This window comes from Kitasatospora aureofaciens, assembly GCF_019192735.1.
GTDB lineage: Bacteria > Actinomycetota > Actinomycetes > Streptomycetales > Streptomycetaceae > Kitasatospora > Kitasatospora aureofaciens_A.
In genome coordinates this window covers 1-113,609 of record NZ_JAHTKP010000002.1, presented here as the reverse complement: position 1 = coordinate 113,609, position 113,609 = coordinate 1, and the positions used below count along the sequence as shown (strand labels likewise).

General features: G+C 72.4%; 105 protein-coding genes and 4 tRNA genes (1 of these 109 running past the window's edge). 46 read left to right on the top strand and 63 right to left on the bottom strand.

Features of this window, described 5'->3' with window-relative positions:
- The 4 genes from KV557_RS02565 to KV557_RS02550 form a co-directional block, all read right to left on the bottom strand.
- A protein-coding gene (locus KV557_RS02565; RefSeq protein ID WP_218197938.1) for a TetR/AcrR family transcriptional regulator crosses the window boundary here: on the bottom strand, positions 1-391 show its 5' portion. The gene continues 284 nt to the left of window position 1, outside the view; 391 of the gene's 675 nt are visible here — the first part of the coding sequence; its start codon is at positions 389-391; the stop codon falls past the left edge of the window.
- A 133-nt stretch (positions 392-524) separates the two neighbouring features.
- Entirely contained in the window at positions 525-2,042 is a 1,518-nt protein-coding gene (locus tag KV557_RS02560; RefSeq protein ID WP_218197937.1) for a S28 family serine protease, read from the bottom strand.
- A 140-nt stretch (positions 2,043-2,182) separates the two neighbouring features.
- Positions 2,183-3,103: a trypsin-like peptidase domain-containing protein gene (locus tag KV557_RS02555; protein ID WP_218197936.1), complete on the bottom strand. Its 921-nt coding sequence runs from the start codon at positions 3,101-3,103 to the stop codon at positions 2,183-2,185.
- A gap of 141 nt (positions 3,104-3,244) precedes the next feature.
- Complete coding sequence (locus tag KV557_RS02550) at positions 3,245-3,874, bottom strand: TetR family transcriptional regulator (RefSeq protein WP_218197935.1); 630 nt, start codon at positions 3,872-3,874, stop codon at positions 3,245-3,247.
- A gap of 156 nt (positions 3,875-4,030) precedes the next feature.
- On the opposite strand from KV557_RS02550, the gene KV557_RS02545 reads away from it, so the two are divergent.
- From KV557_RS02545 to KV557_RS02535, 3 genes are all read left to right on the top strand, one after another.
- The gene (locus tag KV557_RS02545) at positions 4,031-4,186 is read left to right on the top strand and encodes a hypothetical protein (protein WP_153460528.1); all 156 of its coding nucleotides are present in this window, start codon (positions 4,031-4,033) and stop codon (positions 4,184-4,186) included.
- 40 nt (positions 4,187-4,226) lie between these two features.
- Complete coding sequence (locus KV557_RS02540) at positions 4,227-4,535, top strand: DUF4190 domain-containing protein (RefSeq protein WP_218197934.1); 309 nt, start codon at positions 4,227-4,229, stop codon at positions 4,533-4,535.
- A 166-nt stretch (positions 4,536-4,701) separates the two neighbouring features.
- Positions 4,702-5,586 carry a metallophosphoesterase family protein gene (locus tag KV557_RS02535; RefSeq protein WP_218197933.1) on the top strand — a complete coding sequence of 295 codons (885 nt, stop codon included), beginning with the start codon at positions 4,702-4,704 and terminating at the stop codon, positions 5,584-5,586.
- Between the two features lie 40 nt (positions 5,587-5,626).
- Here KV557_RS02535 and KV557_RS02530 read toward each other — a convergent pair whose 3' ends face one another.
- The 7 genes from KV557_RS02530 to KV557_RS02500 all read right to left on the bottom strand — a co-directional run bounded on the left by KV557_RS02530 (position 5,627) and on the right by KV557_RS02500 (position 14,436).
- Entirely contained in the window at positions 5,627-8,206 is a 2,580-nt protein-coding gene (locus tag KV557_RS02530; RefSeq protein WP_218197932.1) for an ABC transporter permease, read from the bottom strand.
- Positions 8,203-8,958 (bottom strand): ABC transporter ATP-binding protein, encoded by a 756-nt coding sequence (locus KV557_RS02525; protein ID WP_218197931.1) that lies wholly within the window; start codon positions 8,956-8,958, stop codon positions 8,203-8,205. Before KV557_RS02525 ends, KV557_RS02530 begins: the two co-directional genes overlap by 4 nt.
- The gene (locus KV557_RS02520) at positions 8,955-9,239 is read right to left on the bottom strand and encodes an SHOCT domain-containing protein (RefSeq protein WP_218197930.1); all 285 of its coding nucleotides are present in this window, start codon (positions 9,237-9,239) and stop codon (positions 8,955-8,957) included. Before KV557_RS02520 ends, KV557_RS02525 begins: the two co-directional genes overlap by 4 nt.
- A 277-nt stretch (positions 9,240-9,516) precedes the next feature.
- The gene (locus KV557_RS02515) at positions 9,517-10,194 is read right to left on the bottom strand and encodes a response regulator (protein WP_218197929.1); all 678 of its coding nucleotides are present in this window, start codon (positions 10,192-10,194) and stop codon (positions 9,517-9,519) included.
- Positions 10,191-11,345, bottom strand: a complete 1,155-nt coding sequence (locus KV557_RS02510; RefSeq protein ID WP_308129734.1) for a sensor histidine kinase — start codon at positions 11,343-11,345, stop codon at positions 10,191-10,193. The genes KV557_RS02515 and KV557_RS02510 overlap by 4 nt, the downstream gene beginning before the upstream one ends.
- A gap of 284 nt (positions 11,346-11,629) precedes the next feature.
- On the bottom strand, positions 11,630-14,191 hold the full coding sequence (locus KV557_RS02505; protein WP_308129733.1) for an ATP-dependent Clp protease ATP-binding subunit: 2,562 nt from the start codon (positions 14,189-14,191) through the stop codon (positions 11,630-11,632).
- A gap of 173 nt (positions 14,192-14,364) precedes the next feature.
- Positions 14,365-14,436: transfer RNA gene (locus tag KV557_RS02500), tRNA-Val, on the bottom strand.
- Positions 14,437-14,597: 161 nt separating this feature from the next.
- On the opposite strand from KV557_RS02500, the gene KV557_RS02495 reads away from it, so the two are divergent.
- Complete coding sequence (locus KV557_RS02495) at positions 14,598-15,947, top strand: hypothetical protein (RefSeq protein WP_308129732.1); 1,350 nt, start codon at positions 14,598-14,600, stop codon at positions 15,945-15,947.
- Between the two features lie 32 nt (positions 15,948-15,979).
- Positions 15,980-16,195 (top strand): FmdB family zinc ribbon protein, encoded by a 216-nt coding sequence (locus tag KV557_RS02490; RefSeq protein WP_218197928.1) that lies wholly within the window; start codon positions 15,980-15,982, stop codon positions 16,193-16,195.
- Between the two features lie 68 nt (positions 16,196-16,263).
- Here KV557_RS02490 and KV557_RS02485 read toward each other — a convergent pair whose 3' ends face one another.
- The 3 genes from KV557_RS02485 to KV557_RS02475 form a co-directional block, all read right to left on the bottom strand.
- Positions 16,264-17,121 (bottom strand): HAD family hydrolase, encoded by an 858-nt coding sequence (locus KV557_RS02485; RefSeq protein WP_218197927.1) that lies wholly within the window; start codon positions 17,119-17,121, stop codon positions 16,264-16,266.
- On the bottom strand, positions 17,121-19,571 hold the full coding sequence (locus KV557_RS02480; protein ID WP_218197926.1) for a phosphoribosyltransferase: 2,451 nt from the start codon (positions 19,569-19,571) through the stop codon (positions 17,121-17,123). The genes KV557_RS02485 and KV557_RS02480 overlap by 1 nt, the downstream gene beginning before the upstream one ends.
- A 119-nt stretch (positions 19,572-19,690) precedes the next feature.
- On the bottom strand, positions 19,691-20,932 hold the full coding sequence (locus tag KV557_RS02475; protein ID WP_218197925.1) for an HpcH/HpaI aldolase/citrate lyase family protein: 1,242 nt from the start codon (positions 20,930-20,932) through the stop codon (positions 19,691-19,693).
- 384 nt (positions 20,933-21,316) lie between these two features.
- Between KV557_RS02475 and KV557_RS43985 the strand changes: the two genes are divergently transcribed.
- Positions 21,317-22,507, top strand: a complete 1,191-nt coding sequence (locus tag KV557_RS43985; RefSeq protein WP_218197924.1) for a TerD family protein — start codon at positions 21,317-21,319, stop codon at positions 22,505-22,507.
- A gap of 103 nt (positions 22,508-22,610) precedes the next feature.
- Here KV557_RS43985 and KV557_RS02465 read toward each other — a convergent pair whose 3' ends face one another.
- Positions 22,611-23,351 (bottom strand): Tellurium resistance, encoded by a 741-nt coding sequence (locus KV557_RS02465; RefSeq protein WP_218197923.1) that lies wholly within the window; start codon positions 23,349-23,351, stop codon positions 22,611-22,613.
- A 348-nt stretch (positions 23,352-23,699) separates the two neighbouring features.
- On the opposite strand from KV557_RS02465, the gene KV557_RS02460 reads away from it, so the two are divergent.
- Complete coding sequence (locus KV557_RS02460) at positions 23,700-24,920, top strand: DUF2637 domain-containing protein (protein WP_218197922.1); 1,221 nt, start codon at positions 23,700-23,702, stop codon at positions 24,918-24,920.
- 103 nt (positions 24,921-25,023) lie between these two features.
- Here KV557_RS02460 and KV557_RS02455 read toward each other — a convergent pair whose 3' ends face one another.
- The 5 genes from KV557_RS02455 to KV557_RS02435 form a co-directional block, all read right to left on the bottom strand.
- Complete coding sequence (locus KV557_RS02455) at positions 25,024-26,118, bottom strand: DUF475 domain-containing protein (RefSeq protein ID WP_218197921.1); 1,095 nt, start codon at positions 26,116-26,118, stop codon at positions 25,024-25,026.
- A 170-nt stretch (positions 26,119-26,288) separates the two neighbouring features.
- Entirely contained in the window at positions 26,289-26,867 is a 579-nt protein-coding gene (locus KV557_RS02450; RefSeq protein ID WP_218197920.1) for a TerD family protein, read from the bottom strand.
- Between the two features lie 220 nt (positions 26,868-27,087).
- Positions 27,088-27,663 carry a TerD family protein gene (locus KV557_RS02445; RefSeq protein WP_218197919.1) on the bottom strand — a complete coding sequence of 192 codons (576 nt, stop codon included), beginning with the start codon at positions 27,661-27,663 and terminating at the stop codon, positions 27,088-27,090.
- Between the two features lie 208 nt (positions 27,664-27,871).
- A complete protein-coding gene (locus KV557_RS02440; RefSeq protein WP_218197918.1) occupies positions 27,872-28,330 on the bottom strand; it encodes a peroxiredoxin in 459 nt (152 codons plus the stop codon).
- Positions 28,331-28,561: 231 nt separating this feature from the next.
- Positions 28,562-29,002 (bottom strand): DUF3052 domain-containing protein, encoded by a 441-nt coding sequence (locus KV557_RS02435; protein WP_218197917.1) that lies wholly within the window; start codon positions 29,000-29,002, stop codon positions 28,562-28,564.
- Between the two features lie 516 nt (positions 29,003-29,518).
- On the opposite strand from KV557_RS02435, the gene aceE reads away from it, so the two are divergent.
- The 9 genes from aceE to KV557_RS02390 all read left to right on the top strand — a co-directional run bounded on the left by aceE (position 29,519) and on the right by KV557_RS02390 (position 43,392).
- A complete protein-coding gene (gene aceE / locus KV557_RS02430) occupies positions 29,519-32,269 on the top strand; it encodes a pyruvate dehydrogenase (acetyl-transferring), homodimeric type (RefSeq protein WP_218197916.1) in 2,751 nt (916 codons plus the stop codon).
- Positions 32,270-32,511: 242 nt separating this feature from the next.
- Positions 32,512-33,810 (top strand): sensor histidine kinase, encoded by a 1,299-nt coding sequence (locus tag KV557_RS02425; RefSeq protein WP_218197915.1) that lies wholly within the window; start codon positions 32,512-32,514, stop codon positions 33,808-33,810.
- On the top strand, positions 33,807-34,496 hold the full coding sequence (locus KV557_RS02420; protein ID WP_218197914.1) for a response regulator: 690 nt from the start codon (positions 33,807-33,809) through the stop codon (positions 34,494-34,496). Before KV557_RS02425 ends, KV557_RS02420 begins: the two co-directional genes overlap by 4 nt.
- 123 nt (positions 34,497-34,619) lie before the next feature.
- A complete protein-coding gene (locus tag KV557_RS02415; RefSeq protein ID WP_218197913.1) occupies positions 34,620-35,741 on the top strand; it encodes an alpha/beta hydrolase in 1,122 nt (373 codons plus the stop codon).
- A gap of 92 nt (positions 35,742-35,833) precedes the next feature.
- Positions 35,834-37,063 (top strand): acyltransferase family protein, encoded by a 1,230-nt coding sequence (locus KV557_RS02410; protein WP_218197912.1) that lies wholly within the window; start codon positions 35,834-35,836, stop codon positions 37,061-37,063.
- 222 nt (positions 37,064-37,285) lie between these two features.
- On the top strand, positions 37,286-39,229 hold the full coding sequence (locus KV557_RS02405; protein WP_218197911.1) for a galactose oxidase early set domain-containing protein: 1,944 nt from the start codon (positions 37,286-37,288) through the stop codon (positions 39,227-39,229).
- A 35-nt stretch (positions 39,230-39,264) separates the two neighbouring features.
- The gene (locus tag KV557_RS02400) at positions 39,265-41,592 is read left to right on the top strand and encodes a Dyp-type peroxidase (protein ID WP_218197910.1); all 2,328 of its coding nucleotides are present in this window, start codon (positions 39,265-39,267) and stop codon (positions 41,590-41,592) included.
- 81 nt (positions 41,593-41,673) lie between these two features.
- On the top strand, positions 41,674-42,021 hold the full coding sequence (locus KV557_RS02395) for an MmcQ/YjbR family DNA-binding protein (RefSeq protein WP_218197909.1): 348 nt from the start codon (positions 41,674-41,676) through the stop codon (positions 42,019-42,021).
- A 159-nt stretch (positions 42,022-42,180) separates the two neighbouring features.
- A complete protein-coding gene (locus KV557_RS02390; protein WP_308129731.1) occupies positions 42,181-43,392 on the top strand; it encodes an alpha/beta hydrolase in 1,212 nt (403 codons plus the stop codon).
- A 52-nt stretch (positions 43,393-43,444) separates the two neighbouring features.
- Here the strand turns inward: KV557_RS02390 and KV557_RS02385 are convergent, their stop codons facing one another.
- The gene (locus KV557_RS02385) at positions 43,445-44,416 is read right to left on the bottom strand and encodes a helix-turn-helix transcriptional regulator (protein WP_218197908.1); all 972 of its coding nucleotides are present in this window, start codon (positions 44,414-44,416) and stop codon (positions 43,445-43,447) included.
- A 100-nt stretch (positions 44,417-44,516) separates the two neighbouring features.
- On the opposite strand from KV557_RS02385, the gene KV557_RS02380 reads away from it, so the two are divergent.
- Positions 44,517-45,104, top strand: coding sequence for a TIGR03086 family metal-binding protein (locus KV557_RS02380; protein ID WP_218197907.1), 588 nt, complete (start codon positions 44,517-44,519; stop codon positions 45,102-45,104).
- A gap of 67 nt (positions 45,105-45,171) precedes the next feature.
- Here KV557_RS02380 and KV557_RS02375 read toward each other — a convergent pair whose 3' ends face one another.
- Together KV557_RS02375 and KV557_RS02370 are read right to left on the bottom strand one after the other, a co-directional pair.
- Positions 45,172-46,185, bottom strand: coding sequence for an aldo/keto reductase (locus tag KV557_RS02375; RefSeq protein WP_218197906.1), 1,014 nt, complete (start codon positions 46,183-46,185; stop codon positions 45,172-45,174).
- On the bottom strand, positions 46,182-46,685 hold the full coding sequence (locus tag KV557_RS02370) for a MerR family transcriptional regulator (protein WP_218197905.1): 504 nt from the start codon (positions 46,683-46,685) through the stop codon (positions 46,182-46,184). The genes KV557_RS02375 and KV557_RS02370 overlap by 4 nt, the downstream gene beginning before the upstream one ends.
- 120 nt (positions 46,686-46,805) lie before the next feature.
- On the opposite strand from KV557_RS02370, the gene KV557_RS02365 reads away from it, so the two are divergent.
- Positions 46,806-47,648, top strand: coding sequence for a serine hydrolase domain-containing protein (locus KV557_RS02365; protein ID WP_218197904.1), 843 nt, complete (start codon positions 46,806-46,808; stop codon positions 47,646-47,648).
- 1 nt (position 47,649) lies between these two features.
- Here KV557_RS02365 and KV557_RS02360 read toward each other — a convergent pair whose 3' ends face one another.
- A complete protein-coding gene (locus tag KV557_RS02360; protein WP_308129730.1) occupies positions 47,650-48,426 on the bottom strand; it encodes a pirin family protein in 777 nt (258 codons plus the stop codon).
- A 336-nt stretch (positions 48,427-48,762) separates the two neighbouring features.
- Between KV557_RS02360 and KV557_RS02355 the strand changes: the two genes are divergently transcribed.
- From KV557_RS02355 to fabF, 5 genes are all read left to right on the top strand, one after another.
- Positions 48,763-49,959, top strand: a complete 1,197-nt coding sequence (locus KV557_RS02355) for a PucR family transcriptional regulator (RefSeq protein ID WP_218198184.1) — start codon at positions 48,763-48,765, stop codon at positions 49,957-49,959.
- Between the two features lie 90 nt (positions 49,960-50,049).
- Positions 50,050-51,000 (top strand): ACP S-malonyltransferase, encoded by a 951-nt coding sequence (locus KV557_RS02350; protein WP_218197903.1) that lies wholly within the window; start codon positions 50,050-50,052, stop codon positions 50,998-51,000.
- Between the two features lie 64 nt (positions 51,001-51,064).
- The gene (locus tag KV557_RS02345; protein WP_218197902.1) at positions 51,065-52,096 is read left to right on the top strand and encodes a beta-ketoacyl-ACP synthase III; all 1,032 of its coding nucleotides are present in this window, start codon (positions 51,065-51,067) and stop codon (positions 52,094-52,096) included.
- Positions 52,097-52,179: 83 nt separating this feature from the next.
- A complete protein-coding gene (locus tag KV557_RS02340) occupies positions 52,180-52,431 on the top strand; it encodes an acyl carrier protein (RefSeq protein WP_218197901.1) in 252 nt (83 codons plus the stop codon).
- A 132-nt stretch (positions 52,432-52,563) separates the two neighbouring features.
- The gene (gene fabF, locus KV557_RS02335; RefSeq protein ID WP_218197900.1) at positions 52,564-53,829 is read left to right on the top strand and encodes a beta-ketoacyl-ACP synthase II; all 1,266 of its coding nucleotides are present in this window, start codon (positions 52,564-52,566) and stop codon (positions 53,827-53,829) included.
- Between the two features lie 56 nt (positions 53,830-53,885).
- Here fabF and KV557_RS02330 read toward each other — a convergent pair whose 3' ends face one another.
- Complete coding sequence (locus tag KV557_RS02330) at positions 53,886-54,380, bottom strand: DUF3145 domain-containing protein (RefSeq protein WP_218197899.1); 495 nt, start codon at positions 54,378-54,380, stop codon at positions 53,886-53,888.
- A gap of 363 nt (positions 54,381-54,743) precedes the next feature.
- Positions 54,744-55,769, bottom strand: a complete 1,026-nt coding sequence (locus tag KV557_RS02325; RefSeq protein WP_218197898.1) for an NADP-dependent oxidoreductase — start codon at positions 55,767-55,769, stop codon at positions 54,744-54,746.
- A gap of 136 nt (positions 55,770-55,905) precedes the next feature.
- On the opposite strand from KV557_RS02325, the gene KV557_RS02320 reads away from it, so the two are divergent.
- Positions 55,906-56,373, top strand: coding sequence for a MarR family winged helix-turn-helix transcriptional regulator (locus KV557_RS02320; protein ID WP_218197897.1), 468 nt, complete (start codon positions 55,906-55,908; stop codon positions 56,371-56,373).
- Positions 56,374-56,492: 119 nt separating this feature from the next.
- Positions 56,493-57,992, top strand: coding sequence for an LCP family protein (locus KV557_RS02315; protein WP_256176835.1), 1,500 nt, complete (start codon positions 56,493-56,495; stop codon positions 57,990-57,992).
- Positions 57,993-58,005: 13 nt separating this feature from the next.
- Here the strand turns inward: KV557_RS02315 and KV557_RS02310 are convergent, their stop codons facing one another.
- The 5 genes from KV557_RS02310 to KV557_RS02290 all read right to left on the bottom strand — a co-directional run bounded on the left by KV557_RS02310 (position 58,006) and on the right by KV557_RS02290 (position 61,356).
- Entirely contained in the window at positions 58,006-58,920 is a 915-nt protein-coding gene (locus tag KV557_RS02310; RefSeq protein ID WP_218197896.1) for a 1-aminocyclopropane-1-carboxylate deaminase/D-cysteine desulfhydrase, read from the bottom strand.
- A 225-nt stretch (positions 58,921-59,145) separates the two neighbouring features.
- The gene (locus tag KV557_RS02305; protein ID WP_218197895.1) at positions 59,146-59,787 is read right to left on the bottom strand and encodes a GOLPH3/VPS74 family protein; all 642 of its coding nucleotides are present in this window, start codon (positions 59,785-59,787) and stop codon (positions 59,146-59,148) included.
- Between the two features lie 28 nt (positions 59,788-59,815).
- Complete coding sequence (locus KV557_RS02300; protein WP_218197894.1) at positions 59,816-60,043, bottom strand: hypothetical protein; 228 nt, start codon at positions 60,041-60,043, stop codon at positions 59,816-59,818.
- Positions 60,044-60,057: 14 nt separating this feature from the next.
- Complete coding sequence (locus KV557_RS02295) at positions 60,058-61,011, bottom strand: SPFH domain-containing protein (RefSeq protein WP_218197893.1); 954 nt, start codon at positions 61,009-61,011, stop codon at positions 60,058-60,060.
- 271 nt (positions 61,012-61,282) lie between these two features.
- Positions 61,283-61,356: transfer RNA gene (locus KV557_RS02290), tRNA-Ile, on the bottom strand.
- Positions 61,357-61,545: 189 nt separating this feature from the next.
- Here KV557_RS02290 and KV557_RS02285 point away from each other — a divergent pair.
- The gene (locus KV557_RS02285; RefSeq protein ID WP_218197892.1) at positions 61,546-62,400 is read left to right on the top strand and encodes a trypsin-like serine peptidase; all 855 of its coding nucleotides are present in this window, start codon (positions 61,546-61,548) and stop codon (positions 62,398-62,400) included.
- A 151-nt stretch (positions 62,401-62,551) separates the two neighbouring features.
- Positions 62,552-63,298, top strand: a complete 747-nt coding sequence (locus KV557_RS02280; RefSeq protein ID WP_218197891.1) for a trypsin-like serine peptidase — start codon at positions 62,552-62,554, stop codon at positions 63,296-63,298.
- Positions 63,299-63,436: 138 nt separating this feature from the next.
- On the opposite strand, the gene KV557_RS02275 is transcribed toward KV557_RS02280, so the two are convergent.
- Together KV557_RS02275 and KV557_RS02270 are read right to left on the bottom strand one after the other, a co-directional pair.
- Positions 63,437-63,509: transfer RNA gene (locus tag KV557_RS02275), tRNA-Asn, on the bottom strand.
- Positions 63,510-63,570: 61 nt separating this feature from the next.
- Positions 63,571-63,643 (bottom strand) — tRNA-Asn (locus KV557_RS02270).
- Between the two features lie 243 nt (positions 63,644-63,886).
- On the opposite strand from KV557_RS02270, the gene KV557_RS02265 reads away from it, so the two are divergent.
- The 4 genes from KV557_RS02265 to KV557_RS02250 all read left to right on the top strand — a co-directional run bounded on the left by KV557_RS02265 (position 63,887) and on the right by KV557_RS02250 (position 68,710).
- Positions 63,887-64,180 carry a hypothetical protein gene (locus KV557_RS02265; protein WP_218197890.1) on the top strand — a complete coding sequence of 98 codons (294 nt, stop codon included), beginning with the start codon at positions 63,887-63,889 and terminating at the stop codon, positions 64,178-64,180.
- A gap of 107 nt (positions 64,181-64,287) precedes the next feature.
- Positions 64,288-65,721: an FGGY family carbohydrate kinase gene (locus KV557_RS02260; RefSeq protein WP_218197889.1), complete on the top strand. Its 1,434-nt coding sequence runs from the start codon at positions 64,288-64,290 to the stop codon at positions 65,719-65,721.
- Between the two features lie 137 nt (positions 65,722-65,858).
- Positions 65,859-67,262, top strand: coding sequence for a glutamate decarboxylase (locus KV557_RS02255; protein ID WP_218197888.1), 1,404 nt, complete (start codon positions 65,859-65,861; stop codon positions 67,260-67,262).
- Between the two features lie 413 nt (positions 67,263-67,675).
- Positions 67,676-68,710 (top strand): helix-turn-helix domain-containing protein, encoded by a 1,035-nt coding sequence (locus KV557_RS02250; RefSeq protein ID WP_218197887.1) that lies wholly within the window; start codon positions 67,676-67,678, stop codon positions 68,708-68,710.
- Positions 68,711-68,718: 8 nt separating this feature from the next.
- Here the strand turns inward: KV557_RS02250 and KV557_RS02245 are convergent, their stop codons facing one another.
- The 5 genes from KV557_RS02245 to KV557_RS02225 all read right to left on the bottom strand — a co-directional run bounded on the left by KV557_RS02245 (position 68,719) and on the right by KV557_RS02225 (position 75,673).
- Positions 68,719-69,894: an RNA polymerase sigma factor gene (locus KV557_RS02245; RefSeq protein WP_218197886.1), complete on the bottom strand. Its 1,176-nt coding sequence runs from the start codon at positions 69,892-69,894 to the stop codon at positions 68,719-68,721.
- A 127-nt stretch (positions 69,895-70,021) separates the two neighbouring features.
- On the bottom strand, positions 70,022-71,923 hold the full coding sequence (gene dnaG, locus KV557_RS02240) for a DNA primase (protein WP_218197885.1): 1,902 nt from the start codon (positions 71,921-71,923) through the stop codon (positions 70,022-70,024).
- A 74-nt stretch (positions 71,924-71,997) separates the two neighbouring features.
- Positions 71,998-73,311 (bottom strand): deoxyguanosinetriphosphate triphosphohydrolase, encoded by a 1,314-nt coding sequence (locus KV557_RS02235; protein WP_218197884.1) that lies wholly within the window; start codon positions 73,309-73,311, stop codon positions 71,998-72,000.
- Positions 73,312-73,582: 271 nt separating this feature from the next.
- Positions 73,583-74,587: an SGNH/GDSL hydrolase family protein gene (locus KV557_RS02230; RefSeq protein WP_218197883.1), complete on the bottom strand. Its 1,005-nt coding sequence runs from the start codon at positions 74,585-74,587 to the stop codon at positions 73,583-73,585.
- A 141-nt stretch (positions 74,588-74,728) separates the two neighbouring features.
- Entirely contained in the window at positions 74,729-75,673 is a 945-nt protein-coding gene (locus tag KV557_RS02225; RefSeq protein ID WP_218197882.1) for a PAC2 family protein, read from the bottom strand.
- Between the two features lie 668 nt (positions 75,674-76,341).
- Here KV557_RS02225 and KV557_RS02220 point away from each other — a divergent pair.
- Positions 76,342-77,073 carry a GNAT family N-acetyltransferase gene (locus tag KV557_RS02220; RefSeq protein ID WP_218197881.1) on the top strand — a complete coding sequence of 244 codons (732 nt, stop codon included), beginning with the start codon at positions 76,342-76,344 and terminating at the stop codon, positions 77,071-77,073.
- Here the strand turns inward: KV557_RS02220 and KV557_RS02215 are convergent.
- Entirely contained in the window at positions 77,063-78,325 is a 1,263-nt protein-coding gene (locus tag KV557_RS02215; RefSeq protein WP_218197880.1) for an ADP-ribosylglycohydrolase family protein, read from the bottom strand. The genes KV557_RS02220 and KV557_RS02215 overlap by 11 nt on opposite strands.
- Positions 78,326-78,435: 110 nt before the next feature.
- Between KV557_RS02215 and KV557_RS02210 the strand changes: the two genes are divergently transcribed.
- Positions 78,436-79,431, top strand: a complete 996-nt coding sequence (locus tag KV557_RS02210; RefSeq protein ID WP_218197879.1) for a hypothetical protein — start codon at positions 78,436-78,438, stop codon at positions 79,429-79,431.
- A gap of 35 nt (positions 79,432-79,466) precedes the next feature.
- Here KV557_RS02210 and KV557_RS02205 read toward each other — a convergent pair whose 3' ends face one another.
- From KV557_RS02205 to KV557_RS02180, 6 genes are all read right to left on the bottom strand, one after another.
- Positions 79,467-79,979, bottom strand: coding sequence for a ribonuclease (locus KV557_RS02205; protein WP_218197878.1), 513 nt, complete (start codon positions 79,977-79,979; stop codon positions 79,467-79,469).
- 220 nt (positions 79,980-80,199) lie between these two features.
- Entirely contained in the window at positions 80,200-82,908 is a 2,709-nt protein-coding gene (gene ppdK / locus KV557_RS02200) for a pyruvate, phosphate dikinase (RefSeq protein WP_308129728.1), read from the bottom strand.
- Between the two features lie 563 nt (positions 82,909-83,471).
- On the bottom strand, positions 83,472-84,650 hold the full coding sequence (dusB, locus tag KV557_RS02195; protein WP_218197876.1) for a tRNA dihydrouridine synthase DusB: 1,179 nt from the start codon (positions 84,648-84,650) through the stop codon (positions 83,472-83,474).
- 105 nt (positions 84,651-84,755) lie between these two features.
- Entirely contained in the window at positions 84,756-85,526 is a 771-nt protein-coding gene (locus tag KV557_RS44360) for a DUF4097 family beta strand repeat-containing protein (RefSeq protein ID WP_218197875.1), read from the bottom strand.
- Between the two features lie 2 nt (positions 85,527-85,528).
- Positions 85,529-86,173, bottom strand: a complete 645-nt coding sequence (locus tag KV557_RS02185) for a response regulator (protein ID WP_218197874.1) — start codon at positions 86,171-86,173, stop codon at positions 85,529-85,531.
- Positions 86,161-87,390: a sensor histidine kinase gene (locus KV557_RS02180; protein WP_218197873.1), complete on the bottom strand. Its 1,230-nt coding sequence runs from the start codon at positions 87,388-87,390 to the stop codon at positions 86,161-86,163. The genes KV557_RS02185 and KV557_RS02180 overlap by 13 nt, the downstream gene beginning before the upstream one ends.
- A gap of 135 nt (positions 87,391-87,525) precedes the next feature.
- Between KV557_RS02180 and KV557_RS02175 the strand changes: the two genes are divergently transcribed.
- Positions 87,526-88,086 (top strand): hypothetical protein, encoded by a 561-nt coding sequence (locus KV557_RS02175; protein WP_218197872.1) that lies wholly within the window; start codon positions 87,526-87,528, stop codon positions 88,084-88,086.
- A complete protein-coding gene (locus KV557_RS02170; RefSeq protein WP_218197871.1) occupies positions 88,083-88,469 on the top strand; it encodes a hypothetical protein in 387 nt (128 codons plus the stop codon). The genes KV557_RS02175 and KV557_RS02170 overlap by 4 nt, the downstream gene beginning before the upstream one ends.
- A 6-nt stretch (positions 88,470-88,475) precedes the next feature.
- Here the strand turns inward: KV557_RS02170 and KV557_RS02165 are convergent, their stop codons facing one another.
- On the bottom strand, positions 88,476-89,363 hold the full coding sequence (locus KV557_RS02165; protein ID WP_218197870.1) for a helix-turn-helix transcriptional regulator: 888 nt from the start codon (positions 89,361-89,363) through the stop codon (positions 88,476-88,478).
- 102 nt (positions 89,364-89,465) lie between these two features.
- On the opposite strand from KV557_RS02165, the gene KV557_RS02160 reads away from it, so the two are divergent.
- The 3 genes from KV557_RS02160 (at position 89,466) to KV557_RS02150 (ending at position 91,788) form a co-directional block, all read left to right on the top strand.
- Positions 89,466-90,926, top strand: a complete 1,461-nt coding sequence (locus KV557_RS02160; RefSeq protein WP_218197869.1) for an MFS transporter — start codon at positions 89,466-89,468, stop codon at positions 90,924-90,926.
- Positions 90,927-91,084: 158 nt separating this feature from the next.
- Complete coding sequence (locus tag KV557_RS02155; RefSeq protein WP_218197868.1) at positions 91,085-91,378, top strand: type II toxin-antitoxin system Phd/YefM family antitoxin; 294 nt, start codon at positions 91,085-91,087, stop codon at positions 91,376-91,378.
- Positions 91,375-91,788 (top strand): type II toxin-antitoxin system VapC family toxin, encoded by a 414-nt coding sequence (locus KV557_RS02150; protein ID WP_218197867.1) that lies wholly within the window; start codon positions 91,375-91,377, stop codon positions 91,786-91,788. Before KV557_RS02155 ends, KV557_RS02150 begins: the two co-directional genes overlap by 4 nt.
- A 90-nt stretch (positions 91,789-91,878) precedes the next feature.
- Here KV557_RS02150 and KV557_RS02145 read toward each other — a convergent pair whose 3' ends face one another.
- Positions 91,879-92,388, bottom strand: a complete 510-nt coding sequence (locus KV557_RS02145; RefSeq protein WP_218197866.1) for a F0F1 ATP synthase subunit B — start codon at positions 92,386-92,388, stop codon at positions 91,879-91,881.
- A 156-nt stretch (positions 92,389-92,544) separates the two neighbouring features.
- Between KV557_RS02145 and KV557_RS02140 the strand changes: the two genes are divergently transcribed.
- Positions 92,545-93,123 carry an NADAR family protein gene (locus tag KV557_RS02140; protein WP_218197865.1) on the top strand — a complete coding sequence of 193 codons (579 nt, stop codon included), beginning with the start codon at positions 92,545-92,547 and terminating at the stop codon, positions 93,121-93,123.
- A gap of 225 nt (positions 93,124-93,348) precedes the next feature.
- On the top strand, positions 93,349-94,410 hold the full coding sequence (locus KV557_RS02135) for a hypothetical protein (protein ID WP_218197864.1): 1,062 nt from the start codon (positions 93,349-93,351) through the stop codon (positions 94,408-94,410).
- Between the two features lie 76 nt (positions 94,411-94,486).
- On the opposite strand, the gene KV557_RS02130 is transcribed toward KV557_RS02135, so the two are convergent.
- Positions 94,487-95,869 carry a glycine--tRNA ligase gene (locus KV557_RS02130; protein WP_218197863.1) on the bottom strand — a complete coding sequence of 461 codons (1,383 nt, stop codon included), beginning with the start codon at positions 95,867-95,869 and terminating at the stop codon, positions 94,487-94,489.
- Positions 95,870-96,081: 212 nt separating this feature from the next.
- Between KV557_RS02130 and KV557_RS02125 the strand changes: the two genes are divergently transcribed.
- The 4 genes from KV557_RS02125 to KV557_RS02110 are packed head-to-tail and all read left to right on the top strand — an operon-like array spanning position 96,082 to position 99,255.
- Positions 96,082-97,071, top strand: coding sequence for a metal ABC transporter substrate-binding protein (locus tag KV557_RS02125; RefSeq protein WP_374106583.1), 990 nt, complete (start codon positions 96,082-96,084; stop codon positions 97,069-97,071).
- 14 nt (positions 97,072-97,085) lie between these two features.
- On the top strand, positions 97,086-97,850 hold the full coding sequence (locus tag KV557_RS02120; RefSeq protein WP_218197862.1) for a metal ABC transporter ATP-binding protein: 765 nt from the start codon (positions 97,086-97,088) through the stop codon (positions 97,848-97,850).
- The gene (locus tag KV557_RS02115) at positions 97,847-98,809 is read left to right on the top strand and encodes a metal ABC transporter permease (RefSeq protein ID WP_218197861.1); all 963 of its coding nucleotides are present in this window, start codon (positions 97,847-97,849) and stop codon (positions 98,807-98,809) included. Before KV557_RS02120 ends, KV557_RS02115 begins: the two co-directional genes overlap by 4 nt.
- Positions 98,810-98,844: 35 nt before the next feature.
- Positions 98,845-99,255, top strand: coding sequence for a Fur family transcriptional regulator (locus KV557_RS02110; RefSeq protein WP_218197860.1), 411 nt, complete (start codon positions 98,845-98,847; stop codon positions 99,253-99,255).
- Between the two features lie 105 nt (positions 99,256-99,360).
- Here KV557_RS02110 and KV557_RS02105 read toward each other — a convergent pair whose 3' ends face one another.
- From KV557_RS02105 to leuA, 4 genes are all read right to left on the bottom strand, one after another.
- Entirely contained in the window at positions 99,361-100,200 is an 840-nt protein-coding gene (locus tag KV557_RS02105) for an isoprenyl transferase (protein WP_218197859.1), read from the bottom strand.
- Between the two features lie 4 nt (positions 100,201-100,204).
- Positions 100,205-100,951 carry a DNA repair protein RecO gene (recO, locus tag KV557_RS02100; RefSeq protein ID WP_218197858.1) on the bottom strand — a complete coding sequence of 249 codons (747 nt, stop codon included), beginning with the start codon at positions 100,949-100,951 and terminating at the stop codon, positions 100,205-100,207.
- Between the two features lie 217 nt (positions 100,952-101,168).
- On the bottom strand, positions 101,169-101,831 hold the full coding sequence (locus tag KV557_RS02095; RefSeq protein WP_218197857.1) for a TerB family tellurite resistance protein: 663 nt from the start codon (positions 101,829-101,831) through the stop codon (positions 101,169-101,171).
- Between the two features lie 251 nt (positions 101,832-102,082).
- Positions 102,083-103,879 (bottom strand): 2-isopropylmalate synthase, encoded by a 1,797-nt coding sequence (gene leuA / locus KV557_RS02090; protein ID WP_218197856.1) that lies wholly within the window; start codon positions 103,877-103,879, stop codon positions 102,083-102,085.
- Positions 103,880-104,224: 345 nt separating this feature from the next.
- Here leuA and KV557_RS02085 point away from each other — a divergent pair, with 345 nt between their 5' ends.
- Together KV557_RS02085 and KV557_RS02080 are read left to right on the top strand one after the other, a co-directional pair.
- Positions 104,225-105,247 carry a M4 family metallopeptidase gene (locus KV557_RS02085; protein WP_218197855.1) on the top strand — a complete coding sequence of 341 codons (1,023 nt, stop codon included), beginning with the start codon at positions 104,225-104,227 and terminating at the stop codon, positions 105,245-105,247.
- A 110-nt stretch (positions 105,248-105,357) separates the two neighbouring features.
- Positions 105,358-105,624 (top strand): protealysin inhibitor emfourin, encoded by a 267-nt coding sequence (locus KV557_RS02080; RefSeq protein WP_218197854.1) that lies wholly within the window; start codon positions 105,358-105,360, stop codon positions 105,622-105,624.
- Between the two features lie 25 nt (positions 105,625-105,649).
- On the opposite strand, the gene era is transcribed toward KV557_RS02080, so the two are convergent.
- From era to KV557_RS02025, 11 genes are all read right to left on the bottom strand, one after another.
- Entirely contained in the window at positions 105,650-106,579 is a 930-nt protein-coding gene (gene era, locus KV557_RS02075) for a GTPase Era (protein ID WP_218197853.1), read from the bottom strand.
- Positions 106,580-106,628: 49 nt separating this feature from the next.
- Complete coding sequence (locus KV557_RS02070; RefSeq protein WP_218197852.1) at positions 106,629-106,790, bottom strand: hypothetical protein; 162 nt, start codon at positions 106,788-106,790, stop codon at positions 106,629-106,631.
- 93 nt (positions 106,791-106,883) lie between these two features.
- Entirely contained in the window at positions 106,884-107,237 is a 354-nt protein-coding gene (locus KV557_RS02065; protein WP_218197851.1) for a cytidine deaminase, read from the bottom strand.
- A gap of 30 nt (positions 107,238-107,267) precedes the next feature.
- Complete coding sequence (locus tag KV557_RS02060) at positions 107,268-107,813, bottom strand: DUF4383 domain-containing protein (protein WP_218197850.1); 546 nt, start codon at positions 107,811-107,813, stop codon at positions 107,268-107,270.
- 38 nt (positions 107,814-107,851) lie between these two features.
- Positions 107,852-108,088 (bottom strand): hypothetical protein, encoded by a 237-nt coding sequence (locus tag KV557_RS02055; RefSeq protein ID WP_218197849.1) that lies wholly within the window; start codon positions 108,086-108,088, stop codon positions 107,852-107,854.
- Positions 108,089-108,120: 32 nt separating this feature from the next.
- Positions 108,121-109,446 (bottom strand): hemolysin family protein, encoded by a 1,326-nt coding sequence (locus tag KV557_RS02050; protein WP_218197848.1) that lies wholly within the window; start codon positions 109,444-109,446, stop codon positions 108,121-108,123.
- 19 nt (positions 109,447-109,465) lie between these two features.
- Positions 109,466-109,960, bottom strand: coding sequence for an rRNA maturation RNase YbeY (ybeY, locus tag KV557_RS02045; RefSeq protein ID WP_218197847.1), 495 nt, complete (start codon positions 109,958-109,960; stop codon positions 109,466-109,468).
- A gap of 14 nt (positions 109,961-109,974) precedes the next feature.
- Positions 109,975-111,093: a PhoH family protein gene (locus KV557_RS02040; protein WP_218197846.1), complete on the bottom strand. Its 1,119-nt coding sequence runs from the start codon at positions 111,091-111,093 to the stop codon at positions 109,975-109,977.
- A gap of 258 nt (positions 111,094-111,351) precedes the next feature.
- Complete coding sequence (locus KV557_RS02035) at positions 111,352-112,275, bottom strand: ribonuclease Z (protein WP_218197845.1); 924 nt, start codon at positions 112,273-112,275, stop codon at positions 111,352-111,354.
- Between the two features lie 3 nt (positions 112,276-112,278).
- Positions 112,279-112,632 carry a histidine triad nucleotide-binding protein gene (locus KV557_RS02030; protein ID WP_218197844.1) on the bottom strand — a complete coding sequence of 118 codons (354 nt, stop codon included), beginning with the start codon at positions 112,630-112,632 and terminating at the stop codon, positions 112,279-112,281.
- A gap of 66 nt (positions 112,633-112,698) precedes the next feature.
- Entirely contained in the window at positions 112,699-113,439 is a 741-nt protein-coding gene (locus KV557_RS02025; RefSeq protein ID WP_218197843.1) for an RDD family protein, read from the bottom strand.
- Positions 113,440-113,609 lie beyond the last annotated feature (170 nt).

Below are 113,609 nucleotides of genomic sequence, written 5' to 3'. Positions count from 1 at the left end.
GCCGGAACACCAGGCGTTCGGTGTCCACGACCGCGTCGGCCGGCTCGACCAGCAGCGCGTACGCCAGCCGCGGCGCGCGCAGGGCGCGGGCGGCGAACGTCTCGACGACGGCGGCGATCCGCTGCTCCGGCGTCTCGCGGCGGGCGACGGCGGCGTTCACCGCGGCGATCTCATGGTTGACCACCCGGCGGAACAACTGCACGGACAGCTCGGCCTTGTTGGCGAAGTGCTGGTAGACGCTGCCGGTGGCGATCCCGGCCCGGTCCGCCACCGCGGCCATCGTGCAGCCCCCGTAGCCGCGCTCGGCGAGCAGGCCCACGGCCGACTGGAGCACGGCCTCGCGCTGGGCGTCCAGGCGGGCTTGTACGGCGGGCGTGCGTCGGTAGGCCATGGAAGCATTGAAGCACCGATTCAGTACTTCGGGGAGGGGGCGGACCCGATGTGCACAAAGGCCGCCCCCGGACGTGGTCCGGAGACGGCCTCCGCTACGAACGTGCGTTACGAGCGTGCGTTAAGGGCGTGCGTTAGAGCGGGTGACGCTCCAGCTTCTGGCCCTCCTCGTCGAGCGGGCCGAACGGCGGGATCTGCTGCTGCGACTTCGCGAGCGAGCGCGCGGTGCTCTGGTCGGCCAGGCCGGCCCACTCCAGCACCTTGGCGGTCGCCTCGGCCGACTCGTCGGCCGGCAGCTTGCTGATGTTGGAGCCGTGGTTGCCGCCCGGGACGGTGTAGACGTAGCAGTCCTCGCTGCCCCGGCCCAGCTCGAACGGCTTGGCGCCCCACGGGTCGTTGCCGCCGTACACGAAGATGATCCGCTCGGCGCTGCGCTTCACCCAGCGGTCGATGTCGGGCATCGCGCGCGGGTTGAAGGTCGTCGGGATCTCCTTCGGCACGTACGCGCGCGGCGCGTACAGCTCCTTGTAGTCGTAGTGCAGGAGGTCCTTCAGGTACGAGACGTCGAAGTACGGCGCGCCGAGTTCGGTCGCGGCCTGGTAGTAGTACGCGGTGTACTTCGCCAGGCCCTGGTCGCTGGAGCTGGTCACGCCCTCCTGCGCGTCGAACCACTTGTACAGCTCGTCGTCGGTCGCGGTGGCCGCCACCGGGACCTTGGCGCAGTCGGCCTCCATGCTGTACTGCCAGAATCCCCAGACCACGTCGAGCACGCTGCCCTCGTAGGCCCGGTCCACGGTCCCGATGACGTTGAAGGTGGAGCCGGCGGCCTTGTTGTCGGCCTCGTAGCGGGGCTCCAGCCGGTCCCGGCGCACCAGCAGCTCGCGCTGGACGGCATTGAGGGCGGCCCGGCATTCGGGGGTGCCGACGTTCTGGAAGAACTCGCTGTACGAGGTGTCGTCGCTGACGTCGGTGTTGTTCGGCGCGACGTACGCGATCGTGCCCGCCACGTCGTCCGGGTAGAACCGGCGGTAGTAGGTGGAGGACATGCCGCCCTTGCTGGCGCCGGTGGAGAGCCACTCGCGCTGGTAGATCTGCTTCAGCGCGGTGACGATCCGGTGCGAGTCGGCGGCCGCCTGGCGGATGCCGGCCTTGGACCAGTCGGCCGGGTCGGGGCGCGACGGGGTGAAGAAGCGGTACTCGATGGAGACCTGGTTGCCGTCGACCAGCCGGGTCGGCTCGGTGCGCGACGGGGTGGTGCCCAGCGTGTAGCCGTTGGTGTAGAAGACGGTCGGGCGGTCGTAGCCGCGGTGCAGCACGCTGATGCGCTGCTGGAAGGTGCCCAGCCAGGGGCGGAAGTGGTCGATCGGCTGGGTGTAGGTGAGCAGGAAGTAGCGGTGGCCGATGGTGGTCGGCTTCTCCTCGGTGATGGTCATCCCGGGGATCGCCGCCAGGCGGTCCTTGATGTCGGCGGTCGGGTCGGCGGCGACGTCGCGGGCCTGGGCGCTCTGCGCACTGTCCGCGGTCCGGGCGCTGTCCGCGGTCTGCGCACTGCCCGCGGTCTGGGCGAACGCGGGGGTCGCCAGGCCGCCGCCGGCAGTCAGCAGCGGTATCAGCAGGGCGGAAACCAGCAGTCTTCTGAACCTGGTGCTCATCAACTCTCCATCTGATCAACGGACATGACAGGCGCCTTGTCGGCACAACTCTGCGGTGCGGGTGGTGCGGCGGCCGTCCGGTAGACGGCCGAATGGGCCACTCGCCGGTCGCGGGTGGCCCATCGGGGAAACGGTGCTGGTCAAGGGCGGGGCAGAACGCAGCCGGGCAGGGTGAGGTCGAGCTGGTTCCCGGCGGCGAAGCAGGCCGGGATGATGTAGGTCTCCTGGGCGTAGCCGATGCCCTGGTGGACCGTCACCGCGCCGGTCTGGTCGACCTCGCACGGGTTGTTCAGCGTGCAGGACTCGCCGTTCTCGTTGATCGTGTTGTTGACGGCGACCACCTGGCCGGTGTTCGCGTCGACCACCGGCGAGCCGGAGGTGCCGCCGATCACGTTGCAGCCGGACGTGTAGCGGACGGAGTCCTTGAACGTCCAGTCGGCTTCCTGCAGCTGGTACGCGAAGCCGTCGACCGAGCAGGAGTAGATCCGCTTCCAGTAACCGGAGACCACCCGGATGTCGGTGCCCTGGGTGGGGTGGTCGACGGAGATGGTCAGCGGGGCGATCCCGTACTGCGTCCGGATCGCGTCGTAACTCGTGTCGAGCTGGTAGATCGACACGTCGGTGTCGGTCATGGCGCCGTAGACCACCTTGGTGGCGTTCAGCGTGGCGAGGTTGCCGCCGGAGCCGCTGAGCAGGGTGAAGGTCCGGCTGGACGGCTGGTCGACGACCACCTGGCCGGGGCCTGGCATACCGGACTCCAGGCAGTGGCCGTTGGAGAGGACGAGCGCCGGGTCGCTGCCGGCCGAGCCGGGCATCCGGACGAGCGAGCCGGAGCAGTTGTCGAGCGCCACCGTGCCGGTGAAGTCGACGGCGGCGAGGGGCGGGGCGGCCTTGGTGTCCGCGACGGCGGCGGCCCGAGTATTCGTAGCGGTGGCAGCATTCGTCGTGGTGGCGGCCTGAGCGGTCGCAGTGGTGGCGGCATGGGCCGGGACGGCTCCGGTCAGCGCGGTGGCTCCGGCGACCAGGACCGCGGCGAGCATGCCTATGAGCGGCTTCCTCATGAGAGACCTCTCGGTGTGGGGGTCCACCAAACCTGTCGCGGACATGACGCCATGTCAAGAGGTCCACCACCATGGAGAGGTCACTCGGCACACCACGGCCCACGCCCGGCCGCCATCACCGTTTCCGGTCGAACGGGCCGGTCAACTCCCTTGCCAGTGCCGCCTGCCGAGGCTGATCAGGCGCAACTGCAGCCGCGCAGTGGCGGCGATGTGCGCCTCGCGGGCCGGATCGGTCTCCTGCGCCTCCAGGAACGCGGCGGCCGTGGACACCATGTGGTCCACATACAACTCGGCGAGCATCCGCAGGTCGTCCTCGCTCCACCCCTCCGAGACCGGCTGGAGCCCCAGGGCCGCGCCCACCTCCTCGGCGAAGCGGCCGAGTTCGGCGTCGATCGCCTCGCGCACCCGCCGGACTCCGCCGTGCCGCTCGCGCGCCAGGAAGCGGACGTGCGGCTGGTGCTCGCGGACGTGCTGCTCGATGACGTCCACCGCACGGTCGATCAGCTCCTCGGCGCCGCCCTCCCCGGCGAGCACCGAACGGATCATGACGTGCAGGCTCGCCAGCGACTCCTCGACCAGGGCGACGCCGAGCGCGGCAAGGTCCGGGAAGTGCCGGTAGAAGGCGGCCGGCGAGAGCCCGGCGGCACGGGTGACCTCACGGACACCGAGGCTCGCGAAGTTCTGGTCGGCCAGCAGGCGCAGGCCCGCGTCCAGCAACGCCCGGCGGCTCTGCTGCTTCTGGGCCTGCCTGGCCCCAACGGTGTGATTCACGTCATTCAGTAAACAAGTGTTTGCCGAACTTGGCCAGTCGGGCGTAGAGTGGGGCGAAGTCAGTGAACACTTGTCAACCGAAACCGGTTACCGACCCGACTCGGCAGCCGGACCGGCAGCCGAAACCGGCAACCGAAGCAGAAGGAAGGGCCAGCCGTGATCCTGCTCTCCGCCCTGGTCGCGATGGGCGTCCTGATCGGCGCCGCCGCGCACACCTCGCTCCCGGTGTTCCTCACCGCCTCCGCCGCCATCACCGCCTGGCTGCTCGCCTTCGGCGCCCGCGAGGGCCTCGCCCGCCTGCGGCAGCGCTGACCCGGACCGCACCTTTCCGCCAGAGAGGACCTGCCACGCCATGAGCACCGCCACCCCCGCCACCGCAGCCACCGCCACCGACCACCGGGCCGCCGCCACGCGCCGTCAGGCCGTTGCCGAAGCCGACAACCTGGCCGTCGCCTCCTTCCTGCTCGGCCTCCCGGGCCTGCTGATCTTCAACGTCGTCCTGGGGCCGCTCGCCATCACCCTCGCCACGCTGGCCCTGGTCCGCGGCACCCGGCGGCGCGGCCGGGCCGTCCTCGGCCTGGTGCTCGGCATCGCCGCACTGGCGATCCTCACCGCCACGACCGTGTCCGCGCACGGCGTGATCATGGAGTTCGGCCCCTGAGGCCATGCCCGGCACTGCGCCCGGCGAGCCCTCGCGCGCCCTCACCTCCCCTCACCTGCCCACGTCAGACCCACCTTTCGAACGACTGATCCCGTCAACCTGCCCCGCGACCCCGCCTCGCCCCCGTACTGTGGCGGCAACGGCCGGGTGACCACAGGGGGCAGGAGTGACTACCGAGTACCGCACGAACGCAGAGCCGGAGCCCACCGGAGCGGGCGGGCGGCTGCTCGCCGTGAGCGACCTGCACATCTCCTACCAGGAGAACCGCGACCTGGTGGAGAAGCTCCAGCCCGGCAGCCCCGACGACTGGCTGATCATCGCCGGCGACGTCGGCGAGCTCAGCACCAGCATCGAGTGGGCGCTCGGTCTGCTCGCCGAACGCTTCGCCCGCGTGGTGTGGGCCCCCGGCAACCACGAGCTGTGGACCCACCCCGACGACCCGGTGCAGCTGCGCGGTGTCGCCCGCTACGAGCACCTGGTGCAGCTGTGTCGCGGCCTCGGCGTGGTCACCCCCGAGGACCCGTACCCGGTCTGGCAGGGCGCCGGCGGACCGGTCGCCGTCGCCCCGCTCTTCCTCCTCTACGACTACTCCTTCCGTGCGCCCGGCGCGACCACCAAGGAGGAGTCCCTGGCGGTGGCCTACGAGAGCGGCATCGTCTGCGCGGACGAGCGGATGCTCCACCCGGACCCGTTCCCGGACCGCGACTCCTGGTGCCGCGAGCGCGTCCGGCTGACCGAGCAGCGGCTGGCGGCCTGCGACCCCGACGTGCCACTGGTCCTGGTCAACCACTACCCGCTGGTCCGGCAACCCACCGAGATCCTCTGGTACCCCGAGTTCGCCCAGTGGTGCGGCACCGAGCTGACGGCCGACTGGCACCGCCGCTTCAACACCGCCGCGATGATCTACGGCCATCTGCACATCCCCCGGAAGACCACCTACGACGGCGTGCCGTTCGAGGAGGTCTCGCTCGGCTACCCGCGTGAGTGGCGCCGCCGCGGCCTGCCCGAGCCGCTGCTGCGGGAGGTGTTCCCGCGGCGGGCCGCGGGCTGAGCCCGTTCCCCCTTTCATTCCATCCGCTCACCCTGCCCTCTCACTCCGTCGCGATCGCCCGCAGCACGTCCAGCCGCGCCGCCCGGCCCGCCGGGCGGAGTCCGGCCACCGCGCCCGCCAGCAGCCCGGCCGCCAGGACCACGGCCAGCTGCTCCGGCGGTATCGCGAACGAGCCCGTCCCCGCGCTGTCCGAGGCCTTCACCAGCGCCCACCCGAGGAACGCCCCGAGCCCGAGCCCGCCGACCGTCCCGAACGCGGCCACCAGCACCGACTCCCAGCGCACTATGCCCCGCAGCTGGGCCCTGGTCTGGCCAACCGCCCGCAGCAGGCCCAACTCCCTGGTCCGCTCGTACACCGCCAGCGTCAGGGTGTTGGCGATACCCAGCAGCGCGATCAGCACGGCCAGCGCCAGCAGCGCGTAGACCACCGACAGCATCATGTCGACCCCGGAGGCCGCGCTCGCCGCGTACTCGTCCCGGTCCTGCACCTGCGGGTTGCCGAACGGCGCCAGCGCCTTCTGCACGGCCGCCTTGCCGGCGGTCAGCGAGACCCCGCTGCGCAGCCCGACCGCGACCATGGTGTCGGCGTCCTGCCCCCGGTGCGGGGCCCAGGCCTGGCGGGTTATCAGGTAGTCGCCGGCCAGCCCGCCGCCCTCGTACAGCGCGCGGACGGTGAACGGCCCGCTCGCGCCGTCCGCGAAGCCGACGGTGACGCTCTGGCCGAGCCGCCAGCCGTGCTGCTCCGCCTCGCTGCGGGAGACCGCCAGGCCGTCCGTACCGAGAGCATCGAGCGAGCCGTCGACCCGGCCGAGGTCGACGATCCCGGCCAGCCGCGCCGGATCGGTGACGTCCAGCACCCGGCCGTGCCCGTCGATCCGGGCCACGCCCCGGCCGAGCCCCACCGTCTGCCGCACGTCCGGCAGTTGGGCGAGCGCATCGGCCACCTTCGGGCTGATCCCGCTGCCGCCCGCGCCGAAGGACGAGGTGGTGACGGCGAGATCGCCGGCGAAGGACTTGCGCACCGTGTCGTCCAGCGTGGCCTTGATCGACGCGCCGAAGACGGTGAACAGCGTCACCACCGCGACCCCGATCATCAGCGCGCTCGCCGTGGCCGCCGTGCAGCGCGGGTTGCGGGCCGCGTTGCGCCGGGCCAGCGTGCCGGAGACGCCGCGCAGCCTCGGCAGCGGCGCACCCAGCGTCCGGACCGCGAAGGCCGCCGCGACCGGCCCGAGCACCACCACGCCGGCCAGCACCGCCAGCGCCCCGCCGGCCGTCAGCAGGACCGACGGACCGTCGGTGGCACCGAGGACGGCCACCGGCACGCCCGCCGCCACCAGCAGGCCGCCGAGCAGCACCCGGACGGTGCCGGAGCGTCCCTCGGCCGCCCGGTCGACGCCGGTGTCCCGGAGCGCCGCCAGCGGTGCCGTCCGCCCGGCCCGGACGGCGGGCAGCAGCGCCGAGCCCACCGCGACCAGCGTCCCGACCAGCAGCGGCAGCACTACCGCGGCCGCGCTGATCACCATGCCGCCGGTCGGCAGCGCGAAGCCGAGCGCCGAGAACAGCGCCTTGAGCCCGGCCGCCACCCCGATCCCGCCCAGCAGCCCGCCGAGCGAGGCCAGCGCGCCGACGGTCAGCGCCTCCGCGAGCGTCGCCCCGAGGACCTGGCCGCGAACCGCACCCAGCGCCCGCAGCAGCGCGTTCTCCCTGGACCGCTGGGCGACCACGATGGCGAAGGTGTTGTGGATGGTGAACGTGGCCACCAGCAGCGCGATCCCGGCGAAGACCAGCAGCAGCGTGGTGAACATGCTCAGGAACCGCCCGGACAGCAGCTGGGTGCTCTCCCGGGTGGCCGCCGTGCCGGTGATCGCCTGCACCCCGGCCGGCAGCTGCGGGACGATCCGGGCGACCAGCTCCTGCTGGGACACCCCTCCCGCCGCGCGGACCTGGATCGAACTGGCCTGCCCCGCGCCCTTGGGGGTGAGGTAGTGCTCCGCGTCCGCGAAGGTCATGGCGGTGAAGGTGCTCGGTCCCATGCCGTCCGCGCTCGCGCCGAAGGTGGCGATGCCGACGACGGTGACCGGCACCGGATCGGGCGTGCGCAGCACCGTGGTCGAGCCGAGGTGCAGCCCGCCGGTCTTCGCCGCGCCGCGGTTCACCACGACCTCGCCCGGGGCGGCCGGCGCCCGGCCCTCGGCCAGCCGGTAGGGGTTGAGCCGACCGTCGGTGAGCCAATTGCCCGCGAGGGTGGGCGGGCCCTGACCGCCGATCGGTTTGCCGTCGGCGCCGACCAGTTGGCCCGCGCCCTGGACGGACGGCTCGGCCGCCGCCACCCCGGGGGCGGCACGCAGCCGCTCGGCGAGCGCGGAGTCCACCGGCGCACGCACGCCGCCGGCCGTCCCCGGGGAGTCCAGCACGTCGGCGCTGCGGACCACGACGTCGGTGCCCGCGTTGGCGTCGGCGAAGAGGGTGTCGAAGTTGGCCCGCAGGGTGTCGCCGAGCACCATCGTGCCGGTGAGGAAGCTGACTCCGAGCAGGATGGAGAGGAAGGTGCCGGCCAGCCGCCGCTTGTGGGCGCGCAGCGAGCGCAGGCTGAGCCGAACGGTGATCGCGGACGCGCTCATGACCGCCCCCGTTCGAAGGCCTTCATCCGGTCCAGCACCAGCCCCGCCGTGGGCCGCTCCATCCGGTCCACCAGCCGGCCGTCGGCGAGGAACAGCGCCTCGTCGGCGTACCCGGCCGCGTTCGGGTCGTGGGTGACCATGACGACGGCCTGACCCATCTCGTCCACCGCCCGGCGGAGCAGGCCGAGGACCTCGCCGCCGCTGCGGGAGTCGAGATTGCCGGTCGGCTCGTCGGCGAAGACCACCTGCGGCCGCCCGGCCAGCGCCCGGGCCACCGCGACCCGCTGCTGCTGGCCGCCGGAGAGCTCGCTCGGGCGGTGGTGCAGCCGGTCGCCGAGGCCGACGACGTCGATCAGCGCCGCCAGCCAGGCCTGGTCGGGGGCAGCGCCGGCGAGGTCGAGCGGAAGGGTGATGTTCTCCCGGACAGTGAGCGTGGGCACCAGGTTGAACGCCTGGAACACGAAGCCGATCCGCTCCCGGCGCAGCAGGGTGAGCCGCCGGTCGCTCAGCGAGCCCAGCTCGGTGTCCCCGATCCAGGCGGTGCCGGCGGTGAGGGTGTCGAGTCCGGCCGCACAGTGCATCAGGGTGGACTTGCCCGAGCCGGAGGGCCCCATGATCGCGGTGAAGCGCCCGGCCGGGAACTCCACCGTGACATGGTCCAGCGCCCGGACCTCGGTGCCGCCGACGCCGTAGATCTTCACGGCGTCGGCGACCCGGGCGGCGGTGCCGCGTACGACGTCGAGCGTCGTCACTTGCCGCCACCCCCTCGGGCCCGGTCGCGCGGCGACTGCGACGACTCGCTCAGCACGGCCCGCTTGGCGCGGTACTCCTCGGCGTCGATGTCGCCCTCGGCGTAGCGGCGGCCCAGGACGGACAGCGGGTGGTCCGCGCCGCCGTGTCCGCAGGCGCGCCGCCAGGCCGTCCGGCGCAGCACCGTGATCACCAGGACGACCACGGCGATCCAGATCAGCGGGAACAGCAGGATCCAGGGGCCGGGACCGTTCCCGTCCCAGTCGGCCAGCAGCGTGTACATGGTGGTTCATCTCCTCGGCGGTGGGTCTCCAGGACCTCGGGCGGTTCCCGAGGTGACTAGAGCGTCCCGCCGAGCGGTCTCATCACGCGTCCTACCAGCAGCGGCAGTTGGAATACTCCCGGGAGAGTACGGACCGGCCGCGACACGCCGAGCCGGGAGTAGGGCCGCGCCACGCCGGGGCGCGACACCCCGGGCCGCGTCACGCCGGGCCGGGAGCAGGGCCAGGACCAGGACCAGGGCCAGGAGAAACAGGACGAGGAGTACCGCGAGAAAGGCCTCAGCCCAGCCAGCCCGGCCGCACCAGCCCCGACTCGTAGGCCAGCACGACGAGTTGCGCCCGGTCCCGGGCTCCGAGCTTGATCATCGCCCGGCTGACGTGCGTCTTCGCGGTCAGCGGGCTGACCACCAGCCGCCGCGCGATCTCCTCGTTGGACAGCCCCATCCCCACCAGCGCCAGCACCTCCCGCTCCCGCTCGGTGAGCATGGAGACGTCCGACAGCCCGGCCGGCGCCGCCTCGGGCGCCTTCGAGCGGGCCGCGAACTCGCCGATCAGCCGCCGCGTCACGCCCGGCGAGAGCAGCGCGTCCCCGGCGACCGCGACCCGGATCGCGCGCAGCAGGTCGGCCGGGTCGGTGTCCTTGACCAGGAAGCCCGCCGCCCCGGACCGCAGCGCCTCGAAGACGTACTCGTCCAGCTCGAAGGTGGTCAGCACGACCACCCGTACGGAGGACAGCGCAGGGTCCTCGGCGATCCGCCGGGTCGCCTCCAGGCCGTCCATCCGCGGCATCCGGATGTCCATCAGGACGACGTCCGGCACGAGTTCGCGGGCGAGCCGGAGCGCGGCCTCGCCGTCGTCCGCCTCGCCGACCACGGTGAGGTCGTCCTGCAGGTCCAGCAGGGCCCGGAAGCCCGCCCGCACCAGCAGCTGGTCGTCCGCCAGCAGTACCCGAATCACTCGCCCTCCGCCTTCGGTGTCGGCAGCTCCGCCCTGACCCGGAACCCGCCGTCGGGCAGCGGTCCCGCGGAGATGGTGCCACCGAACGCCGCCGCCCGTTCGCGCATCCCGACCAGCCCGCTGCCCGTCCCGCCGGCGTCGCCGAGCACCGCGGGCCCCGGGTCCTCGACCTTGACCACCAGCACGTCCGGGTCGGTCCAGTCGAGGACGACGGCCGCCTGCCGGGCCGCCGAGTGCCGGATCACGTTGGTCAGCGCCTCCTGGACGATGCGGAAGGCGGTGAGGTCGACGGCGGCGCTGAGCGGGCGCCGCGCACCGCGCTCGTGCACCTCGACGGCCAGCCCCACCCGGTCGGCCTGGGCGGTGAGTTCGTCGAGCCGGTCCAGCCCGGGGGCCGGGCCGCGCGGCGCCGCCCCGGGCCCGCGCAGCGTCGCGAGCACCTGACGGACCTCGCCGAGCGCCTCCTTGCTGGTCGACTTGATGGTGACCAGTGCGGTGCGGGCCTCCTCGGGACGCCGGTCGAGCAGCGCGAGCGCGACCCCCGCCTGAATGTTGATCAGCGACAGGCTGTGCGCCAGGATGTCGTGCAACTCCCGGGCCATCTTCAGCCGTTCTTCGTTGGCCCGGCGCTGCTCCAGCTGCTGCCGGTAGGCCCGGTGGGCGGCGATCCGCTCGCGCCGGAACCGGACGATCTCGGCGAACGCCATCACCAGCAACAGCCAAGCCAGCAGGCCGAGTTCCTGCTGCCAGGCGAAGGAGGACGGCGGGGTGCGCTGCCAGCTCGCCGGCACCACGAAGGTGACGAGGACGTGCACCAGGTACACGCCGGCCACGCCGGTCCAGGCCGCCCGGCGGTGCCCGCAGCCGATCGCGGCGCAGCAGGCGATCAGCCAGCTCGCGAACACCGGCCCGTACGGGTACCCGGCGGCCAGGTACGCGGCGGTGACCACGGACGTGCCGGCCACCACGGCCACCGGCCGGCGGCCCCGCAGCGCCAGCAGCACCGGGCCGAGCAGCAGCAGGACGTAGCCGAACGCGTCCAGCGGGACCCGCCCGCCCTGGTGCCGCCCGGCCACCGTGGACCCGACCACCTGCACCACCGCGACCGCCGCCGCCAGCCCCAGCGGCCAGCCCGCCCTGGCCGACCGCACCCACGGCGGGCGCCACGGCTCGGGCGGCTGCTCCGGCTGCTCCGGCTGCTCCGCCGAGGACGACTCCGAAGACGACTCCCGAGACGACTCCGGAGACGGCTCCGGAGACGGCTCCGGCGATGGGGACGTGGGGGGCATCATGCCCGGAAGGCTAGACCCGCGCCCCGCCCCCACGCGTCCTCCACCAGTGGCGTTCGGGCGTACTCCCCCGGGAGTACGCCCGAACCGAACCCCGCCCCGAAGCCCGTCCCTCCTCAGCTCTCCTCAGCTCTCCTCAGCTCTCCTCAGCTCTCCTCAGCAGCCCGCGCCTTGTCCTCCGCCTCCCCGAACGTCGCCGACGCCTCCGGCCGGGCCAACGTGACCACCAGCTCGCCGTCGCTCACGTCCGCGATCAGCGTGTCCCCCTCCCGCACACTGCCGTCGAGCAGCAGGTTGGACACCCGGTTGTCCAGCTCCGACTGGATCGTCCGGCGCAGCGGCCGGGCCCCGAACTCCGGCTGGTAGCCCCGGTTCACCAGCCATTCCTTGGCCGCCTCGGTCACCTCCAGCCGCACGTCCTGCGCCTTCAGCCGGCGCCGGCTGCGGTCCAGCAGCAGGCCCACGACGGACAGCAGGTTCTTCCGGGTGAGCGCGTGGAAGACGATCACCTCGTCGATCCGGTTCAGGAACTCCGGCCGGAACTGCTGGCACAGGTCGCGCATCAGATCGTCGCGCAGTGCCGGATCAGGAGCTCCGCTCCGGGCATCCACGTTCCCGGAGTGGTCCAGGATCCGCTGCGAACCGATGTTGCTGGTCATGATCACCACGGTGTTGCGGAAGTTGACCGTACGCCCCTGGGAGTCGGTCAGCCGCCCGTCGTCCAGCACCTGGAGCAGCAGGTTGAAGACGTCCGGGTGTGCCTTCTCCACCTCGTCGAAGAGCAGCACGCTGTACGGCTTGCGGCGGACCGCCTCGGTGAGCTGCCCCGCCTCCTCGTACCCGACGTACCCGGGCGGCGAGCCGACCAGCCGGGAGACGGTGTGCTTCTCCTGGAACTCGCTCATGTCGAAGCGGATCATCCGGTCCGGGTCGCCGAACAGCAGCGCGGCCAGCGCCTTCGCCAGCTCGGTCTTGCCGACGCCGGTCGGTCCGAGGAACAGGAAGGAGCCGGTCGGCCGCTCCGGGTCGCCCATCCCGGCCCGGCCGCGGCGGACCGCCTGGGCGACCGCGGTGACCGCCTCGTCCTGGCCGATCACCTTCTCGTGCAGGTGCTCCTCCAGCTTGAGCAGCCGCTCCTTCTCGGTCGCGTTCAGCTCGGCCACCGGGATGCCGGTGCGGCGGGACAGCACCTGCGCGATGTCGTCCGCGGTGACGTCGACCACCTCCTCGCGGCCCTCGGCGATCGCCGCCAGCTCGTCCTCGGTCTGCCGGAGCTCGGTCTTCAGGTTGGCGGCCCGCACGAACTCCTCGTCCGCGACGGCCTCCTCAAGTTCCCGCTTCAGCTTGGTGATCCGGTCCTGCACCGAGGTCGCCTCGGTGGAGCCGGACAGGCTGCGCAGCCGGACCCGCGCCCCCGCCTGGTCCAGCAGGTCGATCGCCTTGTCCGGCAGGAAGCGGTCGCTGACGTACCGGTCGGAGAGCGTCGCCGCCGCGTCCAGCGCCTCGTCGGTGAACCGCACCTGGTGGTGCGCCTCGTACGCGTCGCGCAGCCCCTGCAGGATCTCGATCGTCTCCTCGACGCTCGGCTCCGGCACCAGCACCGGCTGGAAGCGCCGCTCCAGCGCGGCGTCCTTCTCCACGTGCTTGCGGTACTCGTCCAGCGTCGTCGCCCCGACCACGCTCAACTCACCGCGCGCCAGGGCCGGTTTGAGGATGTTGCCGGCGTCCATCGAGCCCTCGCCGCCGCCCCCGGCGCCGACCACGGTGTGCAGCTCGTCCAGGAACAGGATCACGCTCTTCTCGGCCGCCGTGACCTCGTCGATCACGTTCTTCAGCCGCTCCTCGAACTCGCCCCGGTACTTCGAGCCGGCTACCAGCGCGGTCAGGTCGAGGGTGACCACCCGCTTGTCCTTGAGGCTCTGCGGCACGTCGCCGGAGACGATCCGCTGCGCCAGCCCCTCCACGATCGCGGTCTTGCCGACGCCCGGCTCGCCGATCAGCACCGGGTTGTTCTTGGTCCGCCGGGAGAGGATCTCGACGGTCTGCTCGATCTCCTCGGCCCGCCCGACCACCGGGTCCAGCCGGCCCGAGCGCGCCTCCTCGGTCAGGTCCCGCCCGTACTCGTCCAACGTCGGCGTCTCGCTCGGGTGCGCGCCCGCGCTGCTGCGCTCCCCGCCGACGCCCCGCCCGTCCAGCACCGTCCGCAGTGCCTCCTGCGAGGGCGCCGCGTTGCGCAGCGCCGCGCCCGCACCCGAGCGCTCCTGGTCCAGCAGCGCGCCGAGGATGTGCTCCGGGCCGATGTACGACGCGCCGCTCGCCTGCGAACGGGCGTGCGCGGCGAGCAGTGCGCGCTTCGCCGACGGCGTCAGCGCGGGCCGGCCGTCCTCGGCGGACGCGTGCCCGGACGGCAGCGACTGCTCCAGATCGGCGGACAGTTGGTCCGGGTCGATCCCCGCCCGCTCCAGCATCCGGCGCGACGGCTCCACCCGGGCGGCGGCCCAGGCCAGGTGGGCGGTGTCGAGATCGCTGCTCCCGTCCTTCGACGCGCGCTGCGCGGCCAGCGCCAGCAGTTCCTGCGACGACTCGCTCAGCAGCCGCCCGATCGGCACCCGCTGCACGGCGGGCGGGGAGGCCACCGGGCTCATCCCGAAGAACCGGCTGAGCAGGTCGGAGAACGGATCGCTCGATCCGAACGGGGGTATGGTCACGGCGGATCACCTCTCCCAAGCGGTCTGCTGCCACACAAACACAGCCCGTGGCACCCCGCCTCCCGAGCACCGGGCCGCGTCCACCCCCTCACCCCGGCCACCACAGACCCCCCGAACGCCGAAGGGCCGGTCCAGGAGGGAGCTACCTCCTGGACCGGCCCTTCGAGAACCGGTGGGCGCGGACGGTTTCGAACCGCCGACATCTGCTTTGTAAGAGCAGCGCTCTACCACTGAGCTACGCGCCCCCGTCGCGGCCTGGTCGGGGCACGACGACTGCCTAGGGTACCTGGTCGTGGGGGGTGGTGTGGTGCGGGTGGTCGGGGAGTGGGACGGGTGGGGGGTGACGGTGCGGTGGGGTGATCGGGGAGAATGGCGGCGGATCGGCGGTCGGAGCGGGGAGCGCGCAGTGGCGGTGGGGCGGCGTCGGACGGGGAGTGCGCTGGCCGAGGTGCTGGTGCTGCCGGTGGTGCTGGCGGGTGCGCTGGGGGCGGTCGGGCTGGCGTCGGCCGGGAGCGGCGGCTGGTGGGGACGGCGCGGCGGGGAGGGTGTGCGGGCGGACGCCAAGGCGGCCCGGGACGCGGCGCAGGAGGCGTTCTACGAGCTGGACTCGACGCAGCGCGAGGTGCAGCTGGCGGTGGAGACGGTCCGGGCGGCCGGGAACGCCGCGACCTCGCAGCGGGCACAGGCGGACTTCGAGGCGATCTCCGGCCGCGTGAACCAGGTCACCGTGAACTACCTGGCCGCGCTCGACGCGTACGACCTGGACGACGAGGCCCTGGACGCCGGGGCGGCCGCGCAGGCCCGGCGGGTGCTGGAGGACGTCCGGGGCCGGCTCGGCTCGGCGCGGGCGGAGCTGAACGACTTCCTGCAGCGCCTCCAGCCGACGCTCCAGCACGCCGAGCAGCAGCTGATGCGCGTCGCCCCGGCGGTCGAGCAGGCGAAGCGCGCCCTGCTCGCGGCGACCAACGCACTGGACGCGGTGCGCGCCGCCGGCCTGCGGGCGGACGACCTGGCGGCCCGGCTGGCCGAACTCGCCCCGGAGCTGGCACGCCTGAACGAGGGCGCGGCCCGGCACGGAGTGGCGGCGACGCTCCAGCGGGCGGACGGCATGCGGCAGCGCGCGGACGCGATCGCGGCGGACGCGGCGCAGTTGCCGGAGCGGGCCCGGGAGATCGACCGGCGGGTCGCCAGCCTGCGGACCCGGATCCAGGCGCTGGAGACGAAGGCGGCGACGGTCGAGCCGGCGCTGAGCGAGCTGCGCCGCCGGTTCAGCGCGGCCTGCTGGCAGGACCTCCAGCGGGTGCCGGAGCAGGTCGCGGAGACCGGCCGGGCGGCGGAGCGCAAGTTGGCGGAGGCGGCCCGGGCGCGTGACGAGCAGCGCTGGGCGGACGCGACCGCCGCGATCGGTACGGTCCGCGCGCTGCTGGACACCGCAGAGGGCTCGGTCGTCGCCGTGAACGAGCGTCTGCGGCAGCTGAACGAGGTGCAGCACGACCCGAACCGCGAGGTCGAGCGGGCCCGGTTCGCCCTGCGCGACGCGCAGCGGCTGGCGATGGCGGGCCGCCAGGCGCCGGACCCGCGGCACGCCGCGCCGCTGGACGAGGCGGTCGCGCGGCTGGACCGGGCGGTGGCCGCGCTGGAGGCGGCGGGCCGGCACCCGGACTACTGGCGGTTCCTGACGGAACTGGCGGGCGTGCGGGAGACGGCGGCCCGGGTGATCGAGCTGATCCGGGGCGACCTCGGCGGCCACCGGTAGGGCACCGGGCAGCTCCTCGGTACCCTGCCGGTATGCCACGCTACGACTTCCGCTGCCGCTCCTGCGGCGCCACGTTCGAGCTCCGCCGCGCTATGGCGCAGGCCAACGACCCCGCCGTCTGCCCGCAGGGCCACGAGGACACCGTGAAGCTGCTGTCCACCGTCGCCGTCACCGGCAGCAGCACTCCGCAGCAGGCCCCCAGCGGCGGGGGCGGGGGCGGCTGCTGCGGCGGGGGTTGCTGCGGCTAACCAGCACGGCTCCAAAGCCGGGGCATCACCAGAACCGGGACGTCACCGAAACCGGGACGTCACCGAAGCTAGGACGACACCCGCGCCAGGAACCGCCGGACGATCTCCTCCCCGGCCGCCACCCCCACCTCCTCCAGGGCGGTGACGCCGGGGGCCGTCCAGCCCCGGTCGGCGAGTTCGCCGTGCCCGGGCCGCCAGGCGGCGTCGGCGGCGAGCAGCAGGTCGGCGTCGAGCAGGGAGTCGCCGGCGGCGAGCACGGTGGACGCGCCGGTCCGCCGGACCACCTCCGCGAGGGCGGCGCTCTTGCGGAGGTGCGCGGGGACGGCGTACACCTTGCGGCCCTGGAGCGAGACGGTCCAGCCGCGTTCGGCGCACCAGCCGGTCAGGTCGTCGAGCCAGCCGTCCGGCACCTGCGCGCGCTCGACGACGAGGTAGGCGAACAGCTCGTCGGCGACGCGCCGTGCGCGCGTCCACTCCGGGTCGGCGGACCGCGCAAGGTGCTCGACGACCTCGGCCAGCGGCGCCGAGGAGGCGGCGAGCCGCGCGGTGATCCCGGCCCGCCAGTCCCGGTCCGGCACACCGTCGACGAGCAGTTGCCCGCCGTTGCCGCAGATCGCGTACGGGGGGACCCAACCGGGCGTCGGGCCGGGCAGGTTGACGCGTTCGTACTGGGCGACGGTGCGGGTGGTCGCGGGGACGAGCCAGGCCTCCCGGGCGAGGTCGGCGAGCATCGCGGCGGCCTGCTCGGTGAGGAACGAGTGCGCCCTGCCCTCGTACACCTCGACCGAGAGCAGCCTCGGGGCGAGCCGGTCGGGGACGTCCAGGGCGAGGGCCGGGTTGGAGTAGATCAGGGTGCGGTCGAGGTCGCTGACCACCAGCGCCGAGCGGCCACCGCCCGGACCGTCGGCCGGGAACGAGGCGGGCATCAGGACTCCTTCACCAGAACGGCCTTGCCAGAGGCCCCGGTTGCTCCCCGACTGTAGCGGGGATGGATGAGGCCGACGCACGTGTACGGCAAACCGTCCACCTCCTCGACCGGGACGCCGCGCTGTGCGGCGAGCAGGCGCACGTGGTCGAGATCTGCGCCGGCGCCGCGGCGGGCGAGCACCCGCCAGGGGACGCGGCGCAGCAGCACCCGGGTGGTCTCGCCGACGCCGGGCTTCACGAGGTTGACGCTGTCGATGCCGTACTCGGCGCTGATCCGCTCGACGGCGGCCCAGCCGGCCCAGTCGGGCGCCCGGTCGGGGGCCGTGCCGAGCCGGTCGGCGCCGGCCTGCGCCTCGGACCGGACGGCGGCGAAGTGGTCGGTGACGGTGTCGAGAAAGGCGGCGGAGACGTCCGCGCCGGCCAGCTCGGTGTAGTGCTTGGCGCCGTGGAAATCGTCCGGGCCGATCAGTCCGTCGCGCACGACCGTCCGCGAAATCAGGCCGGACACCGTGGAGTTGAGGCAGGCCGAGGGGATCAGGAAGTCGTCCCGGGTGCCGAAGGTGCGCACGCAGCGACCGGGGTCGGCGAGGACGGCGAGGTCGGGGTCGAACGGCGTGCCGGCGAGGGCGTCGGCGAGCTCGCGGGTGATCGCGCCCTTGCCGGTCCAGCCGTCGACGAACACGACGTCGGGGGCGTGGTGGCGGGCCGCCAGGTAGCGCAGGGCGACGGCGTCGACGCCCCGGCCGCGGACGATCGAGACGGCGTAGTGCGGGGTGTCCAGGCCGTACGCGAAGGCGAGCCAGCGGCGCACCAGGATGCCGACGGGCGTGCCCGCCCGGGCCAGCGAGGCGAGCACCAGGCCGGGGCCGCGCTCGCGCAGCAGCGTCTCGGCGACGGTGCCGACGGCGAGGGCGATCCGCCGGGCGGAGCCGCGCAGCGCCTGGTGGAACAGCTCCTGGTACTCGGGGCTGGGCTGATACTCGACCGGCAGCGACTCGGCGTAGTGCGCGCCGCCGTTCTGGACGGCCTCCTCGCGCTCCTCGGTGGGGACTTCGAGCGGGATGCCGGAGAGGTCCTTGAGCAGCCAGGCCACCTCGTCGGGACGGTAGGACGAGAACACCGGACCCCGCAGCGGGCCGGGAAGCCGAACCGGCCGGTGCGACGGCAGCACCGCGAGCACCACCCGGTCGGTGACCTGGCGCAGTTGGGTGAGCAGCGCACGCTCGCCCTCGTGCAGGGCGGGGGTGTCGGCGACGTCGTCGACGACCAGCACGACGGCGTCGAAGCGGCGCGCGGGATCGCCGCCCGGGGCGACGTTGTAGGCGTAGCGCTCGTGCGAGGCGTCGTCCTGCGGGTCGTCGTGGGCGGGGAAGGCAAGGCGGGTGCGGATGGCGTAGCCGGGATCGTCCACGGCGAGGACGGGCGAGCGGGTCGTGGTGGAGTACCGGACGCGGTCGCCGCCGAGCCGCTCGGCGAGCGCGCCGGCCAGGCGCAGCGGCGCGTACATCAGCTCCTCGAAGCCCAACACCAGGACCCGGCCGAGCAGTTCGGCACCCGGCGCGCCATCCTCCGTACCGGACAGCCCACCGGCCAGCTGCTCCGCCAGCCCGGGCAGGGCGGCGTCGAGCCGGGCGCGGTGCTCGGCGGTGAACCCGTGCCGCCCGCCGTCCGGCAGACCGGCGGGCCAGTCCAACTCGACCCGGACGAGCGGGGCGGGCACGGCCGCCGGGACGTCGGGGGCCGGACCGGCCTCGGCTATCAGCCGCCCGGCCCGGTCGAGGATGTCGTCGGGCAGCCGCACGGCGCCGGTTGCGGCGGCCACCAGGTCCAGCCGGACGCCGAGTTCGGCCGCGGCGTCGGCGAGGCGGCGTCGGTCGGCCTCGGCGCGCAGGTCGACGAGGGCGACGACGACGTAGTGGGCGCGCGGGTGCCGGGCGTGCAGTTCGCGGATGGTGTTGAGGACGGTCCGGCCGGTCGAGAACTCGTCGTCGACGAGGACCAACGGGCCGTCCTGGGCAAGGAGTTCGGGGTCGGCGGGGAGGAGCAGGTGTGCGGTGGCGTGCGAGTGCTCCTCCTCGAAGCCGCCGAGCGGGCGCACACCGGGCACCGGGCGGCGGGTGGAGTGCAGGTAGGGGGCGCCGAGACCGTCGGCGACGCTGTGGCCGAGAGCGGTGGCGGTCTCCGCGTAGCCGAGGACGACGGCCCGCGCGACAGCCTCGGCGCCGAGCAACTCACCGACCCGACAGCCGAGTTCGACCCCGGCGCCGTGGACGACCGCCGGACGCTGCGGGACGTGCTTGCCGAGCACGGTGGAGACCAGGAGGTGGGCGCGCTTGCGGTTCTCGCGCAGGGCCAGGCCGACCAGGGCGGTGAGGCGCTCGGATCCACTGAGGCCGACCCCGGCCCGGTCGGCGACCCAGCGGCCGGTCCACGTCTGCTGTGCTGTCACTCTGGTCCTGCTTTCGGTGGTGCGACGGTGCGGTTTCGGATCAACCGGGTTGAGGGATCACGGGTTTGCGAATCAGCGAGGTCAACGGGGCTCGTGGCTCACCAGGTCCGTCGCCCCGGTCACCGGATCAATGTGCTCATCAGCAGCTCCGCGAAGCTGACGTCCTCCCGCGCCACCCCGAACACCCGCGCCCGCAGCAGCACCCGCTCCGCCCAGGCCCGGTGCGGCCGCGCCTCGTTCATCTTGTTGGTGTACGCCGAGCGCAGCACCCCGCCCCCGCCCTGCTCCTGCCGGAGGATGTCCCGGGCGTCGCAGTACTCCTCGTGCGTGACCACCGAGAGGGCGTGCACGGCGGGGACGTGGCTGGGGTGGATGCAGGTCTTGCCCAGCAGGCCGTTGGCGCGGTCGAGTTCGATCTCCCGGATCAGCCCGTCCAGGTCGTGCTCGATGATCCGCCGGCGGACCTCCTCGCCGGAGACCCGGACGGTCCCGGTCGCCGCCCCGTTCGCCGCCCCGTTCGCGGTCCCTCTCGCGCCCCCGGCCACCTCGGCGAACGGGGTGCGCCGCAGCTGCGGCCTGAACATCCGCTCCTGGACCGGGAAGTACTCCCACACCGGTCCGGTGACGGTGAACCCCGTGCCGTCCGCCCGGCCGAGGACATTGACCACGTCGCCGATCACCCCGGCCACCAGCGCGACGTCGTACGCGGTGAGGTCGGGCGAGCGGCGCAGCCCGTACGCGGAGCACAGGTCGGTGACGCCGAGGCGAACGGCGAGCACCCGGTCGCGGTGCTCGGCGAGCAGCCGGGCGATGCCGAAGAGCTGCTCGCGCCGGGTCTCCAGGTGGGCGAGTTCGGGCGATTCCAGCACGGGCATCGCGTACAGCCGCCGCCCGGCGACGGTCTCGGCCTCGGCGAGGGCGTCGAGGTACCCGCCGCCGCTGTGCCCGGTGAACTTGGGCAGGACGAACCCGGTGAGCAGGCGGACGGCTGGTCCCAGCCGTCGGGTGAGGTCCACGATCTGGGAGGCGGTGCGAACTCTGATGAAGAGCAGGGGATGACTCTGTGTGCAGTCCGTGAAATCCATGACCAGGTCATTGAATTGCTCGACGAGGTTGCGCTCCCCCGCACCCACCTCGTGGTCGGCGATCGCGTCCTCCAGGCAGAGCACCATCGAAACCACGCCCCGAGCAGCCTGTTTGCGGATGTCGGCGGCCAGCGCGGGCCTGGTGGCGGGGCTGTAGAGGGTGCCACCGAGGGCGGTGGCGAGCACGGCCGCCTCGCTCTCCGAAGAGAACGGCCGGGGCGGTTCGAGGAAGAGCCGGCCGCGTACGTCGTCGGCGAGGTGGCCGAAATGGCGCAAGGTGCTCTCCTCAGAGGTTTGACGACCGCCGGTCCGTTCCAGGGCGCGGAGCGCTGTGCGGCGGCACGGGACAACACGATGGTTAACCCGTCCACCGGGCACGGTGGTTCCCGACCGCGGGCCCGCGAACGCCCTGCTCGGCCCCCTCGCGCACCCCTCTCAGGCGCCGTCCGGCCGCCCATCGTACGGGCGAGTTCCGGCCGGATGCGGCTCCGGTCGCCGCACCGGCCCACTGAAATTCCGGAACATTTGCCGTCCGCTGCACCCTGGCCGGCCGACCACCGATACGGGCCGTCAAACGCAAGCCTTGGCAAAATCCGATGTGATTCCGGCGGCTTCGGTCACGTTGTCCGAAGGGGTGGCGAACAGGCAGGATGGTCGGCTATGACGCACGTGATGGCCAAGGGCGCCAACCTCGCACTGCCGGCGGCGGCGGTCCGCGCCGTGCTGCGCTGGAGCGCCACGCCCGGTGCGCCGGACGTGGACGCGTCCGCGCTGCTGCTCGGCACCGACGGCAGGGTCCGTTCGGATGCCGACTTCGTCTTCTACAACCAGCCGCGGCACCCCTCCGGACTGGTGCGCCACCTGCCCAAGCAGCAGACCCCGGACGGCACCGAGATCACCGACACCGTCGAGGTCGAGCTGGCGAAGCTGCCCGCCGGCGTGGACCGGGTGGTGCTGGCGGGCTCCTCCGAGGGCGGCACCTTCCGCGCGGTGGCGGGGCTGCGCGTGCTGCTCTTCGACGCCGCGACCGGCGAGAACGGGCCCGCGATCGCCGAGTTCGCGATCACCGACGCCGACACCGTCACCGCGCTGGTCGCGGGCGAGCTGTACCGACGGGCCGGGACCTGGAAGTTCCGGGCGATCGGCCAGGGCTACACCTCCGGGCTGATCGGCCTGGCCACCGACTTCGGCATCACCGTCGAGGACGAGGCGGCGGCCGAGGCCGGTGCGCCGGCCGCGCCGACGCCCGCCCCCACCCACGCCGTCGACCCGCGCAGCACCCCGCTGCCGGCCCCGCGCCCGGCCCCCCGGTCCGAGGAGCCCGGCACCTTCACCCTGGCTCCGGCAGTCCCGCAGAACGCGCCCGCCCAGCAGGCCGCCCCGCAGACCACCGCACCGGCCACCCCGCCGCCGCCCACCAAGGCGCCGACGGCCGGCCCCGCCGCTCCCCCGCCGCCCTCGGCACCGCCCACCATGACACCGCCGCCCGCTCACCCCGCCCCGCAGCCCGGCACCGGTTACGGCTACCCACCCCCGCCGCAACCCGGCACGGGCTACGGTTACCCCCCGCCCGCGCAGCCCGGCTACGGCTACCCCCCGCCGAACCCGCCACGCACCAACCCCGTCGGCGCGCCGGCCCCGCAGCCCGGCACCGGTTACGGCTACCCACACCCGCCGCAGACCCCGCCGGTCCCGCACCAGTCGCACGCCGGCGGCGGCTACGGCTCCGCTCCCCCACACACCGGCCAGCAGCCACACCAGCCCCCGGCTCCGCCACAGACCGACCAGACGCAGCCCCCGGCCGAGGAGTTCGCGCTGCCCCCGCAGGGCCCGCAGTTCCAGCCCCGCTGAGCACGCCCCTGCCGGCACAAGCCCGACCCACCACCCCGCCGGACGGCCGAGCCGCCCGGCGGGGCTACGTCACGCCCACGTCACGCCGTCCGTCGCCCCACCGTCAGTCGCCCTGGTTCTTGTACCCGCGCTGCCACTGCATCCCGAACCCGTACAGCCGGTCGATGTCCGCCTGGAACCCGTTGACGTACCGCACCTCGCGCCGCACCGTCAGCTGGTTGTCCCCCGCGTTCTCGATCAGCACCACCGCACACGACCGCGCCGCCCGGGCCCGCTCCTCCAGCTTGATCTCGATCCGCGGACCGGTCTGCGGCACGATCGTCACCACCGCGTGGGACTGCTCGAAGGCCGGCGTGCCGTCGTAGATGTAGACGAAGATCAGCAGCCGTTTGAACTTGTCCTTCTTCTCCAGGTTGACGTACATCGTCTCGCCCGACGGCGCCCCGTACTGGTCGTCGCCGCTGAGCTTGATGTACGGCGGCTGCTGGAGGTCGCCGAAGAAGTTGCCGAGCGGCTGCACCACGCCCCGGGTGCCGTCGGAGAGTTCGTACATGCACGCCAGGTCGAGGTCGACGTTGACCTGCTCGTTCTGCTGCGAGTCCGGCTCCAGCGGGCTCAGGATGCGCGGGCTGAAGAAGCGCTTGAGCGAATCCCGGGTGCCGGGCCGGGCGGCGCCGGAGCGCGTGGTCCAGTGCAGGTTGACGTAGAGGTAGCCGGTGGTGGCCGCGGCGCCGGTGATCGCGTGCTGCGGGACCGACTTGGTGAGCGTCACCTTGTGCTGGCCGCCCGGGTTGTCGAAGGTGTAGTTCCGGTCCCCGCGCAGGTACTCCCAGATCGAGACCATCCAGTCCTCCCCCTGCCCTCCGCCAGGCGATCTGACGGTCCGCCGGTCCATGATCGGGCATCGGCCCGGCCGACGGATACCCGAACCTCCTTCTCCCCTACCCGCCGGGGTCCCCTCCTGTTCACCGGCGAGCCGATTGGCCGGAGGAAGCCGCCCTCCCGTAACATGCCGCCCCTTCGGACGCGATATCGTCTAGCCGCACAGGTGTCCCGTCCGCCCCTGCGCGGGCGCGGTGGGCACACCGTGCGGCGACGAACGAATCGTCAGGCCCGGCCCTCACGACGGGACCTGACCGCCTGTGTCGCGCTGTGAACCTGTCCCCTGCGGAAACCCGAGGCCCGACCCGCAATGAACCTGACCTCCATACAGCTGGTCTGGACCGTCGTCGGCGGCGCAGCCCTGCTGTTCATCTCCATCCTGGCGGCGACGCTGCGCTTCAAGAACGCGAAGAAGGACGAGTCCGGCGACTCCTGGGAGCGCAGCGAGGAGCGCCGGCGCCGCAAGGAGATGATCTACGGGATCTCCTCCTACACACTGCTGTTCTGCTGTGCCGGCGTCGCGGCCGCGCTGTCCTTCCACGGCCTGGTGGGCTTCGGTAAGGAGAACCTGGGCCTGGCCAACGGCTGGGAGTACCTCGTCCCGTTCGGCCTGGACGGCGCCGCGATGTTCTGCTCGGTGCTCGCCGTCCGCGAGGCCAGCCACGGTGACGCGGCGCTCGGCTCGCGCCTGCTGGTCTGGGTGTTCGCGATCGCCTCGGCCTGGTTCAACTGGGTGCACGCGCCGCGCGGTCTCGGCCACGCCGGCGCCCCGCAGTTCTTCTCCGGCATGTCGATCTCGGCGGCGATCCTGTTCGACCGGGCGCTGAAGCAGACCCGCAAGGCCGCGCTGCGCGAGCAGGGCCTGGTGCCGCGCCCGCTGCCGCAGATCCGGATCGTCCGCTGGCTGCGCGCCCCGCGCGAGACGTACGCGGCCTGGTCGCTGATGCTGCTGGAGAACGTCCGCAGCCTGGACGAGGCGGTCGAGGAGGTGCGCGAGGAGCGCCAGGCGAAGCTGGACGCCAAGGCGCGCGCCCGGACCGCCGACCGCCGCGAGCGGGCCGAGCTGAAGGCGATCTCGCGCCAGGGCGGCATGCTGGCCCGGGCCCGCGGCGGCCGCCAGGTGCCCGCGCTCACCGCCGCCGGCGACGGCCCGACCGCTACGGAGCCTGCCCCAGCCGCCGGGTCCGACACCGCCACCTCGAACGCCTCGCACGCCTCGGACTCGACGAACTCCGTGTTCGAGCCCGCCTCGCGCAGCGCCCTGGACGCCGGCCGCCAGCCGCGCGCCGCCGTCGGCTCGTCCTACTCCTCGTCCTACTCCTCGTCCTACTCCACGTCCTCGTCCTCGTCCTACTCCACGCCGTCGACGTACGCCTCGGCCTCGTCCTCCGGCAGTTCGTCCTTCGGCAGCTCGTCGTCCTCCTACCGCAGCTCGACGGTCGACCTGACGGCCGACGACGACACCCTGTCGATGCCGAAGCTGGACTCCCTGGAGCGCAAGCTGCGCGCCATCGAGCAGCAGCTCGGCTAGCACACCGCGAGCACGCCACACACACACGAGACGGCACGCGAATCGGCATACGAAACGGCCGCCCCCGGAACCCCGGAGGCGGCCGTTTCGCGTGCCCGGCAGGCTACTTGCCGGCACCCACCAGTTCCTTCTCGTCGCCCGCGCCCTCGCGCCGGTTGCGCAGGATCGACGAGCCGAGCGCCAGCCCGATGAAGGCGACCCCGATCAGGCCGGTGACGATCTCCGGGATGTGGTACTCGATGCCCACCAGCAGGATCACCGAGAGCGCGCCGATCGCGTAGTGCGCGCCGTGCTCCAGGTAGACGTAGTCGTCCAGGGTGCCCTTGCGGACCAGGAAGACGGTCAGCGAGCGGATGTACATGGCGCCGATGCCGAGGCCCAGCGTGATCATGAAGATGTCGTTGGAGATGGCGAACGCGCCCACCACGCCGTCGAAGGAGAACGAGGCGTCCAGGACCTCCAGGTAGAGGAACAGGAAGAACGCGGCCTTGCCGGCGACCTGGACGACGGACTTCCCGGCCTTCCCGGCCTCCTCCTCCCGCTCGGCCTCCTCCTCCAGGCCCGACTCGAAGACCGACGAGAGCCCGCCGACCACGAGGTAGGTGACCAGGCCGAGGACACCGGCCAGCAGCACCGTCTCGGCGTGTTCCCCGGCGAAGAGGTTGGCCGCCAGCACCAGCGCGACCAGCGCGATCACCGACGAGAAGGCGTCCAGCTTGCCGACCCTCTCCAGCGGTCGCTCGATCCAGGACAGCCAGTTGTGCTCCTTCTCCTCGAACGCGAAGTCCAGGAAGATCATGAGCAGGAAGATGCCGCCGAACGCCGCGATCGCGGGGTTGGCCGCCTCCAGGTACTGGCCGTAGGTGAGGCCGGCGTGCGTCTTGTCGGAGTGCAGCGCGAGGTCGACGACCGTCGCCGGGTTGAGCTTCGCGGTGAGGCCGACGACCAGCAGCGGGAAGACCAGGCGCATGCCGAAGACGGCGATCAGCACGCCGACGGTCAGGAAGATCTTCTGCCAGTACGGGTTCATCCGCTTCAACACCGTGGCGTTGACCACCGCGTTGTCGAACGACAGGGAGATCTCCAGGATGGAGAGGATCAGCACGATGCCGAAGCCTTGGGCTCCCCAGAGGACACCGGCGGCGATCAGGCCGACGACGGTGATCGCGAACGACCAGCCGAAAGTGCGGAGGAACACGGGACTTGGTTACCTTTCGGGTTTCGGGCGTGCCAAGGTGCGGCCTCGTCCCGAGACGCCCTGACCGGGCCCCGCCCGGTCAGGTCACCCCCGCACTGCCCTCTGTTCTCATGACGATGAAGTGGGTGCGATTAGTCTGATGTCCGCCTTTATCAGCCCTTACTGGACGCTCACTGGACGTTGACGCCGAAATCGAGGGCGATGCCCCGCAGGCCCGAGGCGTAGCCCTGGCCCACCGCGCGGAACTTCCACTCGCCCGCGTACCGGTACAGCTCGCCGAAGATCATCGCGGTCTCGCTGGACGCGTCCTCGGTCAGGTCGTAGCGGGCGATCTCCTGCCCGTCCACGGAGTTGACGACCCGGATGTAGGCGTTGCGCACCTGGCCGAAGTTCTGCAGCCGTGACTCGGCCTCGTAGATCGACACCGCGAAGACCACCTTGTCCGCCTGGGCCGGAACCAGCTCCAGGTTGACCAGGACCACCTCGTCGTCACCCGCGTCGTCGCCGCCGGTGAGGTTGTCGCCCTGGTGCTCGACCGAACCCTCCGGGCTCTTGAGGTTGTTGTAGAACACGAAGTACTCGTCACCGAGCACCCGGCCCCCGCCGCAGATCAGTGCGCTCGCGTCGAGGTCGAACGGTGCGCCCGTGGTCGAGCGGGCGGACCAGCCGAGCCCGATCTGCACCTGCGTCAGATTCGGCGCGGCCTTGCTGAGCGAGACGTTCCCGCCCTTGGCGAGCGTGACAACCATGACTGTTCTTCCTCCCTTGCCTTCTCCCGGGGCGCGACATTCCAGGTTTAGTCGCCCGCGACCCCGGCCGGCCCCCTTGAGCCGCCTGAACTTCCTGAACTCACATCCTCGCAGCGCCCCCGAGCAGCACGAAGCCGGGGCGGCCGCGGACCTCTGGGGTCCACGGCCGCCCCGGCCGGGTGGTGCCGCGTCAGGCCTGCTGCCGGCCCGTCCGAACGGATCAGACGTTGACGCCGAAGTCCTGGGCGATGCCGCGCAGGCCGGAGGCGTAGCCCTGGCCGATGGCGCGGAACTTCCACTCGCCGCCGTTGCGGTACAGCTCGCCGAAGACCATCGCGGTCTCGGTCGAGGCGTCCTCGGAGAGGTCGTAGCGGGCCAGCTCCTTGTTGTCGGCCTGGTTGACCACGCGGATGAACGCGTTGCGCACCTGGCCGAAGTTCTGCAGCCGGGTCTCGGCGTCGTAGATGGAGACCGGGAAGACGATCTTCTGGACGTCGGCGGGTACGGCGGTCAGGTTGACCTTGATCGCCTCGTCGTCGCCCTCGCCCTCACCGGTGCGGTTGTCGCCGGTGTGCTCGACCGAGCCGTCCGGGCTGCGCAGGTTGTTGAAGAAGACGAAGTTGCCGTCCGCGGAGACCTTGCCCTGGTCGTTGCAGAGGAGCGCGCTGGCGTCCAGGTCGAAGTCCGTGCCGGTGGTGGTCCGGACGTCCCAGCCCAGGCCGACGACAACGGCCGTGAGGCCCGGGGCCTCCTTGGTGAGCGAGACGTTGCCGCCCTTGCTGAGGCTGACTCCCACGTGTCCTCCAAGAATCGGGAGGCACGCGCTGGTGCCCCCGGTGGTGCGGTTCGAGGCGCCGGCCGGCCGACGGCTCCGCGCCTCCTCCGGTCAACGGACCGAGCCTAGTGCGGGGTTCCCGTCCGGACATGCGGACGGGCCCGGCGCGGCTGTTCGAGATCAGCCGGGGCCGGGCCCGCCGGGCGGTGCAAGGGCACCGGAACGGGCGTCAGAGCGCGCCGAGGACCTTCAGGTACTCCTGCTCGTCCCGGGCGTCCGGAAGGTCGTTCACGACGCTCCAGCGGACCACGCCCGCCTTGTCGATCACGAAGGTGCCGCGGACCGCGCAGCCCTTCTCCTCGTTGAAGACGCCGTAGGCGCGGGAGACCTCGCCGTGCGGCCAGAAGTCCGACAGCAGCGGGTACTCCAGGCCCTCCTGCTCGGCGAAGACGCGCTGGGTGAACGGCGAGTCGTTGGAGACGCCGAGCACCTGGACGTCGTCGTTCTGCAGTCGCGGCAGTTCCTTCTGGATCGCGCAGACCTCGCCGGTGCAGACACCGGTGAACGAGAACGGGTAGAAGACCAGGACGACGTTCTTCTCGCCCCGGAAGTCGGAGAGCTTGACCAGCTCACCGTGCTGGTTCTTGAGCTCGAAGTCCGGAGCCTCGGTACCGACCTCGATGGCCATGGTTGGGACCTTTCTGACGCGACGGCGCCGCGCGGCGGGCGCGGCGAGCCACATCCTCGCATCCGTTCGAGTGGATTCGGCCGAACGGGTGAGGGCGAGGGCCGTCCGGCCGACCGCTTTCGCCCTGGGCGAACGCGCCCCCCCGGCAGCGCCTCCAACCGGGGGACGGAAGCGGCCGGGCCCCGCTGGAGGAAGCTCCAGCGGGGCCCGGCCGGGGGCTTCAGAGCCCGCTCAGCGCTTGCCGCCCGGCTTGGCCGTGGACTTGGTCGCCAGGCGGGTGGCCGCCCAGTCCTTGGCGATCGCGATCGAGCTGGTCTGGGAGAGGCCGGCGGTGCGGGCCGCGTCCGCGATGTCGGAGGCCTCGATGTGGCCGTCGCGGCCGGTCTTGGGCGTCAGCAGCCAGATCAGACCACCCTCGGCCAGGTACTCCAGGGCGTCGACGAGGGCGTCGGTGAGGTCCCCGTCGTCGTCGCGGTGCCACAGCAGGACGGCGTCGGCGACGTCGTCGTAGTCCTCGTCGACGAGATCCGTCCCGGTGAGCTCCTCGATGCCCTCGCGGAGATCCTGGTCAGTGTCGTCGTCGTACCCCAGCTCCTGAATGATCTGGCCCGCTTCGAAGCCGAGACGGGTCGCCAGGTTGGACTTGTCCGCGGGGTCCGCGGTCGCGCTCACGGGAATAACCTCCAGTATTCGGCTCGGCATCCATGCCGAGGCTGTGGCCGTAGTCCACACGGGCGCGGCGGTTCGCGCAAGTACCCGACCCCCGATCCCCTCCAAAGGTTGACGTGTCGCACCGGAACACGCCGGTCGACGTGTCGGGAATCACACCGATTTGCCCTTCTCTGCGTGGGACAAGGATGCTTCGGGTGGTCCCGGCCCACAGGCCGTACTCATGCCCGAGATGCGAACGGCATTCGGGTCCGCGCGTGCGCGGGCGTAGAGTCTCCTGTTGGCCCTCACCCCGGCCGCCCGCCATCGGGCGGACGGGACACCAGGTCGGACCACCTCTTTTCGTAACACCCGGGGGTGCGCGGCGCAGGCGAAGACGCCTGGACCGCACACCGCCAGACCGGCCCGCCCACCAGGCGGAACGGTTACCGATCGGTAGAGATGACGGATCTCCGAGCGCGGTAGCACGATGGAGGCGGCGCGACACACCTCAGTTTCGACCGACAGTGAAGGAACAGCGTGGCTTCCGGATCCGATCGCAACCCGATCATCATTGGCGGCCTTCCGAGTCAGGTCCCGGACTTCGATCCCGAGGAGACCGCGGAATGGCTGGAGTCGCTTGACGCGGCCATCGACGAGCGGGGGCGCGAGCGTGCCCGCTACCTGATGCTCCGCCTGATCGAGCGCGCCCGCGAGAAGCGTGTCGCCGTGCCCGAGATGCGCAGCACGGACTACGTCAACACCATCGCGACCAAGGACGAGCCGTTCTTCCCCGGCAACGAGGAGATCGAGCGCAAGATCCTGAACGCGACCCGCTGGAACGCGGCCGTCATGGTCTCCCGTGCCCAGCGCCCCGGCATCGGCGTCGGTGGCCACATCGCCACCTTCGCCTCCTCCGCGTCGCTCTACGACGTCGGCTTCAACTACTTCTTCCGCGGCAAGGACGCCGAGGGCGAGTCCGGCGACCAGATCTTCTTCCAGGGCCACGCCTCCCCCGGCATCTACGCCCGCGCCTTCCTCCTGGACCGACTGTCCGAGCAGCAGCTCGACGCGTTCCGCCAGGAGAAGTCGAAGGCCCCGTACGGCCTGTCCAGCTACCCGCACCCGCGGCTGATGCCGGACTTCTGGGAGTTCCCGACCGTCTCGATGGGCCTCGGCCCGCTCGGCGCGATCTACCAGGCCCGGATGAACCGCTACCTGGAGCACCGGGGCATCAAGGACACCTCCGACTCGCACGTGTACGCCTTCCTCGGCGACGGCGAGATGGACGAGCCGGAGTCGCTGGGCCAGCTGTCGCTGGCCGCGCGCGAGAGCCTGGACAACCTGACCTTCGTGGTCAACTGCAACCTGCAGCGCCTGGACGGCCCGGTCCGCGGCAACGGCAAGATCATCCAGGAGCTGGAGTCCCAGTTCCGGGGCGCCGGCTGGAACGTGATCAAGCTGGTCTGGGACCGCAGCTGGGACCCGCTGCTGGCGCAGGACCGCGACGGCGTCCTGGTCAACAAGCTGAACACCACGGTGGACGGCCAGTTCCAGACCTACGCCACCGAGACCGGCCAGTACATCCGCGAGCACTTCTTCGGCAGCGACCTGCGCCTGCGCAAGATGGTCGAGAGCATGACCGACCAGCAGATCCAGCACCTGGGTCGCGGCGGCCACGACCACAAGAAGATCTACGCGGCGTTCAAGGCGGCCCGCGAGCACAAGGGCCAGCCGACGGTCATCCTCGCCCAGACGGTCAAGGGCTGGACGCTCGGCCCCAACTTCGAGGGCCGCAACGCCACCCACCAGATGAAGAAGCTGACGGTCGAGGACCTGAAGCGCTTCCGCGACCGGCTGCACCTGCCGATCACCGACAAGCAGCTCGAAGAGGGCTACCCGCCCTACTACCACCCGGGCCGCAACTCGGAAGAGATCCAGTACATGCACGACCGCCGCCAGGAGCTCGGCGGCTACGTGCCGACCCGCAAGGTGCGCCCGCGCCGGCTGGAGCTGCCCGGCGAGGACGCGTACAAGGCGGTCAAGAAGGGGTCCGGCAACCAGACCATCGCCACCACCATGGCGTTCGTCCGGGTGCTGAAGGACCTCATGCGGGACAAGGGCATCGGCAACCGCTTCGTGCCGATCGCGCCCGACGAGTACCGCACCTTCGGCATGGACTCGCTCTTCCCGTCGGCGAAGATCTACAACCCGCTCGGCCAGACCTACGAGTCGGTCGACCGTGATCTGCTGCTGGCCTACAAGGAGTCGCCGACCGGGCAGATGCTGCACGACGGCATCTCCGAGGCCGGCTGCACCGCCTCGCTGATCGCCGCCGGCTCCTCCTACGCCACCCACGGCGAGCCGCTGATCCCGGTCTACGTCTTCTACTCGATGTTCGGGTTCCAGCGCACCGGCGACCAGTTCTGGCAGATGGCCGACCAGCTGGCCCGCGGCTTCGTGATCGGCGCCACCGCCGGCCGCACCACGCTGACCGGTGAGGGCCTGCAGCACGCCGACGGCCACTCGCAGCTGCTGGCCTCGACCAACCCGGGCGTCGTCGCGTACGACCCGGCGTACGGCTTCGAGATCGCGCACATCGTCCAGGACGGTCTGCGCCGGATGTACGGCTCCAGCGCCGAACACCCGCACGGCGAGGACGTGTTCTACTACATGACCGTCTACAACGAGCCGATCAAGATGCCGGCCGAGCCCGAGAACGTCGACGTCGAGGGCATCCTCAAGGGTCTGTACAAGTACGCGCCGGCCACCGCCGGCCAGATCCCGGCCCAGATCCTCGCCTCCGGCGTGGCGGTGCCGTGGGCCCTGGAGGCCCAGCGCATCCTCGCCGAGGAGTGGAACGTCAAGGCCGACGTCTGGTCCGCAACCTCCTGGAACGAGCTGCGCCGCGACGCGGTGGAGACCGAGGAGTTCAACCTGCTGCACCCCGAGGAGCAGCAGCGCGTCCCGTACGTGACCCAGAAGCTCCAGGGCGCCGAGGGCCCGTTCGTCGCCGTGTCCGACTGGATGCGTGCGGTGCCGGACCAGATCGCCCGCTGGGTGCCGGGCCAGTACCAGTCGCTGGGTGCCGACGGCTTCGGCTTCGCCGACACCCGTGGCGCGGCCCGTCGCTTCTTCCACATCGACGCGCAGTCGGTCGTCCTGTCGGTGCTCACCGAGCTCGCCAAGCAGGGCAAGGTCGACCGCAGCGCCCTGAAGGACGCGATCGACCGCTACCAGCTGCTCGACGTGGCGGCGGCCCACCCGGGCGCTGCCGGCGGCGACGCCTGATCCGCCCGTAGGCACTGAAGGGCCGGACTCCCGCGGGGGTCCGGCCCTTCGGCGTTGTCGACCGGACGCAGAAGTTGTCTTCGGACAAAGGCAGCGGCCCCGGACTCCACCGAGTCCGGGCCGCTGTTCACGCGGGGCGCGGGTCAGACCGCCGCGTAATACCCGGGTAGTACCGGGGTATTACCCGGGATTCAATCCCTCGGTCCGATGCCGGAACACACCCGTCCGCCTACCCTGGCGGGATGATCAACCCGTCCACCGGGCAGGCCCGGGGCAACCCGCTGCGTGCACTGGTCACGCCGCTGCTCCGCCCGTCCGCCGACCACACCCCGCTGTTGGCGCAGGCGTCCCGGCGCTGGGTGCGCTACCTGCCGTACGTCATGGCACTGGCCGCGATCTCGTCGCTGCTGCCCAGCTCGATCAATGTGCTGTCGCACGACTACGGGCTCAACACCGGGCTCGCGGCGGCCCTTTCCGTGGCGCAGACCGCACCGCTGCTGCTGGCGCCCAGCCGCCCCCTCCCCGCCTGGTGGATGATCGGTGTCACCGATCTGCTGACGTCCCTGCTGATCCTCACCACCGGCCACACCTCGTCGGTCTGGCCGTGGCCCGCCACCGGCCTGGTCGGCTACCTGCTGCTGATGCTCCCGCTGGCCCTCCGCGAGACCCGGCGCACCCTGGTCTCGGTCTGGCTGGTCACGGCCGCCGCGAGTCTCGCGCTCTCCCTGATGGGCTCGGTACGCGACTTCGGCGGCGACAACAGCCTGCTGGCCATCGCCCTGACCGGCGCCGTCCTCCTGCTGGGCGGCGCCCTGCGGGAACGCGCCGAGGCGCGTCGGCTGCTCACCGAGCAGGAGCACATCAGCGAGGCCGAGCGGGAGCGCCGCACCCTGCTGGAGGAGCGCGCCCGGATCGCCCGGGAGCTGCACGACGTGGTGGCGCACCACATGTCGGTGATCGCGGTGCAGGCGGCCAGCGCGCCGTACCGGATTTCCGGCGTCCCGGCCGAGGCGGCCGAGGAGTTCACCGCGATCGCCGGTTCCGCACGCGAGTCACTGGCCGAGATGCGGCGGCTGCTGGGGGTGCTGCGCAGCGAGGAGTCCGCGGCCGAGAAGGCTCCGCAGCCCGGGGTGGAGCAACTCGCCCAGCTGGTCGAGACGGTGGGCCGGGCCGGGGTGCCAGCCGAGCTGACGGTGGCCCCGGAGCTGGCCGAGGGCGTGCCGCAGGCGGTCGGCCTCTCCGCGTACCGGATCGTCCAGGAGGCGCTGGCCAACGTGGTCCGGCACGCGCCCGGGGCGCGGACCTGGGTCTCGCTCGCCACCGACGGACCGGCCCTGCTGGTCACCGTCGTGAACGCGCCGCCGCCGGAGCGCACCGAGTCGCTGGAGGCCTCGGCCGAGGGCACCGGACAGGGCCTGGTCGGCATGCGGGAACGCGTCCGGCTGGTCGATGGCAGGCTGGACACCGGCCCGCTGCCGGACGGCGGCTTCAAGGTGGCCGCCGTCCTGCCCCTCGACACTCCCCGGGAGACACCCGCATGACCATCCGCGTGATCATCGTCGACGACCAGGCCATGGTGCGGGCGGGATTCGCCGCCCTGCTGGGCGTCCAGAGCGACATCGACGTGGTGGGGGACGCGGCGGACGGCGCGCAGGCCCTGGAGGTCAGCGGCCGCACCCACCCGGACGTGGTCCTGATGGACGTCCGGATGCCCGGCATGGACGGCCTGGAGGCGGCCCGGCGGCTGCTCGACCCGGCCGCTGGTGGCCGGCGAGGGGGCGGCGCGCACCGGCCCAAGGTGCTGATGCTGACCACCTTCGACGTGGACGACTACGTGTACGAGGCGCTGCGCGCCGGGGCGAGCGGCTTCCTGCTCAAGGACGCCCCGCCGGCCGACCTGATCGCCGCGGTCCGGGTGGTCGCGGCCGGGGAGGCGCTGCTCGCGCCCTCGGTGACGCGCCGGCTGATCGAGGACTTCGCCCGCACCCGGCCCGCCAGGCGGCACGACCCCAAGGTGCGGCTCAACGGCCTGACCCCGCGGGAGACCGAGGTGCTGGAGCTGATCGCCCGCGGCCTGTCCAACCAGGAGATCGCCGGGCGGCTGGTGCTGGCCGAGCAGACCGTCAAGACCCACATCGGACGGATCCTCGCCAAGCTCGACCTGCGCGACCGCGCCCAGGCGGTCGTCCTGGCCTACGAGTCCGGCCTGGTGACACCTGGCCAGTAGAACCGGTCCCGAGTGATACCCGGGTAGCACCCGGGAGTTGGCCCCGCGGTGTGACGTCCGCGGGGCCGTCGCATTCCTACCTTCCTCTCCGTCGCCACAGAACGGACGAGGGAGAGCAGGGACATGGACAAGTTTCGGGTCAGGCGGGCGATCGCCGCCACCGCCGTCGCCCTGGCGGCGGTGCTGGGCGCGGGCGGCTGGGCCGCCGACACCCAGCACGCCGTCACCGGACCTCCGCCGGGCAGCGCCGCCTGGACGGCCGACACCACGCTCGGACTCCGGCTGCCCGACCCGGCCACCGCCACCCCGGCCGAAGTCGCCTCGTTCTTCGAGGCGTTGACGCCCGCCCAGCGCGACGCGCTCGCCGTCCGGCACCCGCTCGTGGTCGGCAACCTGGACGGCGCACCCGTCCAACTCCGGTACCGGGCCAACGCCTTGGCCCTCGCCGAGGAGCGCGACCGGGAACTCGCCCGGGCCACCGACCCGGTGCTCACCCCGCAGGACCACACCGCCGCCCGCACCCGCGCCGAGCGCTACCGCACCCTGCTCGACGGCGGCCGCCAGATCCTCGCCTTCGACCCGCGCGGCCGCGGCCAGGTCGCCGAGGTGTACGGCGACCTCGCCACCGCCCGCCGCACCGCCGTCGTCGTCCCCGGCTCCGACATCGGCCTGCTGAGCTTCGACCGCGCCGCCGACCCGTACGGCACCCCCGCCGGCATGGCCAAGTCGCTCCACGAGGCCACCGGCCGGCAGACCGCCGTGGTCGCCTGGGCCGGCTACACCACCCCGGTCGGGGTCGGCCCGGACGCCGCCACCGAGAACCTCGCCCGCGCCGGGGCGGGGCGGCTCGCCCGGCTGCTCGACGGACTCGCCGTCAGCACCCGCCCCGAGAGCCCGGCCACCCTGTTCTGCCACAGCTACGGCTCGGTGGTCTGCGGGCTGACCCGCCCCGGCCCCGCGCAGGCCTCCGGCGTGGTCGTGCTCGGCTCCCCCGGCATGGGCATCGGCTCCGCCGCCGACCTCGACCCCCGCGTACCGCTCTGGGCCACCGCCCGCAACGGCTCCGACTGGATCGGCAACGTGCCCAACGTCTCGCTGTTCGGCCTCGGCCACGGCGCCGACCCGACCGCCCCGGAGTTCGGCGCCCGCCCGCTGCCGTCCACCGGCTCGCACGGCCACACCGGCTACTTCGCCCCCGGCACCGCCTCGCTCGCCGCCTACGCCGCCGTCGCCCTCGGCCGCTGAGGCCACCGAAGCCCCTGAAGCCCTGAAGCCCTGAAGCCCCAAAGCCGCCGAACCCACCGAAGACCGGCATCCCACCGGACAGGAGCACCGCCATGGCCCACCCGCTCACCGCCCTGCACCGCGCCGCCCGCCAGGTCGACGCCCGCACCCCCGAGACCCGCGACCGCGCCCTGGACGGGCTGCGCGCCCTCGCCCTGCTCGCCGTGCCGGTCGGGCACTGGATGCTCGGCGGCTTCACGCTCTCCCCGGACGGCGCGCTGCACAACGCCAGCCCGCTCTCCTCACTCGGCTTCTTCGCCCCGGTCAGCTGGGTGCTCCAGATGCTCGGGGTGTTCTTCCTGGTCGGCGGACACTCGTCGGTCCGGTCACTGGAACGGGCCCGGGCCAAGGACGTGACGTACGGCGCCTGGCTGCGCGGCCGGTCCGTCCGGCTGCTGCGCCCGGTGCTCGGGGTGACGGCCGTCTGGGCGCTGCTGATCCCGGTGCTGCCCCGGCTGGGCGTCCCGGCCGACACCGTCCGCACCGGCGCGACGCTGGTGGTGCAGCCGCTCTGGTACATCGGCGTCTACCTGGGGCTGACCGCGCTCACCCCGCTCTGCGTGGCGGCCGGCCGCCGGCTGCGCGGCTGGTCGGCGGGCGTCCTGGTGGCCGCCGTCGCTGCCGTGGACCTCCTGCGGTACGGGCCGTGGGCGGAGGCGGTACCGTCCTGGGTCGGGCTGCTGAACATCCTGCCGGGCTGGCTGTTCGGCTACCAGCTGGGCGTGCTGTGGGCGCAGGGCCGGCTCGGCCGGCCGGCCGCCCGGGTGCTGCTGCTCGGCGGCGGCGCGCTGTTCGCCGCGCTGCTGCTGGTGTTCCACTACCCGGCGAGCATGGTCGGCGTGCCCGGCGTCGAGCGGACCAACTCGCACCCGCCGTCCCTGCTGGTGCTCGCCCTGGCGGCGGTGCAGTGCGGCGCCGCGGTGCTCCTGCGGGATCGGCTGGGCCGCCTGCTGACGCGCCGTCCGCTGCTGTGGCTGCCGGTCGTGGTGGTCAACCTGTCGGCGATGACGATCTTCTGCTGGCACCAGAGCGCGATGCTCGCGGTGGCGGTGCCCGGCGCGGCCGGCCTGGGCGCCGTCCCCGGGCTGACCACCGCGCCCGACTCGCTCGGCTGGGTGACCGCCCGGCTGCTCCTGCTTCCGCTGTTCGGAGCCGTCCTGGTCGCGATCGGGTGGTTCGCGCGGCGCTTCGACGGGCCCTGGACGACCTTCTCCCGCACCTGGAAGGCGGTGGCCGGAGCCGGTGCGGCACTGTTCGCCGCGTACGCGATGGGAGTGGTCTGACCTGCACCGGAGGGTGAGACACAGCAGGGGCGTGGACCGACCGGTCCGCGCCCCTGCGGCCGTCCCGACACGTACCCGAACCGCCGAGTTCGCCCGCATGCGAACCACCACGCACTGTGATGTCCTGTGACGGTCGGCGACCATCGCTGTGACCGCGCCCGCCCACGGCCCGTCCGTCCGCATTCGCCGACCTCTCCCGAACGTCCCCTCCAGAGGAGCCCCATGTCCCTGTCGCCTCCACGCCCGAAGCCCTGGTCACGGCCTCGGCGCCAGTCCGCCGCCACCGCCGCCGCGCTGGTCTGCGCCGTCACCGCCGGCACCCTGCTCGGCGCCGCGGGCCCGGCCGCCGCGCACGGCGGGCCCGCCGAACCAGGCCAGAGCGACCTCACCCCGCACGTCACCTCCCCCCGGGTGATGGCCGAGATGCGGGACGACGAGATCGCCGCGCTCGGCCCGGAGCACGCCGAGGAGCACGCCCGGGCCCGCGCGGCCATCCGCGGCGTCGGCGACTACCCGCAGACCACCCGCACCAACCGGTACAACGCCCTGACGGCCTCCCAGGCGAACACCAACGCCGGATTCGACCCGGCGGTCTTCGGCGCGTTCAAGGAGTACTTCTCCTCCCCCGACTTCGGCGACCACGTCGCGCTGCTGCCCACCGGCAAGGTGCTGCTGTTCTCCTTCGAGCGGTTCGAGAGCAACCCGGAGAAGGAGCCCGCCCCCACCCAGACCACCGGCAAGGAGAACGCCGGCCGGGCCTTCCTCTGGGACCCGGCCAAGGGCACCACCCCGGACGCCTTCAAGCAGGTCAACCCGCCGACCACCGACATGCCGGACGGCCTTGGCCAGCCCCGCCCGGCGCCGTTCTTCTGCTCCGGCCACTCCTTCCTGCCCAACGGCATGCTCGGCGTCTTCGGCGGCAACCTGGGCGGCAACGGCGGCACCGGCGCCAAGCTCTCGCTGATCTTCGACCCGTGGACCGAGACCTGGACCCGCAACCCCGACATGTCGGTCGGCCGCTGGTACCCCTCGGTGGTGACCGGCGCCGACGGCCGCCAGCTGATCATGTCCGGCCAGTCCGAGCTCGGCTGGGGCACCCCCACCCCGGTCGTCGAGCGCTTCCCCGCCAAGGGCAACCCCGTCCCGGTGGGCAAGAACGACACCCCGAAGAACACCCCGGTGGACCGGTTCAAGGTGGACGCCCCGTTCACCCTGGACTACCCGCACCTCTTCTCGCTCAACGACGGCAACATCTACGGCTTCGGCCGCCAAGCCGCCGAGCAGTGGAAGTTCGACCCGGCCGCCGAGTCCCGCAGCGACCTGACGGCCCGCCCGGACGGCCGCAAGCGCAACTACGGCTCCGCCGTCATGCTGCCCGGCGGCGTCAACGGCCCGGACTCCGCCCTGGTCCTCGGCGGCGACCGCGACAACCCGAGCACCCTGCGCTTCTCCAACGGCAGTTGGGCCGCCGAGAAGTCCCGTGCCTTCGGCCGCACCCAGGACGACACCATCCTGCTGCCCGACGGCAAGCTGATGACCGTCAACGGCGCGTACGACATCCGCGACTACGGCAACGGCCCGTACAACCCGAACGCCGACCTGAAGTACCGCCAGATCGAGCTGCGCGACGACCAGGGCAACTGGAAGCTCGGCCCGGTCCAGCGGCTGCCGCGCGGCTACCACTCCAACGCCGTGGTGCTGCCCGACGGGCGCGTCATGGTGACCGGCGACGAGCTCCAGCAGATGGCCAACAACCCGGACATCAACGGCACGGTGAGCGGCATCCCCGGCACGACCGGCCCGGTCACCATGAACGGCACCATCGAGATCTACGAGCCGGCGTACCTGAGCCAGGGCGACCGGCCCTCGCTCGACAACGCGCCGACCGGCCCGCTGGGCTACGACAGCAGGTTCCTCGTCAGGACCTCGACACCCCAGCAGGTCAGCCGGGCCGTGCTGCTGTCGCCGACCACCTCGACGCACTCCGTGAACACCAGCCAGCGCCACCTGGAGCTGCGGATCACCAGCCGGGCCGGCAACAACATCCAGCTCCAGGCACCGCCGACGGCCGCTGCGGCGCCGCCCGGCTACTACCTGCTGTTCCTGCTCAACGACAAGGGCGTGCCCAGCGTCGCGAAGTGGGTGCAGCTCAGCTCCTCGGCCTGACCTTCCACCACCCCCACCCAACGGAGTTACCCACCATGGCAGCTGATCTGAGACTGCGCGACAGCGAGCAGATCCAGGGCGACATCATCGCCGGCTTCAAGAAGGACAACGTCACCCTCCTGTTCCTCAAGTTCGAGGACGTTCCGCTGGCCCGCGCCTGGCTGCGGGACCTCGCCCCCAAGATCGCGACCACCCGCCGAGTCGCCGAGTTCAACAAGGCGTTCAGCGCGGCGAAGCAGTCCTCCGGCGGCGACGACCCCAAGTCGCTCAAGGCCACCTGGCTCAACGTCAGCCTCACCTACCCCGGCCTGGCGGCCCTGGTCACCACCGATCCGCTGCCGAACCCGCCGGCCGGCAGCGGCCTGGAGGCCTTCAAGCAGGGCTCGGCCGCACGGGCCGGGGCGCTCGGCGACATCATGGAGAGCCGCCCGGACCGCTGGCTGTTCGGCAACGGCACGACCCAGGCCGTCCACGCGGTGCTCACCGTCGCCTCCGACACCGTCGACGGCCTCAACACGGCCCTCCGCGAGCAGCGCGAGGCCGCCACCCAGGCCAAGATCGTCGTCGTCTTCCAGCAGGACGGCACCACTCTGCCCGGGACCCGCGCCAGCAAGGAGCACTTCGGCTTCAAGGACGGCATCAGCGAGCCCGGCGTCCGGTTCTTCGACGAGCCCGACCCGGCCAACAACGAGGAGGTGGCCGGCAAGCCCGGCACCCGGATCGTGCCGGCCGGTGAGTTCGTCATCGGCGAGGAGCCCGCCCCCGGGAGCTCCACCGACTTCCCCGCGTGGGCGAAGAACGGTTCCTTCCAGGTGATCCGCCGGCTCGGCCAGGACGTGCCGGGCTGGTGGGCCCAGGTCTCCGTCATGCTCAAGGAGCTCAAGGGCTCCAAGGCCATCCCCCAGGACGCCGACTCCGACTGGCTCGCCGCGCGGCTGGTCGGCCGCTGGCGGTCCGGCGCACCCGTCTGCAAGAACCCTAACTTCGACCCGCACGACCCGAAGGCGGCCAAGGACAACGACTTCGACTACGACCCGCAGGGGCCCACCGCCGACCCGGACGGCCTGCTCACCCCGCTCTTCTCCCACCTCCGCAAGACCAGCCCGCGGGCCGGCCTCGACGCGCCGAAGCCCGGCATCCGCGTCACCGCCAAGCAACTCGACGGCCGGCGCATCATGCGGCGCGGTCTACCGTACGGGGCGGCCTTCGACCCGGCCTCCGAGGGCCCCGACAGCGGGCCCGACGCCAAGCGCGGGCTGCTCTTCATCTGCTACCAGACCGACCTCGTCCGGCAGTTCGAGTTCATCCAGACCGACTGGATCGACAAGGCCGACTTCCCGCCCGGGCGGGACCCGGTGCCCGGCGAGGACCCGGCGGTCGGCCACAACCCGGAGAGCGATCGGACAGCCCACACCGGCACGATCAACTGGGAGTCCCGGGAGAACGGCGGCCGCAAGACCACCCCGGTGAACTTCAAGCAGTTCGTCCGCACCGAGGGCTCGGTCTACGCGTTCGTCCCGTCGATCAACACGCTGAAACTGCTCGGCGACGGCCGGCTGACCGGCGAGGTCCAGCCCGACACGGGAACGGTGTCGGACAAGGGACAGCGCCCCGGCAAGGCGTACCCGTGCGACGAGTTCGTCGCCGTCCCGGACCAGCAGCGCAAGGGCGGCCAGAGCCAGTACTGGGCGTTCCACGGCAACCAGAGCCGCCAGATCTCGGTGGCCGACGGCTCCGCGCACACCGACCGCGCGATCGCGGGCGACTCCCCGCTGACCACCTGGACGTGCCTGCAGGGCGTCGGGCGGGTCGACTGCTGGCTGCCCATGCCCGACCTGCAGAACCCGAGTGGCAAGAGCTGGTACTGGGTGTTCCACACCACCGGCGGCAAGCAGCAGTACCGGGCCGTCTCGATCACCTGCAGCGGATTCACGACCAGCGCGGTGGAGCGCCCGGACCGCGACCTCACCGCCTGGGGTTCGCTCAGCGGCGTCGGCCAGGTGGACTGCTGGCTGCCCGTGGCCGACCAGCAGCGGGTCGGCGGCAAGAGCTGGTACTGGGTGTTCCACACCACCGGCGGCCGCCAGCGATACCGCATGGTCTCGATCGCCGACGGCAACGCGCACACCGACGTGTGCGAGCGCACCGACCGCGAGATCTCCCAGTGGGGCTCGCTGAACGGGCTGAACCGGGTGGACTGCTTCCTGCCCGTACCCGACCAGCAACGGGTCGGCGGCAAGAGCGAGTACTGGGCGTTCAGCGGCCAGAACTACCGGCGGATCTCGATCGCCGACGGCAGCGGCCACCCGGACCAGCTGGTCTCCGGCGACCGCTCCTGCGACGCCTGGGCCTCGCTGGTCTGACCCCGCCCCTCCCACACGCCCCCGGTGCGCCTCGGCGCGCACTGGGGGCGCGTTGTCGGCGGCGTGCTCTAATCTGCCGCCATGGTGACGTTCGACGAGTTCCGCACGATGGCCCTCGCCCTGCCGGAGGCCGCGCAGGAGCCGACCTGGGAGATCGAGACCCTGCGCGTCCGGGCCAGGATCTTCGCCATGGGATCCCCCGAGGGCGAGACCGTCACCGTCAAGGCGAGCCCCGAGGACCAGGCCGAACTGCTGGCCGCAGAGCCCGAGGTGTTCTCCTCGGCGCCGTACGTCGGACGGCACGGCTGGGTCAGCGTCCGGCTGGACCTGGTCGACCCGGAGGAGCTGCGCGACCTGGTCACCGAGGCCTGGCGGCGCACTGCCCCCAAGCGGCTGGTCAAGGAGTTCGACGCGCGGGCCACGGACTGACGCCGAAACGACACCCGCGGTTCATGTGATCCATCCCACAGTTTGGGCGGGCCCGTCACCCTTCCGTGACCTCTAGGCTTGCCCAGGGAAGTTGGCAGTCTTTCGCACCCCCCGGGCCCCGCCCAGGACATGGTGACGGGCCCCTAGGGAGTTGGTGCGGTGCGCAACGGTCGACGCTGGAAGCGGGTACTGATCGGGGCGTTCGCGGGTTGTGCCGTGCTCGCCGACGCGGGCGCCTCGGCGGCCGCGGCAGCGGCCTCCACCGAGCAGCTGGCGATCTCCACGCCCCCCGCTGGCAGCGCCGCCTGGGTCCAGGACCACTCCTTCGGCCGCGGCCTCCCCGACCCGGCCATCACCACCCCGGCCACCGCCGCCGAGTTCTTCGCCTCGCTGGCCCCCACCGAGCTCGACCGGCTGATCCAGGACTACCCGCTGGTCGTCGGCAACTTCGACGGTGCCCCGCTCGACCTGCGCTACCGCGCCAACAAGATCGCGCTGGTCAACGAACGGGACGCCGCCCGGGCCCGCGCCGCCGACCACAAGCTCGACGCCGACACCCGCGCACTGGCCGTCTCCCGCGCCAACGACGTCGAGCACCTGCTCGCCCCCGACCGCCAGATCCTCGCCTTCGACCCGCGCGGCCGCGGCCTGATCACCGAGGTGTGGGGCGACCTAGCCGACGCCGAGCGGATCTCCGTCGTCGTCCCCGGCTCGGACGCCGACCTCGGCCACTTCGACCAGGCCGCGGACCCGCTGCGCTCCCCCGCCGGCATGGCCCGCGCCCTGCACGCCGAGGAGCAGAAGCAGGCCCCGAAAACCCGCACCGCGGTGATCGCCTGGACCGGCTACGTCACCCCGTCCGGCCTCGGCCCCGACGCGGTCACCTCCCGGCTCGCCGACATCGGCGCGCCCCGGCTGCAGCGCCTGCTCGCCGGGCTCAAGGAAACCACCCGCCCGGACGCGCCGCCGTCGCTGCTCTGCCACTCGTACGGATCGGTGGTCTGCGGCGACGCCGCCCCCGAGATCCCGCGCGCCGCGACCTCGCCGTCCGACACCTCCGGCCTCACCGACATGATGGTGTTCGGCAGCCCCGGCATGGGCGTGCAGAGCACCAGCGAACTCGGCACCGGGGTGCACGTCTGGGCCACCCGCAACCCCAGCGACTGGATCGGCAACGTCCCGTACCTGGAGGTCGGCGGGCTCGGCCACGGCGCCGACCCGACCGCGGCCGGCTTCGGCGCCGAGCAGATCTCCTCCGCCCGCGCGGCCGGTCACACCGGCTACTTCAACGAGGGCACCGACAGCCTGCACAACTTCGCGGCGATCTCGCTCGGCCACTACGAGGACGTCATCCGCTCCACCTCGAACTAGCCCCGGCCCCTCCTTGTCCTGCTAGGGGCCGCAGCTACTCCTGGTACCTCCTTTAATCCTGGTAAAGGCGCAAGGCATCCGCCGCCGCCCGGGCCAGCTCCCGGCGGGCGGCGGGCGGGGCCAGCACCTCCAGATCCGCGCCGAAGGCGAGCAGCGAGCGGACGGAGGTCACCGAGGGGAAGGCCATCGCCAGCTCGACCCACTCCTCGGCCGGTCCGGCACCCGGCTCCGGCGGCGGCGTGGTCAGCCGGCTGCCGTGGATGCGGACGAACATGTCCAGCCGCGCGCGCCGGACCCGCACCCTGGCCGGCAGTTCCTTCGGCAGCCGCTCCACCTGCTCGCGCAGCACCGTCCACACGTCGCCGAGCGACACCCCGACGCGGCGGCGCACCGGCTCCTCGGCCGTCTCCGCGAGCAGCACCCGGTCCGCCCGGAACAGCCGGGGCTCACCGTTCAGATCGGCCACCAGGTACCAGACCGACGCCTTGCTCACCAGCCCGTACGGGTCGACGGTGTACTCGACCGGCGCGGGCGTGCCGCTGTGCCGGTAGCGCAGCCGCAGCCGCCGGTCGGCGAACACGGCGTACTGCAGCTCGCCCAGGTCCGGACCGGGTCCGGGGCTGCTCTGCATCCAGCGCGCCGGGTCGACCAGCACCCGCTCGCTGATCCGCTCGGCGGCCGGGCGGTGCGGGGCCGGCAGCGCGGCCATCACCTTGCGCAGCGCGGAGCCGAGCGCGCCGTCCAGCCCGAGGTCGCTGTGCGCGCCCTGGGCGGAGAGGACGAACAGCGCGCGGGCCTCGTCGGCGGTCAGGCCGCTGACGTCGGTGCGGTAGCCGGGCAGCAGGCTGATGCCGCCGTGCCGGCCGCGTTCGGTGAACACCGGCACACCGGCGGCGGACAGCGACTCCACGTCGCGGTAGATGGTGCGGACGGACACCTCCAGGCGCTCGGCCAGTTCGGTGGCGGGCACCCGGCCGCGGGTCTGGAGCAGCAGCAGGATCGAGAGCAGGCGGTCGGCCTTCATGGCAGAAGAATCGCAGCAATCCTGACGGCGCTTGTCAGGTTTTACTGGGAGATTGCTCTCCGAAGCCGAACCCCCTTCGACTGCTGGGAGCTGACTCCGCATGACCACCACCCCCGCCACCCAGGACCCCCGCCCGCAGCTGTTCCTGGCGCTCGACCAGATGGCGAAGCTGTTCGCCGAGATCACGCCGGACCAGCTCGACCGGCCCACCCCCTGTACCGAGTTCACCCTCCGTCAGCTGCTGAGCCACGTGGTCGGCGCCATCCACCGGCTGACGTACATGGGCGAGGGCGGCCCGGCCGAGGACGTCGCCCCGATCACTGGGAACGTGCCGGACGACGGCTGGTCGGCCGCGCTGGGGCGGGCCCGGACCCGGGTCGAGGCGGCCTGGGCGGACGACGCCAAGCTGGACCGCCCCACCCTCGCGCCCTGGGGCGAGGTGCCCGGCCGCGCCGTGCTCGGCGGCTACGTGATGGAGATGGTCACCCACGCCTGGGACATCGCCCAGGCGCTCGGCACCGGCTTCCAGCTGGACGACGCGCTGGCGCACACCGCACTGGTGATCGCCGAGATGGTCCTGCCGGCCGAGCGGCGCGGCGGCCCGGTCCCGTTCGGCGAGGTCCGGCCGGTGGACCCGGACGCCGACATCCACACCCGCCTGGCCGCCTGGCTCGGCCGCACGGCGTGACGTGACGGGCCCGGGGGAGCCCGGGGGAGCCCGCGGGCTCCCCCGGGCTCCCCCGGGCCCGGCCGTGCTACTCCCGGCCGACCTGGGTGAAGGCCATGTTCGGGTACCGGTCCCCGGCCACCTGGCCGGCCACCGGCTCCAGCAGCGCCAGCTCCTCCGCCGTGAGCTCCAGCGTCGCGGCGGCGGTGTTCTCGGCGAGCCGGCTGCGCTTGCGGGTGCCCGGGATCGGCACGACGGTGAGCCCGTGCACCTGCGCCCGCTGGTGCACCCAGGCCAGCGCGACCTGCGCGAGGGTCACCCCGCGGGCCGTCGCGATCTGCCGGATCGGCTCCAGCAGGCCGCCGTTGGCCTCCGCGTTCGCGCCGGTGAAGCGCGGCTGGGTGCGTCGCACGTCGTCCGTCGCGAGCTGCTCGGCGGCCTGGAACGCGCCGGTCAGGAAGCCCCGTCCGAGCGGCGAGTACGGCACGAAGGCGACGCCCAGCCCGGCCGCGGCCGGCACCGCCGAGCGCTCGACGTCCCGGGCGAACACCGACCACTCGGACTGCACCGCGGCGATCGGGTGGATCGCGTGCGCCTCGCGCAGCTCCGCCCCGGTCACCTCGGAGAGCCCGAGGTGGCGCACCTTGCCGGCCTGCACCAACTCGGCCATGGCGCCGACCGATTCGGCCAGCGGCACGGCCGGGTCGCGACGGTGCATGTAGTAGAGGTCGATCACGTCCACGCCGAGCCGGCGCAGCGAGGCGTCGACGGCGGCCCGGATGTACGCCGGGTCGTTGCGGATGCCGCGGAGGTTCGGGTCGTCCTCCTTGCGCTCGATGGCGAACTTGGTGGCGAGCACCACGCGCTCGCGGTTGGCGCGGACGAAGGGGCCGATCAGCTCCTCGTTGCGGCCGAAGCCGTAGGCGTCGGCGGTGTCGAACAGGGTGACGCCGGTTTCCAGGGCGGCGTCCAGGGTGGCGAGGGCCTCGGCCGTGTCGGTCGGGCCGTAGAACTCGCTCATGCCCATGCAGCCGAGGCCCTGGACGCCCACGAGCGGGCCGTCGGTGCCGAGTCGGGCGGTGGGGAGGGCGGGGAGGGTCATGCGCTCTGCTCTTCCTCTGCTCGGTAGTACTGGCACAGGACCGGGGCGCCGCTGCTGTCGGCGATCTTCCCGGCATAGAGATCGATCTTGTAGTCGAGGACCGCGAGGGTGGCCTGGAGGTCGGCGATCCGCTGCCGGACCTCCTCGCGCTGGTCGACCAGCAGCTGCCGCCGCCCCTCGTAGGTCGCCTCGCCCCGGCGGGCCATGTCCACGTACCTGAGCATGTCCGCCACCGACATGCCGGTCAGCCGCAGCCGGCCCAGGAAGGCCAGCCGGTGCAGGTCGGCGTCGCAGTAGCGGCGCTGGCCGCTGGCGGAGCGGTCGACGGGGTCGAGCAGGCCGATCCGCTCGTACCAGCGCAGGGTGTGGGCGGTGAGCCCGCTGGCCGTGGCGACCTCGCTGATGGTGTGCCGCGGGCTCCGGTCCGGGTCGCCGACCGGCCGGTTGAACACGTCGGCACAGCTCCGCAGATCGACCGCGACGGGCGCAAGTGTGGCCATGATCGATTCCCCCTGTGATGTGCGATGACAACGACGCTACCGAGTTCGAGTGCACTCCAAGCAAGCCTCCCATCCGGGTGGTCCCGCCACCCGGATTTCGCCCCGACTAAAGTCGGGCGCATGGAGAGCTTGCGGATGATCGAGAACTGGCCCGTGCCCCACGCCGCCGCGGCGGTGGTCCAGGGGGCGGACGGCGCGGTGCTGGGCGCGCACGGACCGCAGCAGCACCTCTTCCCGCTGGCGTCGGTGACCAAGCTGCTCACCTCGTACGCCGCGCTGGTCGCGGTCGAGGAGGGCGTCTTCGAGCTGGACGACCCGGCCGGGCCGCCCGGTTCGACCGTCCGCCACCTGCTCGCGCACACCTCCGGCCTGGCCTTCGACGAGGACCGGGTGTTCGCCGAGCCGGGCAACCGCCGCCTCTACTCCAACGCGGGCTTCGACGCTCTGGCCCACGCCCTGGGCGAGGCCGCCGGGATCGAGTTCTCCCGGTACGTCGCCGAGGCGGTGTTCGAGCCGCTGGGCATGCACGACACCCTGATCAACACCGCGCACAAGTCTCCGGCGGGTGCCGGCGGCCTGTCCACCGTCGCCGACCTCACCCGGTTCGCGGCCGAGCTGCAGTCCCCGAAGCTGCTCGACCCGTCCACCGTGCGGCAGGCCACCCGCGAGGTCGCCTTCCCCGGCACCAGCGGCGTGCTGCCCGGCTTCGGCCACCGCCGCCCGAACGACTGGGGCCTCGGCTTCGAGATCCGCGACGGCAAGTCCCCGCACTGGACCGGCACCGCCAACTCGCCCGCCACCTTCGGCCACTTCGGCCAGTCCGGCACCTTCCTGTGGGTCGACCCCCAGGCCGGGGTGGCCTGCATCGCGCTCACCGACCGGGACTTCGGCCCGTGGGCCGCCGAGGTCTGGCCGCAGCTGTCCGACGCGGTCCTGGCCGAGCGGCTGGGGCTCCCCGGCTGATTCAGCCGTACGAGACCGGCGAGTGCATCTCCCACAGCAGGAGTTCGGCGCCGGTCTCGCCGGCCGTCGGGTCGGCGAACGCCTCACCGGTGATCCGCACGCTGTCCCCCGGCACCATCGAACGGCCGCCGCCCTGCGGGCCCGGGACCGTCCGGTAGCCCAGCGCGCCGGCCGTCAGGTGCGCGTACCGCCAGGCGGCGACGGGCAGTTGGGGCAGCGGCTGCCACGGCCCGGCGGTCGCCAGCCAGAGCGCGGCGTCGCTGCGGCGCAGCCGCAGGGCGTCCGTCCCGGCGTCGCGCTCCAGCCCGGAGGCGAGCAGCGTCAATCCGCCGTCCGCCGGTTCCACCCGGCGCAGCCCGTACGCCGGGGGCGCGTCGAACACGTCCGGCTGCAGCCACATCTGGACGAACCGGACCGGGCCAGCCGCGCCGCCGACGTTGCGCTCGGTGTGGGTGACGCCGGAGCCCGCGCTCAGGTGCTGGAGCATCCCCGGGCGGACCACCCCGCTGTGGCCGCGGGAGTCCCGGTGGGCCAGCGCGCCCTCCAGCACCCAGGTGAGGATCTCGGTGTCCCGGTGCTTGTGCTCCTCGAACCCGGCACCGGGGGCGAGGAGTTCCTCGTTGCACGCGAGCAGCGCCCCGAAGTGGGTGTTCTTCGGGTCGTAGTGGCCCGCGAAGGAGAACGCGTGTCTGGTCTCGATGCCCTCGGCCGGCGTGGAGAGGTAGCGCTCGGCGGTGCGGCGCAGGTCGGCGCGGGGGCGGGCAGGAGCGTCGGTCACGGGCCCCACGGTAGCGCGCTTGATGGCTCGTTCCGGGCGCTCTGGGACCCGGCGCCGACGCTCGTCGCTCCGGCACTCCCTCCTGCGTCGGTCGCTTGTCGCTCCTCGCTTTCGGCGCCGGCGCGCCCTCCAACTCGCGGCTGTGACCGGAGCCACCGCGGCGCTCCGCCGGGGGGTGTGCACGAGCAGTCACTCACGTGAGGCAGTCTTGTCCTTGTGCCAGCCGCTTCCGCAGACGCCAAGAGCGAACCCACCGAGAATCCCAGGCCCGAGTCGAACGGGAAGAGCCCGGCCCCCGGAGCGGGCCGCGACCGTCCCGGCCGCGCGGCGCCCCGCCTGACCGCGCAGGAGCGCAGAAACGCCGCCGAGCGGGCCGAACGCCGGGCCGCGACGCTCAAGCGGCTGGAGAAGTCCTCGGGCAAGCTGGCCACCGCCGCGATCGCGCGGATGGACGACCAGCTCGGCTGGTACCGCCGGATGCCGCCGGAGCACCGGTCCTGGATCGGCCTGGTCGCCCAGGCCGGTATCGCCGCCTTCACCGAGTGGTACCGCCACCCGGACACCGCGCAGGCGATCTCCACCGATGTCTTCGGCACCGCGCCGCGCGAGCTGACCAGGGCGATCACGCTGCGCCAGACCGTCGAGCTGATCCGCACCACGATCGAGGTGATGGAGGAGGCCATCGAGGAGGTGGCCGCCCCCGGCGACGAGGCGGACATGCGCGAGTCCGTGCTGGTCTACGCCCGGGAGATCGCCTTCGCCACCGCCCAGGTCTACGCCCAGGCGGCCGAGGCGCGCGGCGCCTGGGACGCGCGGCTGGAGGCGCTGGTCGTCAACTCGCTGCTCTCCGGTGACGCGGACGAGGGAGTGCTCTCACGGGCCGCGGCCCTCGGCTGGGGCCAGCCGAGCCAGGTCCGGGTGGTGATGGGCAGTGCCCCGGACGGGGACAGCGAGCTGGTCGTCGAGGCGATCCGCCGGGCCGCCCGGTACGCCAAGCTGCACGTGCTGACCGGGGTGCTGGGCAAGCGCCTGGTGGTCGTGGTGGGCGGCGACAAGGAGCCGGTGCACGCGGCCCGGGCGCTGATCGGCCAGTTCGCGCCGGGCCCGGTGGTGGTCGGCCCGACCGTGCCGGACCTGCTCTCGGCGACCCGCTCGGCGCACGCCGCCGCGGCCGGCCTGCGGGCCTGCGCCGCCTGGCCGGACGCCCCCCGCCCGGTGCTGGCCGACGACCTGCTGCCCGAACGCGCGCTCGCCGGCGACGAGGCGGCCCGCCGCCAGCTGGTGGAGGAGATCTACACACCGCTGGACGAGGCCGGCTCGGCCCTGCTGGAGACGCTGAGCGTGTACCTGGAGCAGGCCTCCTCGCTGGAGGGCGCCGCCCGGATGCTCTTCGTCCACCCCAACACGGTGCGCTACCGGCTCCGACGTGTGACCGATGTCACGGGCTACGCACCCTCCGACGTGCGGTCGGCGTTCACCCTGCGGATCGCCCTCGCGCTCGGCCGACTTGCCGCCGCCGGGGAGCAGGGTTGACCAGGATGTAGGGACTCCACAATCCCCAATGCTTTTCTTCGTTACCGTCGCCTACCCGCCCGCGGGCGCCTGGCGAGAGAGGGTTGAACCGTGCTCGTAATCGTCGCCCCTGGACAGGGTGCTCAGACCCCCGGTTTCCTCAGCCCCTGGCTGGAGCTCGACGGTGTCGCCGACCGCCTGCGCGGCTGGTCGGAGGTCGCCGGGCTCGATCTGCTGCACGCCGGTACCGAGGCGGACGCCGAGGAGATCAAGGACACCGCCGTCGCCCAGCCGCTGCTGGTCGCGGCCGGTCTGGTCACCGCCCGCGCGCTCTTCCCCGACGAGGACGCCGCCCGCACGCTGGTCGGCGCCGTGGCCGGCCACAGCGTCGGCGAGATCACCGCCGCGGCCGGCGCCGGGGTGCTCAGCGCCCACGACGCGCTGGCCTTCGTCCGGGAACGCAGCCGGGCGATGGCCGAGGCCGCCGCCGTCACCGAGACCGGTATGACCGCCGTCCTCGGCGGCGACGCGGAGGTCGTCGCGACCAAGCTGGCGGAGCACGGCCTGACCCCGGCCAACAACAACGGCGGCGGCCAGATCGTCGCCGCCGGCACGCTTGCCCAGCTGGAGGCGCTGAAGGCGGATCCGCCGACCGGTGCCCGGCTGATCCCGCTGAAGGTGGCGGGCGCCTTCCACACCGAGCACATGGCCCCGGGCGTCGAGCGGCTGGCGAAGCTGGCCCCGACCCTGGCCGTGGCCGACCCGCAGGTGCGCTACGTCTCCAACCGGGACGGCGGCGTGGTCTCCTCGGGCGCCGAGGTGCTGAACCGTCTGGTGTCGCAGGTCTCCAACCCGGTCCGCTGGGACCTCTGCATGGAGACCCTGGCCGCGCTGGGCGCGACCGCCGTCATCGAGCTGGCCCCCGCGGGCACGCTCACCGGACTGGTCAAGCGCAACCTCAAGGGTGTGGCGACGCTTGCCCTCAAGACCCCCGCCGACCTCGACAAGGCCCGCGAACTCGTCGCAGAGCACGGCGGTAAGGACCAGGAGACCAAGGCATGAGCGAGCGAATCATCAAGGGGTGCGCATTTTGCGAAGCGACCGCCGAGCGCAGCGAGGTGGCCGCATGAGCAAGCCGCAGATCCGTCCGGCCACCGGGGCGCAGTTCTCGCGCATCCTCGGCGTGGGCGGCTACCGTCCGGTCCGGGTGATCCCCAACGCCGAGGTGCTGGAGTGGATCGACTCCTCGGACGAGTGGATCCGCACCCGCAGCGGCATCGCCGAGCGCCGCTGGGCCGGCCCGGAGGAGACCGTCGCCGAGATGTCGGTGCAGGCCGCCGGCAAGGCCATCGCGCAGGCCGGGATCGCCCCCGACCAGATCGGCGGCGTGATCGTCGCGACCGTCTCGCACCTCAAGCAGACCCCGGCCATCGCCACCGAGATCGCCGAGCGGCTGGGCTGCGGAACCGCCCCGGCCTTCGACATCTCGGCCGCCTGCGCCGGCTTCGGCTACGGCCTGGGCCTGGCCGACGGCATGATCCGCAGCGGCAGCGCCGAGTACGTCCTGGTGATCGGCGTCGAGCGGCTCAGCGACCTGACCGACCAGTCGGACCGCTCGACCGCGTTCATCTTCGGCGACGGCGCCGGCGCCGCGATCGTCGGCCCGTCCGACACTCCCGGCATCGGCAAGGTGATCTGGGGCTCGGACGGCTCCCAGAAGGACGTCATCTCGCAGACCCAGGCATGGGACACCGCCTTCGCCAAGGCCGACGCGGTCAACGGCGTGGGTGACGAGACCAAGTGGCCGGCCCTGCGGATGGAGGGTCAGTCCGTCTTCCGCTGGGCGGTCTGGGAGATGGCCAAGGTGGCCCAGCAGGCACTGGACGCCGCCGGGATCACCGCCGACCAGCTCGGCGCCTTCATCCCGCACCAGGCCAACATGCGCATCACCGACGCCATGATCAAGGCCCTGAAGCTGCCCGACTCGGTGCCGGTCGCCCGCGACATCTCCGAGACCGGCAACACCTCCGCGGCCTCCATCCCGCTGGCGATGGAACGCATGCTGGAGAGCGGCGAGGCCCGCAGTGGCGACCTCGCGCTGATCATCGGGTTCGGGGCGGGTCTCGTGTACGCCGCGGCAGTCGTTACGCTCCCCTAGGCGCGTTTTCGCCCCAGTCATCCGCAAAGCCTGCGTCCGTCCGCCGGTCGGACGCGTTCAACACCGAAGAGGAGCAAGCCAGTATGGCTAAGGACAAGGACGAGGTCCTGGCAGGTCTCGCCGAGATCGTCAACGAGATCGCCGGCATCCCGGCCGAGGACGTCGAGCTCGACAAGTCCTTCACCGACGACCTGGACGTCGACTCGCTGTCCATGGTCGAGGTCGTCGTGGCCGCCGAGGAGCGCTTCGACGTCAAGATCCCGGACGACGAGGTCAAGAACCTGAAGACGGTCGGCGACGCGGTGGACTACATCCTCACCAACGCCGCCGCCTGAGCGATCGCATGACCGTCGGCCGGACTCGCACGAGCCGGCCGACCCGCCGGCCGGGACGCCCCACCGGGCGCCCGGCCGGGCCCACCCCCCGGCTCGCCGCCGACCCCGCACCAATGTGAGAGAAGAAGACCAGTGACCGCTGAAAACCGTACCGTGGTCGTCACGGGTATCGGCGCCTTCACGCCGCTGGGCGGCGACGCCGCCACCACCTGGGAGAACCTGGTGGCGGGCCGTTCCGGAGTGTCGGCCCTGACCGAGGAGTGGGCCGCGGACCTGCCGGTCCGCATCGCCGCGCGCACCGCCGTCGAGCCGGGCGAGATCCTGCCCCGCCCGCTGGCCCGCAAGCTGGACCGCTCCGCGCAGTTCGCGCTGATCGCCGCCCGGGAGGCCTGGGCCGACGCCGGCTTCGAGACCCCGGCCACCGACGAGTCCTCCAAGCTCGCCCCCGAGCGCCTCGGCGCCGTCATCGCCTCCGGCATCGGCGGCGTGACCACCCTCCTCGACCAGTACGACGTGCTAAAGGAGAAGGGCTCCCGCAAGGTCTCCCCGCACACCGTCCCGATGCTGATGCCCAACTCCCCGGCGGCCAACGTCGGTCTGGAGGTCGGCGCCCGCGCGGGTGTGCACACCCCCGTCTCCGCCTGTGCCTCCGGCGCCGAGGCGATCGGCTACGCGATCGAGATGATCCGCAGCGGCCGCGCCGACGTGGTCGTGGCCGGCGGCACCGAGGCCGCGATCCACCCGCTGCCGATCGCCGCGTTCGCCAACATGATGGCGATGTCCAAGAACAACGACGACCCCGAGCGCGCCTCGCGCCCGTACGACAAGGCCCGTGACGGCTTCGTCCTGGGCGAGGGCGCCGGCGTGGTCGTGCTGGAGTCGGTCGAGCACGCCGAGGCCCGCGGGGCCCGGATCTACTGCGAGGCCGTGGGCCAGGGCCTGTCCTCGGACGCCCACCACATCGCCCAGCCGGAGCCGACCGGCGCCGGGGTGGCCCGCGCGCTGGCCGACCTGTTCGACCGCAACGCGCTGGACAAGGCCGAGATCGTGCACGTCAACGCGCACGCCACCTCGACCCCGCAGGGTGACACCGCCGAGCTGAAGGCGCTGCGCAAGGAACTCGGCGAGCACCTGGACCACATCGCCGTCTCGGCCACCAAGTCGATGACCGGTCACCTGCTGGGCGGCGCGGGCGGTATCGAGACCGTCGCCACCGTGCTGGCCCTGTACCACCGGGTCGCCCCGCCGACCATCAACGTCGACGAGCTGGACGACGACATCGACGCGGACATCGTGCGCGAGGCCCGTCCGCTGCCCGGCGAGGGCCGGATCGCGGCGCTGAACAACTCGTTCGGCTTCGGCGGCCACAACGTGGTGCTGGCCTTCCGCACCCGCTGACCGCACACCGGAAGGGGCCGGCGCTCTCGCGAGCGCCGGCCCCTTCTCGTACGGTCTCAGACCACCTGGTGCAGCCAGCGCACCGGCGCGCCCTCACCGGCGTACCGGAACGGCTCCAGTTCGTCGTCCCAGGGCTTGCCGAGCAGCCGGGAGATCTCGGCCTCCAGGTCGGCCCCCTCGCTGCGGGCACGCAGCAGGACGGCGCGCAGCCGGTCCTCGGGGATCAGGATGTCCCCGTGGATGCCCGTGACGGCGTGGAAGATGCCGAGCGAGGGCGTGCTGCTGTAGCGCTCGCCCTCCGCCGTGGCGCAGGGCTCGCTGGTGACCTCGTACCGCATCAGCTGCCAGCCGCGCAGCGCGGAGGCGAGCTTCGAGGCCGTGCCGGGCTCGCCCTGCCAGGAGAGCTCGGCACGCCAGTGTCCGGGCGCGGCCGGCTGGCGGATCCAGTCCAGGCTCACCCGCACACCGAGCACCCCTGCGACGGCCCACTCGACGTGCGGGCACAGTGCGCGGGGCGCGGAGTGGATGTAGAGAACTCCACGTGTCGTCACCGGGACCTCCAGGCTGTGGACGAGGGTCGCCTTCCCCAGCTGCCTCGTGCCTGCAGTTGATCCACAGTTACCCACGTTAGCCGACATTAAGCGACTAAATTGAGCAAAACGGACAGGCTTTCGCTCAATGCTAGTCGAATCCTCAACGAGGTCTACCCCTCGGCCGGATCTCTCCCCCGAACGGCCCCATCGCGAGGCTGGACCACCGTACCGCGCCGCCCCGCACGATGGATGACGCACTTTCGGATCCGACCGGATTGCGGTAGTGCGGCGGGTTCCCCTGCGCCGTGCAGCGACTCTTATTCGGCAAACCGCCCCGCACGCCCGGTGGGGCGGCGGGGCGGTCGACGGTCTGACGCAGGGTCAGCCGTCCAGGCGGACAACCATCTTGCCGGTGTTGACGCCGCGCAGCAGGTCGAGGAAGGCGTCGGCGGCGCGCTCGAAGCCGTCCACCACGGTTTCCTCGTGACGGAGTTCGCCGGACGCCAGCCAGCCGGCCACCTCGGTGACGAACTGCGGCTGGAGCGCGGCGTGGTCGCCGACCAGCATGCCTTCCAGGCGCAGCCGCTTGCCGATCGCGAGCGCGAGGTTGCGCGGGGCGGCAGGGGCGGTGGTCTCGTTGTACTGGGCGATCGCGCCGCAGAGCACCGCGCGGCCGTGCACGCCGAGCGCGCCGATCGCGGCCTCCAGGTGGTCGCCGCCGACGTTGTCGAAGTACAGGTCGATGCCGGCCGGGGCGGCCTTCGCCAGCTGCTCGGCGACCGGCGCGTCCTTGTAGTTGAAGGCCGCGTCGAAGCCGTACTCGTCCACCAGCTTGGCGACCTTCTCCGCCGAGCCGGCCGAACCGACCACCAGGGAGGCGCCCTTGAGCTTCGCGATCTGGCCGACCATCGAGCCGACCGCGCCGGCCGCGCCGGAGACGAAGACCTTGTCGCCCTCCTTGAGGCCGCCGACGGCGAGCAGGCCGGCGTAGGCGGTCAGGCCGGTCATGCCGAGCACCCCGAGGTAGGCGGAGAGCGGCGCGGCGGCCGGGTCGACCTTGACCGCGCGCTTGGCGTCGACGGTCGCGTACTCGCGCCAGCCGAGCCCGTGCAGCACCGCGTCGCCCGGGGCGAAGCCCTCGGCCTCGGAGGCCACGACGTAGCCGACCGCGCCGCCGTCCATGACCTGGCCGAGCTGGAACGGGGGCAGGTAGGACTTCACGTCGTTCATCCGGCCCCGCACGTACGGGTCGACCGAGAGGAAGGCGTTGCGGACCAGGATCTCGCCCGGGCCCGGGGTCCGGACCGGGGCCTCGACGAGGGCGAAGTCGGTCGGGACGGGCCAGCCCTGCGGGCGGGCGGCGAGGTGCCATTCACGGGCGGTGGCGGGCGCTGCCTGCTCTGCCATGGGGTGTGCTCCTTGTACTGTTCGGCGGTTCCCCGGTGATGTCGCTGGATGTCACTGCACCTGAAAGGTTGAGCAACTGAAGTAACGATGGACATGAAAGGTTCAGGTTGTCAACTTTTCAGGTACAGTGGATCCCATGGACACGCAGCCGACCGCGGCCGCCACGCCGCAGCAGCCCGACGAGATCACCCGCGAGGTCGTCGACCTCATGGCCAACCTGGTCGCGCTCTTCCACCGCGAGTACGAGGACGCCGCGGCCGCCCGGTCGCTGACCGGCGCCCAGGCCAAGGTGCTCGCCCTGCTGCGGCGCGGGCCGATGCCGATGCGCCAGATCGCCCAGACGCTCAGCTGCGAGCCGTCCAACATCACCGGGATCGTCGACCGGCTGGAGTCGCGCGGCTTCGTCACCAGGGAGGCCGACCGGCAGGACCGCCGGGTCAAACTGGTCGCCGCCACCGACACCGGCACCGCCGCCTCCGAGGAACTGCGCGAGTCGCTGAACTTCGCCCGCGAGCCGCTCGCCGCCCTCGGCCCGGACGAGCGGACCGTTCTGCGCGATCTGCTCCGGCGGATGCTCGCGGGCGCCTCCGGCCCCGGGGCGTGACCAGCGTCACGCCCATCGGAGCCGAACCGGTGGGCCGGCGGAGGTAACCGAACACTCCCCCGAAACGTCTAATGTTCGAACGCCGAACAGCTACAGACGAAGACGGGGGGCCCGCAACGATGAGCAGCAGCTCGCGCAGGCGGCGGTTCCTGCGGACCGCCATCGGCCTGGCCGCCGTCCTGGTGCTGTCCGTCGTGGGCGCCGGAGCCTGGTTCTACCACCGGCTGGACCACAACATCACCACCTTCGACGCGGGCGGCGTCGCCACCGAACGCCCGCCGGCCCCCGTCCCGGCCACCCCGGGCGCCTCGGTGCCGGTCAACGTCCTGCTGCTCGGCTCGGACACCCGGGACGACGGCAACAATGCGCTCGGCGGTGGCGACGAGGGCGTCGCCCACTCGGACACCGCGATCCTGGTGCACGTCTACGCCGACCACAAGCACGCCGTCGGCGTCTCGATCCCCCGGGACACCCTGGTCACCCTCCCGTCCTGCAAGCTGCCGAACGGCACCTGGACCGCGCCGAAGACCGACCAGATGTTCAACTCCGCCTTCAGCGTGGGCGACGACCCCAAGGGGAACCCGGCCTGCACGCAGAACACCGTGGAGAAGCTGACCGGGCTGCGGATCGACCACACGGTCGTGGTCGACTTCAAGGGCGCTGCCGCGATGAGCGACGCCATCGGCGGCGTGGACGCCTGCGTCCCCAACGACGTCAACGAGTACGGCATCCACCTCACGAAGGGCCTGCAGAAGCTCTCCGGGCAGTCCGCGGTGGACTACCTGCGCGCGCGTCACGGCATCGGCGACAACTCCGACATAGGCCGGATGAAGCGCCAGCAGGCCTTCCTCTCCTCGATGATCAAGAAGGTCCAGAGCCAGGGCTTCTCGCTGCCCACCCTGCTGCCGCTGGCCGACGCGGCCACGAAGTCACTCACCGTCGACGAGGGGCTGGGCACCGCGATGAAGGTGGTGGACTTCGCCCGCTCGGTGCAGGACATCAAGCTCTCCGACGTCACCTTCGTCACCGCCCCCTGGCGCTTCGCCGGGGAGCGGGTGCGGCTGGTGCAGCCGGACGCCGACACGCTCTGGAAGCTGCTCAAAGAGGACCGCACCTTGGACGGGCAGGGCACCGCCGGGACGGGCACGGCCACCTCCTCCCCCACCGCCTCCGGGACGCCCGCCACGACCGCGCCGCTCGCGCCCGAGCAGGCCGCGGCGCCGGTGATCGTGGTCAACGGTGTCGGCACCTCCGGGCTGGCCGGCTCCGGCGCCGAGGCGCTCAAGGCCAGGGGCTTCCAGAACGTCTCGCTCGGCGCGAACAACCCCGGCCGGCAGACCACCGAGATCGCGTACGACCCGACGCTGAAGGGTGCCGCCGACCAGGCTGCCGCGCTCTTCCCCGGGGCGCGGACGGTCGAGGATCCCGGCTCCGGGGCGATCACCGTCACCCTCGGCCGCGACTACCAGCCGGCCGGCACCCAGCTGAACTCCGTGGACGCCAGCCCGAGTTCGAGCCCGAGCTCCAGCTCGTCCACGCCGAGCGGGATCCCGACCGGCATAGCGGAGAACACGCGCGGCGCCGACACCGACCCGTGCGCCAACCTGACCTTCGGGTGACCTTCCGGGTTGGCTAAACCGGGTCCGGCAGGCCCGTGATCACCGCGGTGAGGCGGGCGCCCCGGGGGAACTCCCCGGCGGCGGCCAGGTCGTGGAGTGCGGCCAGGAGCTTGGCCACGTACCGGCGTTCCAGCGCGATGCCGTGCTGCCGCTCGAACCGCTCGGCGAAGGCTGCCAGTTCGGCCGGGACCTTGCCGTAGCCGCCGCCGTGGTGCCCGTGGTCGATCCGCCAGTTGCCGAACTCCCGGCCGTACGCGGCCCGGTGGAGTCGGGCGACCTCGCCCTCCAGGTAGCCCGCGCCGCCGCGCAGGACCGCCACGCCGAGGGCCCGGGCGCCCGCCGGCAGGCCGGCCGCGATCCCGGCCAGGGTGCCGCCGGTGCCGACCGGGCAGCAGACCACGTCACGGGCGCCGAGGTCGGGCAGTTCGGCCGGGATCGCCGCCGCGCCGATCGCGGCCAGGGCGTTGGAGCCGCCCTCGGGGAGCACCAGGCAGGGGCCCCAGCGCCGCTGGATGCCTTCGGCGGTGGCTTCGTCCGCCGCACCGCGGCCGGTGACCTCGCGGTACTCCGCGCGGGAGAGGAAGGCGAGCTCCATGCCGGCCTCCTCGGCCGCCCGCAGCGACCAGTTGCGCGGGCGGTCGGCCAGCTCCTCGCCGCGAACCAGGCCGACGCTCTCCAGCCCCAGCGCCGCGGCGGCCACCGCGACCGCCCGCAGGTGCGTCGAGTAGGCGCCGCCGAAGGTCAGCAGCCGGGTGTGGCCCTGCTCGACCGCTGCCGCCAGGTTGGGCGCGAGCTTGCGCCACTTGTTGCCGGGGACGGTCGGGTGCAGCAGGTCGTCCCGCTTGAGCCGCAGCTCCACCCCGGCCCGGGCGAGCGCCGGGTCGGTGCAGTCCACCAGCGGGGTCGGCAGCAGGGCGGGTTCGAGCATCCGGCCAGCATACGGATCGGCCGGCAGCCGGGTCGGCCGGCGGCCCGGTCGCAGAGCGCCTCGACCTCGTCCATGACGTGCGAGACCAGCACCACCGTCACGCCGTTGTCGCGGATCCGGCGGATCAGGTCCAACCGATCGGTGGATGGGGCCGCTCCGGACAGCGCGAAGCCCGGCCGCCGGATCGGCGACCGGGCCAGGGCAGGTCCGGGACGGAGCGTCGGGTCAGCCCGCCCCTCCGTCCGCCATTTGCGCGTTGATGGCCCGGCGCAGGGCGCGCGGAACGGGACCGGCGGCAGGGGCCAACTTGTCGATCCGGGTCCGGAACTCGCGCCTCTGGCGCCATGTCAGGGCCGAGCCCATCCGGGCGGCGTCGATCAGCGCGACCAGGGCGGCGTCCGCCGGGGGGACCGCGGTGAGCGGTGCGCTCAGCGCCGACGTGACGCTCGCCGCCAGCGCCTTGCGCACCCGGGGCTCCCGCAGGGTGACCCGCGCGCACGGGAAGATCCCGAGCACCCGGCGCTCCTCGACCCGGATCCGACCGGCGGCCGCAAGCCCGTCACGGACCACCCGCGCCGCCATGCTCTGGCGCCCGATCCAGCTCTTCCAGCTGCGCCGCCGCCCCTGGCGGATCTGCTCCAGCAGCGCGGCGGAGAGCGGGTCGAGGCCGTCGGCAGCAGCACCGTCCACGGCGGCCGGGTGCCGGCCGTCGTCGCGGATCAGCCCGCGCCGCAGGAGTTCCACGAGGGCCGCCGCCTGCAGCACCAGGTCGAGATTGAGGATGTTGAGGCGCTCGCGCTCGGGATTGTAGGCGAGCAGGTACAGCTTCTCCGGCAGAGTGGTGGGCACGTCCATGGTGGACTCCAAGCTCAGGACAGTGTGGTGTGCCGCCCGGTCAGTCGGCGTCGGAATCGCCGGGCTCCGGGCTCTCCTTGGGCGGGCGACCGCGCCGGGGAAGCTTGGCCGCGCCGCTGGGCATCCGCCCCGCGTCGGTGAGGGCGCGGCGGAGCAGGAACTCGATCTGTGCATTCGCGCTGCGCAGTTCGTCCGCCGCCCACCGGGCCAGCGCGTCGTGCACCGCCGGGTCCAGGCGCAGCAGGATCTTCTTCCGCTCGGTCGCCAACGCCGCGCCGCTCCTTACGAGTAGAGGGAGCCCGTGTTCACGACCGGCTGGGTGCCGCGGTCACCGCACAGCACCACCAGGAGGTTGCTCACCATGGCCGCCTTGCGCTCCTCGTCGAGTTCGACCACGTCGCGCTCGGCCAGCCGGTCCAGGGCCTCCTCGACCATACCGACAGCGCCTTCGACGATCAGCCGGCGAGCGGCGACCACGGCCCCGGCCTGCTGGCGCTGGAGCATCACCTGGGCGACCTCGGGCGCATAGGCGAGCCGGGTGATCCGGGACTCGACGACCCGGACGCCGGCCGAGACGACCCGGGCGGCGATCTCGGCGGAGAGCTTGCGGGTGACCTCCTCCGCGCCGTCGCGCAGCGACAACTGGCCCTCGTGGTGGGCGTCGTACGGGTAGCTGCTGGCGATGTGCCGGACGGCCGTCTCGGTCTGGATGGCGACGAAGTCGGTGTAGTCGTCCACCTCGAACACGGCCTTGGCGGTGTCCTCGACCTGCCAGACCACGACGGCGGCCATCTCGATCGGGTTGCCGTCCGCGTCGTTGACCTTGGTGGTCTCGGTCTCGTGGTTGCGGATCCGGGTGGAGATCCGGCGGCGGCTGGTGAACGGGTTCAGCCAGCTCAGGCCCTCGGCGCGGACGGTGCCGCGGTAGTTGCCGAGCAGCTGCACCACCCGGGCCTCACCGGGCGAGACCACGGTCAGCCCGCACAGCATCACCAGCGAGCCCAGCGCGAGCAGCGGACCGGCGATCACCAGGGCGATCCCCGCCCCCTTGGCGCCGCCGGACAGCTGCACGCCGCCGGCGATGACCGACCCGAGCCCGGCGACCAGGCCGAGCAGCGCGCCCCCTAGGACCGGCAGGCCGGAGGCGGCGGTGATGACACGTTCGGTGATCTTGGGGACCGGCAGGTCCAGGGCAGGGCCGTCTTCTTCGTCGACGGTGATACGCGGTGTGGTCATCGGACCGACTCCTCCAGCGAGTGCTTCCGCTTAGCTGTCAAAGTGATATCACTTTTCGCGCGCACCGCGCCAGGGGTCGGCACGACAGGGAGCGGCAGGACCCGGCCACAGGCGGCCGTCAGAAGCCCCGGGCCGATGCCCACGGGCGGGTGAATTCCGGCGCGCCGCGCAAAAGGAAGAGGGGGCTGCGTTCTAGACTTTCGTCGTCACGGGCAACGAAGCTCCAGCTCAGGGCCTGCCCGCGGACGGTTCACGACATGCGTCTCGAAGGTGGGGCGGGTGGGACTCGAACCCACGACCAAGGGATTATGAGTCCCCTGCTCTAACCGGCTGAGCTACCGCCCCGGTTCGCCGCGCGCGCCGGTCGTCGGCCACGGCAGCAGCAGACGGCCCCGCGAGGCCGTCCCGGGCAGCATAGCCGGTCGATCACCCGTGGTGCGCGCCGGGGGCGCACCTGGGAACGCAGGGGTACACGCCTCTCCGGGCGGAGCAGTCGGGTTGGCACGGCCGGGACGGGACAGGCAGCCTGGGCTGATGACGAGACGTGAGGCGGCTGCGGCGGCCGGTGCCGTGCTGGTGCTGCTGGCCGCGGCGGGGTGCACGACCGCGGCGCGGCCCGGCGGGGGCACCCCGACCGTCACCTCGGCCCCGGCCTCGCCCACCGCCTCGGGAAACAGCCATGGCTGGAGCAAGCAACGGCTCAAGGGCGCCATCGCCAAGCACACCGGGGTCACCCGCACCGCCAAGCCCAACGTGCTGAACGGCCTGGTCGGCGCCGTCTTCACCCGCAACGCGGACGGCGACCACTTCTGCACCGCCAGCGTGGTCGACAGCGCCGGGCTGAACCTCATCGTCACCGCCGCACACTGCGTCTGGGACCCGAAGCTCGGCCAGCGCAGCGACCTGGTCTTCATCCCCGGCTACCGCAACGGCGACACCCCGAGCGGCGTCTGGCCGCTGGTGGCCGTCACCGTCGACAACGGCTGGAAGGACCACGCCGACCCGGACGTGGACGTCGCCTTCGCCGTCGTCCAGGCGCAGAACGGGCAGCAGGTGCAGCAGGTGCTCGGCGCCAACAAACTGGGCGTCAACCGCGGCTACCAGCTCCCCGTGCGGATCACCGGCTACCCCGGCAGCAGCGACGTCCCGATCACCTGCTCCAACAACACCACCGAGCAGAGCCCCACCCAGGTGCGGATCGACTGCCCCGACTACACCGGCGGCACCAGCGGCAGCCCCTGGGTCACCGACTTCGACCCGGACACCCGGACCGGCACCGTGGTCGGCGTGATCGGCGGCTACCAGCAGGGCGGCGACAGCCCCGACACCTCGTACAGCAGCTACTTCGGCGACCGCGTCCAGGTGCTCTACGACCGCGCAACGCAGTAGCTGAGGAGAGCCGGAGAAGCCGCCGACGTCGGCGCGGAAGTCGTATCGAACGACCGGCAGTGGCGCTGCCGGGCGCGGCCTGGTAGATCTTCCTCACGAACGGCGGAACGCAGGACCCGGCACCCGCCCCGAGGAACGAGACGGAGCCCCGATGGCCCCCCGCCCGGTACGGCCCGCGCGCGCGGCACGGACGGCCGCGCTGGCGGCCCTGCTGCTCGCCGCCGGCACCGCGTGCAGCGGGACGGACCAGGGGCCCACCGCCGAGGTCGCCCAGCAGAGCGCGGCCCGCGACCGGATCGGCACCCTCTCGGTCCGCACCCCGCAGGGCCCGCGCGCCTGCACGGCGAGCGTCGTGCGGAGCCCGAAGCACAATCTGCTGGTGACCGCGGCGCACTGCGTGCAGAACCGCAGGATCGGCCTGCTGGACGGCCTGGTGTTCACCCCCGGCTACCGCAACGGATACTCCCCGTACGGGAGTTGGCCGGTGCAGTCGATCACCGTCGACCCGCGCTGGGCGGACGACGACGACCCCGAGTACGACGTGGCGTTCATCACCGTGCGCCCGGTCGACGGCAAGCAGGTCGAGGAGGCGGTCGGCGGCAACCCGATCGCCACCGGCCAGGGCTTCGGGCAGGCGGTCTCGGTCACCGGCTACCCCAACGAGCGCGACGAGCCGATCACCTGCTCGGTGACGACCCGCTCGCAGAGCCCGACCCAGGAGCGGTTCGACTGCGGCGGCTACACCGACGGCACCAGCGGCAGCCCGTGGGTCACCGCGACCGGGACGGTGATCGGCGTGATCGGCGGCTACCAGGAGGGCGGGGACACCCCCGGCACCTCGTACAGCGTCGCCTTCGACGGGCGGGTCGCCGAGCTCTACCGGCAGGCGACCACCTGAGGCTTCCGGACGTGACGGACGCAACACGGCGCCACAGCAGCACGACAGCAGGGCAACACGACGGCGGGGCAACACGAAAGCCCCCCGGTCATCCGAGGGGCCTTCGCTCTGAGCAGTCACCGGGCGCACCCGGTGCAGCTCCCGCATTTGGACTCGAACCAAAAACCTGCCGGTTAACAGCCGGCTGCTCTGCCAATTGAGCTATGCGGGATCGCGGTACTCAACTCCCGTACCACACACAGGAAAAGGGACCCGAAGGACCGCTTCCCGAGCTCCCCCAATTGGACTCGAACCAATAACCTGCCGATTAACAGTCGGCTGCTCTGCCAATTGAGCTATGGGGGATCGGCTCCCGCTTCGGCCCCCGGTTCCCCCGGGCTCCTCGGCGCTCGCTGCGGGACATACATTAGCGCACTCGGGGGGGTGGTCCGCCAATCGCTTTCCCCGGCCGCCCCGGGACCCGCCCGGCGTGCCCCGCGCGCGCCCGGCGCGCCCCCCGGGGATGCTGGGGACGCAGACGGTTCGCCGTCCCGACGGACGGGTAGGGCAATGCGGCAGAAGGCCGCCAGGAGAGGGTGGAATCCCATCATGTGGAAGCTGTCGTTGGCCGTCGGACTCGCGGCCGGCTACGTCCTGGGCTCGCGGGCCGGGCGTCAGCGCTACGACCAGATCGCCAAGGTCACCCGGCAGATCGCTCAGAACCCGACGGTCCAGGGGGCGACCGACCGGGCCAGGCAGCAGGCCGGCGCGGTGGCCGGGAAGGCGGCCGGCGCGGTCGCCGACAAGGTCGGGGACCGGCTGCCGCACGTCGTCACCGACCGGGTGCCGTACTTCAACCGGGCCCGCACCGAGGACGACGGCTGGGGTACCTTCCGACCGTGACGCCCCGGTGACGCCCGCCCGGCCAGGACCTCACGCCGGGGTTCCGAACGGGCAACACCTCGCCCGGTCCGGACGCGTCCCGGGCCGGGCTGAGGCATGATCTCGACATGGCCATCGTCGCGGGGATAGACAGCTCGACCAGCCGTACCCGGATCGTCGCGTGCGACACCGAGACCGGCGCGGTCCTGCGCTCCGGCAAGGCACCGCACCCCGTCCCGGAGAGCCCCGAAACCCGGGCCGGCGAGGCCGACCCGCAGATCTGGCTGCACTCGCTCGGCGACGCCGCCGCCGGCGGCCTGCTGGAGGGCGTCCGGGCGATCGGCGTCAGCGCGCAGCAGCACGGCATGATCGGTCTCGACGCGGGCGGCGTGCTGGTGCGGCCCGCGATCCTGTGGAACGACCCGCGCTCCAGCGGCGCCGCCGCCAAGCTCCTCGACGCGCTCGGCGGCCCCGCCGCGTGGACCGCCGCGATCGGCGCCGTCCCCGGGCCCTCGTACACCATCGCCAAGCTGCGCTGGCTGGCCGAGTTCGAGCCGGCCAACGCCCGCCGGGTGGCCGAGGTGCTGCTGCCGCACGACTGGCTGGTCTCCCAGCTGCTCGGCAACCCCAGGCGCCGCACCACCGACCGGGGCGACGCCTCCGGGACCGGCTACTGGTCGCCGATCACCGGGGAGTACCGGCAGGACCTGGTGAAGCTGGCGCTCGGCCACGAACTGAAGCTCCCCGACGTGCTCGGCCCGGCCGAGCCCGCCGGCCACACCCCCGAAGGCCTGCTGATCTCGGCCGGCACCGGCGACAACATGGCCGCCGCGCTCGGCCTCGGCCTCGGACCCGGCGACGCGGTGGTCTCGCTCGGCAGCGCCGGGACGATCTTCGCGGTGCACGAGCGGGCCATCGTCGACGCCACCGGGCTGATCTCCTCCTTCGCCGATGCCACCGGCCGCCACCTGCCGATGGTCGCAACCCTGAACGCCGCCCAGGTGCTCCGCTCCACCGCCGCGATGCTCGGCCAGGACCTGGACGGCCTGAGCGACCTCGCCCTGCACTCCTCCCCCGGCGCGTACGGGCTCGTCCTGCTGCCCTACCTGGAGGGCGAGCGGACGCCCGCGCTGCCGCACGCGGCCGGCACCCTGACCGGTCTGCGGGTCGAGTCGATGACCCCGCAGCACCTGGCCCGGGCCGCCGTCGAGGGCATGCTCTGCAACATCGCGGACGCGCTGGACGTGCTGCGCGCCCAGGGTGTGGAGATCAAGCGGGTGTTCCTGCTCGGCACAGCCGGGCGGCTGCCGGTCGTCCGGCACGTCGCCCCGCTGGTGTTCGGCGTCCCGGTCGTGGTGCCGCCGCCGGGCGCCCACGCCGCCCGCGGGGCCGCCCGGCAGGCCGCCTGGGCGCTGGCCGGCACGCCCGGGCCGCCGGCCTGGGAGCTGCCGGAGGCCGAGACCGTCCGGCCCGACGGCGACCAGGACCTGGCGATCGGCTCGGCGATCCGTCAGCAGTACCGGGCCGCCCGCGAGCAGATCCACCCGGAGACGGCCGGCTGAGCCACTCCGCGCGGGAAGTGGCGGGGAGTATCGGCCAGTCCGTCCGGCGAACATCGGCGGATGAAGATGCGTCACCCGACGCTCGATGGCAGCGTGGGACGGGACACGGCCACCGGAGTGAAGGACGGCAGGCATCCATGGCGCTGCACAAGGGGGCCGGCGACGACCGCCGGCTGAGCATCAGTCCGTTCGTGGGCACCGCCGACCCGCTGGGCGCGATGGAGCTGGCGCCGCCGCTGCACCGGCTCGGCGACGGCCCCGTCCCGGCCGACACCGCCTACCAGCTAATCCACGACGAGCTGATGCTGGACGGCAACGCCAGGCTCAACCTGGCGACCTTCGTCACCACCTCGATGGAGGTGCAGGCCACCCGGCTGATGACCGAGTGCCTGGACAAGAACATGATCGACAAGGACGAGTACCCGCAGACCGCCGAGCTGGAGCGGCGCTGCGTGGCGATCCTCGCCGACCTCTGGCACGCCCCCGACCCGGACGGCGCGGTCGGCTGCTCCACCACCGGCTCCAGCGAGGCCTGCATGCTGGCCGGCCTCGCGCTCAAGCGCCGCTGGATGCGCCGCAACGCCGAGCGCTACGCCGCCGGGGCCCGGCCCAACCTGGTGATGGGCATCAACGTCCAGGTGTGCTGGGAGAAGTTCTGCAACTTCTGGGAGGTCGAGGCGCGCACCGCGCCGATGGAGGGCGAGCGCTTCCACCTCGGCGCCGAGCAGGCGGTCGCCCTGTGCGACGAGAACACCATCGGCGTGGTCGGCATCCTCGGCTCCACCTTCGACGGCTCCTACGAGCCGATCGCGGAGATCTGCGCCGCCCTGGACGGGCTCCAGCAGCGCACCGGCCTCGACATCCCGGTGCACGTGGACGGCGCCTCCGGCGGCATGGTGGCGCCCTTCCTGGACCCCGACCTGGTCTGGGACTTCCGGCTGCCCCGGGTCGCCTCGATCAACACCTCGGGCCACAAGTACGGCCTGGTCTACCCAGGCGTCGGCTGGGCGCTCTGGCGGGACAAGGAGGCGCTGCCGGAGGAACTGATCTTCCGGGTCAACTACCTCGGCGGCGAGATGCCCACCTTCGCGCTGAACTTCTCCCGGCCCGGCGCGGAGGTGGTCGCGCAGTACTACACCTTCCTGCGGCTCGGCCGGGACGGCTTCCGGGCCGTCCAGGGTGCCTGCCGCGAGGTCGCCACCTACCTGTCCGGGGCGATCGAGAAGCTCGGCGGCTTCCGGCTGCTCACCCACGGCGACCAGCTTCCGGTGTTCGCCGTCACCACGACCGACGACGTGCCGTTCGACGTGTTCGACGTCTCGCGGCGGCTGCGCGAGCGCGGCTGGCAGGTGCCCGCGTACACGTTCCCCGCGAACCGGGAGGACCTGTCGGTGCTCCGGATCGTGTGCCGCAACGGCTTCTCGCGGGACCTCGCCGACCTGCTGCTGGCCGACCTCGGCCGGCTGCTGCCCGAGCTGCGGCGCCAGCCCGTCCCACTGAAGGAGCTCGGGATGCCGGCCCGGACGGGCTTCCACCACTGAGGCCCCGGCCCTGGCGGGGCCTCAGCATGATCACGGCGGGGAGGGCGCATCGGAGCGCCCTCCCCGCCGTGCGTCCCGGACGTCCGGGGCAGCCTCCCCCCGCGAGGCTGCCCCGACCGGTGGGGGAATCGGGACGTGGGGTGTCGGACGGACGATCGGTGAACGATCAGTGTCCGAACGAAGCATCCGGTGGGCGAACCACACCGGCGAGAGAACTGTGCACGACGAACCCATGAATGTTCGAGCCTCTCCGGGGGTTGTGAGACACTTCGGACCGTCTCAGCCCCAGGACCTGGGGTTTGAGACGGCAGGCCGATGAGGTTGGAGAAGCGGAGACACCCGAACTGCCCGGTCGGAGGCCCATTCCGCCCTCCCTGCTCCCCCGATCCCCGTCTCGTATTTGGAAGGGCCGCATGGGTTCCGCCTGGAAGCACCTGCCCGAGGAGTTGACCGGGCCCGCCCGAAACCTGGCCGAGGAACTGCGCGCCCTCAAGGACGCCGCCGGGCTCTCGCTGTCCGAGCTGGCCACCCGGACCCACTACAGCCGGGCCTCCTGGGAGCGCTGGCTGAACGGCAAGCGGGTCATCACCGAGCAGGCGCTGGACGCGCTGATCGGGGCGGTGGAGTGCGACGGGCCCGCGCTGCGGGCGCTGTGGCGGCAGGCCCTGGAGGGGCCCGAGGACGGGACGGGCGAGGACGCCGCCGTCGAGCCCCCGACCGAGCCCGCCGCGGAACCCGCGGCCGACATCGCCGAGGTGGCCGGCCCTCCGGCCGCTGCGGACGAGCCCGGACCGGCCCCCGCGCCAGGTGTGGCGTGGTGGCGGCGTCCGGTGCCCCTGCTGTCCGGCGCGGCTGTGCTGGCCGCCCTGCTGGTACTGGTGGGCCTGCGAGCCACCCGGAGCGACGCGCCGCAGGCGCCGGTCGCCGAGTCGGTCCCGGCCTCCGCGCCCGGCTCCGCCCAGCCCGTCCCGTCCGACCCCACCTGCCAGGCGGTCGGCTGCGCGCACAAGGACCCCAAGGTCACCGGCTGCGGCAAGGACGCCCGCACCCTGCAGAGCGAAGTCATCGGCAAGGTGGTCATCTACCTCCGGTACAGCCAGAAGTGCCAGGCCGCCTGGGCGGCGATCAGCGAGGGCCAGCCGAAGGACTACGCCACCATCACCAGCGGCACCGGCGAGAGCGAGACGGCCCTGATCCACTGGGGCTACGACAACTACTCGATGATGCTGAACGCGGCGGACCCGGCCGTCACCTTCCGGGTCTGCGGGTACCAGCCCGGCGGGACCGTGTGCATCGGGCCGGTCGCCGACCTGGCCGGCGTGGTCGCGTCCACGCCGATCCCGATCGGGCCCGCCTCGCCGCCCCCGGGGGCCGGTGCCACGGCCTCGGCGACTCCGTCGGAGACCGCCACGACCTCCGTGTCACCGTCTGCCACGGCCTCTCCGTAGCAGCGGGCTCAGTCGAGGTACCCGCGCAGCTGTGCGGCGAAGGCGTGGTCGCGGAGCTTGACCAGCGTCTTCGACTCGATCTGCCGGATCCGCTCCCGCGTCACCCCGAACACCGCGCCGATCTCCTCCAGCGTGCGCGGGCGCCCGTCGTCCAGGCCGTAGCGGAGCTGGACCACCTGGCGCTCGCGCTCGCCCAGGGTGGCCAGCACCGCGTCCAGGTGCTGGCGCAGCAGCAGGAAGGTGGCGGACTCGGCGGGCGAGGCGGCGTCGGCGTCCTCGATCAGGTCGCCCAGCGCGACGTCGTCCTCCTCCCCCACCGGGGTGTGCAGCGAGATCGGCTCCTGGGCCAGCCGGATCAGCTCGCGCACCCGGCCCTCGGTCAGCTCCAGGGCCGCCGCGATGTCGGCCGCGGCCGGCTCGACGCCGCGCTCCTGCAGCAGCGCGCGCTGCACCCGGACCACCCGGTTGATCAGCTCGACCACGTGCACCGGCACCCGGATCGTCCGGGCCTGGTCGGCCAGCGCCCGGCTCATCGCCTGCCGGATCCACCAGGTGGCGTAGGTGGAGAACTTGTAGCCGCGGGCGTAGTCGAACTTCTCCACCGCGCGGATCAGGCCGAGGTTGCCCTCCTGGACCAGGTCCAGCAGGGTGAGCCCGCGGCCGACGTAGCGCTTGGCGACGGACACGACGAGGCGCAGGTTCGCCTCGATCAGGCGGCGCTTGGCGATCCGGCCCAGCACCACGAGGGTGTCCAGCTCGTGGGCCGGCGGGTCGGGGGGCGGGGGTTCGCGGTTCAGCCGCTCCTCGGCGAACAGGCCGGCCTCGATCCGGCGGGCCAGCTCGACCTCCTCGGCGGCGTTGAGGAGCCGGATCCGGCCGATCTCGCGCAGGTACTGGCGGAGCAGGTCCGCGGCCGGGCCGCCGGTCTCGGCCCGCTCGCGGGGGCCGGGCGCGTCGTCCGGTTCGGAGTCCGGTTCTGCGTCGGGTTCAGCATCGGGATCGGCTTCGGCTTCGAGGTCCGACGCCTCGGGGTGGCCCTGGGCTGAGACCCGGGCACCGTCCGGGAGCGCGGAGTCGGCCCGGCCGTGGTCCGCCTCCTCGCCGGAGGGGCGGGGGGCCGGGTCGGTGGGGGTCGGTCTGACGGTCGGGCCGGACGTCGCGGCAAGGCCTTGGTCCACGGGCATCCCCTCGGGGCGCGCGCGACTCTGGCGGACCCGCGCTGTACGGAGCTGGGACGCCCTCCAGTGTGCGGTACGCCACACTCCGTGGCCGAGACTCGTGCGCCGACTTTCTGCGCACGGGTCGAAGGCCCTAGAGCGCGGCGGCGCCCCGGCTGCGCAGCTGCTGCCCGTACTGCTGGAGCTGCCACAGCTCGGTCTGCACCGCGTGCTGCTCCTCGGCGTTGGCCCGGGGGCCGAGCCGCTGGAGGTACCCGCGGACCTCGGCGATCCGCCGGTCCACCGCGAGCAGGCGCAGCTTGACCAGGAACTCCCCCGCGTAGACAGCGTCCGCCTTGCGCCGCGAGCGCACCGGCTCCACGGTCAGCTCGGTCACCAGCGAGCGCACCTGGTCGTCCGGGGCCGCCTCGCGCACCGCGCTCGTGAAGTCCGGCAGGGTCGCCCCGTACGCGGCGCCGCCGGCCTTGGCGACGGCATGCCGGACGGCCGTGTACGGCGGGGTCGGGAACTCGTCGTCGCCGTAGTGGTCGAAGGCCGGGCTGACCAGGTCCGGGTGCTGGAGCGCCAGCTTGAGCAGTTCGCGCTCCACGAACTGGGCCGGGTCGCGCGGGTTCAGCCGGAAGGCGGGCTGTGCGGGCCGGACCGGCACCGGCTCGGGGCGGCGCTGCTGGGCGCCGCGCGGGTTCTGCTGGCGCTCGCGGTCCCAGCGGGCCAGCTGGGAGACCCGGCGGACGACGAAGGGCTCGTCCAGGATGCCGAGCATGCCGGCCAGGCGGACGGCGTACTCGTGCTGGATCGAGCGGTCCTTGATCTTGGCAACGATCGGGGCCGCCTCCTCCAGCGCCGCCGACCGCCCCTCCGGGGTGTCCACCCGGTGCCGGGCCACCGCCGAGGTCAGCGCGAACTCGAACAGCGGGACCGGGTTGTCGATCAGCGTGCGGACCGCGTCGTCGCCCTGGGCCAGGCGCAGCTCGCACGGGTCCATGCCGCCCGGGCTGACCGCGATGGAGGTCTTGGCGGCGAACTTCTGGTCGTCCTCGAAGGCGCGCAGGGCGGCCTTCTGGCCGGCCGCGTCACCGTCGAAGGTGAAGACCGTCTCGCCGCGGTACTGGGAGGTGTCCATCAGCAGCCGGCGGATGATCTTGATGTGGTCCTCGGCGAAGGCCGTACCGCAGGTGGCCACCGCCGAGGTCACGCCCGCCAGGTGGCAGGCCATCACGTCGGTGTAGCCCTCGACCACCACTGCGCGGCCCGACTTGGCGATCTCCTTCTTCGCCAGGTCGATGCCGTACAGCACGTGCGACTTCTTGTAGATCGGCGTCTCGGGGGTGTTCAGGTACTTCGGGCCGTTGTCGTCCTCGCGCAGCCGGCGGGCGCCGAAACCCACCACCTCGCCCGCGATGTCCCGGATCGGCCAGACCAGGCGGCCCCGGAAGCGGTCGATCAGGCCGCCGCGCTGGCCCTGCGAGGCCAGGCCGCCGAGCAGGATCTCCTTGTCCGTGAAGCCCTTGCCACGCAGATAGCGCACCAGGTGCTCCCAGCCGGCCGGGGCGTAACCGACGCCGAAGGTGCGGGCCGCCTCCTCGTCGAAGCCGCGCTCGGCCAGGAAGCGGCGGCCGATCTCCGCCTCCGGCGAGGCCAACTGCTCCTGGTAGAAGGCGGCGGCCACCTTGTGCGCCTCGACCAGGCGGGTGCGCTCGCCCTGCTGGTGGCGGGGGCTGTAGCCGCCCTCCTCGTAGCGCAGGGTGATGCCGGCCTGGGCGGCCATCCGCTCGACGGCCTCGGCGAACGTGAAGTGCTCGATCTTCATCAGGAAGGCGATGGTGTCGCCGTTCTCCTGGCAGCCGAAGCAGTGGAAGACGCCCTTGGCGGGGTTCACGTAGAAGGAGGCGGACTTCTCGTCGTGGAAGGGGCAGACGCCCTTGTACTCACCGCCGCCACCATTGGTCAGCTGTACGTAGTCGCCGACCACCGCGTCGATCGGCAGTGCGCTGCGCACCGCCTGTACGTCTTCGTCCCTGATCCGCCCGGCCACCCCGGAAGTCTACTGGGGTGGCCGGGGTTTCCCGCCGGAGACGGTGCCCCTCCGGTTCCGGCCGGGCGGCGCCCTCACGTCCAGGCGGCGCCGACGAGTTTGGCGTGGAGGGCCAGCGCGGAGGCGTCGGTGAGGGTGGCGATCTGGTCGATGACCGCGCGGAGGGCGGCGCGGTCGTCCTCGGCCTCGCGGTAGAGGGCGGCGAACACCGGGTCCAGGCCCTCGGGGGCGCGCTGGGTGAGGACGTACGCGAGCTCGGCGATCACGATCCGCTGGCGGGCCCGCAGCTGGGCCTGCTCGTCGCGCTGCATCACGTAGCGGACGGCGACCGCCTTGAGCACCGCGCACTCCAGCCGGACGTCCCGCGGCACCACCAGCTCGGCCGCGTACCGGGTGAGCCGGCCGGGGCCGTAGCGGGCCCGGGTGGCCTGTTCGGCGGCCAGGCAGAACCGGCCGATCAGCTGGCTGGTGAGGTCCTTGAGCCCGGCCCGGGCGCGCGCGGTGCCGTCGTAGGAGCGGGGCCACCAGTCCTGGGCGAGCAGCCGGTCGAGGGCGGCGGCGAGTTCCTCGGGCTCGGCGTCGGTGGCGTAGCGCTCGGCGACCTTGAAGAGTTCGGCACGCTCGCTCGGGGCGCGCAGGGCGGCCGGGTCGATGTGGCCGGCCTGGAGGCCGTCCTCGACGTCGTGGGTGGAGTAGGCGACGTCGTCGGACCAGTCCATGACGGTGGCCTCGAAGCACTTGCGCCCGGCCGGGGAGCCGGCCCGCAGCCAGCGGAAGACCGGCAGGTCGTCGGCGTAGACGCCGTACTTGGGCGAGGCCGGGTCGACGGGGTGGGCGCCTCGGGTCCACGGGTACTTGGTGGCGGCGTCGAGGGCGGCGCGGGTCAGGTTGAGGCCGACGCTGCGGCCGGGCCAGGGGGCGAGCCGGGCGGCGGGCTGCTCGTCCTGCGGGGCGAAGCGCTTGGGTTCGAGGCGGGTGAGGATCCGCAGGGACTGCGCGTTGCCCTCGAAGCCGCCGCAGGCCTCGGCGGCCTGGTCGAGGGCCTCCTCGCCCGTGTGGCCGAACGGCGGGTGGCCGATGTCGTGGGCCAGGCAGCAGGTCTCCACGAGGTCCGGGTCGCAACCCAGGGCCGCTCCCAACTCCCGCCCGACCTGGGCGCATTCGAGGGAGTGGGTGAGCCGGGTGCGGGGGAAGTCACTGCGCATCGGGGCGACCACCTGTGTGGTGCCGGCCAGGCGGCGGAGCGCGGCCGAGTGCAGCACCCGGGCGCGGTCGCGCTGGAACGCCGTGCGGCCGGGGCGCTTGTCCGGTTCGGGCACCCAGCGGGCCTCGGCGGCGTGGTCGTACGGGGTCGGGGCGGCAGCGGGGCGGTGCGCGGTGTCGTCCATCCACTTCCTTGCGTAGTCGATCGGCCTCGTGGAGTGACATATACTCGGTGGCCTGTCCTAGGACAGCGGTCAGGGCTTGGCCGTCATGAGGCTCCCGGAGTCGAATGAGAAGCCTCTCCGTTCTCGCGGAGAGGGGGAGTCACATGCCGCTCACCGTACGCCGACCCTCTGACACGGGAGGCGTGCCGCGCGCGTGGGCCAGAGGGTGGATCCGTAGATCCATGGCCGTGTGCCGCCGACCGACCGGTCGGCGGCGCGGTCTGCCGCTGGCTCAGCCCGAGACGGCCTTCAGGACGGCGGCGGCCGTCGCCTCTTGGCCCTTGGCGTTGGGGTGGATCGCCGCCAGGCCCGGGGCCGGGAAGGGCGGCTCGACCCAGCGGGCGGCCGCGCCGGCGCACATGTCGTGCCCGGCGGAGGGGGCGGCGGCGTCCACGAACACCGCGCCGGCGCTCTCCGCGCGCTTCCTGAGCATGCCGTTGAGCTGCTGCTCCTTCTCCACGAGGAAGCCGAGGTCGGCGGCGGCGACGGTGCTGCCGAGCACCGGCAGGCAGCTTGCCGGGTCGGCCGGGAACAGGGCCGGGTAGCCGACCACGTACACCCGGGCCTGCGGGGAGCGGCGCCTGATCTCCTGCAGGGCCTGGCCGAGCCGTTCGCCGGCCGCGTCGACCTTGCGCTGGACCTGGTCGGTGCCGTCGCCGGCGTAGCGGTCGCGGCAGGGCGAGGTGGCGCGTTCGCTGCCGACCAGGCCCTTCACCGCGTCCACCAGGTTGTCCTTGGCGCACTGGGTGACGACCTCCATGAAGCCCGCGTCGTTGCCGCCGATCCCGACGGTGACCAGCCGGGTGGCCGGGGTCAGTGCGTCCAGCTGGGGCGGGTTGGCGCCGCCGTCGGTCTGCTGGGGGCGGGTGAGATCGCCGGTGCGGGCGCCGCTGCAGCTGACGTCCTGGAACTGGCCGGTCGCCAGGCCGAGCGCTTTCGCCACCAGGGACGGGTAGTTGACCCCCGAGCGGGAGCAGCCCTTCGGGTCGCCGACCTGCGGGGTGATCTTCAGGCCCGAGGTGTACGAGTCGCCGAGCGCCACGTAGGGCCCGGTGGGCGTCGGGGTCGGGGTGGGCGTCGGCGTCGGGGCGGCCGGGGTGGCCGGGGCCCGGGCGGGCAGGGCACCCGCGAAGCCCTTCTCCGGCCCGCCGTCCGAACCGCCCCCGGAACTGCAGGCGGCCAGCAGCACCGCGGCCAGCCCGGCGGCCGTCACGGCGGCGGCCGGGCGTGTGGTCATCGGCATGGCATCCCCCCGGGGGTAGGAATCACGGGCATCTCCCTACGGCGGCCCGTCCCCCGGGCACCGCAGGGGCCAACGAACGGCGTCCGCCGGATGACTCCCGGGCCGGGAGTCACTCTGCGCCCATTCCGCCCGCGGCTACTCCGCGCCGCGCTCGTGCTCGGCCAGGAACTGCTCGAAGCGGCGGCCCAGCTCGTCCGCCGAGGGCAGGTCGACCGGCTCGGCGAGCAGGCTCTCCCGGCCCTCCGCGCCCGCCACGGCGTCGTACTGGCCCTCCATGCCGCGGATCGCCGAGCGCAACTCGCCGTCCCCCTGGGACAGCTGCTCCTCGATGTCGGCGTACACCTCGTCGACCTGCCGGCGCAGCCGGGTGCCCGGCAGCACCAGGCCGGTGGCGGACTGCACCGCCTCCAGGATCAGCACGGCCGCGGCCGGGTAGGCCGAACGGGCGACGTAGTGCGGGACGTGCACGGCGAAGCCCAGCACGTCGTGCCCGGCCTCGGCGAGTCGGTACTCCAGCAGCGCCTGCGCGCTGCCCGGCACCTGCGCCTGCTCGAACCACTGCGGGCAGTCGGCGGCGAGATCCAGCCGGTTGCCGTGCGGCGTCAGGCCGACCGGGCGGGTGTGCGGCACGCCCATCGGGATGCCGTGGAAGTCCAGGCTCAGCCGGACCTCGAAGCGCTCCACCAAGTCCCGGACGGCGGCGGCGAAACGCTCCCACTCGACGTCCGGCTCGGGGCCGGTGAGCAGCAGGAACGGCGCGCCCGCGGCGTCCCGGACGAGCTGGAGGAGGATCTCCGGCGGGTCGTAGGACGTCCAGTGGTCGCGGTCGAAGACCATCGCCGGGCGGCGCGCCCGGTAGTCGACCAGGCGGTCGTGGTCGAAGCGGGCCACCACCTGCGGCGATCCCGTCTCCAGCAGGTGGGCCACCACCTGGCCGCCGGCCTCCCCGGCGTCCATGAAGCCCTCGAAGTGGTGGAGCAGCACGAGGCCCGCGCCGGTGTCACGCAGCTCGGCGTTGGCCGCGGCCACGGCGGCCACGCCCTGCTGATCCAGCTCGTACAGCGCCTGGAAGTCACGCACCGCGCACCCAACCCCGTTCTCTGCTCGTCCCGATGTACCGGCTTCTCGCCCTCTCGTCACTCCAGCGTGCCGGGTCCCGCCGGAATTCCCGCGTGTGCGGACGGCCTGTCCGGCGGCCTCGGCCGACCGCTCCGGACCATGATCACACCCGATCGAAAATCCCCTGGTCAGGGGTGTCCTCGGGGGCCTCCGGCGGGCCGATCCGAAGCGTGCCCGGGCGACCCGCGCCCCCAAACGCGCGCCGCGAAGTGACGCACCGCCTTCTGGCGGGTATCGTCCTCTCGCTGCCTCGCATCGTCGCGTCGTCATCACGTCGTCCGTAACGCCGTCGATCACGTCCCGGATCGGTGCTGGCCAGCCACCCACGACGCATCTTGCCTTCACCTGGCCGCCTGCTTCCCTTCGCGCTCTCGTTTCCTCTTCGGCCATTTCGCGGACGCACACTGTCCCTTCGCTCATCCCGCCGGACCGGTCCGTGGACCCGCGTCCGTTCCGGCACCGCGCCGCCCGCTCCGGGCCGCCGCCCCCGCCCCGCCCGACCGGACCTCCGGTGTGCATCAGGGGTACCCGGCGGGCGGATTCCGGGCCGGGGCGAACCAGTCCACCGCACCCCGTGCCGTACCCCGGCGCGGGAGGCACCCTCCGACCGATGAAGGACCGAAGGTTCCGTGCCCGTACCTGTCATCCTCACCGGCCGCACCGTGCGGCTGGAGCCCCTCGCCGCGCACCACGCCGAGGCCATTGCCGAGGCCGGCGCCGAGGACCGTACGACCTACGCCTTCACCCCCGTCCCGCACGGCCTGGAAGCGGCCCGCGACTACATCGCGCGCGCCCTCGCCGACCAGGCCGCGGGCCGGTCGCTGCCGTTCGCGACGGTGAACGTGGCGGACGGCCGGGTGGTCGGCTCCACCCGCTTCCTGGAACTCGACTACTGGCAGGGCCCGATGGTCTGGCCGCCGGTGCCCGGGGTGCCGTTCGGCGATCCGGCCACGGCCGTGCCGGACGCCGCCGAGATCGGCAACACCTGGCTCTCGCCGCGGGCCCAGGGCACCGGCATCAACACCGAGGCCAAGCTGCTGATGCTGCGCCACGCCTTCGAGACCTGGGGGGTGCAGCGGATCTCGCTGCGCGCCGACGCCCGCAACCTGCGCTCGCGGGCCGCCATCGAGCGGCTCGGCGCGACCTCCGAGGGCGTCCGCCGGGCGCACTCGCGCGGGCTGGACGGGGTGGTCAGGTCCACCGCGTTCTACTCGATCCTCGACGACGAGTGGCCGGCCGTCCGGGACATCATCGAGCTGCGGATCGCCGCCGCCACCTCGCCGAGCGCCCCGGATCCGGCGATCAACCAGGAGTGCCTTAGACGCGGCGGCAGTGGCACCGGGCACCTGATCACGGCCTGAGGGGCGACCACTTACCGCTGGCGGCGTTCCTCAGGATCCAGGTGAGGAGGTCGAGGTGCCGGCCGTCCGGCTCCAGCGGGAACCGGCTGTGACCCGCCTCGGCGACGGCGGACACCGGCCGCCAGCCGCCCCGGACCCGGGCGACCGTCACCTCCCAGCGGGCAAGGCCTTTCGGGTGGCACAGCCGGACCGTGCCCTCGTGGGTGTGGACCTGCCAGCGGAAGTCCAGCGCGGCCGGACCGGACCCGGTCCGGATGCGCTGCCACTGCTCGTCCGTCCACACGACGTCCGGGACCGGATGGGGACGCGGCACCAGCATCCCCTCACGGCCCCGGCCGTCGGGGACGCTGCCCGGCGCCGGGAACGCCCAGGCGGGCAGCGGCTCGCGGGCGGCCGTCCAGGCGGCCGGGATGCCCTGGGTGCCGGTGTACGCGGCGACCACTCCCCCGGTGATCGCGGCGACGGTGTCCATGTCGCCGCCGGCCGCGATCGCCTCCCGGACGGCGGCCGGGTAGTCGTCGAGCCGTCGGGCGGCGCACCACAGGGCGTACGGAACGGTGTCGGCGGCGGACGTCCGGCTGCCGTTGCCGAGCGCCCTGGCGGCGACCCGCAGGTCCGGTTCGGCGAGCAGGTCGATCGCCTCGGCGAGACCGTCGTGGACGGCGCCGCTCGGGGTGTGGTGCAGGACCTTCCGCAGGAAGGTGTTCGAGGTCATCGCCGGCTCGGTCCGGGCCCGGACCGCGCAGGCGGCGGCCACCGCGACGGCGATCGCGCCGTCCACGGCCTGCGGGTGGGTGTGCGTGATGACCGCCGTCCTGGCGGCCAGCCGGACGACCTCGTCCAGGTCCTCGGCGAGCGCCGCCCCCAGCGGGGCGACCCGCATCGCGGCGCCGTTGCCGTACGAGCCCTGCCCGTCGAAGAGTTCGGCCGCCAGCGCCTTGGCGTCGCCGCCCTCGCGGATCAGCCGGAGCATCCGGTTGGCGGCCGGGCCGTAGCCGCGGTCGAAGTCGTGGCGGAGCGCGAAGGCGTGGGTGAGGTCGAAGGTGTCGATGCCGCCGCGCTCGGTGTGGGCGGCGTACACCGAGCAGGCCATCTCGGTGTCGTCGGTCCACGGCCAGGGGCCGGGCGGAGCGGTGCGGGCGGCGAGGTGCGCGGCGGCGACCTCGGGGACGAAGAACTGGGCGCCGAGGGCGTCACCGACGGAAAGGCCGTTGAGCGCGTCGAGCGCGGGGCCGGCGGGTGGAGTTGTCATATGGCTCCCAGCACAGCCGCACGGCCGACGCCTCGTCAACATCATTTGCCGGAGCACCTCCCACGGGGGATGTTTCGCATACATCCCATCTGGGTGGGAAGCACCCGGGCATGACCCGCGCAAACCCTCTCGACCCCGTCGCGCTGCTCGGCGCCGACCAGCAGCACATCGTCACCCGGGCGCAGCTGCGCCGCCTCGGCGTGCCGTCCGGCACGATCGCCCACCGACTGCGGGCCGGGGGGCCGTGGCAGCAGGTGCTGCCGCGGGTGATCTGCCTGCAGAGCGGGCGGCTGACGGATCATCAACGGCTGCGCGCCGCCCTGGCGTACGCGACGCCGAAGGGGCGGGCGCCGCGGGACGGGGAGGTCCTGCTGACCGGGATCGCGGTGCTGGCCGACGCGGGCCTGCCGAGCGCCGGGCACCCGACCGACCTCGCGCAGGTCGACGTGCTGATCCCGGGGCCGCGCCGGGTCGGCGACCGCGGGTTCGTCCGGATCCACCGCTCGTCCGGGCCGATGCCGGGCGGGTACGAGCGGGACGACGGGCTGTGGAGCACCACCGTCGCGCGGGCGCTCGCGGACCTCGCGCCGCGGGAGACCGGGCAGCGGCGGTTCCGGGCGCTGTGCGCGGAGGCGGTGCAGCGGCGGCACTGCGAACTCGGCGAGCTGCTGGACCACTTGCTGGCCCGGCCGGGCGCGCTCGGGCTGCCGCACGTCGCCCAGGTGGTGGAGGACCTGACGGCCGGGGTGCGGTCGGTGGTCGAGGGCGAGGCGCGCGACCTGCTGCACGGCTCCGGCCTGCCGGAGCCGCTGTGGAACCCGGTGCTGTTCCTCGACGGCCGCTTCCTCGCCGTCCCGGACGCCTACTGGCCGCACGCCTGCGTGGCGCTGGAGATCGACTCCCGGGCCTGGCACCTGCGCCCGGCCGACCACGAACGCAGCCTGGCCCGCGCCAACCGGCTCACCGCCGCGGGCCTCCCGGTGGTGCGCACCACGCCCGTTCAACTGCGGCGCGACCCGACGCCCGCGCTGCACGAACTGACCGCCCTGCTCACCACCGGCCCCCACGGCCCGCACGCCCGCATCAGCTGGCGCCGCGCGAGATGAAGGGAGCGCGAGGTTCCCGGCGACGCCGCCGAGGGTCAGCAGCGCGGGTCGATCTCCTGGAAGGTCACGTAGTGGTCGGGCGACCAGTACTGCTCACCGGCGCCGCCGGTGACGACGCGGCGGGTGCCGCGGTCGTTGGAGCCCGGGGTGACGACGGTGAACTCGTGGTAGTAGCCGCCCGCCTTGCGCGGGAGGCGGCTCTCGCGGTTCTCGAAGACGATGCCGTCCCGGTTGTACGGGTAGGGGCCGCCCTTGGCGATCAGGCCGAGGGTGTCCTGGGCCTGGCTGGGGAGCTTGGTGCGGCAGACGTCGGCCAGCGCGGGGTCGGCGGGCACCCAAGTGCCGCTCGGGGCAGGGGTGTTGCTGCCGGGTGGGGACGACTTGGGGGCGGAGGGCTTGGGGGCGGTGGAGCCCGCGGTGGCGGTGGAGGTCGCAGCGGCCTTGGGGTGGCTGCTGCTGCCCTTGCCCGAGAGGAGGTACCCGGCCGCGGAGGCGATCGCGAGGATCACGACGGCCACGAACACGAGCAGGCGGTTACGGCTGGTCATGCGCCCTAGCTTGGCAGGCGCCGAAGCCGCGGCCGACGTCTCACACACGTGGCTGATGCCACACAGACGTACGGCCGGGCGGAGACGGACGCCGTTGTCCGTCTCCGCCCGGCCGTGTTACGTACGCCGGTTCTCCTGCGCCGAGCTCCGGTGTACGCCCTCCCGACGGGAGGGAAAGCGGTCAGTCCGACCCGCGCTTGAGTAGGGGATGCCTACCCTCTCAGCGCGAGTCGCTGCCCGCCGACTCGATGGCGGCGCGGCCTGCCTCCAGGCGCGCCACCGGGATGCGGAAGGGGGAGCAGGAGACGTAGTCCAGCCCCACCTCGTGGAAGAAGTGGACCGACTCCGGGTCACCACCGTGCTCGCCGCAGACGCCGAGCTTGAGGTCGGGGCGGGTGGCCCGGCCGGCCTCGACGGCGTGCCTGACGAGCGAGCCGACGCCGTCGCGGTCGATGGTCTCGAACGGGGAGACCCCGAAGATGCCCTTCTCCAGGTAGGCGGTGAAGAACGAGGCCTCGACGTCGTCCCGGGAGAAGCCCCACACGGTCTGGGTGAGGTCGTTGGTGCCGAAGGAGAAGAACTCGGCGGCCTCGGCGATCTGGCCGGCGGTCACCGCGGCGCGCGGCAGCTCGATCATGGTGCCGAGCTTGATGTCCAGCTGCACGCCGGTGGACTGGGCGACCTCGGCGAGCACGCGCTCGCACTCGTCGCGGACCAGCTCCAGCTCCTGGACGGTGCCGACCAGCGGGATCATCACCTCGGGGCGCGGGTCCCCGCCGGCCAGCTTGCGCTCGGCGGCGGCCTCGGCGATGGCGCGGACCTGCATGCCGAACAGGCCGGGGATGACCAGGCCGAGGCGGACGCCGCGCAGGCCGAGCATCGGGTTCTGCTCGTGCAGCCGGTGCACCGCCTGGAGCAGACGCAGGTCGTTCTCGTTCGGGTCCTTGCGGGCCTCGGCGAGGGCGACGCGCACCGACAGCTCGGTGATGTTCGGCAGGAACTCGTGCAGCGGCGGGTCGAGCAGGCGGACGGTGACCGGCAGGCCGTCCATGGCCTGGAACAGCTCGACGAAGTCGCCCTTCTGCATCGGCAGGAGGGTGGAGAGGGCGAGCTCGCGGTCCTTGTCGTTGTCGGCCAGGATCAGGTGCTCGACCTCCTTGCGCCGCTCCTCGCCGAGGAACATGTGCTCGGTGCGGCACAGGCCGATGCCCTGGGCGCCGTAGCGGCGGGCGCGCGAGCTGTCCTCGGCGTTGTCGGCGTTGGCGCGCACGGCCAGGCGGCGGCGGCCGTCGGCGTGCGACATCAGCCGGTGGACGGCCTGGACGAGCCCGCCCTGGACGTCGGCGCCGGCGTGCAGGGTGCCCTCGAAGTACTCGACGACGGGGGACGGCAGGACGGGTACCTCTCCGAGGTAGACCTTGCCGGTGGCGCCGTCGATGGAGACGAGGTCGCCCTCCTCGACGACCAGCCCGTCGGCGGTGGTGAAGCGGCGGGCCTTGGTGTCGACCTCCAGCTCCTCGGCGCCGCAGACACAGGTCTTGCCCATGCCGCGGGCGACGACGGCGGCGTGCGAGGTCTTGCCGCCGCGCGAGGTGAGGATGCCCTCGGCGGCGATCATGCCGTCCAGGTCGTCCGGGTTGGTCTCGCGGCGGACCAGGATGACCTTCTCGCCGGAGCGGGACCACTTGACGGCGGTGTACGAGTCGAAGACGACCTTGCCGATCGCGGCGCCGGGCGAGGCGGCGAGGCCCCAGGCGATCTGCCGGGACTCGGCGTTCGGGGCGAAGCGCGGGAACATCAGCTGGGAGAGCTGGCCGCCGGTGACCCGCATGAGGGCCTCGTCGAGGTCGATCAGGCCCTGGTCGACCAGCTGGACGGCGATCCGGAACGCGGCGGCGGCGGTGCGCTTGCCGACGCGGGTCTGGAGCATCCAGAGCTTGCCGCGCTCGATGGTGAACTCGATGTCACAGAGGTCGCGGTAGTGGTTCTCGAGCTTCTGCATGATCGCCATCAGCTCGTCGTACGACTTCTTGTCGAGCTTCTCCAGCTCGGCCAGCGCCAGGGTGTTGCGGATGCCGGCGACGACGTCCTCGCCCTGGGCGTTGGACAGGTAGTCGCCGTAGACGCCCTGGGCGCCGGTGGAGGGGTCGCGGGTGAAGGCGACGCCGGTGCCGGAGTCCTCGCCGAGGTTGCCGAACACCATGGTGCAGACGTTGACCGCGGTGCCGAGGTCGTTCGGGATGCGCTCCTGGCGGCGGTACAGCCGGGCGCGGTCGCCGTTCCAGGAGTGGAAGACGGCGTGGATGGCGAGGTCCATCTGCTCGCGCGGGTCCTGCGGGAAGGCCCGGCCGGTCTCGCGCTCGACGATGCCCTTGAACACCTCGACGAGTTCCCGGAGGTCGGAAGCGTCCAGGTCCAGGTCGTTGACGGTGCCCTTGGCGTGCTTGGCCTCGTCCAGGGCCTCCTCGAACAGCTCGCCGTCGACGCCCAGCACGGTCTTGCCGAACATCTGGACCAGGCGGCGGTAGGAGTCCCAGGCGAAGCGCTCGTTGCCGGACTGGGCGGCGAGGCCAACCACCGAGGCGTCGGAGAGGCCGATGTTGAGGACGGTGTCCATCATGCCGGGCATGGAGAACTTGGCACCGGAGCGCACGGACACCAGGAGCGGGTTGTCGGCCTGGCCGAGCTTCTTGCCCATCTCCTGCTCGAGGGCGTCCAGGTGGGCGCTGATCTCCTTGTGCAGCGAGGCCGGCTCGCTGCCGGTCTCCAGGAAGACCTTGCAGGCCTCGGTGGTGATGGTGAACCCCGGAGGGACGGGGAGGCCCAGGTTGGTCATCTCGGCCAGGTTCGCGCCCTTGCCGCCAAGAAGATCCTTGAGGTCCTTGTTTCCTTCGGTGAAGGAGTAAACAAACTTCTGCTGGGACGGCACGGGTCGGTCTCCTCGCACACGGTTGCCCTGACGCCGGAGAACATACCCATTTCGAAGGTTCTTCTCTGCCCCGAATAGGCCGTACGAGGCTGGTACCCAGCGGTAACCCGATAGATCCAATGCACATAAAGGCGTTCACCTCTGTTGCGGAAATCGTCCGGCTGACGCTAGCCAGCGTTCAAGTCTTGAAGCCATCGAAACATGAAGATCACACGATTCGGACGGAGGGTAGCGGGCAGTGGTCCACCGCGTTGCCCCGGCTTGATTTCCTGCATCCGGATCGGCCGATCCCCGGCGGACGGCTTCGGGAAGCGATTCATGGCCGATCTGGCCAATTCGTCCACTGACCGGCCGTCAGGCCCCACCGTATGTGGCAAGAGTCACCAGCGCATCTCATCGGCCGAACGTAGCCCGACTCCGCCGATCGTCGCACTCCGTCCAAAACTGTGCCCGCTGAGTGAGGATTCGCTGCCAAAAAGGAGCCCTCCTGTCCGGATTGGACAAGAGGGCTGCGACGGGGTGTCGACCTGCCCGCGAGGGGCTATTTCGACGCTACGGACAGATCATCCGCCGGAGGTGTCCGATTCGGCGTCCGCGCTCGGCCGGGCGCAGTCGTACGGATCGTCCAACCAGCCCTCCGGCAGAACCACCCGGTTGTTGCCGCTGGTCCGCCCGCGCGGGCCGTCCGCGCCGGCCGGCCAGGCCTGGGACTGCTCCACCAGGGACAGGGTTTCGGCCAGCTCGGCCAGGGAGGAGGAGTTGGCGAGCTTCACCCGCAGCTCGGAGCCGATCGAGAAGCCCTTGGTGTACCAGGCGACGTGCTTGCGGAAGTCGATCACACCGCGCGCCTCGTCGCCCAGCCACTCACCGAGCAGCTGCGCGTGCCGCACCATCGCCCGCGCGACGTACTCAAACGTCGGGCGGGCATAGGCGTCGCTGTCAGGGTCTCCCTCGAAGATCGAGACCAGGTCCTTGAACAGCCACGGACGGCCCAGGCAGCCGCGGCCCACCACGACACCGTCGCAGCCGGTCTCGCGCATCATCCGGATCGCGTCGTCCGCCGACCAGATGTCCCCGTTGCCGAGCACCGGGATGTGTGCCGGGACGGACTCGCGCAGCCGGGCGATCGCCGACCAGTCGGCCGTCCCGCCGTAGTGCTGGGCGGCGGTGCGCCCGTGCAGGGCGATCGCGGCCACGCCCTCCTCGGCGCCGATCCGGCCGGCGTCCAGGAAGGTGAGGTGGTCGTCGTCGATGCCCTTGCGCATCTTCATCGTCACCGGCAGGTCGCCCGCGTTGGCCACGGCCTCGCGCAGGATCTCGCGCAGCAGGTTGCGCTTGTACGGCAGCGCCGAGCCGCCGCCCTTGCGGGTCACCTTGGGGACCGGGCAGCCGAAGTTGAGGTCGATGTGGTCGGCCAGGCCCTCGTCCGCGATCATCCGGGCGGCCTTGCCGACGGTCACCGGGTCCACGCCGTACAGCTGGATCGAGCGCGGCTTCTCGCTCGGGTCGAACTTGATCAGCTGCATGGTCTTGGCGTTGCGCTCGACCAGCGCCCGGGTGGTGATCATCTCCGAGACGTACAGGCCCTTGCCGCCGCTCTGCTCGCGGCACAGGGTGCGGAACGGCGCGTTGGTGATGCCGGCCATCGGCGCCAGCACGACGGGCGGCCACACCTGGATCGGGCCGATGTCCAGCGGCGCGAACTCGGTGCTGGTCGCGGTGGGTGCGGGCGTGGCTGTCATGCGCGGCTGACCTCGGGGACGGGGGGACGGGACTCTCCATTGTCCCCCACCCGGGTCAACCTTCCGGCCGGGCGGGAGGACGGGCCCCTCTCTCGCGCCAGCCGATCACTCCTGCCGGTAACCGATCCGCAGCGAGCCCGAGCCGATCTCGGCCCGGATGCTGTCGGGGCTGGACGCGTTGGCCATGGCCGCGTCGATGCTGCGGCTTCCCGAACCGGCCTGCCCGCTGAAGGCGTACTGGCTGCCCCGGGGCACCGTCACCGTCACCGCCCCGGAACCGGTGCTCACGTCCACGGCGTGCGGCGCCTTCGCGAAGTCCAGCTCCACCGACCCCGAGGTGGCGCTCGCGTCCACCCGGGCCGAGGTGAGGTTCGTCCCCTGCACCATCCCGGACGTGGTCCGCGTGTGGATCTCCCCGGAGAGGCGGCGCAGGTACAGCGCCCCGGACGTGGCGTCCAGCCGGACCGCACCGGTGAGGTCCGCCACGTCGACGCTCCCCGAGTCCACCGCGCCCGACACCTCGGTGCCGCGCGGCACCTCCAGCTCGATCTCGGCGCCGCAGCTCAGGAAGGGCAGCGGCTGCCGGCACGCCACCCCGACGGTCATCTCGTCGCCCTGGAAGGTGGTCGAGACGTCCGGCTCGCGGAACGTCCAGGTCAGGTTCTTCCGGACCAGGACGTGATTCTCCCGGCCCGCCGTGATCCGCACGGACGCGCTGCCCGTCGCCAGCCGGAGCTTGTGGATGGTGACGTCGTACTGCTTCTCCGTCGACTTCTTCTGGTTCGCCACCATGGCGAAGGTCTGCGACGCGCCCATGATCATCACGAACGCGACGGCGAGCGTCCCGGTGATCCGCCATGCCCTCGCTGCGCGCACGGCTACCCGACCTCCAGGAACCGCAGCACCGCCATCACCCGGCGGTGGCTGTCGTCGGCCGGCGGGAGGTCGAGCTTGGTGAAGATCGAGTTGATGTGCTTGGCCACCGCACTGTCGCTGACCACCAGCGCGGCGGCGATGGCGGCGTTCGACCGGCCCTCCGCCATCAGGCCGAGGACGTCCCGCTCGCGCGGGGTCAGCTTCTCCAGCGGGTCCCGGTGGCGGCGCACCAGCAGCTGGGCGACCACCTCCGGGTCCAGCGCGGTGCCGCCCTCGGCGACCCGCTGGAGGGCGTCCAGGAAGTCGTCCACATTGGCCACCCGCTGCTTGAGCAGATAGCCGACGCCGCTGGTGTTGGTGGCCAGCAGGTCGGCCGCGTAGCGCTCCTCCACGAACTGGGAGAGCAGCAGCACGGCCACCTCCGGCCACTGCCGGCGGATCATCAGCGCGGCCCGCACGCCCTCGTCGGTGAAGCCCGGCGGCATCCGGACGTCCGCGACCACCAACGTCGGGCGGTGCTCCTCGACGGCGGCCAGCAGCGCCTCGGCGTCCCCGACGGCGGCCACCACCTCGAAGCCCACCGCCTCAAGGACCTTGACCAGGCCGACCCTCAGCAGGACCGAGTCCTCGGCGATCACAGCGCGCACGGCAACTCCACGGTGATGGTGGTGGGACCCCCGAGGGGGCTGAGAACGGACAGCGTGCCGTCGACCGAGGCGGCGCGCTTGCGCAGACCGGTGAGCCCGGTGCCGCGCGAAGCGTCCGCGCCGCCGACGCCGTCGTCGCTGATGACCAGGCGCAGCCGGCCGCCGGCCGTCCGCACCGAGAGGTCGACCTGCTTGGCGCGGGCGTGCTTGGCCACGTTGGTCAGGGCCTCGGAGACGGTGAAGTAGGCGACCGCCTCGACCGTCGGGGCGATCCGCTCGGTCAGGTCGACGTCCAGGCGCACCGGCAGCGGGGCACGGGCGGCGATGCCGGACAGCGCGGCGTCCAGACCGCGGTCCTCCAGGACCGCCGGGTGCAGGCCGCGGACCAGATCGCGCAGTTCGTCGATGGCCGCCTGGGCCTCCTCGTGCGCGTCGACGATCACCTGCATGACCTCGGGCGGGACGTCCTTGAGGGTGCGCCGGGCCAGGCCCAGGTTCATCGCGAGGGAGGTGAGGCGCTGCTGGGCGCCGTCGTGCAGGTCGCGCTCGATCCGGCGGCGCTCGGCGTCGACCGCGTCGACCAGGCCGGCCCGGCTCTCGGTGATCTCCTCGACGCGGCGCTCCAGCGCCTCCGCCCGGTCCGGGCCGAGCAGCTTCTGCGCCGCGCGCACCTCCGCCCAGGCCGTCAGCGCCGCCGTCCAGGGGGTCACGATCAGCAGCAGCACGCCGCCCACCGTGAGCGCCACGTCCAGCCCGGCCAGCTCCGAGCGCAGCGGGGTGCCGACCGGCATCAGCCAGATCCAGCCGTACACGGTGGCCAGCACCACGGCGGCGCCCCAGCACCACACGACGCACAGCGAGACGAGCGCCAGGAGCGGGCCGACCAGCAGGTGGTAGGCGGTCTGACGCCAGTTCACCCCGGCCCGCAGGCGCGCCAGCGGCCCGCCCGAGGCGCCGACCGAGCCCAGCGGCGGCGGCACCTCCACGCCGTACAGGGCGCGCAGCCGGCCGCGCTGGGCGGCGGTGAGGAGGCGGGCGCAGACGAGGACGAGGGCCGTCAGCGGGAACAGCAACGACGGCACGATGACGGCCAGCCAGACCGGCGCCGCCAGGGGTATTCCGGCGGCTATGAGGCGGGTGTCCCGCCAGGCCTCCGCCGACCACGGGGGCCGCCGGACGCTCCTGACGAGTGCTCGGCGCAACGTGGTGGAGGGCATGGCGGACAGCGTAGAGGGCCGTGATCATCGCCCGCCATGAAGGGGTCTGCCGGGCAGGGGTGTAGCTAGCTACACCCCCGGTTCGGTGTGGGGCACTACCGACAACGGGGCGGGTGCGGCGGAAAGCTTGACGGCATGACGAGCACTGCATCGCACTCCGCCACTCCGCCGCACGGGCGGCCCGTCCCCGGGGACCACGGGGGTGTTCCCGGGGGCGCGCTCCGCCCGGCGGCGGGGCCGGACTGGACGCTGCCGGCCGGGGTGGGGCCCTGGTCGGTGCGCAGCGTGGGCGCCGGCCGCGGCCGGGCCGCGCTGGAGGTGTACGAGCACGGCGAGCTGGCCGACGTCCTGGTCGCCGCCCGGCTCACCCCGCAGCTGCTGCGCGGGGGGCGGCGCTCGGCCGCCGGCGGGCGGGCGTACCAGGTGCTCGCCTGGGGGCGGCTGGCGGCGGACGGCACCGCGCCGGCGGTGGCGTTCACCGGGGGCGGGTGGCTGCGGGGGGTCCTTCGCGGTGCGCGGGCCGCCGTGGCGGCTGAGGTCGTCACGGTGGGCGGGCGGTTCTGGCTCGCCTGGGCCGAGGGGCCGTTCGACGGGGTCGTGGTCGAGCACCCCGCTGCGGGCGGGGTCGAGCGGCTGACGCTGGAGCGGGTCCGGGTGCGGCGGGGTGCGCTGGCGGCGGCCGGGGGTGCGGCGTGAGTACCGCGGTGCTGGCCGGGCGTCCGGCCGCCGTTCCCCTCGTCCTCCCGGAGCGCTTCGAGCGGGTGCCCGTGATGGCCGCGGTGGCGCTGCTGCCGTGGCTCGGGGTGCTCGCGGTCTGCCACGAGACCCCGTGGGTCGTCCTCGACCTGCTGGAGTTCGCCGCCCTGCTCTCGCTCGACGCGGCGCTGCGCCACCGCCGCAGTGCCGCCGCCCGCTGGGCGGGTGGGGCGGTGGCCCTGCTGCTCGCCGGGGACGCGCTGGCGGACATCGCGTGCGCCGGGCCCGGGCACGCGATACTCGCGGCGCTGGTGATGGCGTGCTGCGTCGAACTGCCGCTCGCCGCCGTGTGCGTGCTGCTCGGGCGTGCCGTCCGCGCCTGACGACCGCTACAGCCTGCTGGGCAGACGGTTCATCAGCTCGCGGGTCTGCTCGTCGCGCGGGGTGTACGCGATCATCCGCGAGCCCTGACGAGGCCCCAGCCAGAAGTTCGTGTACTCGCAGTGCAACAGGCCGACGCCCGGCACATGGAACCGCTTGAGTCCGTTGCCCGGCCGCATCACGTCATGCCGCTGCCAGGCCGCCGCGAAGTCCGGCGAGGCGTTCAGCAGCCGGGCGAGCAGCGCCTTCCAGGCCGGCTCCGCGCTGTGGTCGGCCATCCCCGCGCGGAACCGGGCCACCATCAGGTCGCGCTCGGTCTCGTGGTCCACCAGCACCTCACGGAAGTGCGAGGGCGTGAACGCCAGCCAAATCAGATTCCGGTCCTCGGGCGGCAGCGCGTCCAGGTCGCCCACGATCCCGGTGTACTGGGCGTTGTACGCCAGCACGGCGTACCGGGCATTGATCACCCCGGCCGGGTACGGCGCCATCTGCTCCAGCACCAGGCGCACACTCGGGGTGACCGTCGGGCACTCCACCACCGGCGCCGGGTCGTCCGCGCCGGCCAGGGTGAACAGGTGCGCGCGCTCGCTCGGGTCCAGCAGGAGCGCGCGGGAGACAGCGTCCAGCACCTGGGCGGACACCTGGATGTCCCGTCCCTGCTCCAACCACGTGTACCAGGTGACCCCGACGGCGGCGAGCTGCGCGACCTCCTCGCGACGCAGGCCCGGCGTGCGGCGGCGGCCCGTCCTCGGCAGGCCCACCTGGTCGGGCGAGATGCGCTCGCGCCGGGAGCGCAGGAAGGCGGCCAGGTCGTGGCGGCGGGCGGCGGCGGGGGTGGCCGCCTTCACGGGGGGAGCGTACGCGGGGGCTTGCGCGGCGGCGGTCGTCAGGCTCATATGTCCTAGGATGCGGCAGCGCGGATCCTGTTGCCAGGTACTTCTTATACCTGGATAACCACACTCTGGTACCAGGCTACGGCCGGGCGGATCGTATGACCCGTGACCCAACAACTCGCCGTCGCTCCCGCCCCGGTCCGCACCGCCACCACCCCCGGCACCGCGGCCACCGCCGCCCGCACCCCGTCCCTCGGCACCGCCGGGCTGGTCACCGTCCTGCTCGGGGCCTTCCTGCCGATGCTCGACTTCTTCATCGTCAACGTCGCCCTCCCCACCATCGACCACGACCTGGCCGCCGGCCCCGCCGTCCTCGAACTCGTCGCCGCCGGCTACGGCATCGCCTTCGCCGTCCTGCTCGTGCTCGGCGGACGGCTCGGCGACATCTTCGGCCGCCGCCGGCTCTTCGTCGCCGGCGCCGCCGCCTTCGCCGTCACCTCGCTCGCCTGCGGACTCGCCCCCGACGCCTGGTCCCTGGTCGCCGCCCGCGCCGCCCAGGGCGCCTCGGCCGCGCTGCTCATCCCGCAGGTCCTCGGCACCATCACCGCCGCCACCGACGGCGCCCGGCGCGGCCGGGCGCTCAGCATCTACGGCGCGGTCGGCGGCATCTCCGTCGTGATCGGCCAGGTGCTCGGCGGCATGCTCGTCGCCGCCGACGTGTTCGGCACCGGCTGGCGCTCCGTCTTCCTGCTCAACGTGCCGTTCGCGCTGCTCGCCGTGGTCCTCGCCGTCCGGTACGTCCCGGAGAGCCGGGCCACCCAGGCCGCCCGGGTCGACGTCCCCGGCACGGTCCTGCTCACCGCCACCCTGCTCTCCCTGCTCGTCCCGCTGATGGAGGGCCGCGCCGCCGGCTGGCCGGTCTGGTCCTGGGTGCTGCTCGCCCTGTTCCCCTTCTTCGCCGCCGCGTTCGCGATCGTCGAGCGGCGCGCCGAGCAGCGTGGCGCCACCCCGCTCGTGCCGCCGACCCTGCTGCGGATCCCCGAGATGCGGCGCGGCCTCGGCATCGCGCTCCCGTACTTCAGCGGCTTCGGCGGCTTCATGTTCGTCATCGCCGTCGCCCTCCAGCAGGGCCTCCACCTCGGCCCCGTCGCCGCCGGCTGGGCGCTCGTCCCGATGGCCGTCGGCTACTTCACCGCCTCGCTCTCCGGCCCGCGTCTGATCGGCCGTTACGGCAGCCGGGTGCTCACCGCCGGCGCCGTCGTCCAGGCCACCGGCCTCGCCACCCTCGCCGTCACCGTCCTCGCCGACTGGGCGCACTTCTCGCCGCTGCGGATGGCCCCCGGCGTCGCCCTCGCCGGCATCGGCCAGGGCCTGATCGGCACCCCGCTCTTCCGGGTCGTCCTCTCCAAGGTCCCCGCCGCCCGGGCCGGCGTCGGCAGCGGCGTCCTCGCCACCGGCCAGCAGGCCAGCCTCGCCCTCGGCGTCGCCACCCTCGGCACCCTCTACCTGTCCCTCTCCCCCAGCCTCGGCATGGACCGGGCGCTCGCCGTGTGCCTGGGCATCCAGCTCCTGGGGTCGTTCACGATCCTGTACCTGACCACCCGGCTGCCGCGCTCGATCGGCTGAGCCCGCGGGTCACAGCACGACGACGGCCTCGCGATCGCCGCACCTGGCGATCGCGAGGCCGTCGTCGTGCGGGGCCGAGCCGAGATCCGTAGCTCGTTCGCATTAAGTCGACGCACGGCGCTCGCAATCGCCGCACGCTCAGCTCTAGCGTGAGTCGTATGACAGCCAGAGTTCCCATCCGGCAGCTTCAGCAGCACGCCAGCGATCTGATCGACCGGGTAGCGGCCGGCGAGCGCATCGAGATCACCCGCAACGGGCGACTCATTGCGGTGCTGGCGCCGCCCGACCCCGAACAGCGGGTTCTGGAGGACCTCGTTCGGGACGGCACCATCGACCCGGAGAATGCCGCTACGGCGCGCGGCCTGGCCGACTGGACGCCTCCGGCGATCGACGTCCCCTTGGGCTCCGCCGCCGACGCCCTCCACGCGATGCGCGAGGAAGAGGACCGTTGATCTACCTCGACTCCTGCGCGATCCTCAAGCTCCTCGTCCCCGAGGGCGAGTCCGCCGCACTCCGCACGTTCCTCTCGTCCCGCGGCTCCGAGGGGCACGCGACCAGTGCGCTTGCCCAGGTGGAAGTCCCCCGGGCCCTCATCAGGATCGGCGCACCGGACGAGCTCCTCGATGCCTCGGAGGGCCTGCTCGATCGCCTGCTGCGGATCCGGCTCTCCGACCCGATCCTTCGCGCCGCCAGGCTGTTCCCGACCAGGCATCTGCGGACACTGGACGCCATCCACCTCGCCAGCGCCGAGCATCTTGAGCACGCACTGACCGCCTTCGTCACCTACGACAAACGGCTGGCCGAGGCCGCCACCGAGCGCGACCTGCCGGTGCTGTCCCCCGGCCAACCGTCAGCGCGCTGACGCGGATCCAGCCTTCGTCTGCTTCCGGCGCATGCGAGAGGGCCCGGATCGTAGCGATCCGGGCCCTCGGTCGGGCGAGAAGGAGTGGGCTCAGGTGGTGACGGCCGGCTTGGCGTCCAGTTCGGCGAAGAACTCGTCGGCGATCGCCCGAGTCCGGGGCAGGTCGCCCAGCGGCTCACCGACCACGCGGCCCGCGAGTTCGGTGGCGAGCGCGATGACGTCCTCCTTCAGCTCGGCCTCCGCGACCACGCGGTCGGCCTCCAGCTGCACCTTGGCCGCGGCCACCAGGCTGTCCCGCTGCGCCTGGCCCTCGGCCCGGACGGCGGCGATGAGGGCAGCGCCCTCCTCCGCGGCGTTCTGACGGATCTGCGCCGCCTCATGGCGAGCGGCGGTGAGTTCGGCCTGGTACTGCTCGTACACGGCCCGTGCCTCGGCAGTGGCGGCTTCGGCGCGCTCGGCCCCGCCCTCGATCGCGTCCGCGCGGGCCGCGAGGTTCTTCTCGATGCGCGGCAGCACAATCCTGCCGAGTACGCCGAAGATCAGGAAGAAGCAGATGAGGCCAACAACGAGTTCAGCAGTGTCCGGCTTCAAGGGTCCCATGCGACTACATGCTAGTAGTAGAAGATTTCACGGCCCATGGGGGATCCATGGTGACCACCCGTCACAAAGCAGCAGCGGCACCCGGGCCGTGAGGCCGCCTCAGGACGGTTCAAATCCCGTTGCGTCGCCAACAGGGGTTTGTGTCAGAATGACGATATGGACAACAAGCACGTGGGGGCCCCTGTCGACGCCCGTAGCCGGGAGGAGCTGGCGACGCTCCTCATCGCCGGGGCCCGGCCGAAGTGGCTGATGTTCTGGGGGCATCAGGCGCGGAAGGACGGAAGCATCGGGCAAGGGGCGTTGAGCCAGTGGTGGCCGTGCTCCTTCACCATCGACGGGGTGACGTACCGCAGTGCCGAGCACTGGATGATGGCCGGCAAGGCACGTATGTTCGGTGACGAGGCGATCGAGCAGCGAGTGCTGGAGGCCCGCACACCCGCCGAGGCCAAGAAGCTGGGGCGGCTGGTCAGCCGGTTCGATGAGGCCACTTGGGCCGCGGGGCGGTTCGAGCTGGTCGTCGAGGGCAACGTCGCGAAGTTCGGGCAGGACGAGGCGCTCCGGGAGTATCTGCTCGGGACGGGGAAGCGGGTGCTCGTCGAGGCCAGTCCTGTGGACCGGGTCTGGGGGATCGGGCTAGCCGCCGACGACGAGCGCGCGGAGCAGCCCGGCAAGTGGCGCGGGGAGAACCTGCTCGGGTTCGCGCTCATGGAGGCTCGGGCCCGACTCGCCGCATGAGGATCGTCTGATCGGCCGGGCCGCTTCGCGGGAGAGCGAAGCGGCCCAGCCGAACGAGGCGACGCTCCTCGGGAGCGCGACCGGCGCACTTCTCGCAACGACCGCCGTCTGCGCGCTCCTTGACACCACTCGCACACGACTGGACGTGCTCCCTTAACTCCCTCGCCATATCCCGACACCAGGATGGCCCGCAGTCAGGGCCGAGATGGACAGGGTGGGGAGATCATGCGCATACGGCCGAGCACGCGGGAGCACGACAGCGAGCTACAGGCTCACGAACTTCGCGCAGAGCTGGACGAGTTACTCCGCGCGAGCCGTTATGCCGGCCAGCGCGAGCGGCGGCTCACCGAAGCGGTACAGGCCTCGCCGAACAGACAGCGGCCGGACGGGGACCTCCTCCGGCAGCTGGCCCAGGCCCGCACGCTCCGCGAGGGACTCGGCGCCCGCTGCCTCCAACTGAGCGACCAGCTCCAGGCGTTGGAGCACGACCTCCGCCAACAGCCGCCGGAGGCACCGCAGTTCGCCACCCCCGAACCCCCGCCCCTGCGGCCGGACATCGGCGCTCTCGCCCAACGGGTCACCGCCCTCCACCGCAGCGGCGCGCACCCCGAGGTGGCCGACCTCCTGGCGCAGGCAGCCGCCCGGCTCACGCCGCCCGACACCGCGCACCTGGCCGGCATTCTGGCCCGAAGGGGCCCGGCGGACGCCTCCCGGCAACTGGCCCGCAGCACGGCACACACCACTCCCGAGCACGCCGTCGCCGTGCTCGCCGAACTGCGCGAGGCGGGTCTGGCCGACGAGGCGGCGGAGCTGTTCCACGCCTTCTGGGGCTACCCGGCGAACGCCCTCCCCGCCCTCCTCGCCGCCCTGGAACTCGCCGGACAGGTCGCCGACGGCGCGACGTTGCTGTGGGAGTGGGGCTCGGCGCCGACGCCCGAGCTGACGGCGCTGGCCGCCGGCCTCCAGCAGGCGGGCCGCCACACCGACGTACGGACGCTGCTGCGCCAGGCCGCCGGCCGACCGACGGCCGATCTGGCCGCGCTGGCGACGGACCTCCCGGCGCCCCTCCCCGCCGTGCTGCTGCGCGAGCTGGCCGCCCTCCGCCCGCCGGTCGAACTCGTCCGGCTCGCGGCCGCGCTGGACGGCAGCCGGGAGCTGTACGACCAGCTCCTCACCGCCCTGCGCGCCGACGAGGCCCGGCACCGCGCGACCCTGGCCGCCCTCCGCGCGGCCGGCCTGCCGACCGCGCCCGCCACGCCGGGCCGCTCCCGCTGGGGCAGGCGCTGAGAAACGAGGGAGCCCCCGGCCGCCCCGAAGGGCGAACGAGGGCTCCCCGTACAACTACCCGTACAACAGACCGGACTCAGCAGCCGATCAGTCGCGCCGCCAGGTACGCCTTCACCTGGTCGAGCGAGACGCGCTCCTGCGCCATGGTGTCGCGCTCGCGCACGGTCACGGCGTTGTCCTCAAGGGTGTCGAAGTCGACGGTGACGCAGAACGGCGTGCCGATCTCGTCCTGGCGGCGGTAGCGCTTGCCGATGGCGCCGGCGTCGTCGAACTCGACGTTCCACGCGGTGCGCAGGTCGGCGGCGAGGCCGCGGGCCTTCGGGGACAGGTCGGCGTTGCGCGAGAGCGGCAGCACGGCGACCTTGACCGGGGCCAGGCGCGGGTCGAGCCGCATGCCGACGCGCTTCTCCATGACGCCCTTGGCGTTCGGCGCCTCGTCCTCGAAGTAGGCGTCGATCAGGAAGGCCAGCATGGCGCGGTTGAGGCCGGCCGCCGGCTCGATGACGAACGGGAAGTACCGCTCGCCGCTCTCCTGGTCGAAGTACTTGAGGTCCCGGCCGGACGCCTCGCTGTGCACCCGCAGATCGTAGTCGGTGCGGTTGGCCACACCCTCCAGCTCGGAGAACTCGGAGCCGCCGAAGTTGAAGCGGTACTCGATGTCCACCGTGCGCTTGGCGTAGTGGGACAGCTTCTCCTTCGGGTGCTCGAAGAAGCGCATGTTCTCGGTGCGCAGGCCGAGGTCGACGTACCAGTCCCAGCGCTGCTGGAGCCAGTACTCGTGCCACTGCTCGTCCTCGCCCGGCTTGACGAAGAACTCCATCTCCATCTGCTCGAACTCGCGGGTGCGGAAGATGAAGTTGCCGGGGGTGATCTCGTTGCGGAAGCTCTTGCCGGTCTGGGCGATGCCGAACGGCGGCTTCTTGCGCGAAGTGGTCTGGACCGCGCTGAAGTTGGTGAAGATGCCCTGGGCGGTCTCGGGGCGCAGGTACGCCAGGCCGCCGGCCTCCTCGGTGACGCCGAGGTGGGTCTTCAGCATGCCCGAAAAGTCCTTGGGCTCGGTGAACTGGCCCTTGGTGCCACAGTCGGGGCAGTTGACGTCCTTGAGGCCGTTCGGCGGCGGGAAGCCGTGCTTGGCCTCGTACTTCTCCTCCAGGTGGTCGGCCCGGTGGCGCTTGTGGCAGGAGAGGCACTCGGTCAGCGGGTCGTTGAAGGTGGCGACGTGGCCCGAGGCCTCCCAGACCTCGCGGGCGAGGATCACCGACGAGTCGAGTCCGACGACGTCCTCACGGGCCTGGACCATCGCGCGCCACCACTGGCGCTTGATGTTCTCCTTGAGCTCGACACCCAGCGGCCCGTAGTCCCAGGCGGCACGCGTGCCGCCGTAGATCTCGCTGCAGGGGTAGACGAAGCCACGGCGCTTGCTCAGGCTGACGATCGTGTCGATCTTGTCGGCGGCCACAGTGCTCTCTTCAGTACGTACGGCACGGTCAGGGCACCGCTGGTTGCGCGTACCCGAATACCTCAGGTTACCGGCCATATGGGTACGGGGTTCAAATCGATATGGTCCGACCGACCCCACTGATCCCTACCGGGTCACCCGAACCCGTCACCCTCCGTTCACCCAAGCGAGTGAGTTGACAATCGTTTCCACATAAGATGAGAATGATTGTCATGATGATCGGACGACGTACCCGCACCTCCATAGCCCTTGCCGCCACCGCTCTCGCCGCCTCCCTCACCCTCACCGCCTGCGGCGGCAGCAGCAGCGCCAAGAGTGCGGACGGCAAGCTGAACGTCGTCGCCTCGTTCTACCCGATGGAGTACCTCGCCCAGCAGATCGGCAAGGACCACGTCGCGGTCACCGACCTCACCGCGGCCGGCGTCGAGCCGCACGACCTGGAGCTCACCGCCAAGCAGGTCGCCACCGTCCAGAAGGCCGACGCGGTCGTCTACCTCAAGGGCCTCCAGCCCACCGTCGACCAGGCCGTCGACCAGTCCTCGGCCAAGTACAAGATCGACGCCACCGCCGCCAGCCCGCTGGTCGACCACCACCTCGACGAGGGCACCGCCGCCAACGGCCAGAAGCCCGCGGGCCCGGCCGGCGACCCGCACATCTGGCTCGACCCGACCCGCTACGCGGCGATCGCCAAGAGCGTCGGCGACGGGTTCGCCAAGGCCGACCCGGCGCACGCGGACGACTACCGGAAGAACACCGACGAGCTGGTCGGCAAGCTCGACGCCCTGGACAAGGACTTCCAGGCCGGGCTGAAGGACGTCAAGGCCAAGACCTTCGTCACCAGCCACGCCGCCTTCGGCTACCTCGCCGACCACTACGGCCTCACCCAGGTCGCCATCAACGGCGTCGACCCGGAGTCCGAGCCCACCCCGGCCCGCCTCGCCGAGGTGCAGAAGGCCGCCAAGGACAACGGCGTCACCACGATCTTCTTCGAGACCCTGGTCAGCCCCAAGCTCGCCGACACCGTCGCCAAGGACCTCGGCCTCAAGACCGCCGTCCTGGACCCGCTGGAGGGCGTCAAGGACCCCGCCAAGGACGACTACCTGACGGTGATGAAGCAGAACCTCGCCAACCTCCAGGCCGCCCTCGGCGCCCCTGCCGCCCCTGCCACCACCCCCGCCGCCACCCCTGCCGCGACCAGCTGACGGGATCACCGCGCATGAACCACCCGATACCCCCGGCCGTCCGCCTCCGCAGCGCCATCGCCTCGCGCGGCGGCCGGCCGGTGCTGCGCGGCGTCGACCTCACGGTCCAGCCCGGCGAGGTGGTCGCCCTGCTCGGCGCCAACGGCTCCGGCAAGTCGACCACCGTCAAGGCCGTCATCGGCTCCGTCCCCCTGGACCGCGGCATGCTGGAACTGTTCGGCGTCCCGTACGCCAAGTTCCGCGCCTGGCACCGGATCGGGTACGTCCCGCAGCGCACCACCGCCGCCTCCGGCGTCCCGGCGACGGTGCGCGAGGTGGTCTCCACCGGACGGCTGCCGCAGCACCGCCTGCTGCCGTTCCGCCGCCGGGACCGGGAGGCGGTGGACCGCGCGCTCGCCGCGGTCGGCATGCTGGACCGGGCCGGGGACGGCGTCGCCGACCTGTCCGGCGGCCAGCAGCAGCGGGTGCTGATCGCCCGCGCCCTGGTCGGCTCCCCCGACCTGCTGATCATGGACGAGCCGATGGCCGGCGTCGACGCCGCCAGCCAGCAGGTGCTCGCCGACACCCTGCGCGCCGAGGTCGCCCGCGGCGCCGCCGTGCTGCTCGTGCTGCACGAACTCGGGCCGCTGGAACCGCTGATCGACCGCGCCGTCGTGCTGCGGGACGGCTGCGTCGCGCACGACGGCCCGCCCGTGCCCAACACCGGCCTGCACGCGCTGCCCGGCCACGACCACGTCCACCCGCACGCCGACCACACCCCGCCGAGGCTGCTCGCATGACCGAGATGCTCTCCTACGACTTCATGCAGCGCGCCCTGCTCGCCGCCGTCCTGGTCGGGATCACCGCCCCCGCCGTCGGCATCTACCTGGTGCAGCGCCGGCAGGCCCTGATGGGCGACGGCATGGGCCACGTCGCGATGACCGGCGTCGGCCTCGGCTTCATCTTCCAGACCAGCCCGGTCTGGATGGCCGTCCTGGTCTGCGTGCTCGGCGCCGTCACCATGGAGCTGGTCCGCTCGCGCGGCAACCAGCGCGGCGACATCGCCCTGGCGATGCTCTTCTACGGCGGCATGGCCTGCGGCAAGCTGCTCGTCTCGCTCTCCGCCCAGGCCGGCGCCGGCTCGCTGGAGAGCTACCTGTGGGGCTCGATCCTGACCGTCGCCCCCGCCGACCTGACCGCCATCGCGGTGCTCGGCGCGGTGGTCATCGCGGTCACCGTCGGCCTGCGCCGCCAGCTCTTCGCGATCTGCCAGGACGAGGACTTCGCCCGGGTCACCGGCCTGCCGGTGCGCACGCTCAACCTGCTGCTCGCGGTGATGGCCGCGGTCACCGTCACCGTCGCCATGCGGGTGGTCGGACTGCTGCTGGTCAGCGCCCTGATGGTGGTCCCGGTGGTGGCCGCACAGCAGCTCACCCGCTCCTTCGCCGCCACCCAGGCGGCCTCGATCGCGCTCGGCGTGGTCGTCTCGCTGGCCGGTGTCACCGGCTCGTACCACCTCAACGTGCCCTCGGGCCCGGCCATCGTGCTGCTCGCCATCGCGGTCTTCGCGGTGTTCAGCGTGATCGCCGCGCCGCTGGCCCGACGGCGCCACCGGGCCGGCGCCGATCCCGGGCCGCGCGAGTGCGACGTCCAACTGCCCGGGCAGGGTTCGACTCCCGGGCGGGGGTCCGCGAAAGGTTCCTCACGGGGGCCCTCTGACGCGACCACGCCGGAGCGGCGCGCGGGGCTGGCACAATGAGGTGCGAGACGCCCACACCCCCAGGAGGACCCACGGTGACCACCGCAGGCCCGTCGCCGCGCGCCCGATCGACCCGGCAGCGTGCCGCCGTCTCGGCGGCCCTGGACGAGATCGAGGATTTCCGCAGCGCGCAGGAGCTCCACGACATGCTCAAGCACCGCGGAGACTCCGTCGGTCTGACCACGGTCTACCGCACGCTCCAGTCGCTCGCCGACGCCGGCGAGGTGGACGTGCTGCGCACCGCGGACGGTGAGGCGGTGTACCGCCGGTGCAGCAGCGGTCACCACCACCACCTGGTCTGCCGGCACTGCGGCGCGACCGTCGAGGTGGAGGGCCCGGCAGTGGAGCGATGGGCCAACTCCGTCGCCTCCGAGCACGGGTTCAGCGACATCGCGCACACGCTGGAGATCTTCGGCACCTGCGCGGAGTGCGCCAAGAAGGGCTGAGCAGCGGAACGCTGAGCAGCAGAACGCTGAACAGCAGAACACTGAACAGCAGAACACTGAAGGGCCCGCGGGATCGCTCCCGCGGGCCCTTCGGCGCGGCAAGGCTCAGCGCTGCGAGGGCAGTTCCACCGGCGCGGCCACCTCGTTCGGGATCGCCCCGCCGAAGCGCCGGTCGCGCATCGCGTACTGCTCGCAGGCGCGCCACAGGTCACGGCGGTCGAAGTCCGGCCAGAGCACGTCCTGGAACACGAACTCGGCGTACGCGGACTGCCAGAGCAGGAAGTTGGAGGTGCGCTGCTCGCCGCTGGGGCGCAGGAACAGGTCCACGTCCGGCATGTCCGGGTGGTACATGTACTTGGCGATGGTCTTCTCGTTGACCTTCTTCGGGTCGAGCTTCCCGGCCGCGACGTCCTGCGCGATCGCCTGCGCCGCGTCCGCCAGCTCGGCCCGGCCACCGTAGTTGACGCACATGTAGAGCGTGACGGCGTCGTTGCCCTTGGTCTGCTCCTCGGCGACCTGCAGCTCCTGGACGACGCTCTTCCACAGCTTGGGCATCCGGCCCGCCCAGCGGACCCGCACGCCCATCGCGTCCATCTCGTCCCGGCGGCGGTGGATGACGTCCCGGTTGAAGTTCATCAGGAACTTCACCTCGTCGGGCGAGCGCTTCCAGTTCTCGGTGGAGAACGCGTACAGCGAGATGTTCTTGACGCCGAGCTCGATCGCGCCCTTGAGCACGTCCAGCACGACCGCCTCGCCGACCTTGTGGCCCTCGGTGCGGGGCAGCCCGCGCTCCTTGGCCCAGCGGCCGTTGCCGTCCATCACGATCGCGACGTGGTTGGGGACCAGCTCGCCGGGAATCTTCGGGGGCTTGGCGCCGCTGGGATGCGGGGTCGGGGGAAGGTACTCCCGTTGCTTGCCGCCGCCGAAGAGCCGTCGCGCTGCCATGTGCTCACTTCTCCACGTATCTCATCGAGCGGATGCCCCGCTCCAGGTGCCACTGCAGATAGGCCGCGACCAGGCCGCTGCCCTCCCGCCAGTACCGCGGCTCGCAGGAATCGGCCGTCTGCCAGTCGCCTGACAGCAGCGCCCCGAGCAGTACCAGTGTCTCAGGGGAGGGTACGGCACATCCGGGCACTCGGCAGTCCGCGCAGAGCACACCGCCGGCCGGGAGCGAGAAGAAACGGTTCGGCCCCTCCAGGCCGCACTTGGCGCAGTCGGTGAAGCTCGCGCCGTACCCGTTCACGGCGAGCGAGCGGAGCAGGAAGGCGTCGAGCACCAGATGCGACTCGTGCAGCCCGGCCGCGAGCGTGCGCAGGCCCCCCACGAGCAGCAGGTACTGCTGGACGGCCGGCTCGCCCTCGTTCTCGGCGAACCGCTCGGCCGTCTCCAGCATCGCCGTCCCGGCGGTGTACCGGCCGTAGTCGGTGACGATCGAACCGCCGTACGGGGCGATCGTCTCCACCTGGGTGCAGAGCGGCAACCCGCGCCCGACCAGCTCACTCCCCCGGCTGAAGAACTGCACGTCCACGTGCGAGAACGGCTCCAGCCGGGCGCCGAACTTGGACTTGGTCTTGCGCACCCCGCGCGCCACCGCGCGCACCTTGCCGTGCTGGCGGGTCAGCAGGGTGATGATCCGGTCGGCCTCGCCGAGCTTCTGCGCGCGCAGCACCACGCCGTCGTCCCGGAACAAACTCATGCCCACCATTGTCGCCCACCCGGACGCAGCCGTGTGCCCGCACCCAGGCCGTGGGGGAGACCTGTCCGGTGCGGGTCACGGCGGGCCCGGAGGGTGGGGGCACCTCCCAGCCGGAGGCTGGGGGCGAGACGGGCCCGTTTGTGGGGGATGGTGGTGGCTCGGGACGAGACTTCCAGTACGGCTAGTACGGCTAGTACGGCTAGTACGGCTAGTACGGCTAGTACGGCGCCCGGGTGGCCGCCTCCAGCAGCGCTCCGACCCGGGACTGCGGCAGGTCCAGGCAGCGCCCGACCGCAGCCAGCGCGTCCCGCTCGTGCGGCAGGTAGCGCCCGTCGGCGAGCGCGATCGCCGCGCCCTGGAGCAGCAGCCGCTCCCGGCCCTGGTGGGCCAGGTGCGGGGCGAGTGGTTCGAGCACCGCGTGCAGTTCCACGGCGAGGCCGCCGGCCATCCCGTGGGCGTCGTAGAGTTCGCTGCCGAGCCCGGACAGGGCGGCGAGCGCGGCCAGCACCTGGGCCTCGCCGCAGTCCTCGAAGCCGGCCTCGCGCACCGCCGTGCAGGCCGCCTCGCGGGCCGCCCGGTGGGCGGTGCCGCCGGCCGCCAGCAGGGCCAGCGCGATCGTGTACTGGGCGTCCCGCAGCATGCCGCCGAGCCGGACGCAGGTGGGCTGTTCGAGGCTCTCCACGCCGTACCGGCCGTGGCAGCTGGTGCACTGCACGCTGCCGATGACCGGCCCGAGCGGGAGCACCGGGGTGCCCAGCAACCGCAGCCACCGCCGGCCGTGCTGCCGGCGGTAGTTGCGGTCCCCGCCACAGCCCGGACAGAAGAAGTCACCGAGAACGTCGGTCCGCCACCGCGGGCGAACACCCCACAACCTGGTCACGGCGCCACTCCCCAGACATGGCAGGCGGCCTGCACAACGAAAGGCAGGTCACGCGACCGGACACCGAGGCCGTCCCACCGACCCGGCTTTCCGGTGGATCGATGTTGCCATGGTTGAAGGCACGTGTCAGTACCTCGAACGGCTTACGGGTCGAAATAATGTGGCGCAGGCCACAACCCTGCCGCAGCGGGGCCCGGGCACGGCGAAGGGCCGCCCCGGAGGACGGCCCCGCCGCATGCCACTCGTACGAACTACCCGCGCTGCGCGCGGTTGACGGCGCTGATCATCGCCTTCAGCGAGGCCAGCACGGTGTTGCCGTCGATGCCGACGCCCCACAGCACCTTGCCGTCCACCGCGCACTCCACGTACGCGGCGGCCTGGGCGTCGCCGCCCTCGCTCAGCGCGTGCTCGGAGTAGTCCAGGACGCGCACGTCCACGTCGATCCGGCCCAGCGCGTCGGCGAACGCGGAGACCGGGCCGTTGCCGACACCGGTCAGGGTCACCGGTACGCCGTCCACCAGCGCGCCGGCGATCAGCGCGTCCCGGCCGTCCTCGGTGGTCAGGGCGCGCGAACCGCTCAGCGAGATCCGGCCCCACGGGTTGTCGGTGGTCGGCAGGTACTCGTCCTGGAAGACCCGCCAGATCTCGGCCGGGGTGACCTCGCCGCCCTCGGCGTCGGTCTTGGCCTGGATGATCCGGGAGAACTCGATCTGCATCCGGCGCGGCAGGTCCAGCTTGTGGTCGTTCTTCAGGACGTACGCCACCCCGCCCTTGCCGGACTGGCTGTTGACCCGGATGACCGCCTCGTAGGTGCGGCCGACGTCCTTCGGGTCGATCGGCAGGTACGGCACGCCCCAGGCGTGCTCCTCGACCGGCACGCCCGCCGCCTTCGCGTCCGCCTCCAGGGCGTCGAAGCCCTTCTTGATGGCGTCCTGGTGGGAGCCGGAGAAGGAGGTGTACACCAGGTCGCCGGCATACGGGTGGCGCGGGTGCACCTCCATCTGGTTGCAGTACTCGGCGGAGCGGCGCACCTCGTCGATGTCGGAGAAGTCGATCTGCGGGTCGATGCCCTGCGAGAACAAGTTCATGCCCAGGGTGACCAGGTCGACGTTGCCGGTCCGCTCGCCCTGGCCGAACAGGCAGCCCTCGATGCGGTCCGCGCCGGCCATGTAGGCAAGTTCGGCGGAGGCCACGGCGGTACCGCGGTCGTTGTGCGGGTGCACCGACAGGCAGACGAACTCGCGGCGGGACAGGTTGCGCGACATCCACTCGAACTGGTCGGCCTGGACGTTCGGGGTGGCCCGCTCGATGGTGGCCGGCAGGTTCAGGATGATCTCGCGGCCCTCGCCCGGCTGCCAGACGTCCATGACCGCCTCGCAGACCTCCAGCGCGAAGTCCAGCTCGGTGTCGACGAAGATCTCCGGCGAGTACTGGTAGCCGAAGACGGTGTCCTCGCCCAGCAGCTTCTCCGCGTACTCCATCACCAGCCGGGTGCCGTCGGTGGCGATCGCCTTGGTGGCCGCCCGGTCATTGCGGAACACCACCCGGCGGAACAGCGGCGCGGTCGCGTTGTACAGGTGGACGGTCGCGCGCGGGGCGCCGACCAGCGACTCGACGGTCTTCTCGATCAGCTCCTCGCGGGCCTGCGTCAGGACCGAGATGGTGACGTCCTCGGGGATCGCGTCCTCCTCGATCAGCGACCGCACGAAGGCGTGGTCGGTGGCACCGGAGGAGGGGAAGCCGACCTCGATCTCCTTGTAGCCCATGCCGACCAGCAGGTCGAACATCTTGCGCTTGCGGGCCGGGGACATCGGGTCGATCAGCGCCTGGTTGCCGTCCCGCAGGTCGGTGGAGAGCCAGCGCGGCGCCTTGGTGATCACCGTGCTCGGCCAGGTCCGGTCGGCCAGGTCGACGGTGCCGAACGGCAGGTAGCGCCCGTACCGCATGCCGGACGGCTGCTGGCGCACGCTCGCGGCCGTGATCGGGGTGGGGCGGTCGACGAAGGCGCGACCGGCGGGGACGGACGCGGCGGAGGTCTGCTCGGTCATGGAGGTGACTCTCGGCTTCCTGTGGATGCGGGGGCTGGTCGGTTCCCGTGAATGTCAGGTACACACCGACTGGCCGGCCTGCTGCCGCTCATAATCCGGGACATCCGGAGACGCGCACAGCTCGATCCCCGCGGCGAGGGAGCCGGCCCCAGTGGACTACAGGCCCTCGACGCGGCAGCTAAGAAGAAGCAGCCCGTTGCGCATGATGATCCCCAGCGTAACCGAGGGCCGCGCGCCCCCGAAGTGATCCGGACTACCTTTCCACTCCTTGAGACGGCGGCACGAGAGCCTCCGCTTGTGTCCGCGCCGGTGACAATCGGTCATCAATGCCTCACGCTGGGCCACATGACTGCTGCGATGCCGCTCTGCGCGATCGTCCCGCCGTACGTCCTTGACCGCCTCGCCGAGGCCGGTCACGAACCCGCCGTCCGCTCCCTCGCCCTCGACGCGGCCCACCGCGCGGCCCGCCTCGCCGCTCCCCCGCCCACCTCCGGCGCCACCGGCCTCAGCCGGGTGATCGCCGACGCCGGGCACAGCCAGCGGCTGCCCGGCCGGACCGTCCGCACCGAGGGCCGGGATCCGGCGGCCGACGCCTCCGTCAACCACGCCTACGACGGCCTCGGCGCCACCTTCGCGCTGTACGCCGACGCCTACGGCCGCCGCTCGATCGACGGCCAGGGGCTGCGCCTGGACGCCACCGTGCACTACGGCCAGGACTACGACAACGCCTTCTGGAACGGTCAGCGGATGGTCTTCGGCGACGGCGACGGCGAGATCTTCGGCGACTTCACCGCCTGCATCGACGTCATCGGCCACGAACTCACCCACGGCGTCACCCAGTTCACCGCCGGCCTGGAGTACCACGACCAGCCCGGCGCGCTCAACGAGTCGGTCTCCGACGTCTTCGGCTCGCTCGTCAAGCAGTACGCGCTGCATCAAACCGCCGCCGACGCCGACTGGTTGATCGGCGCCGGGCTGCTCGCCCCCGGCGTCCAGGGCGTGGCGCTGCGCTCGATGAAGGCGCCCGGCACCGCCTACGACGACCCGCGGCTCGGCAAGGACCCGCAGCCCGCGCACCTGCGGGACTACGTGCAGACCTCGGAGGACAACGGCGGGGTGCACATCAACTCGGGCATCCCGAACCACGCGTTCTACCTGCTGGCCACCGCGCTCGGCGGCCCGGCCTGGGAGCGCGCCGGGCGGATCTGGTACGACGCGCTGACCGGCCGCCGGCTGCCCGCCGACGCCGACTTCACCGCCTTCGCCCGGGCCACCGTGGCCGCCGCGAAGGCCCGTTACCCCGACCAGCCGTCGGTGGCGGACACCGTGACGGCGGCCTGGGCGCAGGTCGGCGTGAGCCCGGGCTGAGGCCGCCCCGGACCGGGCAGGACGGCCCCGAGAGCAGGTTGCGCCGGGATCGAGGTCACGGTGCGGGAAAAGCCCGGCAAACCCCATCCCTTCGTAGCACCATGGACACCATGCGTATCCAGGTGACCCGGACCGGCGGCCTCGCGGGAATCGTCCGCCGCGCGGAGCTCGACACCACCGAACGTACGGACGCCCCGCACGTCCACGCACTCGCCCGCGAGGCCGTCGCGGGCGGGCTGCGGGCCCCGTCGTACGGGGTGCCGGACGGCTTCCACTACGAGATCACCGTCGACGGCCGGACGGTCCACTGCGCCGACCCGAAGCTCACCGACTCCCAGCGCGAGCTGGTGTCCCTGGTGCTGCGCGAGGGCGCGTAACCGCCCCCGCGCGGCACCGGCGGGCTCAGAAGCCCAGCTTGCGCAGCTGCTTCGGGTCGCGCTGCCAGTCCTTGGCCACCTTGACGTGCAGGTCCAGGTAGACCGGCGTGCCGAGCAGCGCCTCGATGTGCTTGCGCGCCGTCGTGCCGACGTGCTTGAGCCGCGCGCCCTTGGCGCCGATCACGATCGCCTTCTGGCTCTGCCGCTCGATGTAGACGTTCGCGTGGATGTCCAGCAGCGGACGGTCCGCCGGGCGGCCCTCGCGCGGCAGCATCTCCTCGACCACGACGGCCAGCGAGTGCGGCAGTTCGTCCCGGACGCCCTCCAGCGCGGCCTCGCGGATCAGCTCGGCGACCATGATCTGCTCGGGCTCGTCGGTGAGGTCGCCGTCCGGGTAGAGCGGCATGCCCTCCGGGAGCAGCTTGGTGATCAGCTCGGCGACCAGGTCCACCTGCTTGTCGCCCACCGCGGAGACCGGGATGATCTCGGCCCACTCGATGCCCAGCTCCTCGCCGAGCTGGTGGATGGCGATCAGCTGCTCGGCCAGCCGCTTGGAGTCGACCAGGTCGGTCTTGGTGACGATGGCGACCTTGGGGGTCTTCCTGATCTCGGCGAGCTCCTTGGCGATGAACTTGTCGCCGGGGCCGAGCTTCTGGTCGGCGGGCAGGCAGAAGCCGATCACGTCGACCTCGGCCCAGGTGGAGCGGACCAGGTCGTTGAGGCGCTCGCCGAGCAGGGTGCGGGGCTTGTGCAGGCCGGGGGTGTCGACCAGGACGAGCTGGGCGTCCGGGCGGTGGACGATGCCGCGCACGGTGTGCCGGGTGGTCTGCGGGCGGTCGGAGGTGATCGCGACCTTCGTCCCCACCAGGGCGTTGGTCAGGGTCGACTTGCCCGCGTTGGGCCGGCCGACGAAGCACGCGAAGCCGGAGCGGTACGGGGAGGAAGGGGCACTCATGCCGTCCATTCTCCCTGATCACCGGGAGCGGGCCGACCCGGCCGCGCGGTCAGCCCTTCGAGCCGCCGCCGCGCGAGGTCAGCGCGGCGATCACCAGCAGCAGGAGGAACCCGAGCGAACCCCCGAGCCACCAGGGCGAACCGGTCTCCTGCCACTTGCCCATGCCCATCACGAACAGCAGCAGCCCGGCGAAGAACGCCACCGCCCCCATGTCCCCAGCCCCCTCACCGAAACCCCCACCGGTGAGACTATCCGCTGAGCACAAGAATACTTCGCCGGGCCTCCGTCGCCGGAGAAACAGCCCTCAGCGGGCCTCGGCCGCCAGCCGCAGCGTCCCGTCCGGACCGGCCAGCAGCACCGGCGTCCCAGCGCCGCCGAGGTCCCGCACGGCCGCCAGATCGGCCTCGGCCGGCTGCTCCGCCTCGCTCACCACGGCCGCCGCCTCCAGCGACTTCGCGCCGCTGGCCACCGCCATCGCGACCGCCGTCTGCAGCGCGCTCAGCCGCAGCGACTCCAGCGCGACCGTCCCGGCCACGTACGTCCGACCGGTCTCGTCACGCACCGCGGCCCCCTCGGGGACGCCGTTGCGGGCGCGGGCCGAGCGGGCCAGGGTGATGATCTTCTTGTCTTCGGGGTCGAGTTCGACGATGTCACTCATGCGCCGAGCATAGGACGCGCAGCCCGGGCCTCAGTGCCCGACCGGGTGGGTCGGCCCCGCGTTCGGGTTGATGAGCTTGACGAAGGTCTTCGGTCCGGACGGCAGCGGCCCCTCCGCCGCGATCCGCTTGCGCCAGAACGGGTTGTTGTGCGGCAGGTGGCTGCTCACCCGGCCGTACATCCCGAAGGTCGTCAGGACGGTCCCGAAGATGAACGCGAACAGCACGTTCGACATCCGGAAGTTGAGGATGTTGGCGTCCGGCCGGCCGAGCACCGCCAGCCCGTAGAAGCCGGAGAGGACGAACAGCACGCCGACCACCATGTTGAGGTTGGACGCGAAGTTCCCGCCGATCACCGCCCCCAGCACCAGGATCGCGCCCACCACGATGGACAGGATGCTCAGCGCCCCGTTGGTCGACAGCCCGGAGATCCGGTCACCGTGCGTCGCCAGGAAACCGGGGTGGTCGGCCAGCCCCAGGACCCCGAACACGATCAGGAAGATCCCCCCGAGCCCCGCCCCGATCCGCCACACGGTGACGAGCCGGGAGTCGACGGGCAGTTCGTCTTGCAGCTTCATGGCGACCTCCACCATGGGCCGGCCGGGCAGCGCCCGGCCTAGCTGTAGGGATGGCTCCCCTGCATGTGCGGGACCTCGTGCATGTAGAGCGAGCCGCACTGCTGGCAGCAGCGCAACCCGGTGCCCCATTCCTCTTCGGGCCGCGTCTCGGCGTCGTCGGGCATGGTGCGGCCACAGAGCGCCGTCGCGAGGTCGCCGTCCCGCACCACATGCCAGACCTTGACCCCGCCGGCCGCCCCTTGCGGGCCGTACTCCGCGCGAAGTTGATGCGTCATGCCCTCATGGTCGCTCGGCGGCCGCCCACCCGCTACTCGCCGGGCTCGTCACCGGTGTCCTCGGCCCCGCGGACGGGGGTGGCGACCATGGAGCCGATGCGGTTGCGGCGGCCGGCGGAGCTCTCGGCGGTGAGCAGGATGCCGGTCAGGCCGGTGTCGGTGGGCTCGGGCAGCGGGATCTCGCAGGCCGAGCCGGGGATCGGGACCCGGCCGAGGTGCTTGGCGAGCAGGCCGCCGACGGTCTCGACGTCCTCGTCCTCCAGCTCGATGCCGAACAGCTCGCCCAGGTCCTCGACCAGCAGCCGGGCGGTGATCCGGTAGGAGCCGTCGCCGAGGTCCTCCACCGGCGGGATCTCCCGGTCGTACTCGTCGGTGATCTCGCCGACGATCTCCTCCAGGATGTCCTCGATGGTGACCAGGCCGGCCGTGCCGCCGTACTCGTCGATCACGATCGCCACGTGCGAGCGGCGCTGCTGCATCTCGCGCAGCAGGTCGCCGGCCGGCTTGGAGTCCGGGACGAAGACGGCCGGGCGCATCACCGCGCCGACCTCCTCGGCCTCGGCCTCCCGGTTGATGTGGGTGCGCCGGACCAGGTCCTTGAGGTAGACGATGCCAACGACGTCGTCCTCGTTGTCCCCGACCACCGGGATGCGCGAGAAGCCCGAGCGCAGCGCCAGGGTCAGCGCCTGCCGGACGGTCTTGTGCCGCTCGATCATCACCAGGTCGGTGCGCGGCACCATCACCTCGCGGACGATGGTGTCGCCCAGCTCGAAGACGGAGTGCACCATCCGGCGCTCCTCGTCCTCGATCAGGTCGTCCTTCTCGGCGAGGTCGACGAGGGCGCGCAGCTCCGCCTCGGAGGCGAACGGCCCCTCGCGGTAACCCTTGCCCGGGGTCAGCGCGTTGCCGAGCAGGATCAGCAGCCGCGGGATCGGGCCGAGCACGGCGGCCAGCGGCAGCAGCACGAAGGAGGCCGCGGTCGCGGTGGTCAGCGGGTGCTGGCGCCCGATCGTGCGCGGGGAGACGCCCACCGCCACGAAGGACACGAGCACCATCACTCCGAACGCCAACAGCACGGCCTGCCAGGTCGGGTGGAGGTTGCGCACGCACACCACGGTGACCAGGACGGCCGCCGCCATCTCGCTGGCCACCCGGATCAGGGTGGCCAGGTTGAGGTAGCGGATCGGGTCGGATGCGACGGTCAGCAGCCGCGCCGAGCCGCGCCGCCCGGACCGGACGGCCTCATCCGCCCGGAACCGGGAGACCCGGGAGATGCCCGCCTCGGCGCACGCGGCCAGCCAGCCGAGCACGACGAGCAGCACGGCACCGAGGATGAAGCTCGTACTCTCACCACTCACAGGGGTTCGGGCTCCGCGCTCAGTGGGTGGTGGGGGCCGGGGAGATGCCCCCGAGGCCGCGCCCGGCCCGCCAGTCGTCCAGGATCCGCTTCTGGAGGGCGAACATCTCCTCCTCTTCCTCGGGCTCCTCGTGGTCGTAGCCGAGGACGTGCAGCACCCCGTGGACGGTGAGCAGTTGGAGCTCCTCGTCCATGGAGTGCTTGGACGGGGCTGCCTGGCCCTGCTGCTCGGCGACCTCGGGGCAGAGCACGATGTCGCCGAGCAGGCCCTGCGGCAGCTCCTCGCCCTCCTTGCCGGGGCGCAGCTCGTCCATCGGGAAGGACATCACGTCGGTGGGCCCGGGGAGGTCCATCCACTGGATGTGCAGCTCCTCCATCGCCGCACTGTCCACCAGGATCACGGACAGTTCGGACTGCGGGTGGATCCGCATCTTGTCCAGGGCGAAGCGGGCGACGTCGAGGATGGCTTCCTCATCGGCGTCCCGGCCGGACTCGTTGGCGATGTCGATCGACATGACGGGCTGGTTACTCAGCTTTCGGTGCGATGGGACTGTCGGGGTGCGCGCGGGCGCCGCTGGGCGGGCTTGCGGGGGCCGGCGGGAATGGGCTCCCCGGCCTCCTGCTCGGCGTCCCAGCGCTCGTACGCGTCCACGATCCGGCCGACCAGCTTGTGGCGGACCACATCGGTGCTGGTGAGGACGGAGAAGTGGATGTCGGGCACGTCGGCCAGGATCTCCTGGACGACCTTGAGGCCGCTCCTGGTACCGCTCGGGAGGTCGATCTGGGTGGTGTCACCGGTGACCACCACCCGGGAGTTGAACCCGAGGCGGGTGAGGAACATCTTGATCTGCTCGGGCGAGGTGTTCTGGGCCTCGTCCAGGATGATGAAGGCGTCGTTGAGGGTGCGGCCGCGCATGTACGCGAGCGGGGCGACCTCGATCGTGCCGGACGCCATCAGCCGGGGAATGGAGTCCGGGTCGATCATGTCGTGCAGCGCGTCGTAGAGCGGGCGCAGGTACGGGTCGATCTTCTCGTAGAGGGTGCCGGGCAGGAAGCCGAGCCGCTCCCCCGCCTCGACGGCCGGGCGGGTCAGGATGATCCGGTTGACCTCCTTGGACTGGAGGGCCTGGACGGCCTTGGCCATCGCGAGGTAGGTCTTGCCGGTACCGGCCGGGCCGAGGCCGAAGGTGATCGTGTGCTTGTCGATCGCCTCGACGTAGCGCTGCTGGTTGAGGGTCTTGGGACGGATCGTGCGACCCCGGTTGGACAGGATGTTCGCGGTGAACACCTGGGACGGCGCCGGGCTGTCCGGGTCCACCTCCGCGCTGCGGAGCATGGCGATGGAACGCTCCACGGAGTCCTCCGTCAGGGGCTGGCCGGTGCGCAGCACCAGCATCATCTCGGTGAAGAGCCGCTGCACCAGGGCGACCTCGGCGCGGGCGCCGGTGGCGGTCACCTCGTTGCCGCGGACGTGGATGTCGGCGGCGGGGAAGCCCCGCTCGATCACGCGCAGCAGCGAGTCCGCGGTGCCGAGCAGGGTGACCATCGGGTGCTTCTCGGGGATGACGATCCGGGCACTGACACGGCCGTCGTCGGCCGGCTCGGGGCGCGACTGTCCGTTCGTACGGGTCTGCGATGTGTCACTCATAGGTCGGCGCTGGGGCCTGCCTCATCCCATCCGTGGTGTCGTGTGCCGCTCGGTCTCCGGGGCACCAGGGTACGCCGCGAGCGTGATCGCTGCGGCGGGCGGCGGGGCCGCACCCGACGATGCTCCGGCAGATCGGGGGACGATGCGAGCCCTTTTTGATCGCGATTCCTCGACCGCGATGAGAGGAGGCGCGATGAGAGGACCGCGACCGCGATTCCGTGACCGCGACGGGAGCTGCCGCCCGGCCCCGGCCCGTGCTCACGGCTGCCGACGGGCGGGGACCGGCACCCGGGCGAGGTCGGCGGCGACCACCAGCTCGCCGTCGAAGTGCTTGCGGGCGTCGGCGAGGTGCTGGCCGAGGTCGGGGTAGCGCTGGGAGAAGTGGGTCAGCACCAGGGTGCGCACCCCGGCCTCGGCGGCAGCCTTGGCGGCCTGCCCGGCGGTGAGGTGGCCGTGGTCCTCGGCGAGGTGGGCGTCGGCGTCGGTGAAGGTGGACTCGACGACCAACAGGTCCGCGCCCTCGGCGAGTTCGTGCACGCCGTCGCAGAGCCGGGTGTCCATCACGAACGCGAACCGCTGGCCCGGCCGCGGCTCGCTGACCTCGTCCAGGCTGACCCGGCGGCCGTCCACCTCGATCGCGCCCTGGTGCTGGAGCCGGCCGACCGCGGGGCCGAAGACGCCGAGGGCGGCGAGCCGTTCGGGCACCAGCCGGCGGCCGTCCGGCTCGGACAGCCGGTAGCCGAAGGACTCCACAGGGTGCGAGAGCCGGACGGCGTCCAGCGCGAAGCGCGCGCCGGGCGCGGGCAGCGGGCCGGGCTCGTCGATCGGCCGGGGCCGCAGCACGGCCGTCTCGTGGTAGGCGGTGGCATGCCGCAGCCGCTCGAAGTAGACCTCGCCGGAGGCCGGGAAGTAGACGTCGATCGGGTGTGGGACGCGGTCCAGGTTGATCCGCTGGATCACCCCGGCGAGGCCCAGGCAGTGGTCGCCATGGAAGTGGGTCACCGCGATCCGGGTGATCTGGGTGGCCGTGACCCCGGCGTGCAGCATCTGCCGCTGGGTGCCCTCACCGGGGTCGAACAGCACGCCCTCGCCGTCCCAGCGGAGCAGGTAGCCGTTGTGGTTGCGGTGCCGGGTGGGCACCTGGCTGGCGGTGCCGAGGACGACGAGTTCGCGCTGCGACACGGGTCAGACCATGCGCTCGGTCATCGGCCTGCCGCCGAGCACGTGGACGTGCGCGTGGAAGACGGTCTGGCCCGCGCCGGGCCCGGTGTTGAAGATCAGCCGGTAGTCCGCCAGGCCCTCCTCCCGGGCCACCGCGCCCGCCTCGGCGAGGAGTTCACCGGCGAGCTCCGGCTCGGCGGCGGCCAGCGCAGCGGCGTTCGGGTAGTGGACGTGCGGGATGACCAGGACGTGCACCGGGGCCTTCGGGGCGATGTCGCGGAAGGCGAGGATGCGCTCGGTCTTGCGCACCACCGTCGCCGGGATCTCGCCCGCCACGATCTTGCAGAACAGGCAGTCGGGCTGCGGCTCGCCGGCCATCGGCTTCTCCTCGGGTCCTCTTGCGGGTCCGGTTGCGGGTCCGGTTGGGGCTCGTACGGCGGCAGCCTAGCCGAGCCGCCCGGTGGCCTGCTCGTACTCCCGCAGGTGCTTCCAGCGGACGATCCGGACGCCGACGATGTCCCCCTCGCCCTCGAACTCCTCGCTGAGCCAGCTGACCAGCAGGACGACGAAGCCGATCAGCCAGCGCCGGGTGAGCCGCCAGGTGTTGGGGTGCATGACGCGCTTGCGGCGGATCACCCGCAGGGCCAGGACGCCCTTGCCGACGCTGAAGCCGGTGAGGCGGGCGAGCAGCACCTGGTTGACGAAGGAGATGACGAGGCCGGTGGCCACCAGCGCCACGATCCACGGCACGGCGGCCGGCGCGCCGTGCTTGGCCGGGTGACCGGCCTTGTTCGCGACGGCGAAGGCCGGGCCGACGGCGACCAGGAAGTCGATCAGGATGGCGGGGAAGCGCCGGTAGTTGCTGGTCTCCGGCGGCACGGGCACCGCGGTGGCGGCGTCGAACGCCTGCCCGTGAGCGGCGTACGGCTGTTGGGGCTGAGGCTGCTGGGCGTACGGCTGTTGGGGCTGCGGCGGCGGCACCGGCTGCCCGTGCGGCGGGTACGGGTTCTGACCGTACGGCTGCGGTTGTTGCGGCTGCTGGTACTGCTGGGGCTGTTGCGGGTACGGATTCGCCTGGTACCCGTGCGGCGGGTACGGGTTCGGCGGGTACGCCTGCGGAGCCGACTGCGGCTGTGCGTAAGGGTTCTGGCCATACTGCGGCGGCTGCGGATAGCCCTGCGCCATGTGGTCCCCCGTGAGCTGTCGATCAAGATCCGATCAAGAACATCTGCCGGGGACGGTCGCGAACACCGTCTGGTAGGCCTCGATCGGCCAGTCGCGGTCCACGTAGCCGTACCGGATCGCCCGGCCGTGCAGCGCAAGGTAGGACAACAGCTGGGCGGGGAGGGTGAGTT

Excerpts from the sequence above, each read along its gene's own strand:
- KV557_RS02560 (WP_218197937.1), bottom strand. The coding sequence starts at position 2,042 with ATGAGCACCAGGTTCAGAAGACTGCTGGTTTCCGCCCTGCTGATACCG.
- KV557_RS02555 (WP_218197936.1), bottom strand. The coding sequence starts at position 3,103 with ATGAGGAAGCCGCTCATAGGCATGCTCGCCGCGGTCCTGGTCGCCGGA.
- KV557_RS02540 (WP_218197934.1), top strand. The coding sequence starts at position 4,227 with ATGAGCACCGCCACCCCCGCCACCGCAGCCACCGCCACCGACCACCGG.
- KV557_RS02530 (WP_218197932.1), bottom strand. The coding sequence starts at position 8,206 with ATGAGCGCGTCCGCGATCACCGTTCGGCTCAGCCTGCGCTCGCTGCGC.
- KV557_RS02520 (WP_218197930.1), bottom strand. The coding sequence starts at position 9,239 with ATGTACACGCTGCTGGCCGACTGGGACGGGAACGGTCCCGGCCCCTGG.
- KV557_RS02490 (WP_218197928.1), top strand. The coding sequence starts at position 15,980 with ATGCCACGCTACGACTTCCGCTGCCGCTCCTGCGGCGCCACGTTCGAG.
- KV557_RS02485 (WP_218197927.1), bottom strand. The coding sequence starts at position 17,121 with ATGCCCGCCTCGTTCCCGGCCGACGGTCCGGGCGGTGGCCGCTCGGCG.
- KV557_RS43985 (WP_218197924.1), top strand. The coding sequence starts at position 21,317 with ATGACGCACGTGATGGCCAAGGGCGCCAACCTCGCACTGCCGGCGGCG.
- KV557_RS02465 (WP_218197923.1), bottom strand. The coding sequence starts at position 23,351 with ATGGTCTCGATCTGGGAGTACCTGCGCGGGGACCGGAACTACACCTTC.
- KV557_RS02460 (WP_218197922.1), top strand. The coding sequence starts at position 23,700 with ATGAACCTGACCTCCATACAGCTGGTCTGGACCGTCGTCGGCGGCGCA.
- KV557_RS02450 (WP_218197920.1), bottom strand. The coding sequence starts at position 26,867 with ATGGTTGTCACGCTCGCCAAGGGCGGGAACGTCTCGCTCAGCAAGGCC.
- KV557_RS02440 (WP_218197918.1), bottom strand. The coding sequence starts at position 28,330 with ATGGCCATCGAGGTCGGTACCGAGGCTCCGGACTTCGAGCTCAAGAAC.
- KV557_RS02425 (WP_218197915.1), top strand. The coding sequence starts at position 32,512 with ATGATCAACCCGTCCACCGGGCAGGCCCGGGGCAACCCGCTGCGTGCA.
- KV557_RS02420 (WP_218197914.1), top strand. The coding sequence starts at position 33,807 with ATGACCATCCGCGTGATCATCGTCGACGACCAGGCCATGGTGCGGGCG.
- KV557_RS02415 (WP_218197913.1), top strand. The coding sequence starts at position 34,620 with ATGGACAAGTTTCGGGTCAGGCGGGCGATCGCCGCCACCGCCGTCGCC.
- KV557_RS02410 (WP_218197912.1), top strand. The coding sequence starts at position 35,834 with ATGGCCCACCCGCTCACCGCCCTGCACCGCGCCGCCCGCCAGGTCGAC.
- KV557_RS02405 (WP_218197911.1), top strand. The coding sequence starts at position 37,286 with ATGTCCCTGTCGCCTCCACGCCCGAAGCCCTGGTCACGGCCTCGGCGC.
- KV557_RS02400 (WP_218197910.1), top strand. The coding sequence starts at position 39,265 with ATGGCAGCTGATCTGAGACTGCGCGACAGCGAGCAGATCCAGGGCGAC.
- KV557_RS02395 (WP_218197909.1), top strand. The coding sequence starts at position 41,674 with ATGGTGACGTTCGACGAGTTCCGCACGATGGCCCTCGCCCTGCCGGAG.
- KV557_RS02385 (WP_218197908.1), bottom strand. The coding sequence starts at position 44,416 with ATGAAGGCCGACCGCCTGCTCTCGATCCTGCTGCTGCTCCAGACCCGC.
- KV557_RS02380 (WP_218197907.1), top strand. The coding sequence starts at position 44,517 with ATGACCACCACCCCCGCCACCCAGGACCCCCGCCCGCAGCTGTTCCTG.
- KV557_RS02375 (WP_218197906.1), bottom strand. The coding sequence starts at position 46,185 with ATGACCCTCCCCGCCCTCCCCACCGCCCGACTCGGCACCGACGGCCCG.
- KV557_RS02370 (WP_218197905.1), bottom strand. The coding sequence starts at position 46,685 with ATGGCCACACTTGCGCCCGTCGCGGTCGATCTGCGGAGCTGTGCCGAC.
- KV557_RS02365 (WP_218197904.1), top strand. The coding sequence starts at position 46,806 with ATGGAGAGCTTGCGGATGATCGAGAACTGGCCCGTGCCCCACGCCGCC.
- KV557_RS02345 (WP_218197902.1), top strand. The coding sequence starts at position 51,065 with ATGAGCAAGCCGCAGATCCGTCCGGCCACCGGGGCGCAGTTCTCGCGC.
- KV557_RS02340 (WP_218197901.1), top strand. The coding sequence starts at position 52,180 with ATGGCTAAGGACAAGGACGAGGTCCTGGCAGGTCTCGCCGAGATCGTC.
- KV557_RS02325 (WP_218197898.1), bottom strand. The coding sequence starts at position 55,769 with ATGGCAGAGCAGGCAGCGCCCGCCACCGCCCGTGAATGGCACCTCGCC.
- KV557_RS02320 (WP_218197897.1), top strand. The coding sequence starts at position 55,906 with ATGGACACGCAGCCGACCGCGGCCGCCACGCCGCAGCAGCCCGACGAG.
- KV557_RS02315 (WP_256176835.1), top strand. The coding sequence starts at position 56,493 with ATGAGCAGCAGCTCGCGCAGGCGGCGGTTCCTGCGGACCGCCATCGGC.
- KV557_RS02310 (WP_218197896.1), bottom strand. The coding sequence starts at position 58,920 with ATGCTCGAACCCGCCCTGCTGCCGACCCCGCTGGTGGACTGCACCGAC.
- KV557_RS02295 (WP_218197893.1), bottom strand. The coding sequence starts at position 61,011 with ATGACCACACCGCGTATCACCGTCGACGAAGAAGACGGCCCTGCCCTG.
- KV557_RS02285 (WP_218197892.1), top strand. The coding sequence starts at position 61,546 with ATGACGAGACGTGAGGCGGCTGCGGCGGCCGGTGCCGTGCTGGTGCTG.
- KV557_RS02280 (WP_218197891.1), top strand. The coding sequence starts at position 62,552 with ATGGCCCCCCGCCCGGTACGGCCCGCGCGCGCGGCACGGACGGCCGCG.
- KV557_RS02265 (WP_218197890.1), top strand. The coding sequence starts at position 63,887 with ATGTGGAAGCTGTCGTTGGCCGTCGGACTCGCGGCCGGCTACGTCCTG.
- KV557_RS02260 (WP_218197889.1), top strand. The coding sequence starts at position 64,288 with ATGGCCATCGTCGCGGGGATAGACAGCTCGACCAGCCGTACCCGGATC.
- KV557_RS02255 (WP_218197888.1), top strand. The coding sequence starts at position 65,859 with ATGGCGCTGCACAAGGGGGCCGGCGACGACCGCCGGCTGAGCATCAGT.
- KV557_RS02250 (WP_218197887.1), top strand. The coding sequence starts at position 67,676 with ATGGGTTCCGCCTGGAAGCACCTGCCCGAGGAGTTGACCGGGCCCGCC.
- KV557_RS02245 (WP_218197886.1), bottom strand. The coding sequence starts at position 69,894 with ATGCCCGTGGACCAAGGCCTTGCCGCGACGTCCGGCCCGACCGTCAGA.
- KV557_RS02235 (WP_218197884.1), bottom strand. The coding sequence starts at position 73,311 with ATGGACGACACCGCGCACCGCCCCGCTGCCGCCCCGACCCCGTACGAC.
- KV557_RS02230 (WP_218197883.1), bottom strand. The coding sequence starts at position 74,587 with ATGACCACACGCCCGGCCGCCGCCGTGACGGCCGCCGGGCTGGCCGCG.
- KV557_RS02215 (WP_218197880.1), bottom strand. The coding sequence starts at position 78,325 with ATGACAACTCCACCCGCCGGCCCCGCGCTCGACGCGCTCAACGGCCTT.
- KV557_RS02210 (WP_218197879.1), top strand. The coding sequence starts at position 78,436 with ATGACCCGCGCAAACCCTCTCGACCCCGTCGCGCTGCTCGGCGCCGAC.
- KV557_RS02205 (WP_218197878.1), bottom strand. The coding sequence starts at position 79,979 with ATGACCAGCCGTAACCGCCTGCTCGTGTTCGTGGCCGTCGTGATCCTC.
- dusB (WP_218197876.1), bottom strand. The coding sequence starts at position 84,650 with ATGACAGCCACGCCCGCACCCACCGCGACCAGCACCGAGTTCGCGCCG.
- KV557_RS02180 (WP_218197873.1), bottom strand. The coding sequence starts at position 87,390 with ATGCCCTCCACCACGTTGCGCCGAGCACTCGTCAGGAGCGTCCGGCGG.
- KV557_RS02175 (WP_218197872.1), top strand. The coding sequence starts at position 87,526 with ATGACGAGCACTGCATCGCACTCCGCCACTCCGCCGCACGGGCGGCCC.
- KV557_RS02165 (WP_218197870.1), bottom strand. The coding sequence starts at position 89,363 with ATGAGCCTGACGACCGCCGCCGCGCAAGCCCCCGCGTACGCTCCCCCC.
- KV557_RS02155 (WP_218197868.1), top strand. The coding sequence starts at position 91,085 with ATGACAGCCAGAGTTCCCATCCGGCAGCTTCAGCAGCACGCCAGCGAT.
- KV557_RS02145 (WP_218197866.1), bottom strand. The coding sequence starts at position 92,388 with ATGGGACCCTTGAAGCCGGACACTGCTGAACTCGTTGTTGGCCTCATC.
- KV557_RS02140 (WP_218197865.1), top strand. The coding sequence starts at position 92,545 with ATGGACAACAAGCACGTGGGGGCCCCTGTCGACGCCCGTAGCCGGGAG.
- KV557_RS02135 (WP_218197864.1), top strand. The coding sequence starts at position 93,349 with ATGCGCATACGGCCGAGCACGCGGGAGCACGACAGCGAGCTACAGGCT.
- KV557_RS02125 (WP_374106583.1), top strand. The coding sequence starts at position 96,082 with ATGATGATCGGACGACGTACCCGCACCTCCATAGCCCTTGCCGCCACC.
- KV557_RS02120 (WP_218197862.1), top strand. The coding sequence starts at position 97,086 with ATGAACCACCCGATACCCCCGGCCGTCCGCCTCCGCAGCGCCATCGCC.
- KV557_RS02115 (WP_218197861.1), top strand. The coding sequence starts at position 97,847 with ATGACCGAGATGCTCTCCTACGACTTCATGCAGCGCGCCCTGCTCGCC.
- KV557_RS02105 (WP_218197859.1), bottom strand. The coding sequence starts at position 100,200 with ATGGCAGCGCGACGGCTCTTCGGCGGCGGCAAGCAACGGGAGTACCTT.
- recO (WP_218197858.1), bottom strand. The coding sequence starts at position 100,951 with ATGAGTTTGTTCCGGGACGACGGCGTGGTGCTGCGCGCGCAGAAGCTC.
- leuA (WP_218197856.1), bottom strand. The coding sequence starts at position 103,879 with ATGACCGAGCAGACCTCCGCCGCGTCCGTCCCCGCCGGTCGCGCCTTC.
- KV557_RS02085 (WP_218197855.1), top strand. The coding sequence starts at position 104,225 with ATGACTGCTGCGATGCCGCTCTGCGCGATCGTCCCGCCGTACGTCCTT.
- KV557_RS02080 (WP_218197854.1), top strand. The coding sequence starts at position 105,358 with ATGCGTATCCAGGTGACCCGGACCGGCGGCCTCGCGGGAATCGTCCGC.
- era (WP_218197853.1), bottom strand. The coding sequence starts at position 106,579 with ATGAGTGCCCCTTCCTCCCCGTACCGCTCCGGCTTCGCGTGCTTCGTC.
- KV557_RS02070 (WP_218197852.1), bottom strand. The coding sequence starts at position 106,790 with ATGGGGGCGGTGGCGTTCTTCGCCGGGCTGCTGCTGTTCGTGATGGGC.
- KV557_RS02065 (WP_218197851.1), bottom strand. The coding sequence starts at position 107,237 with ATGAGTGACATCGTCGAACTCGACCCCGAAGACAAGAAGATCATCACC.
- KV557_RS02060 (WP_218197850.1), bottom strand. The coding sequence starts at position 107,813 with ATGAAGCTGCAAGACGAACTGCCCGTCGACTCCCGGCTCGTCACCGTG.
- KV557_RS02055 (WP_218197849.1), bottom strand. The coding sequence starts at position 108,088 with ATGACGCATCAACTTCGCGCGGAGTACGGCCCGCAAGGGGCGGCCGGC.
- ybeY (WP_218197847.1), bottom strand. The coding sequence starts at position 109,960 with ATGTCGATCGACATCGCCAACGAGTCCGGCCGGGACGCCGATGAGGAA.
- KV557_RS02040 (WP_218197846.1), bottom strand. The coding sequence starts at position 111,093 with ATGAGTGACACATCGCAGACCCGTACGAACGGACAGTCGCGCCCCGAG.
- KV557_RS02030 (WP_218197844.1), bottom strand. The coding sequence starts at position 112,632 with ATGGCCGGCGAGCCGCAGCCCGACTGCCTGTTCTGCAAGATCGTGGCG.
- KV557_RS02025 (WP_218197843.1), bottom strand. The coding sequence starts at position 113,439 with ATGGCGCAGGGCTATCCGCAGCCGCCGCAGTATGGCCAGAACCCTTAC.